This is a genomic window from Weissella confusa (assembly GCA_041871065.1).
In the GTDB taxonomy this organism is placed as follows: domain Bacteria; phylum Bacillota; class Bacilli; order Lactobacillales; family Lactobacillaceae; genus Weissella; species Weissella confusa_A.
In genome coordinates this window covers 1,671,393-1,786,735 of record CP168942.1, presented here as the reverse complement: position 1 = coordinate 1,786,735, position 115,343 = coordinate 1,671,393, and the positions used below count along the sequence as shown (strand labels likewise).

92 protein-coding genes, 17 tRNA genes, 3 rRNA genes and 2 other annotated features (2 of these 114 cut by a window edge) are annotated in these 115,343 nt (G+C 45.8%); of the genes, 106 read left to right on the top strand and 6 right to left on the bottom strand.

Annotation, left to right across the window (positions count from 1 at the left end; translation table 11 throughout):
• From ACAW68_08705 to ACAW68_08680, 6 genes are all read left to right on the top strand, one after another.
• Positions 1-2,194, top strand: partial view of a KxYKxGKxW signal peptide domain-containing protein gene (locus tag ACAW68_08705; GenBank protein ID XGA15536.1) — the end only. 9,425 nt of this gene lie to the left of the window's left edge; the window shows 2,194 of its 11,619 coding nt (coding positions 9,426-11,619); its start codon lies beyond the left edge, outside the window; the stop codon is at positions 2,192-2,194.
• Positions 2,195-2,287: 93 nt separating this feature from the next.
• On the top strand, positions 2,288-3,094 hold the full coding sequence (locus ACAW68_08700) for a RecX family transcriptional regulator (GenBank protein XGA15535.1): 807 nt from the start codon (positions 2,288-2,290) through the stop codon (positions 3,092-3,094).
• Between the two features lie 294 nt (positions 3,095-3,388).
• Entirely contained in the window at positions 3,389-4,258 is an 870-nt protein-coding gene (locus tag ACAW68_08695; GenBank protein ID XGA15534.1) for a KxYKxGKxW signal peptide domain-containing protein, read from the top strand.
• A complete protein-coding gene (locus tag ACAW68_08690; GenBank protein XGA15533.1) occupies positions 4,231-6,834 on the top strand; it encodes a MucBP domain-containing protein in 2,604 nt (867 codons plus the stop codon). The genes ACAW68_08695 and ACAW68_08690 overlap by 28 nt, the downstream gene beginning before the upstream one ends.
• On the top strand, positions 6,770-9,346 hold the full coding sequence (locus ACAW68_08685; protein ID XGA15532.1) for a MucBP domain-containing protein: 2,577 nt from the start codon (positions 6,770-6,772) through the stop codon (positions 9,344-9,346). The genes ACAW68_08690 and ACAW68_08685 overlap by 65 nt, the downstream gene beginning before the upstream one ends.
• 9 nt (positions 9,347-9,355) lie before the next feature.
• Positions 9,356-9,895, top strand: coding sequence for a hypothetical protein (locus ACAW68_08680; GenBank protein XGA15531.1), 540 nt, complete (start codon positions 9,356-9,358; stop codon positions 9,893-9,895).
• Positions 9,896-10,199: 304 nt separating this feature from the next.
• Here the strand turns inward: ACAW68_08680 and ACAW68_08675 are convergent, their stop codons facing one another.
• Positions 10,200-11,015 (bottom strand): IS3 family transposase, encoded by an 816-nt coding sequence (locus ACAW68_08675; GenBank protein XGA17020.1) that lies wholly within the window; start codon positions 11,013-11,015, stop codon positions 10,200-10,202.
• 26 nt (positions 11,016-11,041) lie between these two features.
• On the bottom strand, positions 11,042-11,302 hold the full coding sequence (locus ACAW68_08670) for a transposase (protein XGA15530.1): 261 nt from the start codon (positions 11,300-11,302) through the stop codon (positions 11,042-11,044).
• A 70-nt stretch (positions 11,303-11,372) separates the two neighbouring features.
• Here ACAW68_08670 and ACAW68_08665 point away from each other — a divergent pair, with 70 nt between their 5' ends.
• The 29 genes from ACAW68_08665 (at position 11,373) to ACAW68_08525 (ending at position 52,016) form a co-directional block, all read left to right on the top strand.
• A complete protein-coding gene (locus ACAW68_08665; protein ID XGA15529.1) occupies positions 11,373-16,184 on the top strand; it encodes a hypothetical protein in 4,812 nt (1,603 codons plus the stop codon).
• Positions 16,185-16,217: 33 nt separating this feature from the next.
• Positions 16,218-17,369 (top strand): hypothetical protein, encoded by a 1,152-nt coding sequence (locus ACAW68_08660; protein ID XGA15528.1) that lies wholly within the window; start codon positions 16,218-16,220, stop codon positions 17,367-17,369.
• Complete coding sequence (locus tag ACAW68_08655; protein ID XGA15527.1) at positions 17,311-20,616, top strand: hypothetical protein; 3,306 nt, start codon at positions 17,311-17,313, stop codon at positions 20,614-20,616. Before ACAW68_08660 ends, ACAW68_08655 begins: the two co-directional genes overlap by 59 nt.
• Before the next feature lie 48 nt (positions 20,617-20,664).
• The gene (locus ACAW68_08650; protein XGA15526.1) at positions 20,665-24,915 is read left to right on the top strand and encodes a hypothetical protein; all 4,251 of its coding nucleotides are present in this window, start codon (positions 20,665-20,667) and stop codon (positions 24,913-24,915) included.
• Between the two features lie 153 nt (positions 24,916-25,068).
• Positions 25,069-25,665 carry a WxL protein peptidoglycan domain-containing protein gene (locus ACAW68_08645; GenBank protein XGA15525.1) on the top strand — a complete coding sequence of 199 codons (597 nt, stop codon included), beginning with the start codon at positions 25,069-25,071 and terminating at the stop codon, positions 25,663-25,665.
• Positions 25,666-25,690: 25 nt separating this feature from the next.
• Positions 25,691-26,116, top strand: a complete 426-nt coding sequence (locus ACAW68_08640; protein ID XGA15524.1) for a WxL protein host-binding domain-containing protein — start codon at positions 25,691-25,693, stop codon at positions 26,114-26,116.
• Between the two features lie 82 nt (positions 26,117-26,198).
• Positions 26,199-26,750: a DUF402 domain-containing protein gene (locus ACAW68_08635; protein XGA15523.1), complete on the top strand. Its 552-nt coding sequence runs from the start codon at positions 26,199-26,201 to the stop codon at positions 26,748-26,750.
• Between the two features lie 95 nt (positions 26,751-26,845).
• Positions 26,846-27,667, top strand: coding sequence for a hypothetical protein (locus ACAW68_08630; GenBank protein XGA15522.1), 822 nt, complete (start codon positions 26,846-26,848; stop codon positions 27,665-27,667).
• Positions 27,668-27,785: 118 nt separating this feature from the next.
• On the top strand, positions 27,786-29,363 hold the full coding sequence (locus ACAW68_08625; protein XGA17019.1) for a peptide chain release factor 3: 1,578 nt from the start codon (positions 27,786-27,788) through the stop codon (positions 29,361-29,363).
• A complete protein-coding gene (locus ACAW68_08620; protein XGA15521.1) occupies positions 29,360-29,569 on the top strand; it encodes a hypothetical protein in 210 nt (69 codons plus the stop codon). The genes ACAW68_08625 and ACAW68_08620 overlap by 4 nt, the downstream gene beginning before the upstream one ends.
• Positions 29,570-29,686: 117 nt before the next feature.
• The gene (locus ACAW68_08615) at positions 29,687-30,130 is read left to right on the top strand and encodes a YueI family protein (GenBank protein ID XGA15520.1); all 444 of its coding nucleotides are present in this window, start codon (positions 29,687-29,689) and stop codon (positions 30,128-30,130) included.
• Between the two features lie 22 nt (positions 30,131-30,152).
• Complete coding sequence (locus tag ACAW68_08610) at positions 30,153-31,985, top strand: helix-turn-helix domain-containing protein (GenBank protein XGA15519.1); 1,833 nt, start codon at positions 30,153-30,155, stop codon at positions 31,983-31,985.
• A gap of 19 nt (positions 31,986-32,004) precedes the next feature.
• A complete protein-coding gene (locus ACAW68_08605; protein ID XGA15518.1) occupies positions 32,005-33,288 on the top strand; it encodes a replication-associated recombination protein A in 1,284 nt (427 codons plus the stop codon).
• Between the two features lie 295 nt (positions 33,289-33,583).
• On the top strand, positions 33,584-33,871 hold the full coding sequence (locus tag ACAW68_08600; protein XGA15517.1) for a hypothetical protein: 288 nt from the start codon (positions 33,584-33,586) through the stop codon (positions 33,869-33,871).
• Between the two features lie 133 nt (positions 33,872-34,004).
• Complete coding sequence (locus tag ACAW68_08595) at positions 34,005-34,460, top strand: universal stress protein (protein ID XGA15516.1); 456 nt, start codon at positions 34,005-34,007, stop codon at positions 34,458-34,460.
• A gap of 236 nt (positions 34,461-34,696) precedes the next feature.
• On the top strand, positions 34,697-35,332 hold the full coding sequence (locus ACAW68_08590; protein ID XGA15515.1) for a hypothetical protein: 636 nt from the start codon (positions 34,697-34,699) through the stop codon (positions 35,330-35,332).
• 106 nt (positions 35,333-35,438) lie between these two features.
• Complete coding sequence (locus ACAW68_08585; GenBank protein XGA15514.1) at positions 35,439-36,707, top strand: WxL protein peptidoglycan domain-containing protein; 1,269 nt, start codon at positions 35,439-35,441, stop codon at positions 36,705-36,707.
• Positions 36,708-36,711: 4 nt separating this feature from the next.
• The gene (locus ACAW68_08580) at positions 36,712-37,212 is read left to right on the top strand and encodes a hypothetical protein (GenBank protein ID XGA15513.1); all 501 of its coding nucleotides are present in this window, start codon (positions 36,712-36,714) and stop codon (positions 37,210-37,212) included.
• A gap of 58 nt (positions 37,213-37,270) precedes the next feature.
• Positions 37,271-38,758 (top strand): WxL protein peptidoglycan domain-containing protein, encoded by a 1,488-nt coding sequence (locus ACAW68_08575; protein XGA15512.1) that lies wholly within the window; start codon positions 37,271-37,273, stop codon positions 38,756-38,758.
• Entirely contained in the window at positions 38,739-39,290 is a 552-nt protein-coding gene (locus tag ACAW68_08570) for a hypothetical protein (protein XGA15511.1), read from the top strand. Before ACAW68_08575 ends, ACAW68_08570 begins: the two co-directional genes overlap by 20 nt.
• Positions 39,291-39,299: 9 nt before the next feature.
• The gene (locus tag ACAW68_08565) at positions 39,300-40,547 is read left to right on the top strand and encodes a WxL protein peptidoglycan domain-containing protein (protein XGA15510.1); all 1,248 of its coding nucleotides are present in this window, start codon (positions 39,300-39,302) and stop codon (positions 40,545-40,547) included.
• A 200-nt stretch (positions 40,548-40,747) separates the two neighbouring features.
• On the top strand, positions 40,748-41,329 hold the full coding sequence (locus tag ACAW68_08560) for a hypothetical protein (protein ID XGA15509.1): 582 nt from the start codon (positions 40,748-40,750) through the stop codon (positions 41,327-41,329).
• 117 nt (positions 41,330-41,446) lie between these two features.
• Positions 41,447-42,337 carry a WxL protein peptidoglycan domain-containing protein gene (locus tag ACAW68_08555; protein XGA15508.1) on the top strand — a complete coding sequence of 297 codons (891 nt, stop codon included), beginning with the start codon at positions 41,447-41,449 and terminating at the stop codon, positions 42,335-42,337.
• 318 nt (positions 42,338-42,655) lie between these two features.
• Entirely contained in the window at positions 42,656-48,466 is a 5,811-nt protein-coding gene (locus tag ACAW68_08550; GenBank protein ID XGA15507.1) for a hypothetical protein, read from the top strand.
• On the top strand, positions 48,379-49,341 hold the full coding sequence (locus tag ACAW68_08545) for a hypothetical protein (GenBank protein XGA15506.1): 963 nt from the start codon (positions 48,379-48,381) through the stop codon (positions 49,339-49,341). Before ACAW68_08550 ends, ACAW68_08545 begins: the two co-directional genes overlap by 88 nt.
• 15 nt (positions 49,342-49,356) lie before the next feature.
• Positions 49,357-50,019 carry a hypothetical protein gene (locus tag ACAW68_08540; GenBank protein ID XGA15505.1) on the top strand — a complete coding sequence of 221 codons (663 nt, stop codon included), beginning with the start codon at positions 49,357-49,359 and terminating at the stop codon, positions 50,017-50,019.
• Positions 50,020-50,029: 10 nt separating this feature from the next.
• Positions 50,030-50,953, top strand: a complete 924-nt coding sequence (locus tag ACAW68_08535) for a WxL protein peptidoglycan domain-containing protein (protein ID XGA15504.1) — start codon at positions 50,030-50,032, stop codon at positions 50,951-50,953.
• Between the two features lie 15 nt (positions 50,954-50,968).
• Entirely contained in the window at positions 50,969-51,136 is a 168-nt protein-coding gene (locus ACAW68_08530; GenBank protein XGA15503.1) for a hypothetical protein, read from the top strand.
• Between the two features lie 100 nt (positions 51,137-51,236).
• Positions 51,237-52,016: a hypothetical protein gene (locus ACAW68_08525; protein XGA15502.1), complete on the top strand. Its 780-nt coding sequence runs from the start codon at positions 51,237-51,239 to the stop codon at positions 52,014-52,016.
• Positions 52,017-52,078: 62 nt separating this feature from the next.
• Here ACAW68_08525 and ACAW68_08520 read toward each other — a convergent pair.
• Positions 52,079-52,152 (bottom strand) — tRNA-Lys (locus ACAW68_08520).
• Positions 52,153-52,247: 95 nt separating this feature from the next.
• Between ACAW68_08520 and ACAW68_08515 the strand changes: the two genes are divergently transcribed.
• Positions 52,248-52,925: a hypothetical protein gene (locus ACAW68_08515; protein XGA15501.1), complete on the top strand. Its 678-nt coding sequence runs from the start codon at positions 52,248-52,250 to the stop codon at positions 52,923-52,925.
• Between the two features lie 45 nt (positions 52,926-52,970).
• On the opposite strand, the gene ACAW68_08510 is transcribed toward ACAW68_08515, so the two are convergent.
• Entirely contained in the window at positions 52,971-53,624 is a 654-nt protein-coding gene (locus ACAW68_08510; GenBank protein ID XGA15500.1) for a hemolysin III family protein, read from the bottom strand.
• Positions 53,625-53,774: 150 nt separating this feature from the next.
• Here ACAW68_08510 and ACAW68_08505 point away from each other — a divergent pair, with 150 nt between their 5' ends.
• The 47 genes from ACAW68_08505 (at position 53,775) to rpoZ (ending at position 103,996) form a co-directional block, all read left to right on the top strand.
• Complete coding sequence (locus ACAW68_08505; protein XGA15499.1) at positions 53,775-54,395, top strand: LysE/ArgO family amino acid transporter; 621 nt, start codon at positions 53,775-53,777, stop codon at positions 54,393-54,395.
• A 42-nt stretch (positions 54,396-54,437) separates the two neighbouring features.
• Positions 54,438-54,651, top strand: a binding site (T-box leader).
• Positions 54,652-54,737: 86 nt separating this feature from the next.
• Positions 54,738-57,401 (top strand): valine--tRNA ligase, encoded by a 2,664-nt coding sequence (locus tag ACAW68_08500; protein XGA15498.1) that lies wholly within the window; start codon positions 54,738-54,740, stop codon positions 57,399-57,401.
• 243 nt (positions 57,402-57,644) lie between these two features.
• Complete coding sequence (locus ACAW68_08495; GenBank protein ID XGA15497.1) at positions 57,645-58,958, top strand: folylpolyglutamate synthase/dihydrofolate synthase family protein; 1,314 nt, start codon at positions 57,645-57,647, stop codon at positions 58,956-58,958.
• A 60-nt stretch (positions 58,959-59,018) separates the two neighbouring features.
• Positions 59,019-60,950 carry a glycosyltransferase gene (locus tag ACAW68_08490; protein ID XGA15496.1) on the top strand — a complete coding sequence of 644 codons (1,932 nt, stop codon included), beginning with the start codon at positions 59,019-59,021 and terminating at the stop codon, positions 60,948-60,950.
• Between the two features lie 15 nt (positions 60,951-60,965).
• Positions 60,966-61,667, top strand: coding sequence for a glycosyl transferase (locus ACAW68_08485; protein XGA15495.1), 702 nt, complete (start codon positions 60,966-60,968; stop codon positions 61,665-61,667).
• A gap of 147 nt (positions 61,668-61,814) precedes the next feature.
• On the top strand, positions 61,815-63,773 hold the full coding sequence (locus tag ACAW68_08480) for an ABC-F family ATP-binding cassette domain-containing protein (protein ID XGA15494.1): 1,959 nt from the start codon (positions 61,815-61,817) through the stop codon (positions 63,771-63,773).
• 279 nt (positions 63,774-64,052) lie between these two features.
• Positions 64,053-65,594 (top strand): MDR family MFS transporter, encoded by a 1,542-nt coding sequence (locus ACAW68_08475; protein ID XGA15493.1) that lies wholly within the window; start codon positions 64,053-64,055, stop codon positions 65,592-65,594.
• 1 nt (position 65,595) lies between these two features.
• Positions 65,596-66,360 (top strand): DUF4811 domain-containing protein, encoded by a 765-nt coding sequence (locus ACAW68_08470; protein XGA15492.1) that lies wholly within the window; start codon positions 65,596-65,598, stop codon positions 66,358-66,360.
• A 157-nt stretch (positions 66,361-66,517) separates the two neighbouring features.
• Positions 66,518-66,793, top strand: a complete 276-nt coding sequence (locus ACAW68_08465) for a co-chaperone GroES (protein XGA15491.1) — start codon at positions 66,518-66,520, stop codon at positions 66,791-66,793.
• A 53-nt stretch (positions 66,794-66,846) separates the two neighbouring features.
• A complete protein-coding gene (groL, locus tag ACAW68_08460; GenBank protein XGA15490.1) occupies positions 66,847-68,466 on the top strand; it encodes a chaperonin GroEL in 1,620 nt (539 codons plus the stop codon).
• A gap of 174 nt (positions 68,467-68,640) precedes the next feature.
• Complete coding sequence (locus ACAW68_08455) at positions 68,641-70,473, top strand: APC family permease (GenBank protein XGA15489.1); 1,833 nt, start codon at positions 68,641-68,643, stop codon at positions 70,471-70,473.
• A gap of 321 nt (positions 70,474-70,794) precedes the next feature.
• The gene (locus ACAW68_08450) at positions 70,795-71,778 is read left to right on the top strand and encodes a DUF2785 domain-containing protein (protein ID XGA15488.1); all 984 of its coding nucleotides are present in this window, start codon (positions 70,795-70,797) and stop codon (positions 71,776-71,778) included.
• A 69-nt stretch (positions 71,779-71,847) separates the two neighbouring features.
• Positions 71,848-72,996 (top strand): D-alanine--D-alanine ligase family protein, encoded by a 1,149-nt coding sequence (locus tag ACAW68_08445; GenBank protein ID XGA15487.1) that lies wholly within the window; start codon positions 71,848-71,850, stop codon positions 72,994-72,996.
• A 132-nt stretch (positions 72,997-73,128) separates the two neighbouring features.
• On the top strand, positions 73,129-73,656 hold the full coding sequence (locus ACAW68_08440) for a YqeG family HAD IIIA-type phosphatase (protein ID XGA15486.1): 528 nt from the start codon (positions 73,129-73,131) through the stop codon (positions 73,654-73,656).
• Positions 73,649-74,791: a ribosome biogenesis GTPase YqeH gene (yqeH, locus tag ACAW68_08435; GenBank protein XGA15485.1), complete on the top strand. Its 1,143-nt coding sequence runs from the start codon at positions 73,649-73,651 to the stop codon at positions 74,789-74,791. Before ACAW68_08440 ends, yqeH begins: the two co-directional genes overlap by 8 nt.
• 1 nt (position 74,792) lies before the next feature.
• The gene (gene yhbY / locus ACAW68_08430) at positions 74,793-75,107 is read left to right on the top strand and encodes a ribosome assembly RNA-binding protein YhbY (GenBank protein ID XGA15484.1); all 315 of its coding nucleotides are present in this window, start codon (positions 74,793-74,795) and stop codon (positions 75,105-75,107) included.
• Positions 75,108-75,134: 27 nt separating this feature from the next.
• Complete coding sequence (locus ACAW68_08425) at positions 75,135-75,800, top strand: nicotinate-nucleotide adenylyltransferase (protein XGA15483.1); 666 nt, start codon at positions 75,135-75,137, stop codon at positions 75,798-75,800.
• Positions 75,763-76,359 (top strand): bis(5'-nucleosyl)-tetraphosphatase (symmetrical) YqeK, encoded by a 597-nt coding sequence (gene yqeK / locus ACAW68_08420; protein ID XGA15482.1) that lies wholly within the window; start codon positions 75,763-75,765, stop codon positions 76,357-76,359. Before ACAW68_08425 ends, yqeK begins: the two co-directional genes overlap by 38 nt.
• 2 nt (positions 76,360-76,361) lie before the next feature.
• Positions 76,362-76,733 (top strand): ribosome silencing factor, encoded by a 372-nt coding sequence (gene rsfS, locus ACAW68_08415; protein ID XGA15481.1) that lies wholly within the window; start codon positions 76,362-76,364, stop codon positions 76,731-76,733.
• Entirely contained in the window at positions 76,733-77,479 is a 747-nt protein-coding gene (locus ACAW68_08410; protein ID XGA15480.1) for a class I SAM-dependent methyltransferase, read from the top strand. Before rsfS ends, ACAW68_08410 begins: the two co-directional genes overlap by 1 nt.
• Positions 77,480-77,494: 15 nt before the next feature.
• Positions 77,495-78,688, top strand: a complete 1,194-nt coding sequence (locus ACAW68_08405; GenBank protein XGA15479.1) for a nucleotidyltransferase — start codon at positions 77,495-77,497, stop codon at positions 78,686-78,688.
• 4 nt (positions 78,689-78,692) lie between these two features.
• Complete coding sequence (locus ACAW68_08400; GenBank protein XGA15478.1) at positions 78,693-79,235, top strand: DUF177 domain-containing protein; 543 nt, start codon at positions 78,693-78,695, stop codon at positions 79,233-79,235.
• A gap of 72 nt (positions 79,236-79,307) precedes the next feature.
• Positions 79,308-81,944 (top strand): DNA mismatch repair protein MutS, encoded by a 2,637-nt coding sequence (gene mutS / locus ACAW68_08395; GenBank protein ID XGA15477.1) that lies wholly within the window; start codon positions 79,308-79,310, stop codon positions 81,942-81,944.
• 15 nt (positions 81,945-81,959) lie between these two features.
• Positions 81,960-83,957: a DNA mismatch repair endonuclease MutL gene (gene mutL, locus ACAW68_08390; GenBank protein XGA15476.1), complete on the top strand. Its 1,998-nt coding sequence runs from the start codon at positions 81,960-81,962 to the stop codon at positions 83,955-83,957.
• A gap of 77 nt (positions 83,958-84,034) precedes the next feature.
• A complete protein-coding gene (locus ACAW68_08385; protein XGA15475.1) occupies positions 84,035-84,487 on the top strand; it encodes a flavodoxin domain-containing protein in 453 nt (150 codons plus the stop codon).
• A 168-nt stretch (positions 84,488-84,655) separates the two neighbouring features.
• Complete coding sequence (locus tag ACAW68_08380; protein ID XGA15474.1) at positions 84,656-84,916, top strand: hypothetical protein; 261 nt, start codon at positions 84,656-84,658, stop codon at positions 84,914-84,916.
• Between the two features lie 168 nt (positions 84,917-85,084).
• Positions 85,085-85,345 (top strand): hypothetical protein, encoded by a 261-nt coding sequence (locus ACAW68_08375; GenBank protein XGA15473.1) that lies wholly within the window; start codon positions 85,085-85,087, stop codon positions 85,343-85,345.
• 150 nt (positions 85,346-85,495) lie between these two features.
• Positions 85,496-86,299 carry a class A sortase gene (locus ACAW68_08370; protein ID XGA15472.1) on the top strand — a complete coding sequence of 268 codons (804 nt, stop codon included), beginning with the start codon at positions 85,496-85,498 and terminating at the stop codon, positions 86,297-86,299.
• A 58-nt stretch (positions 86,300-86,357) separates the two neighbouring features.
• Positions 86,358-86,557: a binding site (T-box leader), on the top strand.
• Positions 86,558-86,639: 82 nt separating this feature from the next.
• Complete coding sequence (thrS, locus tag ACAW68_08365; GenBank protein ID XGA15471.1) at positions 86,640-88,616, top strand: threonine--tRNA ligase; 1,977 nt, start codon at positions 86,640-86,642, stop codon at positions 88,614-88,616.
• Between the two features lie 425 nt (positions 88,617-89,041).
• Positions 89,042-89,770, top strand: a complete 729-nt coding sequence (locus tag ACAW68_08360; GenBank protein ID XGA15470.1) for a glucosamine-6-phosphate deaminase — start codon at positions 89,042-89,044, stop codon at positions 89,768-89,770.
• 289 nt (positions 89,771-90,059) lie between these two features.
• A complete protein-coding gene (locus ACAW68_08355; protein ID XGA15469.1) occupies positions 90,060-90,338 on the top strand; it encodes an HU family DNA-binding protein in 279 nt (92 codons plus the stop codon).
• Between the two features lie 183 nt (positions 90,339-90,521).
• On the top strand, positions 90,522-90,776 hold the full coding sequence (locus ACAW68_08350) for a hypothetical protein (GenBank protein ID XGA15468.1): 255 nt from the start codon (positions 90,522-90,524) through the stop codon (positions 90,774-90,776).
• Between the two features lie 17 nt (positions 90,777-90,793).
• Entirely contained in the window at positions 90,794-92,272 is a 1,479-nt protein-coding gene (locus tag ACAW68_08345) for an ABC transporter permease (GenBank protein ID XGA15467.1), read from the top strand.
• 12 nt (positions 92,273-92,284) lie between these two features.
• Complete coding sequence (locus ACAW68_08340) at positions 92,285-92,950, top strand: ABC transporter ATP-binding protein (GenBank protein XGA15466.1); 666 nt, start codon at positions 92,285-92,287, stop codon at positions 92,948-92,950.
• 84 nt (positions 92,951-93,034) lie between these two features.
• On the top strand, positions 93,035-93,517 hold the full coding sequence (locus ACAW68_08335; GenBank protein XGA15465.1) for a hypothetical protein: 483 nt from the start codon (positions 93,035-93,037) through the stop codon (positions 93,515-93,517).
• Positions 93,518-93,556: 39 nt separating this feature from the next.
• Positions 93,557-94,477, top strand: coding sequence for a hypothetical protein (locus ACAW68_08330; protein ID XGA15464.1), 921 nt, complete (start codon positions 93,557-93,559; stop codon positions 94,475-94,477).
• A 26-nt stretch (positions 94,478-94,503) separates the two neighbouring features.
• Positions 94,504-95,043, top strand: coding sequence for an ECF-type riboflavin transporter substrate-binding protein (locus ACAW68_08325; GenBank protein ID XGA15463.1), 540 nt, complete (start codon positions 94,504-94,506; stop codon positions 95,041-95,043).
• A 181-nt stretch (positions 95,044-95,224) separates the two neighbouring features.
• A complete protein-coding gene (locus ACAW68_08320) occupies positions 95,225-96,115 on the top strand; it encodes a bifunctional 5,10-methylenetetrahydrofolate dehydrogenase/5,10-methenyltetrahydrofolate cyclohydrolase (protein ID XGA15462.1) in 891 nt (296 codons plus the stop codon).
• Positions 96,100-97,365, top strand: coding sequence for an exodeoxyribonuclease VII large subunit (xseA, locus tag ACAW68_08315; protein XGA15461.1), 1,266 nt, complete (start codon positions 96,100-96,102; stop codon positions 97,363-97,365). Before ACAW68_08320 ends, xseA begins: the two co-directional genes overlap by 16 nt.
• The gene (locus ACAW68_08310) at positions 97,365-97,583 is read left to right on the top strand and encodes an exodeoxyribonuclease VII small subunit (GenBank protein ID XGA15460.1); all 219 of its coding nucleotides are present in this window, start codon (positions 97,365-97,367) and stop codon (positions 97,581-97,583) included. Before xseA ends, ACAW68_08310 begins: the two co-directional genes overlap by 1 nt.
• 1 nt (position 97,584) lies before the next feature.
• Positions 97,585-98,448 (top strand): polyprenyl synthetase family protein, encoded by an 864-nt coding sequence (locus ACAW68_08305; GenBank protein XGA15459.1) that lies wholly within the window; start codon positions 97,585-97,587, stop codon positions 98,446-98,448.
• On the top strand, positions 98,448-99,296 hold the full coding sequence (locus ACAW68_08300; protein ID XGA15458.1) for a TlyA family RNA methyltransferase: 849 nt from the start codon (positions 98,448-98,450) through the stop codon (positions 99,294-99,296). Before ACAW68_08305 ends, ACAW68_08300 begins: the two co-directional genes overlap by 1 nt.
• Positions 99,283-99,732: an arginine repressor gene (locus ACAW68_08295; protein ID XGA15457.1), complete on the top strand. Its 450-nt coding sequence runs from the start codon at positions 99,283-99,285 to the stop codon at positions 99,730-99,732. The genes ACAW68_08300 and ACAW68_08295 overlap by 14 nt, the downstream gene beginning before the upstream one ends.
• Positions 99,733-99,753: 21 nt before the next feature.
• Positions 99,754-101,442: a DNA repair protein RecN gene (recN, locus tag ACAW68_08290; GenBank protein ID XGA15456.1), complete on the top strand. Its 1,689-nt coding sequence runs from the start codon at positions 99,754-99,756 to the stop codon at positions 101,440-101,442.
• Positions 101,443-101,552: 110 nt separating this feature from the next.
• Positions 101,553-103,112, top strand: coding sequence for a patatin-like phospholipase family protein (locus ACAW68_08285; GenBank protein ID XGA15455.1), 1,560 nt, complete (start codon positions 101,553-101,555; stop codon positions 103,110-103,112).
• A gap of 39 nt (positions 103,113-103,151) precedes the next feature.
• Positions 103,152-103,769 (top strand): guanylate kinase, encoded by a 618-nt coding sequence (gene gmk, locus ACAW68_08280; GenBank protein XGA15454.1) that lies wholly within the window; start codon positions 103,152-103,154, stop codon positions 103,767-103,769.
• Positions 103,766-103,996: a DNA-directed RNA polymerase subunit omega gene (gene rpoZ / locus ACAW68_08275; protein ID XGA15453.1), complete on the top strand. Its 231-nt coding sequence runs from the start codon at positions 103,766-103,768 to the stop codon at positions 103,994-103,996. The genes gmk and rpoZ overlap by 4 nt, the downstream gene beginning before the upstream one ends.
• A 91-nt stretch (positions 103,997-104,087) precedes the next feature.
• Here rpoZ and ACAW68_08270 read toward each other — a convergent pair whose 3' ends face one another.
• On the bottom strand, positions 104,088-104,753 hold the full coding sequence (locus tag ACAW68_08270) for a VTT domain-containing protein (GenBank protein ID XGA15452.1): 666 nt from the start codon (positions 104,751-104,753) through the stop codon (positions 104,088-104,090).
• A gap of 147 nt (positions 104,754-104,900) precedes the next feature.
• Here ACAW68_08270 and ACAW68_08265 point away from each other — a divergent pair, with 147 nt between their 5' ends.
• The 23 genes from ACAW68_08265 (at position 104,901) to ACAW68_08155 (ending at position 114,548) form a co-directional block, all read left to right on the top strand.
• Complete coding sequence (locus ACAW68_08265; protein XGA15451.1) at positions 104,901-105,482, top strand: peptidylprolyl isomerase; 582 nt, start codon at positions 104,901-104,903, stop codon at positions 105,480-105,482.
• A 63-nt stretch (positions 105,483-105,545) separates the two neighbouring features.
• Positions 105,546-105,947, top strand: coding sequence for a CvfD/Ygs/GSP13 family RNA-binding post-transcriptional regulator (locus ACAW68_08260; GenBank protein XGA15450.1), 402 nt, complete (start codon positions 105,546-105,548; stop codon positions 105,945-105,947).
• 18 nt (positions 105,948-105,965) lie between these two features.
• A complete protein-coding gene (locus tag ACAW68_08255; protein XGA15449.1) occupies positions 105,966-106,352 on the top strand; it encodes a hypothetical protein in 387 nt (128 codons plus the stop codon).
• Between the two features lie 416 nt (positions 106,353-106,768).
• Positions 106,769-108,346 (top strand): 16S ribosomal RNA (locus ACAW68_08250).
• Positions 108,347-108,597: 251 nt separating this feature from the next.
• Positions 108,598-111,512, top strand: a 23S ribosomal RNA gene (locus tag ACAW68_08245).
• Positions 111,513-111,615: 103 nt separating this feature from the next.
• Positions 111,616-111,732: ribosomal RNA gene (gene rrf / locus ACAW68_08240) — 5S ribosomal RNA — on the top strand.
• The 16S, 23S and 5S rRNA genes sit together here with 16 tRNA genes alongside, the layout of an rRNA operon.
• A 4-nt stretch (positions 111,733-111,736) precedes the next feature.
• A tRNA-Val gene (locus tag ACAW68_08235) sits at positions 111,737-111,809 on the top strand.
• A gap of 2 nt (positions 111,810-111,811) precedes the next feature.
• Positions 111,812-111,884, top strand: a tRNA-Lys gene (locus tag ACAW68_08230).
• A 46-nt stretch (positions 111,885-111,930) separates the two neighbouring features.
• Positions 111,931-112,003 (top strand) — tRNA-Thr (locus ACAW68_08225).
• Positions 112,004-112,007: 4 nt separating this feature from the next.
• Positions 112,008-112,080, top strand: a tRNA-Gly gene (locus ACAW68_08220).
• Positions 112,081-112,083: 3 nt separating this feature from the next.
• Positions 112,084-112,167, top strand: a tRNA-Leu gene (locus ACAW68_08215).
• Positions 112,168-112,176: 9 nt separating this feature from the next.
• A tRNA-Arg gene (locus ACAW68_08210) sits at positions 112,177-112,249 on the top strand.
• 38 nt (positions 112,250-112,287) lie between these two features.
• A tRNA-Pro gene (locus tag ACAW68_08205) sits at positions 112,288-112,361 on the top strand.
• Between the two features lie 24 nt (positions 112,362-112,385).
• A tRNA-Met gene (locus ACAW68_08200) sits at positions 112,386-112,459 on the top strand.
• A 16-nt stretch (positions 112,460-112,475) separates the two neighbouring features.
• A tRNA-Ile gene (locus ACAW68_08195) sits at positions 112,476-112,549 on the top strand.
• Positions 112,550-112,570: 21 nt separating this feature from the next.
• Positions 112,571-112,660 (top strand) — tRNA-Ser (locus tag ACAW68_08190).
• Positions 112,661-112,691: 31 nt separating this feature from the next.
• Positions 112,692-112,765: transfer RNA gene (locus tag ACAW68_08185), tRNA-Met, on the top strand.
• 37 nt (positions 112,766-112,802) lie between these two features.
• Positions 112,803-112,876, top strand: a tRNA-Asp gene (locus ACAW68_08180).
• Between the two features lie 7 nt (positions 112,877-112,883).
• A tRNA-Phe gene (locus ACAW68_08175) sits at positions 112,884-112,956 on the top strand.
• A 29-nt stretch (positions 112,957-112,985) separates the two neighbouring features.
• Positions 112,986-113,057: transfer RNA gene (locus tag ACAW68_08170), tRNA-Gly, on the top strand.
• A gap of 12 nt (positions 113,058-113,069) precedes the next feature.
• Positions 113,070-113,143 (top strand) — tRNA-Ile (locus ACAW68_08165).
• A 26-nt stretch (positions 113,144-113,169) separates the two neighbouring features.
• A tRNA-Ser gene (locus ACAW68_08160) sits at positions 113,170-113,257 on the top strand.
• A 448-nt stretch (positions 113,258-113,705) separates the two neighbouring features.
• Positions 113,706-114,548 carry a helix-turn-helix domain-containing protein gene (locus ACAW68_08155; protein XGA15448.1) on the top strand — a complete coding sequence of 281 codons (843 nt, stop codon included), beginning with the start codon at positions 113,706-113,708 and terminating at the stop codon, positions 114,546-114,548.
• Positions 114,549-114,591: 43 nt separating this feature from the next.
• Here the strand turns inward: ACAW68_08155 and ACAW68_08150 are convergent, their stop codons facing one another.
• On the bottom strand, positions 114,592-115,343 hold the 3' portion of the coding sequence (locus ACAW68_08150) for an NAD(P)-dependent oxidoreductase (protein ID XGA15447.1). It continues 193 nt past the right edge of the window; 752 of the gene's 945 nt are visible here — the last part of the coding sequence; its start codon lies off the right edge, out of view — the gene reads right to left on this strand; it ends in the stop codon at positions 114,592-114,594.

The window sequence follows — 115,343 nt, the reverse complement described above, 5'->3', positions numbered from 1 at the left end:
GGTGACTGATGTGCCGACCGACGCAACGTACGACCGCGATGTTAACGCGACGCAACACTTTGTTGTGACGCTACGCCACGGCCAAACGACCGAGAAGGCACTTGTACCAACTAAGCACACGGTATACTTCCGTGGAGCGGGTGACCAAACGCCAAAGACGGTGACGCAAACAGTGATGGTTGTGACAACCAAGACATTGGATACAGTGACTGGTCAGCAAATTGGTCAAACGCAATATGCGGTGTCTGATGCGCAACCAGGAACGGTAAGCGCTACCGGTGTTGTGGTGTTTAAGCCAATCGAGACCCCTGAAGTCGCCGGTTATACGGCTGACCAAACCGTGGTGACGGCTGATGCACAAGTTGGCCAAACAGCACAAGATACGGTGACGTACACGGCTGATGAGCAACGCACGGTGATCCACTTTGTTGATGACACGACTGGTAAGACGTTGACGGATTTGACGCTCACGGGTAAGACTGGTGATGAAATCGATACGGCAGTTTCAGCGGAAACGTTACGTCAATATGAGGCGGCTGGTTATGAATTTGTTGCGCAAGATTTGCCGGATCAACCAACGTTTGATGCACAAACAAACAGCGACCAACAATTCACTGTTCATTTGCGTCATGGTGTGAAGTCTGCCACGCAACAATTGACGGAATCACAAACCGTGATTTACGTCGGCGCTGGGGATGACACGCCGAAGCGCGTTGAAGTATCAGTCCCAGTGAGTCGCGTTGTTAAGGTTGATGCAGTAACTGACGACGAACTAGCTGGTAGCGCAACGTTTACAACTACGGCGCCTGGTGTGACCGTGGATGCGAAGACGGGTGACGTTACGTTTGTGACGGTACAAACACCAACGGTTGCTGGTTATCACGCCAAGCGTTTGTCAGTCGTTGGCCATGCAACGCCAACGATGGATGGTGTATCAGTTGTGAAGTATGAACGCGATACGCAACGCGTTCACGTTGTGTACGTCGATGATGATCAGGCGGGTCGCGTTGTGATGACGGGTGATGATTTGACTGGTTTGACGGGTGATGCGGTCGCTTTCGCACCGTCATATGTTCCGAACTATGTCATGACGCACGTTGACCAAACGGGGGCTATGACATTTGATAAGGCCACTCAGGTCAACCAAACGATTACGGTTCACTTGCGACATGATATGGCGCCGGTTGGTAATTACGTGACGCGTCAAATTCATTATTGGGCAACCGATGAGACGTCAGTGCCAGCAGCGCAAACCCAAACCGTTGTGTTGCATGGTTTGATGGATTTGGTGACGGGTCATATCAAGTGGTCTGAGCAAAAGATGTCAGCCGTATCAACGCCGGTCAAGGCTGGTTATCAAGTTGATATCAAGGTTGTACCAGACGCTAACTTGGCTGAGCCGACCCCAGATTGGGTGGTCGATGTGACGTACACACCTGCACCACAGCAAGTCCACGTTGTGTTTGTTGATCAAACGACAGGACGTGAGTTGCGCAATGTGGCGATTGCTGGTGTGACGGATGGCGATGTTGATTTTAGTCGTACTCAGTCAATAACGGATAGTTATTTGGCTGCTGGTTATGACTTGGTTCAAGATACAATACCGGTTAAGGCAACGTTCACGACTGAAATGCCAACGTATCAAGTTGTGCTGGCGCACCGCCATGAACAGGTGACGCAAGAAGTGACACGTCATGTACATTATGAGACGGCGACTGGTGTACCAGCGCCTGAAATGGTGACGCAGACGGTCGCAATGACTGGTGACCGTGATCTGGTGACGGGTGAAATTGTTTGGCAGCCAGTTAGTGTTGCCGGCGTGGTTTCACCGTTCGTGCCAGATTACACAGCCGATCAATTGGTTGTGCGTGGGGATGTTTTGACGACGCCAGAGATGGCTGATGTCATTGTTCGTTATGTGCCAAAGGCTAAGGCACCACTCGCAACACCAAATCCAGCACCGCAACCTGAGTCAGGGGTGACCAATGTGGCGACAGTGCAACCTGTTGAAACAACGCCGTCGGCAACGGTTGTGGCCAAGTCGGTTGTGACCAATGACATCAAGTCCCAAAATGTGATGTTGCCCGAAACGGGAGCAGAGCGTGACTTTGTCATGACGATTGCTGTCTTGTTGTTGCTATCGATTTCAGCGGGGCTTGCCATTGGCTGGTTCTACAGCGAAGACAAACAGTAGACTGAATAACGAAATCGTACAGTTCGATAATGGACTGTACGATTTTTTGTATTTAGGTTAAACTTAATGAAAGAAACGATGGGGGTGGATGACATGAAGAAGGTTACGAAAGTCACACGACAACGCAAGCCGGGACGTTATAACGTTTATCTTGATGATGAATTTGCCCTAGCGGTTGATGAGAAAATATTGATTAAGTATGATTTGTTCAAAGGGACTGAGCTGGAAGATGACGCACTGAAAGAAATTGAAGCTGCAGAGTTTGAACAAAAAGCCTATACGAAGGCGTTGGTCTATGCGACTGGTCGCATGCGTTCTAAGGTGCAAGTCATTATCAAGTTGAAGGAAAATGAGTTTCCGGGGCTGGTAATTGCGCATGTGATTGATCGACTTGAAGCAGCGAACGTTATTGATGATGCGCGTTTTGCTGAAGAGTATGTCCGTTCGGCGATTCATTCAGGTAAGTTGGGTCCGCGTGGTGTTCGCACGAAGCTGCAACAGTTGGGTGTAGATAAGTACTTGATCGAAGATGCCTTGGCTGAATACTCTGAAGAAGACCAAGTTGATCAGTTGGACGATAAGGTTGAACGATTGATGGCGAAGTACGCAAGGCAATCGCACTTTATGGCCGTTCAAAAAACAAAGCAAAAGTTGGCCCAACTGGGGTATGACAGCAAGTTGGTTAATGCGGCAGTGAAACGCTTTGAGGTTGATAATGAAGCGGACGACGACCAAGAGTGGGATAATCTTGACCGTGATGCGACTTCAGCTGCCAATCGTTACCGCCAATATGAGGGCTGGGAATTCAAAAAGCGACTAAAAGCAGCGCTGTTCCGCAAAGGTTACGATTTATCACTTGTGGATAAGTGGATAAAGGCATACGAGCAAAATTTGGATTAATATGCATAAAAATGAATAAGCGTCATGCACCGACTATGGATAGGAAAATTCATGGTCGGTGCATTTTTATTAAGCTGTCAATTAGAAAATTTTAGATTTTTAAAAAATGTTGCGAATACGGAACAAAAAAGGTGACTAGAAGTAAGCAGAAGGCTGAAAAACACTTTATAATTGTTAGTATTGTCGAAATTATATAAAGTTTTTTAAGTTTTCGAAAAAGAGAGAAGGCTCGTAGGAGTTAGAGGCTTTGTTTACGTAGTGAGGTTTGCTACGGAGAATTGGGGTATTAGTTTTATGAAAATGAACCTACAGAAAAACATGTTTGACCGTCGACTGCGGTACAAGATGTATAAGGATGGGAAGAAGTGGGTCTTCGCTAGCATGGCGACCCTTTCTTTGATTGGCGCATTTATGGCAGGTGGGACCGCTCACGCCGACGATCAAGATGTCGATCACTCACAAACGGTTGATACATCTGAGCAGGGTAACGCACCAAATTCAGAGAACGTGGTGGTTCTATCAGCTGCGCCTGCAACGAGTGAAGCGCCATCAGACAGCGTTGCTTCATCAGCATCAGATGCATCATCTAGTGCACAAACTAGTTCAGCTGACGTGAAGGGTGAAACGTCAGCTTCTTTGAGTGCGCAATCAGAAGCAACGCAATCAAGCAGTGCACGCACGTCACAAACGCGTTCAGTTGCGTCAGATAGCAGTGCAACGTCATCAGTTGCGTCATCAGTCGCATCATCTGCAAGTCAAGCCAGCTCAGTGGCTTCTTCAACTGCGTCATCAACAGCAGTGTCATCTGTTGCAAGCTCAACTGCGGGAGCTTCATATTCAGTTGATTCAGCTAAGTCAGTGGCAACGGTTGTGACGTCAATTGTTGCTGAAATGCACAGCGTTACGGCTGCAGACTCAGCTGCAATTGCTGCCTCAACGACGGATAACGTTGTGCGTAACACGGCGATGGAAGCATTGGTTGCTCACGTTGTCGAAGAAGCGAGTGGTGTTGCACAATCTTTGAACTCAGCACAATACCAAGCCGATCACGTGAAGGTCGAGTACGCGAACATGTTGATGATGACGGTTTATAACGTTGTCAACAACATGACTTTTGAGCTACAACAAGCAATCAAATGGCAGCTGCTGACAAGCGCGGCGTAAAAGAGGATGTGCTTGAACGAGCACAAACTGCATACGTGAACTTGAATGTTTCACGATTCAATGCATCTGCTAAGTTGTCTGCATATGGTGACTTGATTGTTGATGCGGCAACAAACCAATTCGCAAAGGTCGTTGCTGATTTGAAGGCAACGGGTCTTTATGATGAGTTCCGTTTTGTTGTCGATCCTATTCAGGACAAAGCCATCAATGAAGTTTCGGACGCGGAGGTTGATGCTGGAAAGACGCGTGATGCGTTGATTTTGGGGTACAATGACGAACAAATTTATAACGAATTTGTGACTGGTGGAACGGTCTCAAAGACAACGACTTCAACTATTAAAGAGGGAACGGGACTTACTAGTTGGACGTCAACGCCAGATTCTGACCCAACTGATAAGCCTAAAAACACGCAAGATGTACCGTCAGCTACAGATGGCGGTCTAACTTCAACGACTTTCGCTAATGATGATACGCAATATTACAACCTAACTGGTGTTACGAGTGCTGATGGTACAAAACAAGCAGCTGTTAAGCCGGTTGCCGGAAACGTTACTTATAAGTATCAAATGGATTTGTCAGGAAACTTTACGATTACTGGTAAGTTCTTTATGTCAAATCACTCAGATTCTCGTGTAACTAAGTTGCCAACGGTTGATGGTAAGCAAAATGCCTTCCAAGGTGGATCAACTTATCCAGCTGGAGACTTTTTGGGACTCTTCCTATCACCAACTGACCCGGGTACTATCGGTGGAACAAACGGTGATTTGGGAATTGGTGGTTTGCCCGACGCCATTGCGTTTGGAATTGACTTTTTCTACAACTCAAACAAGGGTGACCAAACGTTTGGTACCAACACTAATGAAACGTATCAAAAGAACGGCTACCCAGTTGCTGGATTCCGTACCACGGACAGTAGCGGTAATTTGACGAACGGAACTGGCGGAGTGCAATATACGCAAAACACTAGTAAGGGTACGAGTTATTCTTCAACGACTCAAAACTCGGTGCCAGCCGGAATTCTAACGACTGGAATGCCTTACTTCTTGAGCTATGATGCCACCACTCACGTTTTGACGGCATCAATGCCTAAGCCAGGATCAACAGACGTAAATGATAAGAGTCAATATCTGACGTGGACATATACTTTGCCACAAGAATTGTTGGCTAAGGGTGTTTTGTCGCTTGGATTGTTGGGTGTTACCGGTGGTAATGGAGCTGTGATGGAAGCATCAATCGATGTTACCCAGTACAACCCAATTACTGGTAAGGACATGCACTTTTCAGGAACACTGGTTCCTAATTCAGTGACTGTTAAGTATCAAGATACTGCTGGTAATACAATCGCGGCTGATACACAAATCAAGGCAAACGTTGGTGACAAAATTGGTGTAGCTTACGCCTCTCCAAATTACCAAATCGACGATTATGCTTATCAAGCACCATCAAATATTGATAGTCAGAAGTACAAGTTGGTTTCTGCATCTGATGTTACCGTCGTAGGTAAACAGACGCTTGAAAAGAATTCACACGCAAACGACATGGTATTGAAGTTTGCAACGCGCCAGACTGCCATGGTTCGATACGTTGTTAACGGTGTAGCTAATGCTTTGCCAGCACAACAATTGTCAGGTTGGGCAACTGAGGCTTTTTCAACTGCCGATGGATATAGTGATTTGGTTTGGGCGAAGGCGGGTTATTCAATTAATGCCGGTTATTTGAATGGATCGTTTGACTCGGACGATTCAAGTGATCAAACAATTTGGATTTATTTCACGGCCAACAAGCAAACGGTTAAGACAACTGTAACAGGCTTGCCAGCTTCATACGCGACGCAAATTGCAGCAGAAACTAAGACAATTGATACGGCCACTGATAGTACGTATAGCTTGCCAACGCCTATTGAGGTGCCTGGTTATAAGCTGGTTGTGACTGCTGCAGCTGGTAATGAGGTTACAAATTACACAAACATCAATACACCTGCAGGTAATGCTGGCGACGTTATTAATTACACCTATGCATATACGGCAATGCCGGATAGTGTCAAGGTTTATTACACGTACACTGATCCGAACACTGGGTTGGTGAAGCCAGTTGATACTAAGTTGATTGGGCTACGTCAAATTAATGGACATGAAATTAACTATGATGCTAAGGGCGCACCATATATTGAAATCACTGGTGTAACGGATGACAAGGTTGACTTGACTAAGTTGGAAAACATCACGGGTGGTTATTCATGGGATGGTAAGGCACCGGTAGTTAACGGTAAGGCGGCAACGTCAACAACTGCCGTGATGAATGCAGATGTCGATGATGTTGTAACGATTAACTTTACGCAACAACCAGTTATTGCCACGATTTACTATTTCGCTTTGCGCGATGGTAAGTACACGCAATTCGCACCATTAGGAAGTGGAACGGCCAACACCTTCATTTATAAGGGATATGCCAACACAAAGATGCCAACTGATCCAGCAACATCAGCGCAATTGTATCCAGAAGTATCTGGTTATGATTTTTGTTGTGGTTGCAACTGGAAACGTGACGTCAGACAACCCAATGGATGTGGCGACTGATACGCCGTTGGACGACGCTGGTACGGATTACACATTGGAGGCTCACACAGAATCAACAAAGATTTTGTCTGCTGACTCACGTAAGAACAATGTGTTCGTGATCTACCAAGCACAAAAGCAAACTGCAGTAGTTAAGTATGTTGACCAAACGGGCGCACCTGTAGCGGTGCCAGCTGGCGCACCAACGACTTTGACTGGCGTTACGGGTGAAGCTTACGATACAACCGATTTAACACCAGTTGTACCTGGGTACAGCAACCCAGTAATCACTGATACTGCTCAAGTGGCAGGCAAGGTTGATAGCGGTAAGACTGACGAAGCGGGTCAAACAATTTGGAATCCTCAAGCGGTAACAGTTGCTAACAGTGGTGTGTTTGGATCAAACAACAGCACGGTAATCACTGTGACGTACCAAGCAGCTTCACAAGTGGCAAATGTACGTTATGTTGATCAAAATGGAAATCCTGTTGTGGGGATGCCAGATGATTTGCCAACTGTTTTGACAGGTACGTCAAATTCACCTTTGGCTAATTTGGTAACGGCTGCAATGAAGACGGCTCCTGCCGGATATACGTACGACAGTACTGATGCCGCGACGAATTTTGATGCTGATGAGGCACAAAATCAAACAGTTACGGTCCACTTTATTGCTGCAAACCAATCAGCAACGGTACGTTATGTACTAGCCACTGTTGATACAAATGGTAAGGTAACCTACACAACAACTGCTGTTCCGGGAACTTCGCCGGTTAGTTTGTCAGGAACGACAGGTTCAGACTATGCCTCAAATGGTATATACATGAATGCTGTCACGAATAAGGCAATTGCTGGTTATACACGTTTGGGTATCGATTTGGGAACTGGAAAGTTTGTTGATGGTACAAACAACATTACTGTTGGTTATGCTGCTGATGAAGCTACGCTACAAGTAATCTACTATCTATTGGATACCGACAACAAAGATAATTCATACCAAATGTCAACGCGTAACGGTGCGTTGATGACACCTGATGTCCCAGCACTTTCAGTTGAAAAATTGGCTGGTTTGCACACAGATGATGTAATTACTTTGACAGATCCAGTGTTCAAGGGTTACGTGTTGCAAAAGGCAGATACTGATTTATCAGGATTGGCTGGTGGTGCAAATGGTCAGTACACAGTTAAGGCTGGAACGAACGCCATTTCATACTACTTCTTGGCAACAACCCAAAAAGCCACAGTTAACTTTGTGGACGAAAACGGTAAGCAAATTTCAGGACAAGTGTCACGACAAGTAACGGGACCATCCAACTCACCTATCCAGGTTGAAAATGACATTCCCGGTTGGACGAAGATTGATACTGACGCAAACTACTTCGACGATGACGATACTGTTGATCAAGTGATTAACATTCGTTATGCCCAAGATGCCCAAGAACAAGCTATTTTGGTGACGTATCCAACGGCAACTGGTAAGACGAACATTACAACGCCAAAGGTAACGCAGACGGGTAAGACTGGTGATACGTTCCCAGCATTTAGCTTGTCTGATTACGACGTTCCTGGTTACACGATGTTGGTTGACGGTAAGCCGGCAACGGAACTTGCAGCTGAAACAGCCGATGCTACCAACAATACAGTTGGTGGTTCGCCTGTTGTGCCTTTGAGTAGCCCTGATGGTAAGACGTATTCATCAGCTGTCGATGGTGATCAACAAGTTCACATCATTACGTACAAGGCCAACCCAGCAACGTTGACGACGCATTACTACCTTGAGAATGAGAAGGGCGAAAAGACGGGAACGACAACTGTGCCTGGACTCAAGACGGTTGTTAATACGAATTTGACGACTGATGCGGCGGTTACGATTGCGAACCCAACAGCTCCAGCGGGTTATGAGCTGGTGACTGACGATACTGATTTGTCAGGAGTTAATAAGCTAACTGATGGTTCATACGCTGCTTTGATGGGTGATGACAATGTCATTACGTATTGGTTTGTTGCAAAGTCACAAACTGCGAGTGTAACGTATGTGGCTGACAACGGTACAGCGATTACTCAAGGAGCTGACAAGGTGACTGGTGTTACTGGTCAAACGATTGCGTCAGCAGATGACTTTAAGAAGGTTATTAATTACCAACCAAAGGGATATACGTTTGCATCTGCTGTGATTAACGGTGCCACGTATACTTCTGTTGCTAGCGCGTTGAGTGCTACGGAAAAGTTTGGTACATCAGCAAATACGATTGTGATGAATTACAAGGCTGATTTGCAAAAGGTCACGGTTAACTTTGTAGTTAATAAGTACCAAGCGAACCACCCAACGGTCTTGCAAGAGACTGGCGAGCAGTTGAAGTTATCTGATAGTGACTTGGCAAAGTATCTTTCAAGTACAACGTTACCAAGTAATACGTTGTATACGCTCGATACGCAGGCCAATAACCCTAAGTCAACCGACACCATCACGTTTGATGATGACGATACGACAAATCAGTCATTGACGTTGTACTACACGGGAACGTCGATTAACTAGACATTTGTTATGTTGACAACTGACACTGTTGAGGATGCCTTTGATGACGCGGGTCACTTTATTGGTATTCCTTCTTCTGAAGGGTATCCGTTGTCAACGGCTTCCTATGGTGTCTCTGTTTTGCCAGTTGGTATGGGTTCTACGGTATATGGCCAATTCTTGTTTGTTGGTTACGGAAACTTTAATCAAGGTAAGTCAAACGGAAAAGGAATTCCATTTGTTTTAACTACGGCAGGAAGTACTAACCCGTGGTCTGAAAAGATGACGCTATCTGGGGTTGTTGATAGTAGTGCGACGACGACAAAGTTAGCTAACGGTTCGATGATTGTAACGGTTGGTACAAAAGGATCACCAGCCGTACTTACGTATGATGATGGTACAAAGCAAACGTTTGGAACCGTTGGAAGTGTTTCGACGGGGAGAACTGGATTTACGTATACACTTAACCCAGAACAAGCTGTAGCTTATACCGCTGCGAAAGATGCAGGTCAAGACTATACTGTATCGACAACGAACGTCGGATGGGAATTTTTCCGTATGGGGCGCTGATGTCAAGATTATGGACAGGTTTTTTCGGCACCGAGAGGTGCCGGACTCCGAAAAATTTTCAAAACCCGGATTTCAGCCTAAAATGGCGTGATTTCTGGGTGTTTTTGTAGGCGGAACAGGGCTCAGCCCTTCCGTCGAGAGAAAACGAGTGGTATAGATTGTGAACCGGCCGGATTTCACAAGTTGTAGCGTGCGGTAAATAAGCCTTCACAAGGCGAATTTTTGAAATTCACAAGTGACGGCTTATAAACTGTGTCGTACCGGCTGGTGCCGATAATCGAGATTAAGTAAACCAGACATTGGTCTAGGCGGCCCGAAGCCAATCAGTGCGTGAGTTGATGCGACTGTTGTTGTACCAGTTCACATACCACTCGACAGACACCCGGACATCATCAATGGTCCTGTACTCTTCGTGATAAATCATTTCGCGCTTGATGAGCGAATGGAAGCTCTCGATACGAGCGTTATCGTAAGGATGCCCCTTACGGGAGTAAGAGTGATTTATTCCAGAGTTTTGTAATGTTCCTTCGAACAGGCTAGAAGTGTATTGGCTTCCCATGTCGCTGTGAATCATCTTTGGCTTACCGTTGGCTCTTAGAGCCTTAACTACGACGGATGTTGCGAATTCCTTGGTCATCTCTGGACTTAGTCCGTATGAGACTACGCGACGCTTTTCTGGGTCATAGACGGTTGCCAGATAAACCCACTCACGATTCATCAACTGGATGTATGTAATGTCAGTTGCCAGAACGCCACTCAAATTATCCAACTTCTTCATGAGGTTGGGCTTTTGAGGTGTGTCAGTGGTTGTTGTTGGCTTCTTGTATGACTTCTTGACCATGCGAGATTTGAGATTGAGCTCATTCATGAGTTCCCAAACCAAACGATCGCCAACATCAGTCTTCAAAATGAAGCGCAAGAACGCTGCGATACGACGGTAGCCATAGATGCCACGATTGGTGTTATAAACGGCTTTAATTGCCGTTTTCAGAGCATTACGCCGTGTTTCTCGTTGGCTAGGTTGCCAGTTTTTCCATTGATAATACGTGCTTCGAGCAATGTTCAAAGCCGATAAAACGCTTGTTATGCGGTGTCCCATTGCGAGTGACCGGTCAATGATTTCCAGTCCTAACTCGCGATTTTGCGTTAATTGTACTTCGAAAGCAACACCGCGGCTCGTTTTAAAATCTCAAGTTCTTCGCGAAGTTTGGCGTTTTCCTTTTGTAATGCGTTTACATCAGCTTGCGTCCATTTTTCGCCGTCCACTTCGTGGACTGTGTACAATTTGACCCAGTTACGGATTGAATCGGCCGAAGGCCCGTATTCAGCGGCTAGTTCAGTGTAAGAACGCCCTTGGTTGTGCATCTCGACAAGAGATTGCTTAAATTCTGGTGAATATCGAATCATATAAAAAATGCTCCTCTGCTATTAGTTTACAGGGCAGAGAAAAATCTGTCCGTAAATCTAGCATAAGAGCATGGGTTATATCGATGGTCTGCAACTTGGTAATGGATTGAGTTATTCACCTAATTCAGGGACCGTTGGAGATGAAAGTATTTGGAATCTTGCTTATACAACTGTGCCAACGACAGTTGCTTCAAGTGACATGTTGAAGGGAATTACGACTGTAAAGGGGCAAACGCCAATTTACGCGTTTGTTTACTACCCAAAGACGGCAAAACAAACCGTTCAAGTTAACTATGTTGATGAAAATGGTCAGGCTATCTTAAATGCTGACGGCACACCAAAGGTTGCTTATGTGCAAGGAACTGCCAATACGGCCATTGATTATACTGGCTTGATCAAGTCGTTAGATGGGTATCAATTGCTATCGGATGGTACGTCTTTTGTTCAAACATATGATACGGTCGGAACGACGTTGAAGACGGATTCGTCGAATAAGCCTATTTATGACGCAAATGGAAATGTTTCGTTTATTGAAAAGACATTGGCAGGCCAATCAGGTTCAACTTTTACTGACCTAAGTGGCAAGACGCAAACTAACTACGATGCGAAGGTGCAACAAGTTAACCTGGTCTTTAAGACATTGACGCAACAAGCTAGCGTGTCATTTGTTGATGAAGCAGGAAACGTTTTGAAGGCACCAATTAACGTACCAAGTGGTGACACGGGTTCAGTAATTGATTATTCAGGTATTACAACAGTTAAGAAGGCTATTCCGGGATATCACATCGTGAAGGACGGAACCTTAGCTGGAGAGAATGCTAAATTTGACGAAACAACGTACACTGGCGACTCAGATACTGAGCCACAGGATATTAAGATTGTTTACGCCAAGGATGCACAAACTGTTCACGTGAACTACATGGTCCAAAATGTTGACGGATCATTGACTAAGATGCCTGGTAAGGATGTTATTGCTATTAATGGTCTTACTGGTGATGCGGTTGATTACAGTTCTGTCGATAAGACGGTCAAGGGTTACACGCTGGTAACTGACGAAACGACGAACACAACGTCCTTCGATAAGACGAACAACGGTACCGCAACAGTCGATAGTGCACCGCAAGAAGTTAATTTGGTGTACACAGCTAATGCGACTAAGGTGACAGTTGTTTATCGTGTTCAACAAATGACGACAGATGGAGCCGGTAATGCGATTCCTTTGCTTGATGCAGCAGGCAAGCCAGTCTACAAGATTGTTACGCCTACTGTTGGTGCAGGAATGGTAAGCACGTCAGCGACTGGTGTTTATGGTGATAAGTACACGGTTGACACGGCTAACGACGGTATGTTGAAGCAAGGTTATACCTTCCAATCAGTGACATTCTCAGACGGAACGCCGGATGATGTGACTGAGAACAAGGGCATGGTGACAACGTATCCAAACGGTGCGGGACCAAATGGTGTGACTGCAGAGGGAACGACGTCAATGACGTACACGTTCTCAGATGCTGATGACCCAACTGCTAACCGCACGGTGTATGTGACGTATAAGCCTGAGCAATATACATTCGACATCGTCTACTACGTGTTGGATCCGGGATCATCAAACCCTCACGGTGTGTTGGTTCGTGAAACTGGTTTTGCCGGTGGATTCTATTCATATGACTCACCAACGCTACCAATTCCAGCCTACATCACGGCCGGTGCCGACCAAGGAAACTTGAACGGTCCTTATGGTCCGCAAGTTAACGGGTTCGGTTTGGAGCCTGATTATGAAAACAACGTTTGGAAAGACTCTGATGGTTTGGACACTGTCACTAAGTCTGACGGAACAGTTGTTGTAACGCCTCACTTGGTTATCACGTATACGCCAAAGACAATGTCTGTTACGGCTAATTACGTCCTTGTTAACAGCAAGGGTGAAACAGTCACTGATACTGAAGGAAACCCTGTTTTCGTTTCAGGTAATGCTGTTACGACTGGTGCGATGGGTAATGCTGTTACCGACAAGAACTGGTTTACTGTGACGACGGCTGGTAATGTCGATAAGAATGCTCCTGTTACCCAATTGGACAAGCAAATTCCTGGTTATGTACTCCAAAATGTTGGCGGTACATGGGAGTCTAGTGCTTTGACGTTCGACTTTGACGCCGGAACGATTGCACTTGATGCAGATGGTAATCCAAAGTTGGATGCTGATGGTTCTGTGATTTACACGTCATCAGAACCAGACGGTAAGTTAGATGTCGTGCCTGCAACGTGGCAAGCGTACGAAGACTATGCCAAGAAGATTTACGATCCATACCGTCAAAAGCAAAACGAAGTGAACCAAGCTTACAATGAAGAGCATGCGGCAGAGATTGCCAATGGTACTTTGACGAGTAAGTCGGATTTGGAAGCTTGGAACTTGGAGAACATCGAACAAACTTGGGTTAACCTTGGTTGGACGCCATCTAATGCATACGATGCAGCGACATATAATAAGGATGCGCAAACGTATAACGATGGAAATGCAAGTGAAATTACTAAGGGAACTTTGGTTGAACGTAATCTTGTCGATGCGAATGCAACGCCAATCATCCACAAATTCCAACCTGCGGTTAACTATGTAACGTACCAATACAAAGTTGATCCAACGATTACTTACACTTACAAGGATTCTTCAGGTAAGGTTCTTGATAAGGGGACGGCAGTTGTTGATACTGATGGTAATTCATACTACAGCGATGGCGCACCAGCGGTTGTTCACGTAACGGCTGATATGCCAGTTGACGGTGGGGGTTCTTACACAGTAACTGATACGGCAGCTGATATTGCTGGATTCTCACGTTCAGATGCTGGTGCATTGACGTTTAACGGAAATGCTTATGTGGCAAGTGGTGTGCTACCAAGCACGAACTACGACGTGGTCTTTACGGCTGTGCCACAAAAGATTACGACTAGTTACGTGTCTGATAAAAAGAATGCAGCAACCGCAACCGATAAGATGCCAGCAACTACGACGACGGTTCGCGATACGAACGCAATGTATACGGTTGATGCAACGGGTGGGGCAACTATCCCAGCCGGTTACTACGTCAGCCAAATTACGTACAACGGTCAGACGGTTGCAACAGCTGATTCAGCTACGAGTGGTTTGTACAATGGGGATGTAGCGTTTACGTCGGTTGACGAAGTGGTGATGGCCGTTTCAGAACTTGGTACAGCTGCAAACCAAATTGTGTATACATTGACGGCAGCGCCAGAACCTTTGCAAGTCACGTATGGTTACACGACTTCTAAGGTTGCTAACTGGACAGCGCCAAAGACAACGATTGCGACGAATGTTGATGCAACGGTTGCGACGGATGACGCTTATGATGTGACTGTACCAACGATTGCTGGTTACACGGCACAAATCGTGGCAAAGTCAGCTGATGGAACGGTTTTGAACACATACACAGCAACCCAGTTTAAGGCTATTGCGGCAGCAGGTTTGGCGATGACGGCTGACGGTGCGTACTATGACGTGATTTACACGCCAGCTGTGCAAAACATTAAGACGTCATACACATTACCTAAGAATGCCAAGGTACAAATGACGCAAATGACTGCTGATACAGTGCAAGCTGCGACTGATTCAACATATGACGTGACGGCCGATGGTCCATTGAAGTCATTGATTCCACGTGGTTACCAAGTGGCCACGATTACAATCAATGGTCAGGAACTATCAGTTGATGATGCAGATGCCCAAAACTTGCAAGTTGTTGCTGGTGACAACACGATTGTCTACAACTTGAAGGCATCAATCCAACCATTGACTGTTAACTACGGCTTTGCGAACAAGACGCCAAATGCGAAGGCAGTTGCTTTGTTGCCTGGTAAGTCTACGGGTACAAATGCAACGCAAGATGTTGACAAGGTTTCTTACGCGACTGGTGACAGCTACTTTGTTGTTGTACCTAAGATTGCAGGATACATTGCAACAGTGACGACCGGTTCCGGAACGAACCAGTCAACAATCGACCCAACGGCTGCCATTCAGATGGTTGCTGGTGGTGCAACGTACAACGTTGTTTATACGCCTGAATCACAGACGCAATCAGTTTTGTATCAAGGCCCACAAGTTGCCCTTGATCGCATGAGCAAGACGACGTTTGTGAACCAAACGGCAACGGATGCTGAATTTACGGTTAGCGCCAACGGACCAGCTACGGATATTCCAGCCGGTTACAAGGTTTCAAAGATTGCGTTGAATGATAAAGAAGTGCAGTCAGGAAACTTTGTGGCGTCTGTTGGTGGCGATACAGTCGTTTATACATTGGTTGCAACCGATAACCCGTTGAACGTAAATTACCAATATGACACGATTACAGGCTGGACTGCACCAACTACGGGGTTGCCAACTGACATTGCAAATGAAGCTGTTTTGACGGATGCGAAATATGTCGTATCAGTGCCTGACGTGGCAGGATATACTGCTTCCGTTGTAGATGCGGCTGGAAATGCCTACACGTTAGCCCAATTGGCAAACTTGCCAGGTATGCCGGCTGGTGGTGAAACGTACACGGTTACGTACACGCCAAATGCACAACGTGTGAATGTTGTGTTCAAGTTGAACACAGCAGACGGCGTTGATATGAATGGTCGTGTTGCTGAGCGAATCGATGGTATTTCTAATGGTACGGTTAGCTACGATAAGATTACTGATTTGGATGTTCCAGGTTATTCTTACGAGTGGACAAACAAGGTTGGAACGTTCGACAGCGATGATAATAAGGATCAAACGGTTTACGTTATCTACACGGCAAAGTCTGATCAAAAGGCGAAGTTGGTCTTTGTGAACGATCCAAAGCAACAAGCTGACATTGATACGACAAATGGTACGACGAACGCATAAATTACGTTTGTTAACCCAACTACGAAGCAAGCATTGACGGATCAAGATTTGGTTCGTACCGGTTACACGTATGTTTTGGCTGGTACTAGCAACGCTTATGCGTCACTAGTTAACTTGCCGAAGTACACAGATGCTGATGATGACACGCAGACTTACGATGTGACTTATACGGCTAAGAAGCAACAAATTGGTATCGTGCAAAGTGGTTTGCCAACTAATTTGATGACAGCTAATAACATGCCGAAGATTGCTGGATATACAAACGGTCACTATGGTCAAGAATTGGATGGCACGTCAAATAACACGTTGCCAACCGCTGACCAATTGCATGTGGCTGGATACTCATTCCAAGCATACCTAGTGCATGCTGATGGTACGAAGACAGCGGTTGATTTGAAGAATCTTGGTGATCAAGTCTTTGATTTGGTTCCAGGTGCGATTGACGATAATGCCTTGGCTGTGACGCAAATTGAAGTGGATTATGCACCAACAATGCAACAAGCAATTGTGCGTGATAACACACACGATTTCGAGACAGCTAATGGTAAAACCGGTGAAGCAATTACTTTGAGCACGACGGATGCTAACCTTGCCAAGGACGGTTACACGTACACTGTAAACGGTTTTAGCACGTTGGCGGACGCTGTTGCGGCCATGGCAACGTATGACAACACTGATAATAGTGCAACAGAGACGGCTGATAAGACGCCTCAATTGTTCAATGTTGTTTACACGGCTAATAACCAATCAATTCCAGTTATGGTTGCTGGTTTGCCGGCTGAAAAGATGCCTAACCTAGCCAACTTGACTGGTGTAACAGATGGTAAGTACAACAACGTACCAACTGAAGCGCAGTTAAAGGTGGCTGGTTATGACTACGCGATTAAGGATTCAACTGGTAAGGCGGTAACGCTTGACCAGTTGAAGACTGCAACGTTCCAAATGAATGGTGATAAGTTGGCAGTAACGGATTATACCGTGACGTATGAGGCGCAACCAACATCTGCGAAGGTCATCTACAAGTATGACTCAAGTGCAACGTTGGCAAATGCACCAAAGTTGCCAGAAACGACAGTAATCACTGGTAAGACAGATGGGTACTTACCCTGCTACTACAATTCCTACTATGGCTGGTTATACAACTGTGGTAGTTGCTCAAAGTGGGTCAGTAACAGGTCAATATGATGCTGGTACGAACCAAATTACGGGTACGTTTACGGCAGCTGACACGTCAGGGGATAACTCAGTTTACGTGGTAACGTATGTGCCAACGGATCACGATATCAAGGTGCACTATGCAGTTGATGAGCCAGCTGGCGCAACTAAGCCATCAGGTACATTTACATTGCCAGCTGATACGAAGATTTCAATCAAGACTGACAAGGGTTACCAGATTACGTCTGTTTCAACGCCTGGTTATGCGATTGAAAAAATTGACGGTCAGGTAATTGATTGGGATAACTTGGCAACTGTCCAGGAAACTGCTGAAGATGGCACGATTATTACGTACTACAAGCTTGATGATCACACGTTGATTAGTTCAGATAAGTTGAATGTGACGTTTACCAATACAGCAGCAGTTAATGCTGACGGTGAATTGAAGACATCACATTACGACATCACGTTGTTGCCAACGCAACAACAAGCTGATGTAACGTATGGTTTCTCAAACAGCAACCCTAGTGATGATGCTGTAGCAAAGCTAGCATCAGTAGCTAATGCGAAGGGTGATAAGACGTTTACGAATAATCAAATGGTTTACACGGATCATGATTACAACTTCACGGTGCCATCAATCGATGGTTACGCGGTGACGATTGTTGAGAACGTGAACAGCAAGACGACTGTGACTGAAAAGCCAACGAAGCTTGCTGAGAACCAAACAGTTATCGATAACGGCGACAACACGTACACGATTGTGACGACGACGAAGGATGTTAAGGGTGCTTACACACTTGATAACACAACGCTGTCAGCAGTCATGCACGCGGCTGACGCAAGTTATGTTGTAACGTACACACCTAAGGGACAAACGGTTAAGGTGACGTACGATGTTTCAAAGTTATCTAAGGCAGAACAAAAGCTAGTCGATGCACCTGCTGATGGTGCAATCACTGGTGCAACTGATATTGCCTATGCCGACAAGGAAGTTGTTTCTGCAGATGACACGGTCGATTATACGAAGATTGCCCACAAGACTGGTTACACATACGCATTGATGGCCAACAATGAAGTGGTTAAGGATGCCAAGGGTAACCCAATTACGGGGATGACGACGGACTTCGATTTGAACGATTTGCCAGGAACGATGACGTTGACGGATGGTACGTTGACTGTGCCAGAGTTTACGGTTGTTTACACGGCTGACAAGCAAGATCAAATCGTCACGATTGATTATGCTGATGTGCCAGTGTTGAACAAGGATTCAGTGGTGTTGACGAACCATGCCAACTCAAGTGACGAACTTGCGCAAATTGATTTGAGCAAGTATGTCGTGGACGGTTATGACATGTACGTTGATGGCGAGCTAGTTGCTGACCAAGTAAAGCCAAGTATTGCTGCTGAAACAGCGGATACGAACGACTTGACGGACGGTAAGGATGCAACGCCACAACCACACAAGGTAACGTTTAAGGCTAAGGCTGTACAGAAGGCAACGTTGAAGTACGCCAACTATCCAAAGTCAGCTGGTACGAAGGCTGATGTGGTTATCGACGATGGTGTTTCTGATACCGACATCAAGTTCAATGTCACAGCGGATGATTTGGCAGTGCCTGGTTATTCATATGTCATTACGCGTTTGTTAGATGATGGCAAGGTAAAGCTTGATAGCGAAGGTCACGTGATTGACGAACAAACGTCGGACGCTGAAAACCCTATCAAGGCAACGTTTACACGTGATACGTCTGATAACCAAACGTATGTTGTAACGTACACGGCGTTGAAGCAACCGGTGACTGTTCAAGTTGTTGATGATGATAACAGCGGAGCTCAAATCGACTTGGCTGCTGTAAAGGATGCTGATAAGGCTTGGGATTCAGACACTGATGCACCATTGACGTACACGACGGATCAAGCAACGGCTTTGCTCAAGCAATTGAACAAGGGTACGGACTTGACCGTGGCTAAGATTGACGGTGCTGATGTTGATACCAAGGTTGGCGCAAACGTGATTACAATTCACGTTAAGCACGCAACTAAGGCAATTAGCCAAATGGTGACGATGGATACGTCAGCTGTATATGGTAAGAACGGTTTGGCAACTGATGGTCAGTCAGTTGGTACCGTTAAGTCACAAACAGCAACGTTGACAGGTACCGAAGACCTTTACACGGGCGAAGTAATCGCATGGGATAACCCATCAGTGACGTTGACGGTAGATGTGCCAGCTAAGGCAGGTTACACGCCAAGTTTGACGACGCCAGATGGTTCAACGTTGACTGGTAAAACAGTCACGTTGACGAAGGAGTTCCCAGCAAACGTTGATTTTGCAACGTTGGATACGACCTTCAACCCAGTTGTGACTTACACGGCTGATAAGAAGTCTTCAATGGTTTCATTTGTTGATGAGACGCAACCTGAGATGACGTTTGCAGACATGACGAAGAACCAAATGGCTTTGCCAGATGGTGTAACGGACGCGGAGATTAACTTCAAGTCCGTGACGGATATGATCGCTGATTTGGAGGCAAAGGGCTATGTTGTTGATACGACAAAGACGACTTTGCCAACGGATGCCACATTTAATGCCGATAACAACGACAACCAATTTACGGTTTACTTGAAGCACGACATTAAGGCAGCGACCGATGCGCCAGAAACAGTTACGGGAACAATCACGTACACTGGTGCAACGCAAAATCCAGCGCCAGTAACGCAAACCGGAACGGTAACACGTCACTACAGTGTTGACGCGGTGACTGGTGAAGAAATTACATCAGGCACGAATTATGCAGATCCAACTAAGTTCAAGGCATCAACATACCAAGATGCAACTGGTGATATTGACTCAGTTAATGCGACTGGTACGGTTGTGACATTTAAGACGGTGGCAACGCCTGCTTATGATGCTGCAACAAAGACGCATGAAGAACTAAAGGGGTATGCTGTTAACACGCCAGAAGTGACGATGACGACGAGTTTGGGAACTGACGGTAAGTTTGAATCAACTTACACGCCAGTGCCACAAGACGCGTTGGTGAACTTCGTCGATGTGACAGACGGTGGTAAGTCAATTACTGGTTTGAACATTTGGGGAATTACCAATGGTGGACCAATCATTTGGCAAGGAACCAAGGAAGTCACTGGACGAAATGACGACATCTCTGATCAGCTACAAACCGTTCAACAAGTGTTGGACGAATTGACGGCGCAAGGTTATGTTGTTGTTACGAACCCAGTTGGTGCTGATGGTACGGCTAGCGATAAGTAAGACATTATCCAATGGGATAACGATCCTGAAGCTAAGCAAAGTATCACAGTGACGTTGAAGCACGGGGTGACGAAGAAGTCTGAGTCAAAGACCGTTACGGAGACGGTTCACTACACTGGTTACACAGGTAGTGACGATGCAACCAAGGCCAAGTTGGCTGACGTTGTAAAGGATGCCGACGTAACGCGTACGTTCTATGTTGATAATGTCACGAATGAAGAAGTGACGGCATCAACAAAGGGATTGACGCTTGGTGACTATGGCAAGGATGCGGATGCACCGGTCTTCACGCTTAAGAGTGATGACGCAACGGCTTCAGTTGATGCCACGACTGGTACGGTAACGTTTACGACAGTAACGTCACCAGAAGTTGAAGGTTACGATGTTGATAAGGCAGCTGTGACAACAACTGCTAAGTATGGTGAAAACCCTACTGCAACGACAGTAACTTACACACCAGAAGTTGCGACGGCTGGCATCACGTTCATCGATGATGTCACTGGTCAACCAATTCACAACGATGTTATTACGGGTCAAACTGATGCCAAGATGACGTATGACGTTGCGGAAGCGTTGAAGAAGTTGAACGAAGATTCAAAGTTTAGTAATGGATTGACGATTGTATCTGATAACTTTACAGGTACGGACGCTGTCTTTGATAATCAAACGGATACAGCAACGGTCACATCACAAAACTTTGTGGTTCACGTAAAGCACGTCACGGAACGTCACAAGGAAACGGTGACGACAACCAACAAGATGAAGATTGTGACGAAGGTCGGGGATGATGTGACGACAACTGACGGTACGCCGGTAACGGGTACAATCACGCGTGAGTACACATACGACCCTGTAACGAAGACTGAAATTCCAACTGAAAATGTGGGAAACAGCACTTACTACACGACGCCGGATGGACCAACTTACACAGTTTCAGACGGTAAGACGGATGTTCACGTTGATCAAACTGGTAAGGTAACATTCGATGTGCCATCAGATGACAAGCCTGGTTATACCAAGACTGTTAAAAACGATGGGGCAACTTATGACAACCCTGATGGTGAGACGACGATTACCTACACGGCTAACCCAGCTAATGCAACGGTAACGTTGATTGATGATGTTACTGGCAAGGTACTTGGTACTGTGACGTTGACTGGTGTCACGGATCAAGTGGTTGATTTTGCAACAGCTGATAAGGCAGTTGCTGATCAAGAAGCAGCTGGTTACCACGTTGTGAATAACCAATACGATGCTGCTAAGACATCAGGCGAAAAGTTTGATGTGAACGCAGATACGGATGGTGCAACACAACACTGGACGGTTCACTTCAACCACAAGACGACGAAGCAAGAGTCAACGACGCCAGTTAAGAAGACGACGACATTTGTTGTTGACGGTACAACTGGTGCGCCTGACCCAATCACACAAACTGGAGAAGTGACAAAGCACTATCCAGGGGATGCGACGAAGACAGGTGACGATGCTAAGACGCCAATCGATCCAACTGATACAACGAACTTTACGAACGAAACTGGTGATGGTTACCCTGATAAGCCAACGTACACGTCAGACAACACAACACCTGATGGTACGCCAGGTTTGACGGGTGTTACGCCTCAAGGTGATCCAATCTTTGGCGACGTGACGTATCCAAACGTGCCAGGTTATACACCAAGTGAGCCGGTAACGGACGCTGATGGTAACCAAGTGGTGACGTATAAGCCAATGACGCAAACAGCGAAGGCTGTCTACAAGGACAAGCTAACTGATACGGTATTGCACACGGATACGCCAAGTGGTTTGACGGATCGTACGATTGATTACAGTACGGCGGATGAAATTGCTGACTTGGTAAAGGCTGGTTACGCACTTGTGTCTGATGGATTCAAGCCAGGGGCAACATACAAGCCTTCTGATAACACGTTCTATGTCATCTTGAACCACGCTGTTGAGCCAGGAACAGAGACTGAGACCGTTACAAAGAAGATTACGTATGTTGTTGATGGTGGTGATCCATCAAAGGCACCAGCACCAGTTGACCAAACGGTTACGGTTGAACATAAGTTTGCGGTTGATAAGGTGACGGGTCACGAAATTCCTGATGGTGACGTGACAAGTGATAACTACACTGGTGGTTTCCCTGACTCATACAAGACGACGGGTAACGACAATGATGGGGATGTTGTGAATGATAAGACTGGTGACGTCACATTCAACGATGTAACGACGCCAGAAATTCCAGGGTACACGGCGAAGGTAACGACGCCAGCGGCACCAGGAAGCTTTGCTCACAACGATGTCACTGAAGTGGTGACGTACACACCAAATGACCAAACGGTTAAGGTGCACTACGACAACACGAATTTGACACCAAACCAACAAAACAGTGTGCCAAATGGTGATTCTGACTTCACAATGACGGGTAAGACTGACACGCCATACGATACAGCTACTGTAACGGGTGGGCCAACGACGGTACCTGCCGTTCCTGGTTACACATTTACGGTAACGTCAAATGGCAAGACAATCTTCACGTCAGATGATGATAATCCAACGTACGATTTCAAGACGGTTACGGATGGTCACAACTTCACAGTTACTGACAATGGTTTGACGGACGGTGATTACACAATCACGTACGCACCAAAGACAGTTACTGGACAAGTTGTTGTCATCGACGACGCAACTGGCAAGCCGGTTCAAACGGATGAGTTGACTGGTAAGACAGATGCGGATGTTGTTTACGATTCAGCAGCAACAATCAAGAACTTTACGGATAAGGGCTATGTCCTTGTCTCAAACGACTTGAGCGATGACAAGACGTACAACGCCGATGACACGAAGAACCACTTCGAAATCCACTTGAAGCACGATACGGCTGATGGTACTGGTACACCAACAACGACGATTCGTCACACGACGATTAAAACGCCAGATGGCAAGACAACAACGGTTGAACAAGTTGTTGAAGTCACGCCACACTATAGCGTTGATCGTGTTACTGGTGAACGCGTACCTGATGATGATTTGAACGACAAGACGAAGTACGACAACACGGAAACGCCTTGGTTCGATAAGAATGATAAGACATCAGATGGTACGGTCGGTGTAACTGACTTCGATAAGAACACAGGCACACCAACGTTCGGTGATGTTGATGTACCAAATGTGCCAGGTTACACAGTTGTTCGTACGCCAAATGATCCAGCAAAGCCAAACGGTGACCAAACAGTAACGTACACGGCCAACGATGCGAAGGCTCAAGTTGTCTATGTGGACGATACGACTAACGCAACGTTGCGTACGGATGATTTGGATGGTGTTACGGATGCAGAGATTGATTACAACAGTGATGATGTCATCAAGGATTATGAATCAAAGGGCTACGTACTGGTTTCAGATGGCTTTGCCGAAGGAACACAATACGATGCAACTGATGATTCAGAAGCTGACTCTCAAGTATTCGTTGTTCACTTGAAGCACGATACGCAAGACGGTACTGGTACGCCAACGACGACAGTTCGCCACACAACAATTACAACGCCAGATGGCAAGACGACGACGGTTGAACAAGTCGTTGAAGTTACGCCACACTACAGCGTTGATAAGGTGACCGGTGAACGCGTACCTGATGGTGATTTGGACGATAAGACGAAGTACGATCACACGGAAACGCCTTGGTTCGAAGAACACGACAAGACATCAGATGGCACGACTGGCGTGACTGGATTCGATAAGAACACAGGCACACCAACGTTTGGAGAAGTTGTAGTTCCTAACATCCCAGGTTACAAGATGGTTCGTACAAATGAGCCAAACGGTAATCAGGTTGTGACGTTTACGCCAGATGGTAGCGCAGTAGTTGAGACGCCTAATAACGTCCAATCAAACGCTACGACGGTGGTGAACCAACCAGTTGCGACGGTGGCAACACCACAAGCATCTGTTGCTGGTGCACCTCGCGTGACATCAATGAATAATGTTGTGGCTGGTACGCCAGCACCAAAAACGACGAATATGGTTGACGTTGAGTTACCAGTATTTGTTGAGACGGTTGATAATACGCCAGTTGTTAATAAGGATAGCTTGTGGATTCACGAGATTCCTGATGACAAGGATGGCGATATTGCGAACTTGAATTCATTGAATGACATGTCATGGCGTACATCTGATCCATACTTGGTAGCCATGCTGATTGCGGCATTGGCTGCGGCTGGTATGTTCGGTGCGTTGCTAGCCTTCTACCGTCGTCGCGAAGCAGTTGAGCGTAAGCTTGCTGCCCGCCGCGAAGACTAGAATTTATTAGTGGTAAGGTAAATGAAAGGTCCCAACTGACCATAACGTCGACTGGGGCCTTTTCATTGTGAAAAGTTACGCATAATGTAGGAATTTACTGTATAATTGTAAGTGTAAAAGTGGGTAGTTGCGCGTTTGATAGGGAAAAGAAGAATGATTAGCAAAAAAGTTTTAGGAGCCCTTGTAAGCGGTCTTGGATTATTAATGGGGCTACAGACGATTGTTCATGCGGATGTAGCCGATTACGAGGTGCACGCCTTGATTCCAAGCACTCAGATTGTGGGAAATCACACAGAGGCATTCGACATGGTATTGGCGCCTGGCCAACACCAAGAAATGACATTTGTCATTACAAATCATACTGATAAGGATATTGAATTTGATATCAGTAAGGGAACCGCTAAGACAACCGTGAAGGGTGCGGTTAATTACACGGCGGCGAACACAACGTTCGATGCGTCTTTGCCAGAACAAATTGGTGAAGATATGCAAATTCCAAGCACGGTGACGGCAAAAGCCAAAGCTGACACTGACTTTAACGTCCAATTGACGGCCCCGGCAAAGGCTTGGTCAGGTTTGCTGGCCGGTGGTATTAAGATTGCGCCACGTGGTGATGTTGCTGTGAAGAAGGTTGACCAAAGTGATCGCCAAGGTATTACGACGGTGATAAGACCATTGGTGTGTTTATTCGAAATCAAGAGACGTTACCAACTGCTAAGCCGCAGTTTGAGTCAGCCAAGCTTGAAATGATTAACAAGAAGCGGCCTTTGGGGTTGTGATTCGCAATCCAAATGGTAATTTCGTCAACACGATGCGTCTGACGTCTGAAGTTATCGATAAGTCGGGCAAGATTGTATTGTACGATGATCGTATGGGTCTAACGATGGCGCCGTACTCAAACATGACGTGGCCAATTAACCTGAAGAAGGAAGGTTTGCCATCTGGCAAGTACACCGTTAAGGTTACGGCGCGTTGGATTCGCGACAGTGCCACTGGCGATTACGTTGATAAGGTTAGTGACAAACGTGAGTACGTGAAGCACTGGCAAACAAAGGTTAACGTTAAAGCGAACGAGACAACGGTTAAGCAACAAAAGAAGTGGTCATGGTTAGACACACTATTGGCGATTGTGGTGGCAATTTTTGTCATCGGGATTATTGTGTTGCTAGTTAAGTTTGCTGGCCTTAAGAAGTATCGTTAGAAATCACCGTTTCGCTTCATTGTTTCGCGTGATACAATGAAGAAGAATAAATTTGGTGAAAGGCCGTAAAAAGGGCTCAAAAATGAAAGATAGTCGACTCCCACGGGAAGGCGATTTTATTACGATTAAGAGCTACAAGCACGACGGCAGTTTGCACCGAACTTGGCGTGATACGATGGTGCTAAAAACGAGTGAAAATGCCATCATTGGGCTGAATGATCACACATTGGTGACCGAAGATGACGGTCGTCGTTGGGTGACACGTGAGCCAGCGATTGTGTATTTTCACCGTAAGTATTGGTTCAACATCGTCGCGATGATACGAGATAATGGGGTGTCTTATTACTGTAATTTAGCTTCTCCGTTTGTTTTAGATAAAGAAGCCTTGAAGTATGTGGACTACGATTTGGATGTGAAGGTTTTTCCAGATGGTGAGAAGCGTCTTCTTGATACGGACGAATATGAGTTACACAAAGCACAATGGCAATACCCAGCAGACATTGATTTTATCGTAAAGGAGCATGTCAAAATCCTAGTTGATTGGATCAATAAGCATCAGGGCCCATTTTCGGACGAGTACATCGACTTGTGGTATCGCAGATACTTGGAAATCAAGCGTCGCAGTGATCGTTAGTCGCAATATGTTTTTTGAAAAGCAATGTCACTTGGACTATCCAGGGACATTGCTTTTCCTTTATAATGGACCTAATAGCGTAATAGGGGAATAAAATGAAAAAGAAGATTATTATCGTCATTGTATTAATCGTGGCGTTTGCGGCCGGTGTATTCGGCTACCAAACGTTCAACAAGGGTAAGGGGTACGAAGCGAACATTCGTAATGCCCACGCTGCATTGAATGAACAGGACTGGGAGTCAGCGAAGACGTATTATCAAGCTGCCCAAAAGGACAAAGTTTCTGTCGAAGGGCGTACGGCGCTTGAACAATTGAAGATTGCGATTTCAGCCCAAAAGAAGGCTGATAAGCATGACTGGCATGAGGCGTTGTCATTGTACAAGTCTGCTACAGCGGTTGACGATGCGGTTGGCATTGTGAACAAGAACATTAAGGTTGCGATGAACCAAGTGAAGGCGACCCGCGCGTCAATCAAGGAATCATCAATTTCAGCCAAGAAGGCAGCGTCATCATCAAAGGCGGCTTCAGAATCTTTGAAGGCAGCTTCAGTGTCTGCTTCGATGGCATCAGCTTCATCAAAGGCAGCGTCGATTGCAGCTTCACAATCAATTGCAGCGTCATCGTCAAAGACGGCATCATACGCCTCATCAGTTGCAGCTGCTAGTTCAGCAGCCGCTTCATCACAAGCGGAAGCCGAAAAGAACTCAGAATCACAACAATCAGTTGATGTGCCTGGTGATCGCCCAATGGATTCAGCAGACGTCGCCGCAGCCCGTAGTCAATGGGATGGTTTGGGTTATGACGTAGCCAACGTGTCAGCTGAAGATATGCAAATTGCGATGAATAAAATCATCGATGGTCACGGTGCTTTGTCAATGGAACAAGTCGCCGACCAAATGGGCTGGAAAAAGAAGTAATCAATAAAAATACAATGTATATAAGAACGGTTGTGGTGTTGAATCACAGCCGTTTTTTCGTTATACTAAATTGTTAAGATTTTTAAAGAATCACTAAATAAATTAAGAAATTAAGGCGATAAAAATGGCATCATTACAAGAGGAAATGCAAACGCGCCGCACGTTTGCGATTATTTCCCACCCCGACGCCGGTAAGACGACGATCACTGAGCAATTGTTGAAGCTTGGTGGTGTAGTTCGTGAAGCTGGAACGGTTAAGGGACGTAAGGGAAACTTTGCAAAGTCAGACTGGATGGAAATTGAGCAAACGCGTGGAATTTCCGTAACATCATCTGTTTTGCAATTTGATTTTGACGGTAAGCGTATCAATATCTTGGACACCCCAGGACACGAAGATTTCTCTGAAGACACGTACCGTACGTTGATGGCTGTTGACTCAGTTATCATGGTGGTCGACTCTGCAAAGGGTATCGAGCCACAAACAAAGAAGTTGTTCGAAATTGTTAGTGAACGTCACATTCCAATTTTTACATTCTTCAACAAGTTGGACCGTGATGGTCGCGATGCCTTGGACTTGGTTGATGAATTGGAGTCAACGTTGGGAATCAACGCCTACCCAATGAATTGGCCAATTGGATCAGGACAAATTTTGGCTGGGTTGTTTGATTTGTATCACAACAATGTCGAAGTGTTCCGTCCAGAATCAGAAGCTGCTCGTTTCTTGCCTTTGAACGAAGCTGGTACTGATTTGGCAGAGCCAAACAAGTTGCAAGACAACCCACTTTGGGCTGAAACGCGCGACGAAATCGAAATGTTGAAGGACGCCGGAAACCAATTCGATGAGCAAGCCGTTATGAACGGTGAGTTGACGCCAGTCTTCTTCGGTTCAGCCTTGCAAGGATTCGGAATTGAGACGTTCTTGCAAACGTACATGCAATTCGCACCAGCACCTTCAGCTAAGAACACGGTTGATGGTAACCAAGTTGAACCTGGTAACGAGCAATTCTCAGGATTCGTCTTCAAGATTCAAGCGAACATGAACCCTAACCACCGTGACCGTATCGCCTTTGTACGTATCGTATCTGGTGAGTTTGAGCGTGGTATGGATGTCACGCTTGCACGAACGAACAAGAAGATTCGTTTGTCTAACGTGACGCAGTTTATGGCTGACACGCGTGAGAACGTTGAGAATGCTTATCCTGGTGATATCATCGGTGTTTATGACACGGGTAACTTCCAAATCGGTGACACGATTTTCGCCGGTAAGAAGGCGGTTGAATTTGAAGAGTTGCCAACGTTTACACCTGAATTGTTCATGCGTGTTCACGCTAAGAACGTTTTGAAGCAAAAGTCATTCCACAAGGGTGTGACGCAATTGGTTCAAGAAGGAACAATTCAAATGTACACGGCCTGGGATTCAGGGGATTATATCCTTGGTGCCGTTGGTGCGTTGCAATTCGAAGTTTTCCAATTCCGTATGGAAAACGAATACAACACGGAAGTTAGTTTGGAGCCAATGGGTTCAAAGATTGCACGCTGGATTAACCCAGAGCAACTTGATCCACGCATGGCTTCATCACGTAATTTGCTAGTACGTGACCGTGCGGAGCAACCAGTATTCTTGTTCGAAAACCAATTCGCAGAACGCTGGTTTAAGGATAAGTACCCAGATGTTGATTTGGAGGAAAAGCTATGACACTTTTGATGCCGATGGCACCGAACACATGGCTAATGGGGTTTGAAATATTTGCGTTGATTTTGATCGTACCAACGGTGGTTTACTTTGCAGGCCACCGCATCTTGCGACCATTCCCAATGTTGTTTAATGCATTGCACTGGATCTTCGGCGCATATATGATGTACGTTTTTGTAGCGGGAATTTCTACACTAATGTTCGGGTAAGAAAGTTACTAAAAAGAGACGAGCTAATGTTGCTCGTCTCTTTTTTGTGTTTTATCCGGGACAATGGCTAGATGTGTTAGAATTAAAGGACTAAAAGAAAGTTGGAGGACAGCCCTCATGCCTGAGATGGATCCACACATGCAAGCGGCGGTATACGGGACGCCACAAATTAACCCTGACGAACGCAACCACTACTTGGGAACGTTCCGCGAGCGCATTTATGCGGCGCAGACTCGCGAAACGTTTGGACAACCAGCCTACATGGCGACATGGGAGAAGCAATTCAAAGCGCACCCAGATGGGACGTTGCTATTGAATGGCCACCTACCTATGGACGACTTGGAGCCATATATTAAATTGGCCTCAAAGAGCCACGTTGGGTTCACGTTAAAGTCAGACGATGTGTTTGATCGTTCAGACGTGGTGGCTGTCTTCACGGCTAAAGAAGCGGTGAACGTTGACCAAATCGATATCGTAAAGTTGACGGAAACGCCTGCAGCAACAACGACGACACCAAGCACGTCGGAAAAGAAGCCTTGGTACAAGAAGCTATTTGGGTAAGCTTTTTGGTAGGAGAGAGTAGATGAGAAGTTATGGTGAAGTGCTCAATGATGTTCGACAAGATAAGAACGTCAGCGTAGCACAAATTGAAAAGCTGGGTATCAGTAAATCGCGGTGGTACCGCATTGCTGTGGGTGAGGCTGAGCTTTCATTAAAAGAATTAACAGATGTACTAACGCTGTTGACGATGACGTTTTCGGAGTTGGCAGCAGCAGTTGGTAAGCCATTGCTTCGACCATATAGTATTGTGTCGTTGTTTGCGATGTCATTACCGGAACTGGCTGAGGCCGTTGAGAACGAACGGGTCGTAGCAGCGGGTGGAACGGATGATTACGCTTTGTTGGCTGCTGAGTTAGTGCAAGATATTCGTACGACGGGCAACATTATCGATTTTGACGCAGTTACGAAGTTAACAACGATGTTGTTGGAAACTGAGAACTATACGCTGATCGAATTGAACATTGCCGGTTTGTTGGCGGCGCTGTTGGATCCGGATGATTTTATGGTGGTTTACCAACGCTACGTGCGTACAATTACGATGTTTAATACATACCTGCCAATCGATGTTTGGGGTATTGCAACACAGATGCATATTCAAGCCATTAAGAAGTTTTTGATGGTGCCGTCAAATCGCAGTCGTGAAAACACACGGTTTATTCTGGAAGCGATTATTAACCAACCGACCGCATCTGGTACGGTTGAATTGCTGATGCTTAAGCGTTTGGCAATTTACGTTCGTGATGATGAAGCATTTGAGAATCCAATGCTTGATGGAATAGTTAATAACATGTTGGAAGCAGCTGAACGTGAGCAAGCGCTTACGATTGGACTTGAGCCAAGTGATTTGAATTTGCGCAAGGTCTGGGAAGCTTACCGCGCTGAACGTGAGACCTATTGGCAAGCGGCTACAGATGACAAACATTTTCCAGTATTCGCGGCTGGTACGGAGTTGCCGTATTTCAATCACTTTGGGACGCTGTTCAAATGGATTATGGATGGTAAGAATATCACAGTTGAGCAAATTGAGGCAGTTGGCGTTTCGGCCTATAAGCTAAAGCGCGCATACAAGGATCCGGATTTGCTACATTCTAGTGATTTGGAATGCTTGATGCGTCAGATGCGCTTGATTCCAGCTGACTTGGATGCGTCAATTAGCAGTCAGTTTATCAACACTGAGACTGAAACTTGGGTGCAATATACGCCAGAGTTGACAGCGCCGGGGATGTACCACGTCATGGCTGAAGTGGCTAAGCATAATTACGATCACACGAAGAGTCGTCGTGACTTGGAAGTGTCATTCAGATACCGAGCAATGGATGGCATGGCAAACTATCCAGGTTGGTTGACATCGGATGACGCGGTAACGTTGGGTCACGAAATTATGGATGAGTTGATGAGCTTAGATGTCTGGCATGAACGTGAATTGCGCTTGATTAAGTACGGCATCCTAGGGATTAACTCTGTTGCGGAAACAGAAGTATGGCAGCGACAATTTGAGACTATCTATACGAAGACAAACGCCCCATATGCTTTGCTTGATAACGTGTTAGAGGCGCTTGAGTTAGCGACATTCCGAGCAGCGTTGCTTGAAAATCGCGAACTGGTCCATTTCTATACGACGTTGTCACGACAACTTGGTGCGCAACAGGTACGTGATGGTAGTTTGGCGTTGCAATGGCGCTGGATTATGCTCGACTTTTTTGACATTATTTTTGATGACCCACAACGGGTGATTAGTTTGTTAAGCCATTACATCGTTGATTATCAAACGATGACGGGTGATGCGGAAGCCGTCGGTCGTTTCCGTACAATTTTGCAAGCCTTAGTTGAACGTGAAAACCCAGGTCAGGCTTAAATGAGAGGAGGTTGCTTGCATGCAACAACCATTAGCATTTCGCATGCGACCTCGCACCATCGAAGAAATTGTTGGACAACAACATCTAGTTGGTGAAGGGAAGATTATTAATCGCATGGTGACGGCTAAAATGCTGTCGTCGATGATTTTATATGGCCCTCCAGGCACGGGTAAGACGAGTATCGCCAGTGCCATTGCCGGGTCAACGAAGTATGCGTTCCGTATTTTGAATGCGGCAACGGATAGCAAGAAAGATCTACAAATTGTGGCTGAAGAAGCCAAGATGTCTGGCACGGTTGTCTTGTTGCTAGACGAAATTCACCGTCTGGATAAGACGAAACAAGATTTTTTGTTGCCTCACCTGGAGAGTGGGCGCATCGTGCTGATTGGTGCCACAACGGAGAATCCGTACTTATCGATTTTGCCGGCCATTCGTTCACGTACGCAAATCTTTGAAGTAAAGCCGTTGTCTGAAGATGACATGAAGACGGCTATTCAAAGAGCGTTGACTGATAAGGAACGCGGCTTAGGTAACTTCGATGCCGTGCTGGACGATGAGGCCGAGCGCCAATTGGTTTATGCAACGAACGGTGATTTGCGTTCAGCGTTGAATGGCTTGGAGTTGGCAGTTAAGTCAACGGCACCAAGTGAAGATGGTAAGGTGCACATCACGTTACCGATTGTTGAAGAGACGGTGCAACGTAAAGCGTTGACGGCGGACAAGGATGGGGATGGGCACTATGATGTTATCTCCGCTTTGCAAAAGTCGATTCGTGGTAGTGATACGGATGCTGCGTTGCACTACTTGGCCCGTTTGATTGAAGCAGGCGATTTGCCAATTATTGCGCGACGTTTGCGTGTGATTGCCTACGAAGATATCGGCTTGGCAAATCCAGCGGTTGCGGCGCGTGCTGTAACCGCAATTGAAGCCGCTGAGAAACTTGGCTTTCCGGAGGCGCGTATTCCATTGGCCAATGCAACGATTGAATTGGCATTGTCGCCTAAGTCGAATTCAGCCTATACCGCAATCGATGCGGCGTTGGCTGATGTGCGCAAGGGTGGCACTGGCGATGTGCCGGATCATTTGCGTGATGCGCACTACAAGGGTGCTGAAAAACTGGGGCACGGTGTGGAATACGTTTATCCACACGGGCATCCCGGCGATTGGGTACCACAACAATATTTGCCAGATAAACTTAATGGGGCCAACTATTTCGTGCCGGCGGGAAATTCTAAGGTTGAGCAAGCCTATAAGGAACAGTACCAAAAGTTGCGTGACGCTCAGAAAAATGGTTTACGTTAACTACTGCTTTTTTACACTTGGAAGCGTATAATAACGGTATGCGAATTCCTTGGACGTACGCATGATTCCTACTATATGTAGTCGCTTTACAACCATATTGCTCGGGGATGTCGGGAAGCCGGCGAGGCAAGCTATTTCACTTAGTAGCCGCTAAAGCTGACTTATTCACCCACTTACCTATAATCTGGAGCCGACTTCATTGTGAATCGTTAACGGCGCCAATCAAGTGTTCGTGCGCTACTACGGTTCGCCCTGGTAGTGCTTTTCTTTTGCAATTAATTATTTGAGATAGAGGATGAATGAAATGGGCATCATCATTATGTATCTTGTCTTTGCGTTGTTGATTGGCGCAATGGGCATTTATCTACTAACACACCGTCAAGGATTTTTGAACTTGTCGGCATCACAAGCGCGTATGCCAGCAACATTTTTCGGTTGGTTCTTCACGCTTGATGCATTGGCATTGATTGTTAGTGTTGTGTTGCGTGGTTCAGAGCCATTGCCAGCCGGCATCTTCGTTATCTTGGCAACAATTCTAACGACGGTCTTGGCTGTTGTGGTGACATCACGATTGTTTAAATAGTCATACTTTAGTTGTAGCATCTGTGAAATCTTCATAGGTGCTATTTTTTTTAGACATGGTTTATTTATCAAATTTATTACAAATGGCGTATAATGAACATATAGGCAAATAGCCACTTAGAGGAGGAACTATCATGGCTGATACTAATGTAAACTACAAGAACATTTTGATTCCAGTTGATGGATCAAAGGAAGCTGAAGCTGCTTTGGGGAAGGCAATTCAAGTTGCATTGCGTAATGGGGAAGACGCTAACTTGCACATTTTGCACGTTATCGATACACGCGCATTCCAAAACGTAACGGACTTCAAGACGACGATGGTCGAGCAAGTTGCTGAAACTGCAAAGAAGACTTTGGAGACTTACTTGCAACAAGCTAAGGATGCTGGTGTTAAGAACGTGGACTACACAATTGAGTACGGTTCACCAAAGGACATCATTGCTCACCAAGCGCCTGAGAAGATGAATGTTGATTTGATTATGATTGGTGCTACTGGTTTGAACGCCATTGAGCGCTTGTTGATTGGATCAGTTACTGAATACGTAACGCGTACAGCAAACGTTGATACGTTGATTGTTCGTGCTAAGTAATTGATATGACTAGACCACTAGGGAAACCTGGTGGTCTTTTTATTTTGTTTGTCTGGTTTTTAGCATGCAAAACTGTTGCCAATGCGATACATAAAAATACGTATAAACCCGAAGTTCACACTTTCTTCACAATTTAGACACAAACCAACGCTTACTTTATCTTATTATCTTTAATAAGGGAATTTTCCTTAATATAAAGAGAAACGAATTTGAAGAATTCGTGAAGGGGTAGAGACATGAAGTTTGCAACGATTGCAGCAACTGTTTTGGTAGCAAGTTCTGTTTTGGCAACGGCTGGTGTGGTGTCAGCTGATACAACTATGGATGGTAAGGCCAACGTTTCAGTAACCAACGATGGTGGAAAGCTTGAGATTACTCAAGTGCCAGGTGTTAACTATACTGATCAAAACGGCAAGGCTGTTACCAATGATTTGAATTTTGATTCTGTCACTTTGGCAGATTTGGTAACGGGCAGCAAGCAGACAAAGGCAGAGATGAAAGAGTCAGCTTTTGGTGTTCTTAACACGTTGAACGCGGATTGGAACCTAACGGCAACGGTCACTAAGTTCAGTAGTGAAACTGCGGGTGCTAGCGCTCCGTTTTATGGACAATTGATGATTAATGGTGTTGCTTTGACTGACAACCAATCAGCACCTTTGTATACTTCAGCTAGTGCTGGTAATTGGAACAATGAATCACACACAGTCTGGACGAGTCCTCTGGCTAAGGCAACGATGGTTGTACCAACTGGAACAAAGGTAGGTTCATACAAGGCGGATGTCACGTACAAGTTGTCTACTGGTACAAATAGCAACACCCAATCGGAAACTACTGATGCTGCAACTCAACCTGTAGCTGGTAGCAACGAATAAGCTGATTTAGCAATTAAATAAGTTTGATATGTAAAGCAAATGGTCTGGTTCTGCCAGGCTTTTTGTGTTTAATTTTGAGAGATTTTGAGAGAGAGAAAATAAAAACATGGCCAAGTGGGTTAAATTGGCAATCGCTGCTGCGGTTGCTGTGCCAATGTTGATGACGACTGCTTATGCAGCCGATGACTATAGTGTGGTGGCGGTTCAACCGGACAATCAACGCACGGAATCTGATAATGCAGGTTATGTTGATGTGAAGGCTGAGCCAGGATCACAACAGACATTGCAATTCCAATTGTCTAACACGTCAAATAAGACGATTAAAATTAAAATGAATGCCGGAACGGCCACGACGAGTGATAACGGTGCGATTAACTACGCTACACAAGATGTAAAGCCAACGTTGACGGATGGTTTGGTTAACAAGATGGGTGACTATCTGAAGGCTGACCAATCAGAAATCACGCTAAAGCCTGGTCAAAACACGACGGCAACGGCAACGTTGAAGGCACCTGCGCAACAATTTGAAGGACGTATGGCTGGTGGGGTTAGCTTTGTTGAAGAGAATCAGAATCGATCGACCCAGTCAACGAATTCAATGAAGATTAATGCCACGTACGAATATGACGTGGCGGTTTTGTTGTCTAACAACCAACGCATTGCGGAAGGTATGTTGCAAATGGGTGGTGTGAAGGCGACGCAAGTTAACCGTCACACTGTGTTCGCTGTTAACGTTAAGAATCCAACATCAAGTTTCATCAACGCGTTGGGGATGAAGACAACCGTTACGGGACCTGATGGTGTGAAATTTACGCGTATGCAAGCGAACATGCAGATGGCGCCAAATACCCAATTCAACTGGGGCATTTACACCAACGGTAAGGCGCTTAAGACGGGTGACTACCGTGTTGTAACGGATACTTACTGGTCAAAGGACGGCCAACGTCGCTTTAAGTTTAGTGGCGACAAGTACACGTACCACATTCAAACTGAAAAGACGGTTCACGTGACAGCTAAGCAAGCTGCTGATTTGAACAAGCGTGACTACGACTTGCAAATCAGCTCAAAGATGCCGTTGGCCTACAAGGTCTTCATTGGTATTTTGCTAGCAATTGCGGCAATTATCTTGTGGTTCGTCTTCTTCAAGAAGCGCAATGTCACGGTCCAAGTTATTGATTTGATGACAAACCGTATTGTGATGAAGGAACGTGCCCGTGCGTCACGCATGGGTAAGGTGACGTTGACGTTGCCAGAATCAGTACGCTTGATGAATGATAAGCATGCAACATTGACGGATGAGCGTACGTTGGTTGTTAAGGCAACGCAAACGTATATTGAAGTTGAAGTCGCAGCATTATCAACGTCAAAAGGATAGGGTAATGAAACAAGGATTACTAATTATGATGGCCAGTCTTAGCGTGTTGGCTATGCCAATAGCTGGGCATGCCGATACGGCGACTGGACAAGCCAAGGTGAACATCATCGCTGGTAATCGCACGATGGACAAAGGTGTCGCATCAATTGATTTTGGTGACACACTGTTGGATCGTTTAACGGTACCAACGACACGTGGTACAAAATTGCCAGCCGGTTCATTTCAGGTGACTGATCTTTCCGGATCTTCGGCAGGGTGGTCATTATCAATGGCAGCTGAAGAATTCACGAACGGATCTAATTCGTTTGATGGCATGCTAACGATTAACAACATTACAATCCGTGCCGATGCCACACAGCACAATTCTGCGATGATTTTCCACAGCCAGGTGCCTGGTTATTGGGAGTCGCCAGCGGTTGATGCCAGTGTGACCATTCCAGGTAACGCGGTTGGGCGTTATACAGCGAATGTGTTGTACACGCTAAATAATGGGGTTGCACAATAGGGTACGCAATCCTCCCCGCCTCGGCGGGATACATATAAGGGAAGTAGGGACAATCAACATGCGACGTGAAATGGGGATAACAATTTTAGTGATCGCACTATTAGTGCCTGGTTCTGTGCATGCAGCCACGGTCGGGCACGATGATTACAGTGTGACGTACATCGAGTCTAATTCGCAGCGACCAAGTGCACGCGGTGTTGGGTACGCCGACGTGATTGCAGCACCTGGCACATCACAAACATTGCGTTATCAAATTCAAAATATTTCAGCGAAGACTATCAAGGTTGATATGACCAAGGGAACAGCCGGCAGTAGTGAAAACGGTAGCGTTGTCTACACGACTGAAAATTGGCCAAATAAGGACTTTGTCAATTTGCCCACGCGTATGGAAAACCATTTGACGGTCGATGAACCAGTGATTACATTGACGCCGGGACAAATCAAGACGGTGACTGCACAATTGTCTATGCCTGATGCACCGTTCGATGGCACGATCGCCGGTGGGGTTGGTTTTAAAGAGGAGAATCAATACCACACGGCATCAACACAATATCGTTTGAATGCGCAAGTGAAGTATGACATTGCGGTATTGGCGCAAAACGCTGAGCCAAAAATTTATAACATGCAGCCTTCCGTCGTTTCAGAAGGAGCGAAGCTCGTTGATGGACAAGCTGGCTTTGTATTCCACTTCCAGAATCCTTACCCAGCATTCATTAATCGTGTGAAGATGGACGTGGAAATTACATCACCGAGCGGTAAGAAGTATCACCGTGTGCAGTCGATGATGCAACTGGCGCCAAATACACGTTTGAATTGGACAATATGGCTAGGCGGTGACAAGGTTGAAGCTGGTACATATCGCGTGTCAGTGAATGGGTCGGCTGCTGAACCGGCTACACTGGTTCCTGGGGCGATTACCAAGCAAACCGATACAGACAAGAGTAGTGCGACAAAGACAGCAAGTTCGAGTGATGCTAAGAGTTCAGTGGCACCTGAAAATGAGCTGACAGTCCCTGATGATCAGGCAGCATCAGCCCAAAGTTCAGTCAGCGTCGCCACATCTGAAGCGCAATCGGCTGGTTCATCTATTTTGGTGCCAAGTAGTCGCAAATTGAAGGCGACGACTAATGTGCCGATTTCAACGGCGCAAGCAAGGCACTTAAATAGTACATTGGTCAATGCAGGACATCATTTGAATCCGATTATCACGAAGGTATTGCTTGGGTTAGGCGCACTGGCTGGATTCTTGTGGTTCTTGTGGTACAAGCGCCGTCATCACACGGTTTACTTCTACACAGAAGATGACCTGTTGGTGGCCAAAGAACACTGCACATCACATCTCTTTAAGAAACAAATGCGACTTGATGTCCCTGCCGGCTTCTTAGCTGTGAAGCAGGATGGGGATGGCGAAGCAGTCTATGACATGACAGGACAACCAGTCCTTGTGGCAAAGGTTGCTGTTGATTATCGTCAAGAGAGTCAATCATTTACTGTGATTGCGAAAACGGAAGGAGGGGAAGGCACTCATGAAGAAATGGCAAACTAAGGCTATGCTACTGAGCGCAGGCTTGGTGTTGGCAACGACTGGCACGGTTGCGCTAGCTGATCAATCAGGAAGTACATCAACTGGTTTGGAAGTGACTGGTACACCGGTAACACTTCAGGCAGCGGCTGGTGGTACGGATTTAAATTTTGAAGCTGTCCGTTTGGCTGAATTGGCCAAGGGACCGGTCACACGTGAAGTGACCTTGCCCAAAGGCACTTTCACAGTGACGAATTATACTGGCATGGAACAAAGTTGGAGCCTAGTAGCGGGGATTACAAATTTCCAACAATCATTGGTGGGAACGAAATTCGACGGTCATTTAACAATTAATGGCCAAGAATTGCACGTCGCTGAAGATGGTTCGTTGGTTGGTAGCGCCACGATTGCGCATGACACCATGGCTTTTAGTGACTACACGTGGGAGTCACCTGAAATGAAGGTCAGTTTGACGATTCCGCCAACCGTTTCAATTGGAACTTACAACGCAACAATTCAGTATGAACTACAAAATGGCGTTGTTAATCCAGGGTAGGCAAGTATCATGAAAAAGTTATTGTTAATCATTAGTTTCATGGTCGTCAGTTGGCAAATGCCAACAGTTGTCCATGCTGAACAAGAGAGCGGGATTGCGGTTAGTTTGGAACAGCCGACCGCTCAGCGAGATGATGCGCAAGAGGTGAGTTACGCTGACGTGACGACTAAGCCTGGTGATCGTACGACGCTTACGTTTGATATTGCGAACCAAGCAACTCATGACATCACAGTTGCTGTGTCAGCAGGAACGGCGGGTACCAGTGCGAATGGTGCGGTGATTTATGGCACACAAAACTGGCCGGATAGTCGTTTCGCTGGACTGCCAGCACGCATGGAACAATATTTGACACCGGCAGACCCTAAGGTGACGGTACCAGCAGGATCAGTACGAAAGACTACTGTGACTTTGGTGACGCCAGATAATGGTATTTCTGGTGTTATGGCAGGTGGGGTGACGTTTACGGCTGAAGGGCAAGCAGACGTCAATTCACAAAATGCGACGATGAACTTCAATACAGAAGTTGGTTACACTGTTGCCGTTTTGAATCGCACGAGCAGTAGTATTTTGGTGCCTAACTTAACCATTGGTAAGGCGTCAGCTAGGGTGATTGCGAGTGAAGCCGCTATTAGTATGCAGCTCATTAACAATACGCAGACGTTTTTGAATAGTTTGTATATGCGTATCTCAATCGTTGGACCCCGCGGAACGTACTTGCAACGTGAGGCATCTAATATGCAGATGGCGCCTAATTCACAGTTCAATTACAAAGTCTGGGCTGGTGAACAGGATTTGCCTGCTGGCAATTATACTGTGACGGCTGTTGGCTATTATGGCCGTGAAGATGGGCTACGTTACGATGCGCCAAACGGTAAGCGCTATGCTTATCGCACGTTTAGTAAGACGAATTTGTACATTAGCGATAAGGCAGCAGCAAAGTTGCATAAGCAAAATGCGATGCTACGCAAGAGTCTATTCTGGCAACCATTGTTCTGGATGACGATTGGTGTGGCTGTTGTATTGATTGTGTTCTTTATTTGGTTGCTAACGCGTCGTCGCCGTGTGCACTATAAGTTCATGTTAGCGGATGGCGAAATTGTCGCACGTGGTCATGTGCATTTGCGTCGCAAGGGACATGCCACGATCGAAATCCCGTCAGGATACGTGTTGACGGGCGATACACATGAAATTTCATCTGGACAAATTGTCTTAAAGGGCACGAAATTGCAGAACGATTTTGTTGTACGTGAGGGATAAGTAGGCGTAACATTACACTTATTCTTAATAAGTATGACAATCTCTTTCTCTAAAATTCACATTTTTTTCAAAAATAAGAATAAATTGTGAACAAACCCTGTTTTTTATAGACACTTATTGAAAGTAAGGCTATGATTATCAAGGTTCAGATGGAAATGTGAATTTTTATTGTTTATATAAGAGAGAAAAGAGAAGATATCATGAAGATGAATAAGATTGTTTTGGCTTCATTGTTGTCAGTTTCATTGTTGGGCGCATCAACGTCAGTATTTGCTGATTCTACAAACGATGTTACGACAACTAACTTTACGGTTGAAAAGGGAACGCTTGCATTTGCAAAGGATCCAGAAGATGGTACTAAGAATGCGATTACGCATGATTTGACTTTTAAGTCAGCTAGTGTTGCTGATTTGTTGAGTACGGATTACACAGACTCAAAGCCATTTAGTGCAAGTGTTACTGATACGACAGGTAACCCTGACCAAGGATGGACGTTGACGGCTAACTACACACCACTTAAGAACGTTACAGGTACTAAGACTAGCTATCTTGGCGAGACGTTGACGATTGGTGACAAAGACTTGACTGCAAACAAGGGTTCAAATGTCGTTTACTCAGTAGACGGCGCTGAAGACGTGAAAGCATTTGCAAATCCAGATCTTAAGGGTACGATTACGAAGAACGATGATGCGACTTTGAAGATTAAAGCTGGAACTGGAGCTGTTGCTGGAACTTACTCTGGTAAGATTGACTGGGTTTTGGAAGCTGCTCCGGCTAACTAAGGCAAATTTTATAAGACAATCTATTTGAACTAGAAAAAGTGACGACACCTCGTGTGGTCGTCACTTTTTTCTAATACATAGCACGTATGTGCGGAAAATTTTAAAGGGATATGAAGAATGAGTATTAAGCGATTAGCTTTAACAGGTTTGGTAGTGGGTGCCAGCTTGTTAACAGTAACTAATGTACACGCCGCAGGTAATGACTATACCGTTCAAGCGGTTGTGCCAGCAACACAAATTGATAAGACAAATGTGTCTTATTTTGATATGAAGTTGAATCCTGGTCAAACGGAATCATTGACGTTCAATTTGACTAACACGAGTAATAAGGCAATTACTGTTGATATTTCAAAGGGAACCGCTGGTACTACTAACGGCGGTACTGTTGATTATGCCGCAACGTCAGGATTTGACAAGACGCTTCCTGCTCGCCTAGGGGATGCGATTGAGACTCCAGATAAAGTATCGCTTAACCCTAAGGAAACCAAAGCCGTTAATGCCAAGATTACGATGCCAGATGCGACGACTTCAGGAATTTACGCTGGTGGTGTGAAGTTTACTGAAGAGGGTCAAGGTGGCGGTGGCAATGGTAAGGGAATGCAACTTGGTAACGTGTTTTCTTATGCCATTGCTGTACTAGCCCGTAATTCAACGGATGGTAACGATGTTGCAGATACCTTGACCCCAAATGGTGTGACTTTGAGTAGTGATAAGGGAATTTCTTCTATCAATACGAATGTCATCAATCCAAAGGCAGCGCTATTAAATCGTTTGGAGATTGTTGGTAGTGTGAAGGACTCAAGCGGTCAAACGTATATGAGTGAAACACAAAAGATGATGCAAATGGCACCAAATTCTAACTTTGACTTCTCTATGACGTCAAACGGTAAGGAAATTAAGGCTGGTAAGTACTTGGCTAAGTACACAGCCTTCTGGAGCCAAGACGCTAACGGGCAATACGCAGATGCCAAGGGTACGCGTTTCGATTACACGAAGACATGGGAATAAGAAGTCACGGTTACTGACAAGCAAGCTAAGAAGTTTAACGCAGCGGATAAGGCTATCCAAGCTAAGAACAGTATTCCTGTTTGGGTATGGATCATCGGCGGCATCTTGTTGTTGCTAATCTTGATTATCATCTTCTTGATCTGGTTCATCTTGTTCAAGCGTCGCAAGGACAAGGACGAAGAAGAACGTAAGGAAAACATGGCCAAGTTGAAGTAATCAACAGTCATGACACGGGGCTTCGGCCTCGATACATATATTTAAATGTGGTGTTAGGCCCACAATACTTATACTGATTTATTCGCTAGGGGAACATTGGTTATGTCACGAAACAATAATTTGAAACTAAAAATGGCGTCAATTACGTTGTTGAGTACATTGACGATGTCTACAGTTATGCAGGCATATCCGGTTGTATTGCAATGGAACTATGAACAGGGACAAGTGCACGCCGATAGTGTGTCTGATGACCAAGTATTGGCCGATTGGACAATGCAAGTTAATGGGCAAACTTTGCATTTGATTGATTCATCATTCATTGGGGCCTTGCTAAACAGTCCTGCTGGTGATGGTAAGACGTTGGCTCAATCAACAGGTAAGACTGCATCAACGTTGAAAATCAGTGACTTGTCAAAGTTGACGGCTATTGATCTTTCAACGTCAGCATTCTCAACAATTGGTGCAACGGTTACCGCTGATTATTCAAAGTATGGGCTCAGTGGTTTTTGGGCAACTCAAACGAACGGAAACGTGACGGAAACGCCAATGGCTAGTGCACTGTTTTATGCGCTAAGCAAGGCTAACAATGTCACATCGCTCGACTTGGCTGGTTTGTTCCAAACGCCAGGATTCGTTGGATGGAATGGACTTGGAACCTATTTGACGAGCGCTATCCAAAATGCGGGTAACTTTTCTGCAAGTAACGGCATTAACCAAGCCAGTGGTGACATGCACGCGGTGTTCCCTAAGCTAACGAGTTTGGATATTTCATATACTGGGTTTAAGGATGCCAACGATGCGCAAAACTGGAGCTGGTTTAATTCACAGACAAACGTGAAGGTTTACGTGGGTAGCTCAGGAACGTGGATTTCTGATTGGCTAAACGGTGGTGGAACCGGTGTTCGTCAAGCTGCCGAAAACAAAGCTAAGTCAGCTGCTATGAGCATGGCGGTTGAGGCAGTTACAAATGCTGGCCTAAGTTTGGCTGATTGGCAGAAGACTGATGCGGGTAACTTGAATACTGCGTTGTCTTCATATGCAGCAACAAACGCATCACTTTCAGCATTGATTTCATCAGTCGCCTTTGCTTCAAGTGTTTTGTCAGCATCTGTTTATACGGCTGCTGTGCCGGTTATCACGGCCAACGTGCAACAAGATACGGCTTTGCCACCTTCAACACAATTGCAAGCTGACAGCTTGGTTTCTGTTAAGGACACAATTGCCGCTGTTGCCGCTAACTCTGCTGCGGAAGCTGTTAAGGCTGCTGCCTCAGCTGCTGGTGTATCAGACACGTCAATGTTGTCATCACTTGCTTCAGCTGCCGCATCAGCTGCAACGTCAGCTGTTTGGGCTGCTTCAGGGACACCTTCTGTTGCCGTCTCACACGTTGTCGATGAAGAAACAGGTAGTTCAAGTGCCGTTTATAACATCGCGACGAACGCGTTGAATGATGTTGCGTCAGCTGCTATGAGCGCTGTTAATACAGTGGTCTCAAGTGTTGCTTCAGATAGTAGTGCGACGGTTAAAATCAGTTTGAAGTCAGACGTGTTCTCAGAAGCTTTGAGTAGCGCCTTTAGCGAGGTTAACTTGCCGACATCAAGTTCAGTTGCAGATGCCACGCCTTCGAATGGGGCGGTTTCAAATGGGTCAACATCAACAGCACCAAGTAGCTCTGCAAAGCCGGTTGGTGGATTGACCATCGGTGCAAGTAACGTCACAGCTGATCCAAAGACGGGATCAATTTCAGTTAAGCCATCATCTTCATCATCTGCCGCAAATGCAGTTGATACAAATTATGTGACGGCTAGTCAACAAGTGAAGTCATTTGATAGTTTGATGTCAGCCTTTACGGCAAACCCAGTTGTGGGTGGCGACACAGCAACTGGTGACGCTGTGAAGTATGCGTCAGCTGCAAAGTCAATTTTTAGTGCGGCCAATGATGCCTACAATACTGCCTATGCAGCGATAGGTAAGGTGTCTAATTCAGCATCACTTGCAGCTTTGCAGGACATGTTGAAGTCAGCCTATACAATTGACCAAAACGCTTCTACGGCTGCCTCTGCAGCAGCTGTTGCCGCTGACAGTGCCGTAACAAAGTCAACGGCGCGTTCAGCTTTGTCAGTGGCTTCAACGGCATTGTCATCAGCTGAAAGTTTGGCTGCACAGATGGCAGTTGATGCGGCTAGCTATGCTTCTGATGCCAAGAAGGCTGCGACTGGTTCTGACGCTGCAACAATTGCAGCCAAGGCAGCCAGTGCCGCTGCGGCCGCCGCATCAGCGTTGGCAACGATGTCAGATAACACGAAGACGATTCAAGATAAGTCGGCTGCAGCACAAGATATGACGCTGAGTTCAGCGGTTGCGAACTACAACAAGTTGGCCTCAAGTGCTGCTGCTGCCGCGAACGATTATGCAACGGGCGCTTCAAAGACGGCATCATCAATGAAGTCTTCAGAAGCAGCTGCTGCCTCTGAAGCATCTAAGCCGGCTAACAGCTCAAGCGCTGCTGCACCAAGTAACAGCACAAGTGCTAACACTAGTGCCTCAAGTCAAGCTGATACGGCCAACTCAACAGCCATTTCAGCTTACGCAAAGAGTGTTGCTGATGCATATTCAACGATGTCATCTGCACGTTCAGCATTGTATGCCACGACAGATTACACGAAGTTGTCTAGCTATGCGAGCGTAATTTCTTCAGCAACGAAGACAATTTCGTCAGTTAATGATTTGGCCACGTCAATTGCGTCAAACGGTGGTGCATCAACATCATCAATGTCAGCGCAATTGTCAAACATGGCCAGTGATTTGAGTGATGCCACAACGGCAACGTCAGACGCAAAGTCTTTGGCAAATCAAGATAGCCCACTTTACCAAATCTTGGGAACGTACTCAGTTGCTGCCTCTGCAGCTTTGGCATCAGCTAAGTCTTATGCCTCAGCCGGTAAGGCCGCAAGTGGTGCATCTTCAATCGCAAGCATCGCGGGTCAAGCATCCGCTGCAGCAGCCCGTTTGTCAGCTGCGGAATCAACAGCAGCCTCTTTGTTGGCCACGATTCCTGATAACTTGCGTGGTGCCGGTGTGAAGTCAGTGATGAGTCAAATTGATTCAGCGAACGACGGCGCTGGTTCATATGCCAAGGTAGTGAGCGATTTGGCCGACGCCCAATATGCAAGTTTGGGATCGGCAGCTGGTGATGGTGACACAACTTCAATTCAATATGGAATTTTGAAGACGTACTCATCAACAGTTTCAAGTGCGGCTTTGGCTGCGCAAAACGCTGACACTTTGACGAAGGCAACAAGTAACGGAAAGAGTGCCTCAAGTTATGCTGCCGCAGCTGCTTCAGCTGCGAGTGCGGCTGCGAGTGCCGCTTCAGCCATTGATTCAATGTTGCAATCAATCGGAGCAAACCCAGGATCAGCAGCTAAGCAAATCGGTGTTGATGGTGACAGTTACGCCAAGGCCGCTTCAAGTGCAGCGACCGATGCAAGTAGCCTAGCCGCTGCCAACTCAAGTTCAGCTGCTAATTGGACATCTGGTGGATTGGGCGCAATCGCCTCAAGTCTTGCAGTTGCTGACGGTGGTGGTCAATCAACGGTTTTGCCAACTTACAAGAAGGCGAAGGTTGATCAATTGTTGCCAAACGGTGTGACGGCCAAGACGACGTTGAAGTCGTGGGGATTGCCTGAGCCTTTCATCAAGGCCATTTTGAACCAATCAATGACATTCGATGGAAATGCTTTGTCATCTCACGTTCGTGATAACACTGACGGTAATGGTTCTGAATTTACCGTTGATAACATCACATTTGGTGACTTGATGTACATTTCAAAGTTGGACTTGTCTGACAAGAAGCACGATAACGGTATCTATGATTACTTCAAAAATACGCAATCATGGCAATTGTCAATTTATAGTGCCGATACTTGGAAGAATACGTCGAGCTTCAACTGGAACAACGGACAACAATTGTTTGCCTCATTTGATGCCATTATCATGTCAACGACGGGTCAAACGTCACTGGACATGTCTTCATGGAAGTCATCAAAGGATTCACCAGCAAGCAGGAACACGCAAGAAGATGCCAACTGGGCGTCTTCATTTGGATATTTGAATTTGGAAAAGTTGCCTAACCTTGCCGAATTGTCTGTGGCCTACGATGACTTGGGTAACCAACTCTTCGGTGGACAAGACTTCCAAATGTTCCACAATGATTCATTGACGACGCTGGATATTTCCGGAAACATTATGACCTCTTTGGGTGGTTCTTCTGGAAGTTCAAAGATCGTTACGGGTTATCCAAAGTTGGTTAACTTGAACATGTCAAACATGGCGGTTATGAACACATTCCCACCAGAATTGAATAATGCGAATAACGACTTTGCAAAGCGTATTCAGTCTTTGCAAATCGACAATGATAACTTCACAACGTTGCCATCATGGATTACGGTTGCTGCCCAAAACGGTTTGATCATTTTGACAGCCACTGGTAACCAATTGACACCAGCCGATTCTAAGTTGCTTCAGAAGCCATCTTCATTGGAGTACTTGGACTTGACTGGTCAAGATGGTGCCTCAAGTGGATTGCTGGATTCATTCTTCTTGGATAACTCTGGTACACAAGCTATCCAACAGTACAACAAGATTATGAATGACCCAGAAATGCAAATTTGGTTGGCCAACGACCCTAATGGTGCCTTGGCCCAACAAGTTGCTGCTTTGCGTAAGCAGATTCAGGATCGTGCTGGTTACCAAGCAACATTGAATGATTACACGGATTTGTTGGCGCGTGCCGAATTGGATCCATCACAACAATCTGTCACGGTTACCGTTACGGTTACGACATCAGTTGTTGTTAACGGACAATCATACACGGTTAAGTTGCCATATGATCCAGATCATCCTTACGATGCGAGTGATCCAGCGCAAGAAGCACAATTGCAAGCGTTGGCCTTGTCACAATTGCAATCACAGCACCCGGAATTGGCTGATTTGACGACTGATGATTTGAACATCGCCAGCGTTAAGACACCATTGACGACGAGTGACTTGGTTGACTATATCGAGAAGCACAAGGATGAGACATCAGTTTCAACCTATTACAATGCTGACGGTACGCCAACGGACGCGTTGAAGAAGTTGCAAACAGCTGCCGAAGAGAACCCGCACCAATTGGCCTCATATGGTCAATTGCCACCAGCTCCTAAGCCAAGTGAATACGCGGTTAAGGATGCGCAAGGTAATGTGACAGGAACCGTTCCGTCATACTACGACACGCAAGGTGCCTTGTTGGGAACGATTAAGCAAGCTGCGATTACGGATACAACAATCACGGTTGCTAAGATTCAACAAGTTCAAGATCAATTGGTTGCTGCCGGTGACACGGAAGGTGCCAAGAAGTTGCAAGAGCAAATTGTTAGTGTGCAAAAGGCAATTAACGATATTCCAGTTACGGCCGACGTGCAAACTGATTCTAACTTCTTCTATGTCCGTTCATTGACGAAGCAAATCCAAACGTCAACGGATACGGCAACGACGGTCGCTACTGAAAAGACCATCAATCAATTGAACGACGCGCAAACGGTTGACTTGATCAAGAAGGCCGTTGACAGTGGTAAGTTGTCAACTGACGCCGGAGATAAGTTGATTACCGCCGGAAGCACAAGTTTGATTGACTTGGCTAAGAGTCAAATCCAAACTGCCGTTGATGGTGGTTCAATCACTGACGAAATGGGTCACAAGTTGACCGATGGTGCTACGTCTGTGCAAGACATCCGAAACAACATTAACGAACAGATGAATACTAAGGATTCATCTGGTAAGGAATGTTGGATAACACTACTGGTAATAACTTGCTTGATTCTATTGATGCAGCGGTTAACCAAGGACAAGGTAACTTTACGACAAACGTAGCGGATGCTGTTGCCGGCGCCGTTGCGCAATCGGTTGCTAGTTCAGTTGCCTCACAAGCTGGTTTGAGTTCAGAAGCCCAAGCCTCATTGGCTGATCAATTGAAGTCAGCCGCGGTTACGGATACTGATGAAGTTGCCAAGGCTTTGACGACTGATACATCTAACGGTGGTGTCGGTGGTGGTTTGCTGAACGCCGATGGAACGGTTGATAAGGATTCTGCTGAGAAGATTAAGCAGGCCGTTTCAGAAGCGCAATCAGCCATTGCGCCACCAACGCCTGCTGCATCAAGCGATAAGCCGGATGATACGCAAACGGTTGCCCCAGCGACTGGTGATTTCTCAATTGCTGGTGTTGTTGCGCCGAATGTGCCATTCAACACGTACACGTCATCAAAGATGTTTGATACGTTGATTCCAACGCAATCTGTTGCGACGGCGGCAACGACAAACATGGCTGTTAACGTGATGGATACGCGAAACTATCGTGGTAACTTGAATGTGACAGCAACGTTGTCAGCACCATTCGCTTTGACTGGTGATAACAACGCGGTGTTGACCGGTGCTGAAGTGGTCATGAGCAAGAGTGCTTTGGCAACTTCAGATACTGACAGTACCGTCTTTAGCTCAGGAACATCAACTGCCATGGGTGGTTTGAAGCAAGCTAATGGCGCAGTTGTTAAGCAGGGTCAAGCAACGACTGTGGCAACTGGTCAAGTTGATGACGGTACAACGCTATCAAAGATTAACTTCAACAATGTTTACTTGCGTATTCCAACGCCAACTAAGGGTGGCTTCCCAGCAACGGGTAAGTACGCTGCTACAATGACGTGGACGGTTAACGCCGCGCAAGATAACGGTATGGGTGATACTGAGTAAAGGAGGCCCAACGTCATGAAATACAAGTTAATAACAACTGGTTTGATTGCGGGGGTGTTCCTGCTATTTAGTGGTCACGCAATGGCTGACGACAATGCCAGTGCTACTAAAAATGGTAGTGCGCAAATGAATGCTGAAATCATGCAGGGTGGTTTGCAATTGCAAGACATCAACACATCGATGAACTTCACAACTATGTCAGCTAGTACGTTGTTGACGCCCCAAGTTTCAGCAACGATTGGTGCTGATGGTAAGGCGCAAACGGTTGATTCCAATTCTTATGTGGTTGGTGGTACGCCATTAACGGGTAAGGTATTGAATTATTCGGCCTCGCCAGATTGGGAGCTACAAGCAACGTTCACTGGTTTCCGTTTGGCGAAGCAAGATATCAATACGTCGACGTTTAGTTACGATCCGAATGGCGTTTTGCTACCAGCTGATTTGAGTTTGTTTGGTAAGAAGCTATTGGCTGATACACCAACAACCATTTTGGAAGGTGGCGAGTCATTCACCAAAAGTGCCGGTAGCACACCGGTTGTCGCATCTGGCTTTGGTACGACTAGTTTGGACGACTTTGGTGCAATTCCGCAATTAACGGTTTACAAGAGTTTGCCAGCGGTCGGAACCTTTATGGGTCAAATAGACTTCACGTTGACGCAAACGCCGAATGTACAATAGGTGACGGATTATGACGAAATTGAAAAGTCTCCTGGTGATGGTGCTTACGGTGATTGGCGTTGGGCTGTTTATGCCTAACGCACATGCCCAAAGTTCGATGGACTTTGTGGTGTCACCACAGTTGCCAGACACACAGGTAGATAAAAAAGCTGGTTTCTTTAATTTTCAATTGGATGCCGGCAAGAAAGTAACCTTGCACACGACGATTTCGAATACCTCTGGTAAAGATATCCAGCTGAAGGTTTCTGCTGGAACAGCTGGAACATCAGCTGCTGGTGCGGTAGATAATACGATGACTGGTGATGCAGTTAAGGATGTTCCTTATCGCATGGGTGATCTGTTGAAGTTGTCAAAGACGACAGTGACAGTGCCTGCTGGTAAGAGTATCGATTATACGGCTGACTTTACAATGCCAGATACGCGCATTGTGGGGCTACTAGTTGGTGGCTTGCGCTTTGAACAAGTCGATGACGCGAACACCGCCAACCAAGGTGGCACAGCGTTGCAGACGGATCTAGCGTACGTCCTATCAGTGATGGCGCGCCAATACCCAACATTGCCAACGCCAAAGGTATCGTTCGGTGGTGCTAAGGCCACGCAAGTTGATGGTCAAAATGCTGTTCGCTTGCGTTTGGAAAATAAGACGGGGACGTTTGTTAACCGCTTGGAAGCTAAGGCAGTGGTGACGGATACTGCTGGTCGTAAGGTGACGAGCTTTACACAATCAATGATGCAAATGGCGCCAACGTCAACGATGGATTGGCCGGTGCTGTTAAACGGTAAGACATTGAAGAGTGGTGAATACCACGTTGCTGTCACGACTTACTATTCACAATCTAAGGATGGTAAGTATAAAGACGCAGCGGGGACGCGTTTTAACTACAAAGACACGTTTAACTCATCATTTAAGCTAACTGTTGCCCAAGCTAAGTAATTGAATAACACAGATATGATTCAACAAGCACACCATGCATTGCCTTGGTGGCTATGGTTAATCATTGTGTTGTTGTTGATTATTGTTGTCTTGATTGTATTCATCGTGCTTTACTTCTATAAAGCTAAGCATCCTGAAGCGAAGATTTTCAACTTGGACTTGAAAAAGTTCAAACGAAATTAGCGTTAATTAAGAGATAGATAAGAAAGCCGTGGGTTGTGCCACGGCTTTTTCTGTTACAATGAATATATTAGAAACGTTTGTAAAGATGAGGATCTCGATTATGAGTGAAACAAAAGTAAATTTGGTCGCTTCGACCTTAACTAACAGTTTGGGCACAACTGTTATGGGTCACGCAGCACCGGCAGCAATTATCACGGTCACGTATCCAAACGGTAAGGAAGATACATTGGTGTCAGATCCAAACGGTGAGTTCATGGCTAAGGCGCCAGCTGGTTTGGTTGAAGGTGAGATTATCGTGACTGGTAAGATGCCTGGCGACGCATCATCAGAAGAAAAGGTTACGTTGACAATTGAATTGCCAGCGCCAGTGGTTACGGCTGTTATTTCAACGCAAGGTGATAAGCGTTTGCTTGAAGGACGTGTCAACCAAGCGGATGTTGATGTAACGGTCAAGTTGCACGGAGCAGAAGAAATCTTCTTGCTCGTTGATAAGAGCCTTGAATTCGAACTCGAATTGCCAACTGATACAGTGCCATCACAAGTTGAAGTTCGTGCTAAGAGCCGTCTTTCTGGTAAGGACGGTCAAGCAATTGTCACAATGGGTGTCACGACGAAGACGTTGGCGATGCCTGCTTTGACAGATGACATGATTGCGGAGTACGTTGCGCAAGAAAAGGCGGCTAAGGAAGCTAACGAAGCAGCTGCAGCGGCAATTGAAGCTGGTGACCAACCAAAGCCATTTGAACCAGCAGCCGAAACGACACCTGTTGATATTCCTGAAACGGAACCGACAGCAGAAGACGATTCACGCGTCACGCGCCAACACGAAAAGTCATCAGGACTATTTGGGTTCTTCTCAAAGTTGTTTGGTGGCAAGTAATAGGTATACAAAAAGACCGGTATCTCGTAAAAGATACCGGTCTTTTTAACGCTGACGGTTTATACCCCCTCAGGGATTCGAACCCTGGACCCGCGGATTAAAAGTCCGTTGCTCTAACCAGCTGAGCTAAGGAGGCGTCAACTACTATATTATGCACTAGGAAGGGCGGAATAGGCAAGGCATTTTGTGATAGAATATTTACAGGATTAAGGAATAGAAGAGGTTTTTCACATGGCTAAGTACAAGCGTGCCATTATTTCGGGTATCGTTCTAATTATTGGAATCGTGGCGATTTTCGCCCTAGTTAGTGACAGTTCACATAAGACTGATTCAAAGCAATCATCAGCGAAGTCTTCAGTAACGAGTCACAAAGATAAGAAGTCAGTTTCATCAAAGTCATCTGCTAAGTCATCTAGTGAGCCGTTTGTTTTTGACGTCACTAAGGTGCTAAAGGATAACAAGTTGGCACCGTCTGTTTTGTCAGCCGATGTAAATAACGGCACGGCGAAGATTGTGTTGCAAGATGACACGAAGCAGGATTTTGAAACATACACGAACGACTATGCATCTGCGGTTGTAACGGTGGTACAAGCCGCTGCGAAGGCGAAGGATGTGCAAAACGTGTACATCGCCCGTCAAGTAAAGTTGCAAGACGGCTTGGAGTACGCGGTTGCTAGTTACTGGACTGGGGATCAAATCAAGAACGCAGCAGCACTTGGGGATGCCAAGCAAGCGAACATGAAGGATGTGTTGTTGGCATCAAGTCGCTACTACATTGGTGGATCTGTTTGGGCAACGTTCTCACAACAACAAAAGAACGATTACACGAATCACCAACAAGGTGGACAACAACAAGACGAAAACCAAGACTTTACCAATTGGGTAACGGCTGGAACAGTTAAGAAGTAAACGAAAACGGGCAAGCACCAAAATGCTTGCCCGTTATTTTTTTTGCTAGAACAACATGCTAAAGATTGAGATGTACATCAAGGTTGCACCACCCAAAACAAACAAGTGCCAGTAAACGTGGCTCATTGGGAGTTTTGGAATGAGGTAAACACCAGCGCCCAGTGTGTAGGTGATACCACCAGCCAACAGTAAGTTGAAGGCGAATGGTGTCAATGAAGCGTGTAAGGCTGGGAAGGCCAAGATGATTAGCCACCCCATAATGACGTAGATCAAAACTGACAACCATGGCCAGCGTCCAACGAAGAATAAGTCGTAAATGATACCGGCGATTGTTAAGACGAGGATGGTAATCCAAATTGGCCAGCCAACCTTGCCTGGAAGGAATAGCCACGTGTATGGTGTGTAGCTTCCAAGGATGACAAGATAGATGCCTGAGTGATCAAGAAATTGAAAAATCTTACCGGCCTTGGTGAATACCAATGCGTGGAAAAGCGTTGATGCTAACAAGAAGGTGATAATTGAAATGGCGTAAATCCAAAGGGCAGCCATGGTGAACCAACTGAAGTTAGCTTGCATACTCTCCCAAAGTAGTAGTGTTGCGCCAACGACGGCTGCTAGAACGCCCAAACCGTGGGTCACGGCGTTCAATGTTTCATATGTAATTAAGTATTTGCGGTTTTCTTTTGTTAGGATTGGCATAAGTAAATCCTCTTGATTTCTAATTGATAAGTATAGTATAACCCTAACATCTAGTGTTGTAAACTAGATGAGCTGGATATGCCGGTTTAGGTAGTGTCACGACTGGATTTCTTGTATACTGGATAGCGTTGATAAAGGGGAGTGGAAGCTATGATGACAGTTTTGAAAGGCATGATGATTGGGTTTGCGTTTATCGCACCAATCGGTATGCAAAATTTATATGTGTTTAACAATGCCATGAATAATCGCCTCCGTCGGGCTTTTCTATATGTGTTGTTTGTTTGGTTAGCCGATGCAGCCTTTTCGATGGCGGCATTCTTTGGGATGGGCGCACTAATCAGCTCACATGAAATGTTGAAGCTAATTGTCATGCTCCTCGGTGGCTTGCTGGTAGTTTGGATTGGGTATGGTATTCTACGTGGGGCCAACTCAGTGCAATTGAACACGCAGCAAAATGCCATGACGATGAAGAAGGCGATGATAACAGCGGTGATTGTGTCATGGGCCAATCCACAAGCGCTAATCGATGGATCGCTGATGCTTGGTGCATTGCGTGGAACGCTGGCCGACAATCAAGTTTGGCCATTCATCATTGGGGTTATTACCGCCAGCTTTATTTGGTTCAATGGTATTACAATCACCATGAATTTGCTGAAAGAACGCTTGCCTAAGCGTGCACTGGTTTGGGTGAATATTGTGTCTGCCTTCATTGTTATCGGGTACGGTCTGTACCTATTATATGAAGCAGTGGTAATGTTATTCTTCCATTAGTCTTTCACCTTGATTTTCAAAGCAAATAACCGTACAATTACGTTTATAGCAATGCACTAAAAAGTAAGTCAATGAGGATTGTGCAGCGAGTGCGCGGTTGGTGAAAAGCGCATCAAAATTCTTGACTGAAGGTAGTTAGTGGGCCTTGCCGGTGAAATCATAGTAGTCGGTAACGTGAGAAACGCGTTAAGTTCTAACGAGATGGCGGGAGAAGTCCCGTTAAATCAGGTGGTACCGCGATTAAGTCGCCCTGATCATACAGTTATTGTATGGTCAGGGCGTTTTTTATTTGCTAGCCACATCGTTACACAGATAGAGATTATGTTATAAGGAGAATTTCACATGCGCGAAATTGATATGCCTGGAAAGTATGACGCGTCAGCTGTTGAATCTGGCCGTTACGACAAGTGGGTACAAGAAAACCGCTTTAAGCCATCAGGAAACGATAAGGCTCGTCCTTACTCAATCGTTATTCCACCACCAAACGTTACGGGTAAGTTGCACTTGGGTCACGCTTGGGACACGACGTTGCAAGATATGATTATCCGTCAAAAGCGTATGCAAGGATTCGACACATTGTGGTTGCCAGGAATGGACCACGCCGGAATCGCTACGCAAGCTAAGGTTGAACAACGTTTGGCTGAGCAAGGTATTTCACGTTACGACTTGGGTCGCGAAAAGTTCGTTGACCAAGTTTGGGACTGGAAGAACGAATACGCTGCTACCATCAAGTCACAATGGGGCAAGATGGGACTTTCTTTGGACTACTCACGTGAGCGTTTCACGTTGGACGAAGGATTGTCAGAAGCTGTTCGCAAGGTCTTTGTAACGTTGTACGAAAAGGGATTGATCTACCGTGGTGAGTACATCATCAACTGGGATCCTAAGGCTCGTACGGCTTTGTCAGATATCGAAGTTATCCACCAAGACGACGAAGGTGCTTTCTATCACGTTAAGTACCCATTCGTTGAAGAGGGTGTGACTTACGACGGTAAGGACTACATTGAAATTGCAACGACGCGTCCTGAAACGATGTTCGGTGACGTTGCGGTTGCCGTTCACCCATCAGACGAACGCTACAAGGACTTGGTTGGTAAGATGGTTCGCGTACCACTTGTTGGTCGCGAGATTCCTATCATCGCCGACGAATACGTTGACCCAGAGTTTGGTTCAGGAATGGTTAAGATTACGCCAGCCCACGACCCTAACGACTTTGGTGTTGGTAACCGTCACAACTTGGAGCGAATCAACACGATGAACGAAGATGCTTCAATGAACGAACGTGCCGGCAAGTATGTTGGTATGGATCGCTTTGATGCACGTAAGGCCATTGTTGATGACTTGCAATCTGAAGGTTGGATGCTTGAGATTGAGCCAATTGTTCACTCAGTTGGTCACTCAGAGCGTACTGGTGTGCCAGTTGAGTCACGTTTGTCAACGCAATGGTTCGTTAAGATGAAGCCATTGGCTGAGCAAGCTTTGGACATGCAAAAGTCAGACGACCGTGTTGACTTCTACCCACCACGTTTTGAAGATACCTTCACGCGTTGGATGGACAACATCCACGACTGGGTTATCTCACGTCAACTATGGTGGGGACACCAAATCCCAGCTTGGTACCACAAGCAAACGGGCGAGATGTACGTTGGTATGGAAGCGCCTGAAGATATCGAAAACTGGGAGCAAGACTCTGACGTTTTGGATACGTGGTTCTCATCAGCTTTGTGGCCATTCTCAACGATGGGTTGGCCTGATGAAGATGCTGAAGACTTCAAGCGTTACTTCCCAACGAACACGTTGGTTACGGGATACGACATCATCTTCTTCTGGGTTGCGCGTATGATGTTCCAATCAAAGGAATTCACGGGTCGTCGTCCATTTAAGAACGTTTTGATTCACGGTTTGATTCGTGACGAACAAGGACGCAAGATGTCAAAGTCATTGGGTAACGGAATTGACCCAATGGACGTCATCGAAAAGTACGGTGCTGACGCATTGCGCTGGTTCTTGGCAACTGGTTCAACACCAGGTTTGGACGTTCGTTTCTCATACACGAAGATGGACTCAGCTTGGAACTTCATCAACAAAATCTGGAACGCCTCACGTTACGTTATCATGAACTTGGATGACGAGACGAAGGCAGAATTGCCTGCTGACTTGTCAGTTTTGACGTTGGCCGACAAGTGGATTTTGTCACGTTTGAACGAGACGATTGCTTCAGTAACGAAGAACTTTGATAAGTTTGAGTTCGGTGAGGCTGGTCGTTCATTGTACAACTTCATCTGGAACGACTTCGCTGACTGGTACATCGAAATGACCAAGGAAACGTTGAACGGAAACGATGAAGCTGCCAAGAAGAACGTGCAAGCTGTTTTGGCTTACGTTTTGGACAACACGTTGCGTTTGCTACACCCAATCATGCCATTCGTAACGGAAGCTATCTGGCAAGAGATGCCACATGACGGTGAGTCAATCGTGGTTGCTGCTTACCCAGAAGTGAAGGCTGAGTTGGATAACCCAACGGCCGAAGCTGATTTCCAAAGCTTGACTGACTTGATCAAGGCTGTTCGTACAATTCGTACGGAAGCAAATGCACCAATGTCAACTGAAATCGACGTTTTGATTAAGACGTCAGATGAGAACTTGGCCCGCATCTTTGACGAAAACTCAGACTACATCAACCGCTTCGTAAAGCCAAAGTCACTTGAAATTTCTGCTGATGTGGCCGCACCAAAGTTGGCCATGACACAAATTATTTCAGGTGCTGAAGTTTACGTGCCTTTGGAAGAGTTGATTGACTTGGACGAAGAAATCGCCCGCTTGCAAGGTGACTTGAAGAAGTTTGCTGGTGAAGTTAAGCGTGCTGAAGGTAAGTTGGGTAACGAGAAGTTCGTGAACAACGCCCCTGAAGCCGTGGTTGCTGAAGAACGCGAGAAGTTGGCTGACTGGCAAGCAAAGTTGGCAGCAACGGAATCACGTTTGGAAGAGTTGAAGTCAGCTAAGTAATAGTTGCTTTGAAATAAGTTTGTTACGTCGAAAGGCTTGCAGGATGCGAGTTTTTGGAGTAATATCTTATATATTGTTAATAACGAATTTAAGCTGTTCGTCGTTACAATGCTAGTTAAATTACACCTGTAAAGGCGCTGTCTATTTCGATAGATGGCGCCTTTACTTTTTGCACAAAAATCCGCCAGAAGAATGGCGGTGTGATACGATATTGCTAATGAAAAAACGGAAGAAGGCGACATCATGATTGAACTGAACACAGCTGCGGACGCAATTGCGTATATTCATGGTCGACACAAGTGGAAGAAGACCCCTAGTTTTGATCGCATCAATACCTTGCTAGACCGTCTGGGTCACCCAGAACGTGCGTCTAAGTATGTTCATGTGACGGGAACGAATGGTAAAGGATCAACTAGCAAGATGATTGCGCAACTGTTGCGTGCGGCTGGCTTGACGGTGGGGATGTTTACGTCGCCATTTATTCTGCAATTTAACGAACGTGTGCAAGGTAACGAGGGAAATATTCCAGACGATATTTTGTTGGATATTATGCGTCGCATTGCACCAATTACTGAGGCGCTCGATGAAGAGTTGTCGCAAGGCGGTCCGACGGAATTTGAGACGCTGACGGCGATGATGTTTGTGTATTTTGCAGAGCACCCGGTCGAGGTTGTCGTTTTGGAAGTTGGTATTGGTGGTACGTGGGATACGACTGAAGTGATTCCGGATAAGCTGGTATCTGTCATTACGACAGTTGGTTTGGATCACATGCAAGTATTAGGAAATACGCTTGCTGAAATTGCGACGCAAAAGGCAGGTATCATTGCGCGTCAACGTCCAATTGTGACTGGCCGATTGCCTGAAGAAGCGCAACAAGTCGTGACAACGGTGGCCAATTCTTTAGGCGCGCCATTGTACCGTTTAGGTGACGAGTTTGAAGCCAAAATGCTACCAAGCCAAACAAGCTGGGGTGAGACGTTCGACTTCACTGGTGTTCATGAGTTTAAGCAGGTGTTTGTGGATTTGATGGGTAATTATCAAATTGATAATGCAGGGGTTGCGCTTGAAGCTGCAAGCCTAGTAACTGATGAACTGGGTGTGCCACTAACGGCTGAAATGGTAGCGACGGCCTTGGAAACGGTCACGTGGCCAGTGCGATTTGAACGTGTTGCTGAGCAACCGTTGACCATCTTGGATGGTGCCCACAATCAACATGGTGTTGATGCATTGGCTGAAACGTTGCGAACACGTTTTGCGGATAAGCAAATTCACGTCATTTTCGGGGCGTTGGCTGATAAGAATTACCCGGCAATGTTGCATACGTTGGCAGATTTGCCCAATGTCGATTTGCACGTCACGCACTTTCAAAATCCGGGTGCCCGTGTGGCCCTTGATCCAACCGAGGCTGCCCGCCAAGTAACAGGACATGATGTCACGGTCCATGAATCTTGGCAAGAAGCTTATCGCACAATCGCTGACACAATCGGCTCTGATGATATGATTTTATTCACAGGTTCGTTATATTTTGTTTCAGAAGTGCGCATGGGTTGGGCTTAGTTTTTGTAAGCGGGTTTGGTATACTTAGGCTAGACAAAACTATATAAAGAGGATATTGCGATGAACTTTTTCGTTAACGAGGGCCTCGCCGCACAAGGTTCAGGAATTGAACACGCACAGGTACAACGTGGTAAGTTGTTTCGTAAGAATGGGCAATCATTCAAAATCGTAACGCGTGTATATAATCCAAACGGACACCGTGATTTGTTGGCTTGGGGATTGAACGATGCAGAAGTAATCAATATGTATGATTACTACGCGCATACTGAACATGTGCCAGATCAAATTCTGACGGCACAAGATGTTGAATGGGGTGGCCGTCCGGTGGCGATTGTTGAGCCGTTGCCAGACACGCCTGATACATACATGGCCTATGAAGACGAAAATCGTACCCGTTTCTTGGGTCGTATTCACGTTGATTTGCAACATGAATCACGTGTCACGATGGTTGAAGTATTCGAACACTTTGGTAACTTGTTCCGAGTAGATTCATATGACTCACGCGGCTTCATTTCTCGTCAACAATACATTGACCCAGATGGTACACCAAATACCAACGTCTTTGTTGATCGCAAAGGCCGTCCAGTGATCGAAGAGTATCTTCGTCGCAAGGCGCCACGCGGTTCCGAAACGTTGGTGATGAACCGTAAGCACATTGATAGTCAAAATCAATTGGCTGAAAACGCCCAAATGTCAGGCCAAGAATTTGAGGCTAAGCCATTTGAAGCGCCACAATTTGTGAACTATGTGTCAGGATATCGTTTGATTAAGCCAAATGGCATGACGTATATCTTCGATTCATTTGATGAATTGACGGCGGAATTCGTTAATGATTTGAATAACGATTTCTTCTCAGAGGATAAGCCAAATATCTTCATCATGGATCGTACGACGGCTGCTGATGAAGGATTGTTGAAGTTGGATCGTCCAGCTTACATTGGCTTCCACTTGCACAATTTGCATGCATCAGACACGCGTGACGTCATGACGACTGATGAAAATAACAACTACGAGTTTGACTTTATGCACATCAATGATTACCAAGCGGTTATTTCAGCGATGCCACGTCAAACGGCTGATGTGGTGGCACGTTATGCACCAAAGGCTGCGCCGTTCACGATTCCTGTTGGGGTTGTGCCAGCTGAAATTCGTGATGCTGAGCGTGTGCCAATGGCTGATCGTCAACCAAATTCAGTATTGATGATTGTTCGTCGCGCACCTGATAAGCGTCCCGCAGCCGTTGCTGAAGCATTGATGATTGCAAACCAAAAGCAACCTGGTTTGAATGCGCACCTTGATGTCTACGGATACTTCGATAACACGGGTAACAACAAGACGAACAAGGACTTGTTGCGTTTGTTTGATAAGTACGGACTAGAAAAGCCAACTATGTACGATGAAAAGGGCACTGAGACAACGGATTTGAATCAAGTACGTCGTTTGGAGTCACCGGTTGTAACGTTGCATGATTATGTAACTGACCGTGACGAATTGTACGCTATCCACCGTTCACACCAGGTTTATGGTTTGGCTTCAATGATGGAAGGGTTCAATATTTCAATGATGGAAGCGATGGCGAATGGTATGCCTGGTGTTTCAACGAATGTGAACTATGGTCCTAACGATTTGATTATCGACGGCGAGAATGGTTACCTAACCAAGTGGGCACCAGAAGGCCAAGAAGATCAATTCGTAACGGAAATGGCTGACCGCTTCCTTGAGTTGTTTAATGACCCTGAAAAGTTGCAAGCCTTCTCTGATGCTGCCTACGACCACAGTGATCGCTACTATGAAGAAGCGGTTTGGCAAGCTTGGCAAGGTTTGCTAGCTGATGCGGACAAGCGCTGGCCAGCAATGGCGGCACAAGCACACGCACTTTCAAATGTTGGTGTTGGCCTTGGTGGTACGACGATGACAGCCTACACGCTTGGTAATCGCAGTGATGAAGTGACGGTTAACGGCATTTCAGGCGACAAGTATTTGGCAGACTAATAAGGAGTGAAACTCATGAATTTATATTTGGATAACTCTAACTTGCCAACGCTTGATCCTAATATTGCTGCGCAAGTTAAGGCAGATCGCGAAAATGGTGTTGATGCAAAGCAAGTCGTCCGTGGCTACTACCCTGATCAACACATGCACTTGGGAAATCACGGTTTGACGGATGACGCCTTGCTTAACATGTACGATGTCTTCCAAAAGGCAACGGATGTTGAGGCGAAGACGGTGCACTACCGTCACAACCCACAAATCGACAAGGCTCGTTACCACTTGGATGGGTTGGACTGGGGGATGGCACAAGCCCGTCGCTTCGGTACAACGTATGGTCGCAATGTCATTGATATTGATTTGTTCCCTGGTAACCCTGGCGGTACGACGTCAATGTTGCACTACATCGATCGCGGTGATAACACGGCCGTCACAGATATATGGGATTGGCGTGGCTTTAAGTCAGCAACGCGTTACTACCAAACGACAGGTAATGTTTCAAACATCATTTTCTACACACCAACTGGTGACATTGCAGCCCGTGCGTCATTTATGTGGCAACACCTAGAAGGCAAGCCAAACAATGAGTGGCCATTGGTGCAAACATCATTGGAAGTACTAGATTATGACGGTGAGCATTTGTGGTTTGAGAGCGAAATGCACGCCTGGGAGTATTTCGTGCAACACGAGCAACAAAAGCGAAACGCAGCGTTGCGTTAATAACTAACATTTAAGAGAGCACCCAACATTTTTCTGTTGGGTGCTTTTTAATTTCCACATGCGACAAACTTGCACTTTCTGTTACACTAGTAAATGAGATTTAGGCAATGCCTTGGACGCAGGGTATTGAGACGGAGAAGAATAATCATGATTATTTTGCAAGCAAGTAATGTTGCACGCCGTTTTAGTGGTGTAACATTTTTTGAAAATATTTCGATGCAGATTCAAGATAAAGGACGTGTTGGGTTGGTCGGCCGTAATGGGGCTGGAAAGTCAACGCTCTTGAAGATGCTGATTGGTGAAACGCAACCTGATGAAGGTACGATTTCAATGAAGAAGGGTATCAAGCTGGCCTACTTGGCGCAGAACTCAGGACTGGATTCTGACTTGTCTGTGTACAACGAAATGCTTGATGCATTTTCTGATGTGATTGCATTGGAAAAGAAGATGCGCGACATGGAGACGAAGATTGCGTCAGCGACTGATTACGAGAGTGATGAGTATGCAAGTTTGTTATCTGCGTACGACCAGGCGCAACACGATTTTAGTGAAAAGAATGGTTACGGATATGAAGCAACCATCCGTTCAGTGTTGCACGGATTTGGCTTTGATGAATCATTCTATGATCAAAAGATTCAATCATTGTCTGGTGGACAGCGTACGCGTTTGGCAATTGCTAAGCAACTATTGGAAACGCCTGACTTGTTGATTCTCGACGAGCCAACCAACCACTTGGATATGCAAACGTTGGCTTGGTTGGAGCAATATTTGCAAAACTACCAAGGTGCTTTGCTAATTGTTTCCCACGACCGTTATTTCTTGGACCGCGTGGTTACGGAAATTTACGACATGCATTCAGGTGTGTTGGATCACTACACGGGTAACTATTCACGCTTCATGGAATTGAAGGCAGCTAAGGTTCTACAAGAGCAAAAGGCTTTCGATAAGCAACAAGAAGAGATTGCGAAGTTGGAAGACTTTGTTAACCGTAATATTGTGCGTGCTTCAACGACGAAGCGTGCCCAATCACGTCGTAAGCAACTCGAACGCATGGAACGTTTGGAAGCGCCAAAGAATGAATCTGGCGTTGCCCACATTCAATTCTCAGCTGATGAGGAATCTGGAAACGAAGTGATGCGCGTCAACGAAGTGAAGTTGGGCTATGACCTAGCGAACGTCTTGGCGGACCACGTTAATATTGAAGTTGATAAGCAACACGCGGTCGCTTTGGTTGGACCGAACGGTATTGGTAAGTCAACGTTGATTAAGACGATTTTGGGTAAGTTGCCTTTGTTGGCCGGCGAAATTAAGCTTGGCGCCAATGTTGAAGTTGGTTACTATGACCAGGAGCAACAAACGCTCGATCCAAAGAAGTCAGTTTTGAACACGATTTGGGATGAACACCCAACGATGCCAGAACGTGACGTTCGTTCAATCTTGGGTTCATTTATGTTCTCAGGTGAAGCGGTTGATAAGTTGGTTTCTGCCTTGTCTGGTGGTGAGCGTGCACGTTTGCTATTGACGAAGTTGTCATTGCAACACGCTAATTTCTTGATTCTTGACGAGCCAACCAACCACTTGGACATTGATTCACGTGAAGTGTTGGAAACAGCTTTGAACGAATACAACGGAACGATTTTCTTTGTTTCTCACGACCGTTACTTCATTAACTCAGTTGCGACGGAAGTGGTTGAGCTGTCACCAAACGGCACGCGATTCTTTGATGGTGATTACGATTACTATCTAGAGAAGACTGCTGGTGAGCAAACGGAAACCCACCGTGCGAAGGCTAGTTTCGAAACGACGGCCGAATATGAAGAGGCGACGGCCAAGGAAGTTGAGACGTTGTCACGTGAAGAACGTAAGGAACGTCAAAAGGCACAGCGTAAGTACGAACGCGCGGTTGCGGCGGCTGAAGAAGAAATGGCCGGTTTAAACGATAAGCGCGATGCATTGAATGCTGAATTGAATGATCCAGCAAATGGTGCTGACTTGGGTAAGTTGACAGACTTGTCAAAGGAAATTGCCGACATTGATGCGCAACTGGCTGAAGTCGAAGAGCGCTGGACTGAAGCAAGTATGGCGTTGGAAGAATTTGATATTTAATAAGGCAGGAGCTGGCACTTTTACAGGTGGCAGCTCCTTTTCTTAATGATTGCGTTTTCATTTAAAAACGACTTTCACTGACTTTGTGTCAGTTGTCACACAGCGAAATTCAGGTTTGACGCGGTTTGAGTGATTTATGATTTACTGTTGTGAAAACCGTCTAAATCTTTGTCAAATTACTTGACAAAAACCCTTGATTTTAAAAATTTAGAAGTTTAAACTAACTCTTGCTGAATAAATGATAGCAATTATAAAAAACTAAAAAATTTGGAGGACGAAATGGCAAAGTCAGAAACTTTAGACATTAACGGCAAGCCTTTCAACCGCGGTGCCATGGTTATGGTGCTGTTGATTGGAACGTTTGCTGGAATGTTGATGCAAACGTCATTGGGTACTGCAATCCCAACGTTGATGCACGATTTTAATATTTCACTTGCAACTGCGCAAGAAGCAACCACATACTTCTTGTTGGCCAACGGAATTATGGTGCCGGTATCAGCGTACCTAACCACGAAGATTCCAACCAAGTACTTGTACATGGTGGCTTACACGTTGTTGTTGGCTGGTATGGCAACGACGGCGTTCACGCCTAGCCGCCACGATATGTGGTGGATGTTCTTGCTTGGCCGTATTCTAGCTGCCGTGGCGGTTGGAATTACGATGCCTTTGATGCAAGTTGTTATGGTTAATATTTTCCCAGCTGAACAACGTGGTGCTGCGATGGGTATTAACGGTATCGTTATCGGTTTGGCCCCAGCTATTGGACCTACGCTTTCAGGTTGGATTTTGGAAAAGAATCACCACTTGTTTGGTTTGTTGATTTCAAACTCATGGCGTACGATTTTCTACTTGCCAATGATCGTGTTGGTATTGGTTTGGATTGCAACGCCATTCTTCGTTAAGAATGTTGTGCCAAACCGTGATATGAAGCTTGATTTCCCTTCATTGATTTTGGCAGTTATTGGATTTGGGTCATTCCTATGGGGATTCTCAAATTCAGCCACTGATGGATTTGGTAACTGGCCAAACGTTTTGGCCCCAATCCTAATCGGAATTTTGATTATTATTGTGTTTGTCTTCCGTCAATTGAAGATGGACGATCCATTCTTGAACGTTCGCGTGTTCAAGAACAAGCAATTTACGTTGACGACGTTCGCCGTAATGATGGCCATGATGGCTATGATGGGTGTTGAAATGATGTTGCCAACGTACTTGCAAAACGTTCACGGTATGTCAGCGCTTGAGTCAGGATTGACACTATTGCCTGGTGCCTTGGTAATTGGTGCAATGTCACCAGTTGCCGGAGCGGTTTACGATAAGGTCGGTGCTAAGCGTATGGCGATGGTTGGATTCTCAATCTTGGCTATCGGTACGGTACCATTCCTATTCTTGACAGCTGAAACGCCACAACACTTGGTAACGTTGTTGTACGCATTGCGTATGTTTGGTATCGCCACAACGATGATGCCATTGACGGCCAGTGCTATGTCAGCATTGCCACCTGAGGAAGCTTCACAAGCAACAGCTGCTAACAACACGGTTCGCCAAATTGGTAACGCGGTTGTTGTTGCCTTGCTTTCATCAGTTACGCAAAACGTTATCAAGGCTGCTAAGCCTGCTAAGGACTTGGCCAAGGAAAACGTTGTGTCATACATGGATAAGATGATCAACGCAACGATGACTGGATTCCACGCATCATTTGCATTCGGAATTGGATTTGCCGTTGTTGGTATTATCTTGGCGTTCTTCTTGCACAGCGGTAAGTTAGTGCACGGTAAGTCAAACGGAAACGTTGTCGCAGATAAGGGAGGAAATAACTAATATGATTATTCTAGTTATGGCCGTCTTTGCAATCGGCATGTTCTACTCATGGTTGGTTTTGAAGAACCGTGCCATGCGCGCTGTATTCGGACCAATCTTTACGGTATTGCTAATTGGTGCCGTGTGGATGACAACGTCAGTCTTTGCAAACAACACTGGTTTGACTGCTAAGACGACAACGACGACGAAGCGTGTCTACTCAGCTTTGGGTTCAAAGTCACCAGCTGGTGTCTTGGTCCAATCACGTTTGGGTTCAAAGGCTGATAACTATGTCTTGGTTTACAACGACACAGCTGATGCTAAGAAGCCAACGGTTCACGGTAAGCCTTCATCAAAGGTTGCTGATATTCCAACTGGTGTTAAGAAGGAAATGACTTACAAGGTTGCTGATGTTAAGAAGGCAACGGTTAAGGTCGAAACCACTCGTTGGGAGTGGAAGAATGCCTTCTGGCGCGTGATGTTTGGTATCGGTGGTCAAGGTGGCAAGCTTAAGAAGCAAGTGACGACGGTGACGGTGCCAAAGAACACTTGGGTTGTGATGACTGCTGATCAATCTAAGAAGTTGCAAGCTGCGCAAAAGTCAGCTGCACCTGAGGCACAAGCTGCCCAACAAGCTCAAATGAAGTCAGCTATTGAAGCAAAGGTTGCTGCATACATGCAAGCAAACCCAAAGGCTACTCCTGACCAAGTTAAGGCTTATACAACTGAACAAACTGCTGAAATGACGGCAACAGCAATGAAGCAAATGTTGTCACAATTGAAGTAATGATAATTAAGAGTCCTGGTACGATTTAGTATCGGGGCTCTTTTTTTAACCAAAATATGTTGCAAAAACGTGTGGGTGTGCTATTATTATTTATGTAAGTTAGCACTTAGATATCGAGAGTGCTAATAATAATTTTTGCCTATGGAGGTCATATAACATGTTGAAGCCTTTGGGAGATCGTGTTGTGTTGCAAGTTGAGGAAGCGCCTGAGCAATCAGTTGGTGGTATTTTGCTTGCGTCAAACGCGCAAGAGAAGTCAGTTACGGGAACTGTTGTCGCTGTTTCAACGCAATCAGTTGGTGACTTGACGGCCCCAGCTGCAGTGAAGGAGGGTGACAAGGTCATCTTCGATAAGTACGCTGGCTCAGAAGTAACGGTCGATGGTGTGGATTACTTGGTAGTTCACGAAAAGGATATCGTTGCAGTTCTTTAATTTGAAACAAACAGATTAACTATTAAAAATTTGAAATAGAGGGTGAAATAAATATGGCTAAGGACATTAAGTTTGCTGAAGATGCACGCGCAAAGATGCAAGCAGGTGTTGATAAGCTTGCTAACACAGTTAAGACAACGATTGGTCCAAAGGGACGCAATGTTGTTATTGAGCAAAGCTATGGTGCACCAACTATTACAAACGACGGTGTAACGATTGCTAAGTCAATCGAATTGGAAGATCACTTTGAAGACATGGGTGCCAAGTTGGTTGCTGAAGTTGCTTCAAAGACGAATGACATCGCCGGTGACGGTACAACGACTGCGACTGTTTTGACGCAAGCCATCATTAACGAAGGTTTGAAGAATGTCACTGCCGGGGCTAACCCAGTTGGTGTGCGTCGTGGTATCGAATTGGCAACTGATGCAGCTGTTAAGGCTTTGCACGAGATGTCAAAGACGGTTTCTACTAAGGAAGAAATCGCGCAAATCGCTTCAATTTCAGCCGCTAACCCAGAAGTTGGTGAGTTGATTGCCGAAGCGATGGAAAAGGTTGGTAACGATGGCGTTATCACGATTGAAGAGTCTAAGGGTATCGAGACGACGTTGGACGTGGTTGAAGGTATGCAATTTGACCGTGGTTACATGTCACAATACATGGTAACTGACACGGACAAGATGGAAGCTTCATTGGATAACCCATACATCTTGATTACTGATAAGAAGATTGCAAACATCCAAGAAATTTTGCCAATGTTGCAAAGCGTTGTTGAGCAAGGTCGTGCCTTGTTGATCATCGCCGATGACATCACTGGTGAAGCTTTGCCAACGCTTGTTTTGAACAAGATGCGCGGAACGTTCAATGTTGTTGCGGTTAAGGCCCCTGGATTTGGTGACCGTCGTAAGGCACAATTGGAAGACATCGCAATCTTGACTGGCGGAACTGTCATCACTGATGACCTTGGTTTGAACTTGAAGGATGTGACGATTGCACAACTTGGTCAAGCCGCTAAGGTTACGGTTTCTAAGGACAACACGACGATTGTTGAAGGTGCCGGAAACAAGGAGGCCATCGCTGAGCGCGTTAACTTGATCAAGGGTCAAATCGCCGAGACGACGTCTGACTTTGACCGTGAGAAGTTGCAAGAGCGTTTGGCTAAGTTGGCTGGTGGTGTCGCTGTCATTAACGTTGGTGCCGCAACTGAAACTGAGTTGAAGGAACGCAAGTACCGCATTGAGGACGCTTTGAACGCTACTCGTGCCGCTGTTGAAGAAGGATTCGTTGCTGGTGGTGGAACTGCCTTGGTAAACGTTATCCCAGCCGTTGCTGAGTTGTCAGAGACTGGCGATGTGCAAACTGGTATCAACATCGTGCGTCGTGCTTTGGAAGAGCCTGTTCGCCAAATCGCTGAAAATGCTGGTTTGGAAGGTTCAGTTATCGTTAACCAATTGAAGTCAGAGAAGCCAGGTGTTGGTTACAACGCTGCAACTGACGAATGGGTTGATATGATTGAAGCTGGTATCGTGGACCCTACTAAGGTAACGCGTTCAGCTTTGCAAAACGCTGCTTCTGTTTCAGCTTTGTTGTTGACGACTGAAGCTGTTGTTGCTGAGCAACCTAAGACGGATGCTGCCCCTGCAATGCCTGCTCAAGGTATGCCAGGTATGATGTAATTTCATAGTAAATATTAAACGCCGACCTTCCTGTGAGAGGGGCGGCGTTTTTGATTTCCGAAAGTAAGTATCAATCATAGACAACGAGCCCAAATAGAACTACAATAAGTCCTTGTAGAAAATTGAAATTATTTTTGGGCGTTTTGCCTAATATAGGTGTTTAGGAGAAAAATCATGTGGCGCTTTTTAAAGCGGTTGTTGATTGGAAAGCCTCTTAAGACATTGGAAGAGGGCTCACAACATTTGAGCCGAACCAAGGCCTTGGCTTTGCTTTCGTCTGATGCATTGTCATCAGTTGCGTATGGTACTGAGCAGATTACGACAGCGTTGATTGCTGCTAGTACGGTTGCGTTGTGGTTGCAAATCCCAATCGCCATTTTGGTGTTGGTATTGTTGACGGCCATTACGCTATCGTATCGCCAAATCATACACGCCTACCCATCTGGTGGTGGTGCTTATGTCGTGACATCAACGAACTGGGGTCGTAACGCTGGACTTGTTGCCGGTGGATCTTTGTTGGTTGACTACATGTTGACGGTTGCCGTATCTGTGGCGGCCGGAACAGAAGCCATTACGTCAGCGGTTCCAGCGCTCCACCCATATTCAGTGGGTATCGGAGTTGTCATCATCTTGATTTTGATGGGAATTAATCTGCGTGGTGTGCGTGAGTCAGCTGGATTCTTGATGGTGCCGGTTTACTTGTTCATTGTGATGATTACAGGAATGGTCTTGTACGGGTTGTATAACATCGCGACCGGTCAAGTTGCCTTCCATGCTGCAGCAGCAATTGGCACGTCATCATCAAGTATCACAATCTTGTTGTTCTTGCGTGCGTTCTCAAGTGGTTCATCTTCGTTGACTGGAGTTGAGGCCATTTCAAATGCCGTGCCGAACTTCAAGGAGCCAAAGCCACGTAATGCGGCAGCGACGCTATCAATCATGGCGTTGATTTTGGCCTTCTTCTTTGGTGGTATTACGTTCTTGTCATACTGGTACGGTATTCGACCAAATGACCACGTGACGGTGTTGGCCCAAATCGGTCAAACGATTTTCGGTCACGGCGTAATGTTCTACCTCTTGCAAATTGCAACTGCCTTGATTTTGGCGGTTGCTGCTAATACTGGTTTCTCAGCCTTCCCACAATTGGCCTTTAACTTGGCTAAGGATAAGTTCATGCCACACATTTACATGGACAAGGGAGATCGTTTGGGATATTCAAACGGTATTATGTCATTGGCCGTTGGTGCCATCGTATTGCTTTTGATCTTTAATGGATCGACTGAAGCTTTGATTCCGCTTTATGCGGTCGGCGTTTTCGTGCCGTTCACATTGTCACAATCAGGAATGATTATTCACTGGTTCCGTGAGCGTGAAGGTTTCTGGTTGGGAAAGGCGTCAATCAACTTTGTTGGCGCGTTTATCTCGTTTGCCTTGGTTATCATTTTGTTCTGGATGCACTTTAAGTCTGTCTGGCCATACTTGATTATCATGCCTGTTTTGCTTCGCATGTTCTGGACAATTAACCGCCACTACAAGGCTGTCGCTAAGCAGTTGCGTGTGTTGTCTAAGGAACCAATCAAGCGTCATCACTACGATGGTTCTACGGTGATTGTGTTGGTCTCAAACTTGACTAAGGCAACGGCCGACGCGATTGATTACGCCCAATCAATGGGTGATCGCGTTTTGGCGATGCACGTCTCATTTGATTCGAACCCAGAAAAGGAGCACCGCTTGGGCGTTGAGTTTAAGCGTGAGTTCCCAGATGTGCGTTACGTGGATATCCACTCATCATATCGTTCAATCACAGAACCTTCATTGCGTTTCGTAGATGAAATTGCGAAGGGTGCGAAGGAACGTAACCACTCATTAACGATTTTGATTCCACAATTCGTGCCTCGTCACGGTTGGCAAAATGCGTTGCACAATCAAAACAGTTTGCGCTTGCGTACAGCCTTGGCTTCACGTGACGTAACAGTTTCAACATACTACTTCCACCTCAAGGAATAGTTGTTGCGCAAACAGAAATATGAATTAGCCTCAGCCGACATTGTGTCGACTGGGGCTTTTTTCTGCGGCGAATAAAAACTGTGTCAAAATGGGTGAAAATCGTGTCTAAATGGACAAAAAGTGGGTGAAAGAAAATGAGCGTGGATATGGCGGGCTTTCGCCGACGTTCGGATTGTGTCTAGATGAACGAAAATCGGGTGAGGTGTCACCGGGCTAGCTGGAAACAAAAATATAATAAACTGCTATCTTTGCGTGGTTGTGTTAATCTAGTGGAGGTAGCTTTCATTTAGGAAGCAATAATACGGAAAAGGGATAGAGATAATGGATTACACCGTTGATGATGTCCGTGAAGAATTAAAAAATATGCGTGCGCGTGTGCACCATGGTGAGTTGTTTGATTCACTTGGCACGGAAGTTGGTCGCTTGATTGATCAATTCGATTACGACGCACCGACTGTTGTGGAGCAGCTGGACCCAGTGACAGCGACAGCGATTCATGAAAAAGTGTCTGATTGGCAAAATGCCTTGATTGCCGGCCAACCGGTTGTCGTCACTGACCAAGAGTTGTTGGACGTGATGAGTGGGTTGCGCCAAACGGATCCTGAGTTGCGTGATAAGGGTGTCTTTTTCTTTATTAGTGATGCGTTGCAAGCAAATATCTTTACCGATGCACAAATTGTGATGATGACGCGTTACTTATTGCAAGATTCAGTGTTGTTCTCACACATTGATGAGACTGATAATGACGGCATTTTCTTCCGTTCATTCGCGGTCTTCATTTTGTCGATGTTGAACTACGCAAACCGCAATAGTGAAGTGGAGTTGTTTAGCGATGATTTGCACGAAATGCTTATCGATAACTTGGCAACGTACATTGCACTAGAACACGATACGCGTGGCTTTGTTGAAGGGAAGGGCTGGGCCCACGCCTTCTTGCACATTGCGAACTTGTTGGATGAATTGACGCATGATGATGGCGTCACGCGTGCCGATAAGGTGTTCTTACTAACGGTCTTGATTGAACGTATCAAGCGTTTGGAAACGCCGCTTGTGATGGGTGAAAACCGTCGTATCGATAGCTACATCGTGACGTTGGTGAACTTGAACCCGTTGTATGAGCAATACTTCTTGAAGCAACTCAAGCAATGGCGACAAGAGATGACGCGACGCATGCAACCAGAAGTCGAGGCTGATTGGCACCGCATGTATAACCAACAACGTTTACTACAAGGTTTGTTGCTACGCGAAAAATTACCCAAAGAAATTTATGATTATCTTAACGAAGCACGCAATTTCCTAGCGTAATCGGTCCGGTTTACAGTTTCGTGGTATACTTAGGGTTCTAAATTTAAACAGTTTGACAGGGAGAACGACATGTCAGAAAAGCTAAACATTGCGATGTTCTTTGGTGGTAACTCATCAGAACACGACGTCTCAAAGCGCTCTGCTCGTAACATTTACGATGCAATGGACAAGGAAAAGTACAACGTAACTGTTTTCTTGATTTCAAAGGATGGTTACATGATCAATGCCGCTGATTCAAAGCGCGTGTTCGATGGTGAAGATGAAGATACTGTAGTTGCTGCAGCAAAGTCAAAGATGGATTTGACTAACCCATTGGCACCAATTGCCGTTTTGGGCGAGATGGCCGAGATCGATTTGTTCTACCCAGTTGTTCACGGTAACTTGGGTGAGGATGGTACTTTGCAAGCGTTGTTCCGTTTGTTGCAAAAGCCATTTATCGGTGCTGGTACGGCTGCGTCAGCCATGTCATTCGACAAGGATTTGACGAAGCGTATCTTGAACCAAGCAGGCGTACGCAACACGAAGTACGTTTTGTTGACGGACCAAGATTACCAAAACTACACGTACGAAGGTCTTGTAAAGGAGCTTGGCACGGAAGTTTTGTTCGTTAAGGCTGCTAAGCAAGGTTCATCAGTTGGTATTTCACGCGTAACGAACGCTGAAGAATTCGAAGCTGGTGTTAAGGATGCTTTGCAATACGACTACAAGGTATTGGTTGAAGCTGCTTTGAACAAGCCGCGTGAGGTCTTCATCTCAATCTTGGGAAACGAGCAACCTCGTGCATCACGTTTGGGTGGTATCGTATTGCCTGAACAAGACGTTTGGTACGACTACAACAACAAGTTCGTTGACGCCTCAGGTATGGTCTTTGAATTGCCAGTTGAGTTGGGGGATGACCTTGAAAAGGAAATCACTGACATGGCATTGACGGCCTACAAGGCATTGGGTCTTGTTGGTTTGACGCGTATGGACTTTATGATTGATGCTGATGGTACACCATACTTGGGTGAGCCAAACACATTGCCTGGATTTACAAATATTTCTTTGTATCCACAAATGTGGGAAGTATCAGGCTTGAGCTACACGAACTTGATCGACGAAATCATTAACTATGGTTTGGCTGAATTCGAGCGTAACGCCAAGTTGTCATACGACTTCGTTTCATTGGGTGAAGAACACGTCGGTGAAAAGAAGTACAACGCTGAGCGCGCTAAGTAATAGAGTTTAAGAACAATCAGCGATGGTTTCCGTTGCTGGTTGTTTTTTATTTGTGACCTGGTCACCCTACTTTATAAACGACAGTATTTAGCGTATAATTTATAGTAAGACAAATTGTGAAAAGGACGAAAAATGACTGAATCATTTACACCAACTTGGATGATTGATGCAATCTACCGTTTGACGCCAGAACAACTTCAGGCACAAGGTATCAAGGCAGTTTTGACTGACTTGGATAACACGTTGATTGCTTGGAATAACCCTGACGGCACGACTGAATTGCATGACTGGCTTGAGCGAATGAATGAAGCTGGCATCCCAGTAATGATTGTTTCAAATAACTCAGCTGAACGTATTGCACGTGTTGCTGAACCGTTGAATCTACCGTTTGTGTCACGTGCCCTAAAGCCGTTGACACGTGGCTTGAATGAAGCCGTAACAAAGCTTAATTTGCAAAAGAACGACGTTGTGATGGTCGGTGACCAATTGTTGACTGACATCTGGTCATCAAACAACCACGGCGTACGAAGCATCTTGGTTAAGCCTCTAATTGAGACTGACCAATGGAATACAAAGATTAACCGATTTTTTGAAAAGGGTGTTAAGAAGCGCATGCTAAAGGCACACCCAGAACTACAATGGAGGACGACACTTGATTAGTGAAGCAGAAGTTCAAGGTTACTTGGCAGACGGATTGCGATGCATTGGATGTGGTGCGTTGATCCAAACTGAGCACAAGGGTGAATTGGGTTATGCCCCAATGTCAGCTTTGTTGAAGGGATTTGAAAACGAAGAAGTGTTGTGCCAACGCTGCTTCCGTTTGCGTCACTACAACGAAATCCAACCCGTCGATTTGACGGATGATGATTTCCGCTTGTTGTTGAACGAAATTTCAGCAACGGATTCATTGGTTGTTTACGTAATGGACGTGTTCGACTTTTCTGGATCATTGATTCCAGGATTGCACCGTTTCGTTGGTAACAACCCAGTTTTGCTAGTTGGTAACAAGGTTGACGTTTTGCCAAAGTCTTTGAAGCGTTCAAAGATTAAGGACTGGATGCGTCAACAAGCTAACATTGCTGGTTTGCGTCCTGTTGACGTTCAATTGACGTCAGGTAAGAGCGGTGATGACGTGCCAGCTTTGATGGACATGATTGAGAAGTACCGTGAAGGTCGCTCAGTTTATGTTGTTGGTGTTACCAACGTTGGTAAGTCAACGTTGATTAACCAAATCATCAAGGATGCAACGGGTGACAACAAGGATGTGATTACGACGTCACGTTTCCCAGGAACGACGTTGGATCGTATTGAGATTCCATTGGATGACGATACGTTTATCATCGACACACCAGGTATCATTCACCAAGACCAAATGGCGCACTATTTGACGCCAAAGGACTTGAAGTACGTTTCGCCACAAAAGGAATTGAAGCCAAAGACTTACCAATTGAACCCACAACAAACATTGTTCATGGGTGCATTGGCACGTTTCGACTTCATTCAAGGTGAGAAGGCTGGTATTACGGCTTACTTTGAGAACAACTTGATGATTCACCGCACGAAGTTGGAAAAGGCTGACGAATTCTACAGCAAGCACGCTGGTGAATTGTTGTTGCCACCAACGACGGAGAACTTGGACATGTTGCCACCATTGCAACGTCACGAGTTCAAGGTAACAGAGAAGACAGATATCGTGATTGACGGTTTGGGCTGGATTACAGTTCCTGCCAACACGGTTGTAGCAGGCTGGGCTCCTGAAGGGGTTTCAGTATTAACACGAAGGGCAATGATTTAATATGATTTCACTACGCGGAAAGCAAAAGCGTTACTTGCGCGCATCAGCACATGACATGCGTCCATTGTTTAGCATCGGTAAGCAAGGATTGACACAAAACTGGTTGGATCAACTAGAAGATGCCATCAACAAGCGTGAGTTGTTCAAGGTTAACATCTTGGCAAACTCAGACGTTGAAGTTGAATCTTTGAAGGAGTTCATCGAAGAAAACACGGACATCCAAGTTGTACAAACAATTGGACACACGTTGGTGTTGTTTGGTGAATCAGCTGACAAGGAAAACCGTCACTACTCAGTGGCTGCACAAAAGATTTAATATCACTCTCGAAACGGGGGTTCGGGCATGATTAATACAATCGAAAAAACCATCACGCAAGCACAAGCCGAGCGTGCGTTTATCGGTGAAACAAAGAAAATTGGTATTTTGGGTGGCACATTTAATCCGCCACACGTTGGTCACTTGGTCATTGCTGAACAGGTGGCAGATAAGCTTGGCTTAGACAAGGTATACTTCATGCCAAATGCTAAGCCACCGCACGTTGATGTGAAGCATGCAATTGATCCATTGCACCGTGCCAAGATGGTCCAAGCGGCCATTGCAGGTAACAGTCGCTTTGGCATTGAATTGCTTGAAGTACAACGCGGTGGCAAGAGCTACACCTACAACACAATGTTGCAACTGAAGGTGGAGCACCCAAACTACGAATACTATTTCATTATCGGTGGTGATGAAGTGGCGTACTTAAAGACATGGTATCGCATTGATGACTTGCTTAAGTTAGTTCACTTTGTTGGTGTTAATCGCCCAGGGCAACCACGAGTAACGGATTATCCTGTTGAATGGGTTGAGGTACCAAACCTTGAAATTAGTTCAACGGGTATTCGTAAGCGCATTGCTAATAAGCAAAGCGTGCGCTATTTGCTACCTGACATGGTAGCAGCCTACATTGTAGAAAAAGGGTTATACATGGATGACAAACGAGATAATTTATCGGGGCCGTTACTATAACGGTTCTCGTAAAAGCTTAGTTGAAGCAGCCCAAGCAGCGATGTCAGAGTACCGTTTCCAACACGTGTTGCGTGTTGAAGAAATGGCTGTGGCCTTGGCTGAAAAGTGGGGTGTTGATGCAGAGAAAGCATCTGTGGCAGCCTTGACGCATGATTACGCCAAGGAACGCTCTGATGCTGATTTCTTGGCGAAGATTGCCGAAAAGCAATTGGATCCAGATTTGGTTAATTGGGGAAACAACGTTTGGCATGGTATCGTCGGCGCCGAAATGGTGAAAGATGAACTGGGCATTGAAAACGAAGATATCCTGACAGCGATTCGTCAGCACACAACTGGTGCACCATATATGACGACGTTGAGCCAAATTATCTACATGGCAGACTATATTGAGTCAGGTCGCGATTTCCCAGGTGTTGAAGAAGTTCGCGCCTTGGCATTTGAAGACTTGGCAGCAAGTGTCGGGTGGCAAACGGGCCACACGCTTGCTTATTTAATTGAAAAGCAGGTTCCGGTTTATCCGGGCACGCTTTTGACATACAACGCATGGAGTGTGAAGTAATAATGGAAAGCAACGTAAACGAAATGTTGGAAGTAGCTGTTAAGGCTGCTGACCAAAAGCGCGCCGAAAACTTGGTTGCATTGGATATCCACGAGATTAGCTTGGTATCAGATGCTTACTTGATTTTGGATGCCCCAACGCAACGTCAAGTTTTGGCGATTGTTGATGAAATTGAAGACAAGATGGCTGAAGCTGGCTTTGAGTTGAAGCGTCACGAAGGTCGTCGCGAAGGTGAATGGGTCTTGATGGACTTTGGTGATTTGTTTGTGCACGTCTTTAAGGACGACATGCGCCAATTCTACAACTTGGAAAAGTTGTGGGGTGCTGCACCTGAAATTGACATCGACCAATGGATCGTTAAGGAAGAATTCTAATGAATTACCAAACTTTTGCGAAGCTGTATGACGACTTGTTTGACGAAGCAGCCTACGCAGATTGGTTCCAATACGCAACCAAGTTCATTAAGAACAAGGATGGTAAGTTATTGGAGCTAGCCGGTGGTGCAGGACGATTGGCGATTCAATTGAAGCAAGCTGGTTATGACGATATTTCAGTCTTGGACTTGTCTACTGAGATGTTGGCACTAGCTGCGCAACACGCCCAAGAAGCTGAATTGGACTTGCCATTGATTGAAGGCGACATGCGTGAATGGTCAGACTTCGATGAGCGTTTTGCAACGATTACATCATTTGCGGACTCATTTAATTACTTGGCTAACGAAGACGAAACGTTGATGGCGTTCAAGCAAGTCGCTGAGCACTTGGAAGATGGTGGTCAATTCTTGTTTGATGTGATTTCACCATGGCAAACGGATGTTTATTATCCTGGTTATATGTATAACTGGCATGATGATGAGACGGCGTTTATGTGGTCATCATATGGTGTTGAAGAACAACCGCATACGGTGGAACACGAATTGACGTTCTTTGTTTATAACGAAGACATCGATGGCTTCCAACAACTGCAAGAAGTACACACTGAACGCACATATTCTTTGGACACATACAAGCGTTTGTTGACTGAAGCAGGCTTCACAAACATTGAAGTGACGGCTGACTTTGGTCGATCAGAGGTGACTGATGAGTCACCACGCTGGTTCTTTAACGCAACGAAAGCGTAAAGCTTGGAGGACAACATGGAGGCAGTTGGGTTAGTAACTGAATATAATCCATTCCATAATGGACATGCCTACCATGTCGCCCAAGCAAAGGCGGTTACTGGTGCTGATACAGTTGTGGCTGTCATGAGCGGTAACTATGTGCAACGTGGGTTACCAGCCATTTTCGATAAGTGGCGACGTACGGAATTAGCGTTAGCGGGTGGGGTTGATATCGTTTTTGAACTACCCTTCGCTTTCGCTGTGCAACCAGCACATATTTTTGCACGGGGTGCCGTACAACTGTTAGCGGATGCCGGCGTTTCAAATATCGTTTTTGGTGCCGAGCATGCTGAGTTGGATTTCTTAGCACTCGCACAGCAGGCCCGTGACCGTTTGGCAGCGGATGAACATTTCTCAGCTGATTATTCACAGACCTATGCCACAGCATTTAATGATGTTCTGGCCGAGGTTGTTGGATTCCGGTTGACGGATCCAAATGATATGTTGGGTTTTGCTTATGCCACAGCGGTAATTGAACTTGGTTTGGTGAGTCAGATTCGACTACAACCGATTCAACGCATTAAAGCTGGGTATCATGATACAACGCTTTCGGATGATCACATTGCGAGTGCGACCGCGCTACGTGAGTTGATTAATCAGGAGGCGCCAGAAACGGCATTTGCTGACTATGTTTCGCAACCAGCAGCTGAATGGTTAGCACAAGGTGCGCAAACAGCTGATTGGTCTGAAACGTGGTATGATGCGTTGCGCTATAAAGTGTTGACCACGCCAATTGACGAATTAGAAAACATTTATCAATTGACAGATGGGTTGGCATACCGTCTTAAAGAAACCATTGAACGGGACACAACAGCTGACTATGAGACGTTTATGACAACGTTTAAGTCAAAGCGTTATACGCAAGCTCGCTTGCAACGAACGCTGTTGTACACTGTTTTGAATATAACGGATGCTGAGATGCAAACGGCGATGCAACGACCTTATTTGCGCATGCTAGGTGCAACAAAAGTCGGTCGCCGGTATTTGAAGCAACAACGTGAGTCATTCACGTTGCCGTTGATACATAAAGTTGAGAAGGATGACCTGACTGGAATCTTAATGCTTGATTACCGAGCTGGTCGCTTGTATCAACAGTTCTCACGGACACGTCAGGACAAAGCGTCACCGCTAGATACGGGACGTATTCCAGTTTTTATAGAAAGAGGATAATCACATGAAGTGGCAATATGCTGAACTCCAAAAGTACAAGACTGAATCATTGCAATTCAGCGAGGTCGTTGATTTGAAGGAGCCTTTGTTGGCAACTTTTGGTGACGTTGTATTGGACGTTACACCATTGACGGTTACTGGATTTGCGCAAGCTGATCGTGAAGACATCATTATTCACGCAAACGTGAAGGGAAAGTTGGTGACACCATCAACGCGTTCATTGACGCCGGTTGAAATGGATGTTGATTTCGATATCGATGAAGTTTACTTGCAAAACGAAGAGCACGCTGATCGTTATGAAATCGAAGACTCAGTTATTTTGATTGAAGATGGATTGATTGATTTTGATCAAGCCTTGATGGAATACGTTGCTTTGTCAGTGCCACTTCAAGTCTTGACGGAAGAAGAGAAGGACCAACCAATGCCAGAAGGTAAGGGCTGGGCTGTCATTTCTGAAGACGATTTTGAACAAAAGCAAGAAGAAGCACCAGCACAAGCGAATACACCTTTGGCTGGCTTGGCAGATTTGTTCAAGGACGAAGATTAAAAAATGAACGCTTACCGGCGCTGAACCGGTGGGCGTTTTTGCACATTTTGATGGGGAAGGAAAATTTGCATAATGGCTAAGCCAAAAGAAACACCAATGATGAAACAATATAACGAAATCAAGGCACAATACCCTGATGCGTTTTTGTTTTATCGTCTCGGTGATTTTTATGAATTGTTTAATGATGACGCGGTGTTAGGGTCACAACTATTGGAGTTGACGTTGACACAACGTAATAAGAATTCTGCTGAACCAATTCCGATGGCGGGTGTGCCTCACCACGCCGCACAAAACTATATCGATATTCTGGTTGATAAAGGTTATAAGGTTGCAGTTGTTGAACAAATGGAAAACCCAGCTGAAGCTGAGGGGATGGTTCGCCGTGAGGTTGTCCAACTGGTGACACCTGGAACACGCATGCGCAACACAGCGGATGCGGCTAAGGAAAACAACTACTTGGTTAGCTTATCAATGACGCCAGTTGGTGGCTTTGGATTGGCTTATGCGGACCTTTCAACTGGTGAAGTGAAGGCGACGTCAGTTTCAGCAACGAACGGCGTTTTGAATGAAATCAGTCGTTTGGAGACGAAGGAAATTGTGACGAACGCTGAGTTGCCTGATGAATTGATGGCCAATCTCACGAGCTTGGGTATCTTGGTTTCTAAGCAAGAAGAAGGGCCAGCCAATGCGGAAACGTCATATTTGACGCAACAGCTGGAAGTGCCAGAACAAAAAGAAGCGGCTGATATTTTGTTGGCTTATTTGTTTACGACGCAAAAGCGGTCATTGGACCACTTGCAGATGGCGACGCCTTATGAGATTGCGCAATACCTCAAGTTAGACCGTAATTCACGTGCTAACTTGGAATTGACGGTTAACTTGCGTACGCAACAACGTTCAGGCACGCTTTTGTGGTTGTTGGATAATACCAAGACAGCGATGGGTGGTCGTGCATTGAAGCAATGGTTGGAGCAACCGTTGCTTGATCGCGAGACCATTGAAGCCCGCTATGACAAGATTGGTGAACTGTTGAAGGACTTCTTCTCACGCGCTGCTTTGCAAGAAACGTTGAAGTCAGTTTACGATTTGGAACGATTGGCTGGACGTGTTGCTTATGGTACGGCAAATGGTCGTGACTTGTTGCAACTACGTAATTCATTGCGCCAAGTGCCGGATATTATGGTGACACTTGGTGATTTAGACCCAGCTGTCTTTGGTGACTTGTTACGTCGCATGGATCCAGTATCGGATATTGAAATTTTGATTTCAAAGGCGATTGCTGAGGAACCACCAATTTCAGTCACTGACGGTGGTGTGATTCGCTCAGGCTACAACAGCCGTTTGGATGAGTACCGCGATGTGATGAAGGGTGGTAAGAAGTGGCTAGCTGAGCTGGAAGCCAAAGAACGTGAAGCCACTGGTATCAGTACGTTAAAGATTGGTTTCAACAAGGTCTTTGGTTACTACATCGAAGTCACGAAGGCTAACATTGGGAAGCTTGACCCTGACCGTTACACGCGTAAGCAAACGTTGGCAAACGCCGAACGTTTCATCACGCCTGAATTGAAGGAACGTGAGCAAATCATTCTGGAAGCTGAAACAAAGTCGAGCGACTTGGAATACCAATTGTTCACCGAAGTGCGTGACCAAATTAAGGACAACATTGCCCGTATTCAAAAGTTGGCGGCTACCTTGGCTGAGCTTGACGTTTTGCAATCACTTGCGACGGTAGCTGAGCAATACAAGTTCACCCGTCCAACCTTGGTTGATAACCAAAAGCTGGTTATCAAGGACGGACGTCACCCCGTAGTTGAAAAAGTATTGGGCCACCAATCATATGTTGCCAACGACGTCTACATGGACGAAGACGAAACGATTATGTTGATTACTGGACCGAACATGTCTGGTAAGTCAACGTACATGCGCCAATTGGCCTTGACGGTCGTGATGGCACAAATTGGATCATATGTCCCTGCTAGTGAGGCGGAATTACCAATCTTCGACCAAATCTTTACCCGTATTGGGGCCGCTGATGATTTGATTTCTGGAAATTCAACGTTCATGGTTGAAATGGCCGAAGCAAATACAGCATTGCAAAATGCGACGAAGCGTTCACTGATTTTGTTTGATGAGTTGGGTCGTGGAACGGCAACGTATGACGGTATGGCTTTGGCACAAGCAATCATTGAGTATGTTCACAATAACACCAAGGCAAAGACACTCTTCTCAACTCACTATCACGAATTGACGGCATTGTCAGATGAGCTTGATCATTTGCGCAATGTTCACGTTGGTGCAACGGAAGAGAATGGTGAATTGGTCTTTTCACACAAGGTTTTGACAGGCCCAGCTGACCAAAGTTACGGTATTAACGTGGCGAAGTTGGCGGGCTTGCCAGACTCATTGATTGCCCGTGCATCTGATATTTTGGCAAGTCTGGAAGCCCAAGATGTGACGATTTCAGAAACGTTAGTACAACCGCAACCAGTATCAGCCGAGTTGGCTGAACCAGTGGCTGAACTGCCAGTTACGTCGACACCTGAGCCGGTTGTTGAAGAAGATACGCAACTTGACTTGTTTGCGTTGGAACCAGCGGTTGATCCTGCGCTACAAGCCATTTTGGATGAAATTAAGCAAACCAACATCGCAACGATGACGCCACTTGATGCGATGATGAAACTAAATGAGTGGCAAAAGCAAATGAAGTAATAAGAGGGCTGCGTTATGGCAGAAATTCATGAATTATCAGATATTTTAGCTAACCAAATTGCGGCCGGTGAGGTTATTGAACGACCTGCATCTGTTGTCAAAGAATTGGTTGAAAATGCAATTGATGCCAACAGTCATCAAATCGATGTGCTAGTTGAAGAAGCTGGTGTAAAGTCGATCCGCATTATTGACGATGGTGATGGTATTGAGGCTGATCAAGTTAAGAAAGCATTCTTGCGTCACGCGACGTCTAAGATTACGTCACGTAATGATTTGTTCCGCGTGCACTCTTTGGGGTTCCGTGGTGAGGCGTTGCCATCAATCGCGTCAGTTGCGGATGTCGTGCTGGAAACGGCTACTGCTGATGCACCACAAGGAACGCGTGTTCACTACAAGGGTGGTGAACTACTTGAAGAAGTCGGAACGGGCGCACGTAAGGGAACTGACATTACGGTGTCAGAGCTGTTCTTTAATACGCCTGCGCGTTTGAAATACTTGAAGTCACAATCAACTGAATTAGCACAGATTGTGGATGTGATTAACCGTTTGGCGATGAGTTATCCTGATATTTCATTCCGTCTATCACACAACGGTAATGAAGTGATGCGTACAGCGGGTAACGGTAATCTACAACAAGTTATTGCGTCGATTTACGGGGTACAACAAGCTCGTAAGATGTTGGCAATCCAGGCTGAGGACAATGACTTTGAGTTGAACGGTTATATCTCACTGCCTGAATTGACGCGTGCTAATCGTTCATACATTTCAATTTTGATTAACGGACGTTATATCAAGAACTTCAACTTGAGTCGTGCGCTTGTTAAGGGATATGGATCAAAGTTGATGGTCGGTCGTTTCCCAATTGCTGTTTTGCAAATTACGATGGATCCACTATTGGTCGATGTGAACGTGCACCCACAAAAACATGAAGTTCGTCTTTCTAAGGAAAGTCAGTTGATGGATTTGATTGAGCGTACAGTTAAGGAACGCTTTGCGAACCAGAATTTGATTCCAAATGCCTATGAAAACTATCTAGGCGAGGAGCAAAACGCAGCTGAAAATGACGAGGCGTTCTTGGCACAGCTAAACGAAGCGTCAAAGCCATATGTTAGCTCATATGCACCGGATACACCTGCCAATCACCCAGCGCCTATGTCGACGGCGGATTACGAAAAATTGGCTGATAACTTCTCGGTTGACGATATCGCGCCAGTTGTTGTGCATAATGCGGATGAGCTTGAAGGAACCGCGGTGAGTGAATTCGCTGAAAAGTATCAAGATGCCGATGCAGTTAACCCCTTTGATGAAGGGGGCGTTACGATGGCAGCTGAGCAAGAATCACTAGACCTGAAAGATGACACCATTACGGCTGTTGATGAGCACGGGCAAAGCTTCCCCAAGCTTGACTATATTGGTCAAATGCACGGTACGTTCTTGTTTGCGCAATCTGAAGAAGGGTTGTACTTGATTGACCAGCACGCCGCTCAAGAGCGTGTGAAGTATGAGTACTATCGAGAGGAAATCGGTAAGGTCGGCATGGAAATGCAGAAGTTGCTGGTGCCAATCGTGTTGGAATACCCTAAGATTGATATCTTGAAGATTCAATCCCATGAAGCAGAGTTGGCTAAGGTTGGCTTGCATTTGGAACCATTTGGGGATGACGCGGTGATTGTCCGTGAACACCCAGGTTGGTTTGAGAAGGGACAAGAAGAAGATACGATTCGTGAAATGGTTGATTGGATTTTGCGCGATGGTAATTTGACGACTGCTCAATTCCGTGAGCGTACGGCAATTATGATGGCCTGCAAGCGTTCAATCAAGGCTAACTGGTCAATGAATGACTTCGAGGCCAAGGGCTTGATTGATCAATTGTCACACTCAGAGAACCCATACAACTGCCCACACGGACGCCCTGTTTTGGTAACGTTCTCAACGTTGGACATGCAAAAGATGTTTAAGCGTATTCAAGATTCACACGAATCATGGATTGAATACGATAACCACCCCTTTTAATTTGAAAGTGTTTCGTATTCGCAATATACTTGTATCAACAAATACGAAATGACAGATTTTAAAAGAGGTAGATTATCATGAAGGCTCGTGTATTTTACGCTACGATTACTGGTAACAATGAAGATGTTGCGGACGTTATCATCGACACGTTCGAATCAGAAGGTGTTGAAGTTACTAAGGAAGACATCTCAATGATTGACCCACACGACATTTCAGCCGACGAGACTGACATCGTGGTGGTTGTACCTTACACGTTTGATAAGGGAACTGTTCCTGATGAGTCATTGGACTTCTTTGAGGACTTGGAAGACGCTGATTTGACTGGTATTGTCTACGGTGTTTCAGGTTCTGGTGATGACTTCTACGGTAAGGACTTTGCCGTTGCCATCGACAAGTTCGAAGCACAATTTGAGAAGTCAGGTGCCACTAAGGGAGCTGACGGTGTCAAGGTTAACTTGAGCCCTGATGTTGAAGCAACTGAAGAGTTGCAAGCATTTACGAAGTCTTTGATTGAAAAGGCTAACGCTTAATATCAATAAATACCAAAACCGGCAGTTGTTACAAAACAGCTGCCGGTTTTAATATTTGACTTCACGGGCAAGATTTGCTTCTTTAGACTTCAGAAACAAATCACAATTCAGCCATATATGACTTGTATGATATTTCTAAATTAGAGATAGTCATATGGGGGAAACATTATGGCAGATTATTCAGCAATGTCGACTGGCGTTGGGAAGTTGAACTATTCATTTTCAACATCTACAGCAGCTGAGTTTGGCGTAAAGGTAGAAAACGCAAGTGGTCGTCCGAACCACTATCGCGAAGCACAAATCAAGCGCATTCAGGATCGTGTGGCAACTAAGCCAGATATCACGTTTGCTCGTTTGCGTGCCGATTTGAATTTGGAAACAGCTGATTTGCGTCAACTAGCGCGTGAAGCTGGTGTTGAATTACGATAATTAACTAAAGAATCCGATGTTTTGTTATCTGAAACATCGGATTCTTTCTTTATTTCTGAACGAAAAACCAATAATCGGAACAAAAAACCACATTTTTACGAACAATAGGGTATAATAAGAACTATCTTAAAGAAAACATCGTCAATGTACGGTTATTGGGGGGCTATAATGGCTAACTTTACATCAATGTCAACAGGGGTCGGACAATTAAACTACACCTTTGCAACGTCTGCAGCATCAGAATTTAGCGTGACGGTTGAAAACGAAAGTGCCCACAAGAGTGAGTATCGTGAACGTCAAATCAAGCGCATTCAAGATCGTGTCGCCAATAAGCCGGGGATTTCATTTGGGCGACTACGTTCGGATTTACATTTGGAATCATCTGAATTGCGCCAACTAGCGCGCGAAGCGGGCGTAACATTGCAATAATTAACTGAATGAATAAGACTCAAAAAAAGATTGGTATCTGCGGAGGCCAATCTTTTTTGTTCGTTTAAAAATGATTTGCCACCACTCGACTTGTCCACAAAGGGATTTGGCACTAGAATAGATTGACTAAGGAAATGAGGAGGACACCTAATGGGTAAGCTAATACGGCGAGTTTTGCCGGCTGTCTTGGTAGGCGGTGTTGTAGCGGGTGGCTATTACGGGTACCAAGAGAATACATTGAATATCCGTGGCACAATTCAACGAGAAGAGTTGAAGCAGCGGGTTAAGGTGTCTAATGAAAAGATTACCCAATCTGAGCGACAAGCAATTGTTGACCGGGTCATGAAGGAAACGCACCGCGATGAAGGTTTGCATAAGCAAGGTTTTGTCAGTATGCCATCGCTAGGCATTTTGCAACCAATCTTCGATAATGCCTACAGCGAGGTAGGACTAGATGCCGGGGCTAATTATGCTAATCGCACGGCGGATGATCCAGATGGTAAACAGGTGCCAGTTATGGGCCAAGGCAATTATGGTTTGGCGAGTCACAATTTTAATGATGGTAAAACTGGTTTTTCTGCCCTACAAGAACGTCTCAATCAAGATGCCCCTTATCTTGTCGATGGTGAATTGAAGGGGAGTGATTGGTTGAATGGCCAGCCAATCTATATGGCTAATCGTGCGGGTATTTATCAATATAAGGTGACAGACCAGATATTGGTCAATAAGGGTGATACCGACGTGTTGCGTCAAACGCAGTCACCGCAATTAACGATTATCAGTTGCCTATTCCCAAGTACGCAATATCGTATTATTACGAAAGCATCATTGGATAAGACGTGGGAATGGCACAGTGCGCCAGATAAGGTTGTGCACTATTTTGACTTGACGGTCCAAAAAACAAACGCCCATGCGTCATGGTTTAATCCTGGTGAAGAAGAAGGCGTAAACTAATTGTTGCGTCAATAGTTAAGGGTTTCATTTTTCGAGTTTTCGAGTATAATGAATTAAGAATAAAGCGTTGACGAAGATAAGTCGTTGAACAAGATTGTTTATAGAGAGTTTGCCATCGGTGGGAGGCAGATAACGGTCGTTGAACGGTACTACTTCCAAGCGAACTGGTGAACCAGTTCCGTTTCCCGCGTTAAGGGACGATGAGGTGAGGGGGAACCCTCTCGAATTCGGGTGGTACCGCGTGCAAACGTCCCGTTACGACAAGTATAATTGTTGTAACGGGACGTTTTTGTTTTTCGCGCGTCAAGTTGCACGCAGATTAAATAGGAGATTACACAATATGGCAGATGTAAAGATTACATTCCCAGACGGTGCTGTGAAGGAATTCCCAGCTGGCGTAACGCCTTTGGAAATTGCTAACGGTATTTCAAAGTCATTGGCTAAGAAGTCTGTTTCAGGTAAGTTGAACGGTCACTACGTTGGTATGAACGATGGCATTCAAGAAGATGGTGCCTTTTCATTGATTACCAAGGATGATGCAGAAGGATTGCAATTGTTGCGTCACTCTGTTTCTCACTTGTTGGCACAAGCTTTGAACCGTTTGTACCCAGACCAAATTCACTACGGTGTTGGTCCAGCCATCGATAATGGTTTCTACTACGATACTGACAAGGTTGAGGGTAGCCAAATTTCAGCTGAGCAATTCCCTGAGATTGAAAAGATGATGAAGCAAATCGCTTCAGAAAACTTGCCAATCGTTTCTCGTGAGATTACGCGCGACGAAGCTTTGGAAATGTTCAAGAACGATCCATACAAGATTGAATTGATTAACGACTTGCCAGCCGATGAGCACATCTCAATCGCTGTTCAAGGTGAGCACGTTGAATTGGACCGTGGTGGTTTGGTACCATCAACGAACTGGATTAAGCACTTTAAGTTGACGTCAGTTGCTGGTGCTTACTGGCGTGGAAAGTCTTCAAACCCAATGTTGCAACGTATCTACGGAACGGCATTCTGGACGGCTGAAGACTTGGATGCTGAAATGAAGCGTCGTGAAGAAGCTAAGGAACGTGACCACCGTAAGATTGGTGCAGAGCAAGACTTGTTCTTCACGTCTCAAGAAGTTGGTGCTGGTTTGGCTGTTTGGATGCCAAACGGTGCTGCTATCCGTCGTACGTTGGAGCGTTACATTGTTGACCGCGAAGTGCAAGACGGTTACCAACACGTTTACACGCCAATCATGTCAAACTTGAACTTGTACAAGCAATCAGGTCACTGGGATCACTACCGCGATGACATGTTCCCACCTATGGACATGGGTGATGGCGAGTTCTTGGAATTGCGTCCAATGAACTGCCCATCTCACATCATGGTGTTCAAGCACAAGCCACGTTCATACCGTGAGTTGCCATTCCGAATTGCTGAATTGGGAATGATGCACCGTTACGAGAAGTCAGGTGCTTTGACTGGTTTGTCACGTGTTCGTGAAATGACGTTGAACGACGGTCACACGTTCGTTATGCCAGACCAAATCGAGGACGAGTTCAAGAAGATTTTGGGCTTGATGATCGACGTTTACGCTGACTTTGATATCACGGATTACCGTTTCCGTTTGTCATACCGTGACCCTGAAAACACGGAAAAGTACTACGACGACGATGACATGTGGGACAAGGCTCAAACGATGTTGAAGAAGGCCATGGACGACATGGAGTTGGATTACTTCGAAGCTGAAGGTGAAGCTGCGTTCTACGGACCAAAGTTGGACGTGCAAATCAAGACTGCTTTGGGTGGAGAAGAGACGTTGTCTACGATCCAATTGGACTTCTTGTTGCCTGAGCGTTTCGATGTTACTTACGTCGGACCAGATGGTGAATTGCACCGTCCAGTTATGATTCACCGTGGAATTATTTCTACGATGGAGCGCTTTACGGCTTACTTGACTGAAATGTACAAGGGTGCGTTCCCAACTTGGTTGGCACCACACCAAGTACGTATCATTCCTGTTAACCGCGATGCCCACGGTAAGTTCGCTAAGGACTTGGCTGATCGTTTGATCAAGCAAGGTATCCGTGCTGAATACGAAGATCGCAATGAAAAGTTGGGTTACTTGATTCGCGATGCCCAAACGTCTAAGGTTCCTTACACGTTGGTTATCGGTGATGAAGAAGTTAACAACAACACGGTTACGATTCGTCGCTTCGGTTCAACGGACACGAAGTCAAAGTCTGTTGATGCCTTTGAAGCAGAGTTGATGTCAGATATTGCACGTCACTCACGCGCAATGGAGACATTGGAAAAGGCCGTTAAGGGATAATAATTAACGATTAAAGACCTGATGTTGGGGGAATCCTGACATCAGGTCTTTTAGTTTGCGGTTAGTGTCCGTCCTGACGGCCGGAGAGGGCACGCTAACACGTCCAGACCATGACCTGCAGGGAGCGGAGTCCACGCCGTTGGCGCGTACGCCTTTACCTCCCGTGGCTCTAAGCGGTAAAACCGCTAAGAACCCACACCTGCGGGTCAGGGTCTGCACATGTCTATACGCGTGGCGGGGCCAAGCACCGCCGCTCCAACCAAATCCCATGCCTCGGCGCGATAGCGACGACACTAACCACCAACTAACAAAACCTCAAACAAAAAAATAACTTTCTGAGTTGAATTGGTATAGAAATTGGTCTATAATTGGTCTATACCAAAGATGAATAAAAACACAGAACGTATTTTTTAAGGGGAAATAAAATGAAGATTCTACAAGTTAAAGATCAACAAGCTGGTGGCCACGCAGGGTACGAAGTATTCGCAGAGGCTGTTAAGAATGGTGCACAAGTTTTCGGATTGGCGACTGGTTCAACGCCAATCTCAATTTATGATGAGTTGAAGGCCAGTGATTTGGACTTCTCTGATAAGATTTCAATCAACTTGGATGAGTACAAGGGCTTGCCTGGCACGCACGAGCAAAGCTACCGTTACTTCATGAACGAGCACTTGTTCAATGCTAAGCCATTTAAGGAGAGCTATGTCCCTGATGGTATGGCGGACGCTGAAACTGAGACGAAGCGTTACGAAGGTATCATTGACGCAAACCCAATCGATCTACAAATCTTGGGATTGGGTCAAAATGGTCACATCGGGTTCAACGAGCCTGGTACGCCATTCGATTCTTTGACGCACGAAGTGACACTAACTGAGTCAACAATTGAAGCAAATGCGCGTTTCTTCGAGAACGAAAACGAAGTGCCTCGCTATGCTTACTCAATGGGAATTGGTAGCATCATGAAGGCTAAGGAAATTCTTTTGGTTGCTTACGGTGCAGCGAAGGCTGATGCTGTGGCGGCGATGATCGAAGGGCCAGTTACGGAAGACATGCCTGCAAGTATCTTGCAAAAGCATGCAAATGTCACAGTTATTATCGATGAGGCAGCTGGTGCAAAGTTGACCAATCGTGAAGAAATTGTGCCGTTTGTGTAGGAAATCCGACTAATAGGAGAATAGGCGGGGGCATTGGTTGCAAACGTATACATGGGGTGTTATATTAATACTCGTAAAGCAGAGATGCTTTACACAACCAATTCTCTTTCTCTCTCTTAGCCGCTGTAACTTGCCAGTTATAGCGGCATTCTCTTTTTATGGGTATGTATTTTGCATACATTTTTAAAAATTCACTAAGACCGCTTAGGAATTTCGCACAAAAAGCTGTGTATTTTGCGATGCATAGCGTATACTAATCAGGTAATAATTAATAAAGAGGTATTATCACATGGCTTCAAAGACAGAATTGATCGACTTGGTTGCAGCACAAACTGAATTGCCAAAGTCAGAAACTGCTAAGACAGTTAACGCATTGTTGGACGTTATCAAGAACGAACTTGCTAAGGGCGAGAAGGTTGCTTTGGTAGGCTTCGGAACTTTCGAAGTTCGCGAGCGTGCAGCACGTAAGGGTCGCAACCCACAAACTGGTGCAGAAATTGAAATCGCAGCCGCAAAGGCACCTGCCTTCAAGGCTGGTAAGGACTTCAAGGAAGCCGTTAACAAGTAATCATTAGATTGCATAAATTAAACGCCGTACGATTTTTAGTCGTACGGCGTTTTTTTGTACCTAATTGTCACTAACAATTCAATAGACATAAAAATTTATGTTTGCTTTTAGCCCCCGTGAAGTATCGCCTAAGCTTTGACTCATATTATAAGCCTTGTCAGAAAATAGATGGAGGATAGCGATATGACAGATCGTTATGAACAACGCAAGCAACATCCTTGGCTACAGTATGTGACGCTAGGTATTGCAACATTAGCGATGGCGTTTAGTGCCATTGCAGCGTTTCACCCGTTCGGATTAGGTGAAACCAGTCGACCAAATATGACGCAACAGAATGGCGGCTTTGGTGGCAATGGTGGTCCAATGGGTGGATACGGTAATCAATCACAGTCAAATTCAATCGATGATGCTGCAGCAAGCAGCGCAACGACGCAATGATAGGAGCGAGAAGTAACATGAATTTCGTAAAACGAGCAGGTATTACACTGTGGGCGCGAAAGGGACGGTCGGTATTGCTGGTCCTCACGTCAACAGTAATTTTGGCGTTTGTGATGGCTGGATTGATTGTGCAAAACGCGGCCTTGAAAGCAGCCACAAATGCAGCTAATTCAGTTGGATCAACAGTAACGCTGTCGGCTAACCGAGAGAAGATGTTTGAGCAGATGAAGGCGGCCCAATCATCCGAATCATCTTCTGAAGACTCATCATCCTCAGACACGACGACGTCAATTACAATGCCAACGGCAACTATTTCAGAAGTTAAGAAGATTGCCGCGCTTTCAAATGTGGCTTCATACAACATTACGAATAGCGCCTCAGTAAACGCCTCAAGTTTTAAGGCAATTACAACCACGTCAACGAATACGCCAATGGGTGGTGGTGACCGTGGGGGCATGATGGGTAACCAAAATTCAGGTGACATTCAAGTCAATGGTGTGACATCAACCACAGCAACAGCCTCATTTTCTGATGGTACGGCCAAAATTGTTTCTGGACGTGGCATTAAGACAAGCGACCAAAACACCAATAATGTGGTGATTGCAAATGAATTGGCAACGGCTAACAACATTAAGGTCGGCGATACGTTGACTGTTAAGACGACGGATGATGCGGCTACTGAAAAGACTGTTAAGGTTGTTGGAATCTACAAGTTGAAGACAACGACCGACGGATTCCAACGTGAAGACCCAGCAAATACGATTTATGGATCATTCACATTGGCTAATGACATTAATGGCACACCAGATCAAGCATCAAACGTGACATTTACGATGGCTGAGCCAGCCAAGACAAATGCATTTGTGAAGCAAGCCAAGAAGATGATTGATACGTCAGAACTTACTTTGACGTCTGATGCAAGTCAATATAAGACAGTGGCAGCAAGTATGAAGAACGTGGCGGCATTTGCCTCTAAGATTGTTTGGATTGTGTCAATTGCCGGCGTCTTAATTCTTGGTTTGATTATCATTTTGATTACCCGCGAGCGTCGCCGTGAAATTGGTATTTTGGTATCAATCGGTGAATCTAAGCCAAAGGTTGTTGCCCAATTGTTCACGGAAATGCTAGTTATTTTGGCAATCGCGTTGGGAATTGCAACAGCAGCTGGTAACAGTGTATCTGGCTTAGTTGGTAAGCAACTTGTACAACAACAAACGACGCAACAAATGCAATCAGCGCGTGGTGGTATGCCAGGCGGTGGTCAAAATGGTCAACAAGGTGGTGCACCATCAGGAAAGCCTAGCGGTGGCATGGGTGGTGGCCCAATGATGAGTGGCGGTTCAGCTGCTAAGAATGAACAGTTGGATGTTGCGATGACGCCAACAGCAATTGCAGAATTGGGCGGTGTTGCTTTCTTGATCGCAGTGTTGTCAGTATCAGGGGCAGCCTTTAGCATCTTGCGTATGCGACCAAAGCAAATTTTGCAAGCCGATTAGTGAGGAAGAATAATGACGCTAGAAATTAAAAATTTAACGCATTGGTACACGACGGCTGATAATGCCTTGTACAAGGATGTTAATCTAACGTTCGAGAGCGGTAAGTTCTACGCTATCGTTGGTGAATCTGGTTCTGGTAAGACCACGTTGCTTTCATTTTTGGCCGGACTTGATGTGCCGCGTGAAGGTGATATCTTGGTTGATGGTGTATCAATTAAGAAGATTGGTTTAACTGCCTTTCGACAAAAGTACGTCTCAACGATTTTCCAGTCATACAACTTGTTAACGACGATGACGGCTTTCCAAAATGTTCAAACAGCTTTGGCAATCACGAAGTCAAAGCATGCGAATGACAAAGCATATATTTTGGAACAGCTGGCCCGTGTCGGTATTGATGAGGAGAAGGCACAAAAGAATGTGCAACGATTGTCTGGTGGTGAACAACAGCGTGTCGCAATTGTCCGTGCTTTGCTAGTGGATGCGCCAATTGTTGCAGCGGACGAAGCAACCGGAAATTTGGATCACGAAAATTCAGAAAAAATTGTGGCGCTCTTTGCGGAGTTAGCGCATGAATTTGGTAAGACAGTTATCCTGATTACACACGACCGTGAAGTTGCCAAGCAGGCGGATGAACAACTTTTGTTGAAGGACCACGTGTTTACACCGATTACAGAATAAGTTAAGAACAGGCCGAGGAACGTAAACCTCGGCCTGTTTTATGCTACACTAATCGTTAGATATCAATGAAAAGCGAGAAATGTGATGCAATTAACTGGTAATGATTTTATTGCAGCAATCAAGGATGAACAGTATGACGTCAAGTCGTTTACCGCGGCAGACCAAGCAACTGTTAATTTGGATGATTTGTTTACATATGCTGAAAAAGCGTTGGCAGACAACAAGCTTTTCAGCGCAGAGTTGCTTATCAGTGGGGATGAGCCAATTAGCCTTCGTTTGGAAACTGGGTTGATTAACTTGCCAATTCGCTATACGAATGCGATTAGCAAGATTGTGATTAACGATCCGGAGACTGAAGTGACGCTCTACATGATTGTTGAGCACCCATTAGTTACTAAGTCTGGGCTTCGTATTGAGACGGCAGCAACCGTCGCAGCCTTTTTGGATGATCCAGAAACGGTGGAAACGAAGATTGCGGCCTTCTTTGATAAAGAATTGACGGCAATCAATGAAGCAATTGAAGAACAAAAGAACGCACCAGCTGAAGAGGCAGAGGACGGCGAGTAGCGTTTTGGGTTTGGGTTTTGAGATGAGGTATGAGTCTATATGGCACGTAGAAAGCGACTAAGCCGTAATAAGCGATTGGCAATCGTCTTGACGGTCATTATTTTGTTGGTGTTGATTGCACCACAATTCATTCGTTATTATATGAATGTGGCCGATGCAAATGCGGCTGCTAAGCAAGAGAAAGCTTATATTGCTAAAGTGGGTAAGCAACAGGCAACGATGGGTGCAACTGATGCCGATAAGTTGCCGGTGACATCACATTGGGATTTGAACGCTAACGGTGAAATGAAGGTCGTTGTGTCATCTAAGGCGATGAGTGAGACTGACGGACAAGCGTTGGTCTGGGTAAACAAAGCGGCTGAAGTTTGGAATAAAGCGATGGGCGTCGACTTTATTAAGGTAACGTCAACTAAGGCTAACCAAAATGAGAATGTCGATCGCAACGTGTGGCCGGATGATGCAGATTATCAACTGTTGATTGGCTACAAAGACATTACGGATGATTTGGGTAAAACCGATACAACCGTTTTGGCAACGACCACTGAAGCTGGTAATACGATGTGGATTTCAAAGCAAGCCGCTAAGGTATGGTTGGCTAAGACAATTCAACGTGAAGACTATCTGTCTGGTGCTGTTTACGGACCGGTAACCTCGCGTGACATTGAGGACTTGCACAACCAAGAAGCTGAGCATACAATTATTCACGAGTTCGGTCACGCCTTAGCTTTGAAGCACCAAGGGCAAGCGAATGATTTGATGTCACCAATGGTGGGGATTAATGACTTGAGCAAGCCGAATGCAACAGAAGTCATGCAAGTTAAGACTATTCGTTATCTTGCGATGAATCCTGATTTAATGAGTGAGGATTCATACAATACGGTTTTCCGAAAGTATTATCAACAACTTAATGGGCAAGATTTGCCGAATGACTTGGTTGTCTTGAACGACAGTCATGAATAACGAAAAATTAATGTAGGAGTGATTCCATGAATCATAATGTTTTGTCAGCGCACAAGGTAATCGGGACAATTGTTGGGACGATTATTTTTGTGTTGTTGTTTAAATATGTTGCCTGGCCTTCAGGCGTTTCACATACCGATATCACGGTGGCACCAGCTTGGTTGGCCTTGATGTCAGCTATTTTTGGACCAATTGCTGGGTTTATTGTTGCCTTCATTGGGCATTCATTGACTGATTTGTCATCAGCCAACTTGGATTCAGTTTGGTGGACTTGGGCTATTGCTGACGGTATGTTTGGTTTCTTTATCGGACTAGCCACGACTCGAATTGGTGTCTTTGTTGGTGAATTAACGTCACGCAAACTGGTCTTGTTTAATATTTGGCAAGTCATTGCGAACGCAGTGGTCTGGTTGGTGATTGCCCCATTGGGAGATCACTGGATCTACGGTACAACGCTTGGTAAGGCGTATGCGCAAGGCGGTATGGCAATGCTAGCGAACACGTTGGTGATTGCGATTATTGGCACATTGTTTATTAAGTTGTACCATGCTTGGTTTGTTAAGTAGTCAACGGTCTTTATTCATTAGAAATAATGGCTGATGATTTTTGGAATTTAACACAAATTAAAACGGCTGAGCCCTTTAAAAATAAGGGTTCGGCCGTTTTTAATTTGGACTGGTTCATGGTTTAAAGTGATAGATTGTGGTAAAATTTATGCATTGATAATGAATAAAAGTGAGGTGCACCATGGGAAAGTTAATTGACGGCAAGCAAATTGCCAAGGACTTACGTGCAGCCGTTGCGCGTCAAACTGAAAAGTTGGCAACGCAAGGGATTACACCGGGGTTGGCTGTTATTTTGGTTGGGGATGACCCAGCCAGTGAGATTTACGTTCGCAACAAGGAACGTGCAGCTGGTAAGGTTGGTGTGAATGCACAAACAATTAAGTACCCAGCAGACACTTCAGAAGCAGAGGTGCTAGCCAAAATTGCTGAACTTAACGCTGATGATAGCGTTGATGCGATTTTGGTGCAAAGCCCAGTGCCATCACAAATTGATGAACACAAGGTTCAAGAGGCGATTGACCCGCGCAAGGATGTCGATGGTTTCCACCCAGAAAACATTGGTCGTCTGTATGCTAACCGTGAAGGATACTACCCAGTTGCCAACACGCCACGCGGTATTATGACGATGTTGCACCACGAAGGTGTTGATGTAGCTGGAAAGCATGCTGTTGTTATCGGGCGTTCGATTTTGGTTGGTCGTCCAATGGCAGCCTTGCTTCAAGCGGCCAACGCAACCGTGTCACTATTGCACCGCTACACACCGGCATCGTTGACGGAATTATTGGTGAGTGAAGCTGACATCGTGATTGTTGCAACCGGTGTGCCTGGTTTGATTAAGGGATCAGAATTGAAGGCCGGTGCGGTTGTGATTGATGTCGGGATTAACCGCCTTGAAGATGGTTCATTGGTGGGGGATGTTGATTTTGCATCAGCTGAACCTGTCGCAAGTTTGATTACGCCAGTCCCAGGTGGTGTCGGACCAATGACAATTGCAACGTTGCTACAAACAACGGTTGAACTTGCCGCACAACACCACGGGGTTGCATTGGAGGACCCATGGCAGACTATCTAACAGTATCGGCGTTGACGTCGTACTTAAAGCGTAAGTTCACAGCGGATCCTTATCTAAAAGAGGTCTACGTAACTGGTGAAATTTCCAATTATCGCCAACGTCCAGGCCACCAATACTTTTCATTGAAAGATGATGGGGCGGTGCTGAACGCAACCATGTTTAAGTTTGCTTTCCAAAAGTTGCAGTTTAAGCTGGAACCGGGGATGAAGGTAAACGCCGTTGGTCACATGGATTTGTATGCGCCCAATGGTTCATACAGTTTGATTATTGATAAGCTGGAACCAGATGGGGTCGGCGCATTATATCAAGCGTATGAACAATTGAAAGCGAAGTTAGCTGAAGAAGGTTTGTTTAATCAACTGCAACGAACAATCCCACGCTTTCCAAAGAAAATTGCGGTTATCACATCGCCAAGCGGTGCGGTTATTCGTGACATTATGACGACAGTACAACGACGTTATCCGATTGCTGAAATCGTACTTTATCCAGCGGTTGTGCAAGGAGATGGTGCGGTACCATCGCTAACTTCTCAGATGACGGCGGTTGCTGAAGCTGGTGATTACGACGTTTTGATTATGGGTCGTGGTGGTGGCTCGATTGAAGATTTGTGGGCCTTTAACGAAGAAGCTGTGGCTCGTCAAATGTTGACCATGCCAATGCCGATTATTAGCTCGGTTGGCCACGAAACAGATACGACGATTGCTGACTTTATTGCCGATCAACGTGCTGCCACACCAACGGCCGCTGCTGAATTGGCAACACCAGTTCCTTTGGCTGATTTGTGGCTAGGCATCCAACAAATGCAACAACGTTTGGTGAATCAAATGCAACGTCAAGTTGTTAATTCTCAAGAACGGTTACAACGTTTGCAAAACAGTTATGTGTTGACACAGCCGGCTCGTCTTTACGAGGGTTACTTACAACGTTTGGACATTGCCCAGCAACGACTACAACAATCTGTTGTGACTTTGGTGACGCAACGTCGCCATCAATTCGATTTGATTGCACCGCGTTTAACGAATGCGATGACACGTCAAACGGAAAATGCGCAGCAACGGGTCGGCCGAGCTGCGGCAGGGTTGCAATTGGTTAGTCCATTGGCAATTTTAGCGCGTGGCTATAGTGTTGTTGAACAAGACGGACATATTCTAAACTCTGTGGCAGATGTCACGTTGGAAGAAGATGTTTTGATTCGCCTGGCAGATGGTCAAGTGACAGCAACGGTAACGAAAAAGGAAGAAACAGAATAATGGCAGAAAAGACATTTGAAGAAAACTTGGCAACGTTGGAACAAATCGTTGCCCGCTTGGAAAAGGGTGATGTGCCTTTGGAAGAAGCGTTGAAGGAGTTTGAGACCGGCGTTAAGTTGAGTCAAGAGCTACAAAAGACACTGCAAACGGCTGAACAAAGCTTGGCAAAGATTGTTAATGCGGATGGTTCAACCTCAGATTTTAACCCCGAGGCGTAGTATGAATTTAACAGAGTTTGCCAGTGAAGTTGTCCCAAAGATTGAAGAGACTTTGGCAACAGAATTGACCCAAAGCACGACCGAGAAGACGCTCCGCGAGGCGATGACGTATGCCGTGATGGCTGGTGGTAAGCGGTTGCGTCCATTGCTAACTTTGGCAGTTGCCCAATCGTACGGTATGGGCGTACCAGGATTGGTTCGCGCAGCGAGTGCGTTGGAATTGATTCACACGTACAGCTTGATTCACGATGATTTACCAGCGATGGATAATGATGATATGCGTCGTGGTAAGCCAACAACCCACCGTCAGTTTGGTGAAGATGTGGCAATCCTAGCGGGGGATGCCTTGCAACCATTGGCTTATCAATGGTTGGCGAGTGATCAGCTATTAACCACACCGCAAAAGGCTGAGTTGACGCTGCAACTAGCTTTGGCATCAGGTGCAAACGGTATGGTGGCTGGTCAAGTGATGGATATGGCGGCAACGAATGCTGATACGATTACACTTGATCAAGCGAAGGCAATTCATTATCGCAAGACCAGTGCGTTGATTGCCTATGCTGCCATTGCTGGTGGTATCATGGCCCACGCATCAGAAGCAGTCAAAGAACAACTTTGGAATTTTGGGATGGCTTATGGCCTTGCTTTCCAAATTAAGGATGATTTGGATGACCTTGGTCAGGACGATGATGAGGATAAGCAAGCATATCCAACGCTACTTGGGGTGCAAGGTGCGATTGATGCTTTACGTGAGCAAGTTGCACTTGCCAATCAGGCGTTGCAAAAGTTTGGTGAACTAACAGGCAATGACATCACACTGTTGGTATCATTTTTGGATTACTTTAACGAGACATTGGAGAAATAATGGCGATTGAGAAAGAACGAGTAGATGTTTTAGCGGTTCAGCAAGGACTTTTTACCTCGCGTGAACAAGCTAAGCGTGCAATTATGGCTGGCGAAATTTTGGGCGAAAACGAGCAACGTATGGACAAGGCGGGTGAGAAGATTCCCGTAACAACTGAGTTGCACTTGAAGGGTGCGCCTATGCCATATGTATCACGTGGTGGCTTTAAGCTTGAAAAGGCTTTGGATGTGTTTGACATCTCAGTTGATGGCAAAACAGTTTTGGATATTGGGTCTTCAACGGGTGGCTTTACCGATGTGTCATTGCAAAACGGTGCTAAGTTGGTTTACGCCCTGGACGTGGGAACAAACCAATTGGCTTGGAAGTTGCGTTCAGATGAGCGTGTTGTTGTAATGGAAAACACCAACTTCCGCTACTCTGAATTGCAAGATTTCACCCAAGGACAACCTGAAGTGGCAACGATTGACGTTTCATTCATTTCGTTGAACTTGATTTTGCCACCTCTTTCAAAGATTTTGACGCCTGGTGGATCAGTCGCAACATTGATTAAGCCGCAATTTGAGGCGGGTCGTGAAGCAATTGGTAAGCACGGTATCGTCAAGGATGCCGCAACACACTTGGCAGTTATTGATAAAGTAGCTGGCTACGCAAAGGCAGCTGGGTTCAGTATTGTTGGTTTGGACTATTCACCAATTAAGGGTGGATCAGGAAACATTGAATTCTTGGCTCACTTGGTACTTGATGGTGGTGATAGCACGATGTCTGAAGCTGAACGCGAAGCTGTGGTGGCTGGTGCACACGCACAATTGAATGCACGTCGTGAGGAAAAGACGGATGAGACGAAGTAAGCAAGAACGTCAACAAGCCATCAAGACGTTGATTAGCAACGAGCAAATTCAACGCCAAGAAGACTTGGTACGTAAATTGAATGAAGCTGGTTGGGAAGTCACGCAAGCAACGATTTCACGTGATATTACCGAAATGCAATTAGTAAAGGTGCCACTACCGGCTGGTGGATTTGCCTACGCTGTGATGTCAGGGGCTGATTATTTTGGTCAGCTTGGTCGTATTTTGCAAGAGACTACAACTGATGTCGCAACCCAAGGCAATATGATTATGATTAAGGTGGCGCCAGGAACTGGTCCGGCTTTGAAGACGGCCCTTGAAGAAGCGAATTTGCCAGAAGTGTTTGGGCTAATTGGGGATGATGCGGGCGTTTTGGTAATCTTGCGTGAAGGCGAGCTTGCAAAGGACTTTGCGAACAAGTTGACGGCGCAAGCTTAGTTAACGGAAGAGGAGCATGCTATGCTACAAGAATTATCAATTCAAAATTTTGCGATTATTCCGAAGCTCAACATTAGCTTCCAACCTGGGATGACCGTTTTAACTGGTGAAACTGGGGCTGGAAAGTCAATTATCATTGATGCTGTGGGCCTACTAACTGGTGGGCGTGGTTCGCAAGATTTTATTCGTGAGGGTGCTGATAAGGCGGTCTTGCAAGGGTTAATTGATGTGGAACCAGGCCAACCAATTACACAACTGCTTGATGAGTTGGGGATTCCGCTAGAGGACAACCAACTATTGATTCATCGTGAGTTGCACAAAAGTGGGCGCAATGTGATTCGGGTTAACGGTAGCTTGGTTAATGCCACGACACTTAAGGAGATTGGTCAACACCTAGTTGATATTCATGGTCAGAATGAACATCAGGAGTTGATGCAAGTCGAACGCCATTTGGCCTTGTTGGATGAGTATGGTAAGAAGACAATTGGCCCAGTGCTTGAAAAGTACCGGGATGCATACGAGACTTACCGTAGTCTGGAAAGTGCATTCCACAAGCGTCAAGCTGACGAACAAGCCTGGGCACAACGTCTTGATATGTTGAGCTTTCAAAGTAAGGAATTGGCGGATGCTAGTTTGGTTGAAGGCGAAGAAGAGATGCTGGAAGCTGAGTATCAGGAACTAACTAACTTCCAAGATGTTTTGGCGGCACTGTCTAAGGCGCATGAAGCATTGGACGGCGACTGGGATAATAACGGTCTAGAGACGATTTCGACCGCCATGAGTGCCATGGAAGACATCGAAGAATTGTCACCAAAGTATGCAACGTTAACTGAAGCGGTTCGTGGCGCGTACTACGAATTGCAGGAAGCGGCGTCTGAGATTTTGTCGGTACGTGACGGCCTGGAATTTGACGAGGAGCGTCTACGAGAAGTCGATGATCGATTGAACTTGATTCGTTCATTAGAGCGTAAGTATGGCGCAACAATTACCGATGTCTTGTTACACCAATCTAAGGTCGATGCAGAGTTGGCTGAAATGGGTGGTGGCGAGCAATCGGCTGCTGAATTGGCTGAACAAGTTGAAGTTGCTGAACAAAAAGCCCGTACGCTAGCTGAGAAGCTACACGAATTACGTCTTAAGGCAGCTAAGCAATTGGCAACAAAAATTCATGATCAACTGAGTGATTTGTACATGGAGAAGGCTGTTTTCTCAGCTCACATCACGGAGTTGAAGGATTTGAACGCTACCGGGTTGGATGCAGTTGAATTCTACATTCAAACAAACCCAGGTGAAGGTGCTAAGCCGTTGGTGAAGATTGCTTCCGGTGGTGAGTTATCACGAATGATGCTCGCAATGAAGACCATTTTTTCACGTGAGCAAGGCATTACGTCGATTATCTTTGACGAAGTTGATACCGGCGTGTCCGGTCGTGTCGCCCAAGCCATCGCTGAAAAAATCGCGGTGATTGGTCGATACTCACAGGTGCTAACGATTACGCACTTGCCACAAGTGGCGGCGGTTGCGGATAACCATTACTTTATCGAAAAGCAAGTGGTTGGTGATCGCACTGAGACCAGTATTCACACACTTTCTGAGGATGAACGCGTTAATGAAGTTGCCAGAATGTTGTCTGGGGATGAGTTAACCGAGGCGGCCAAAGAAAATGCCCGTGACTTGATTCAACGAGCGGTTGCCAAGCGAAGTGAATAGAATTAAAAACCAGGACTTTTTGGTCCTGGTTTTTTTAAACTCAAAACTTGCATGCTGACATAAAGTGTCTAGAATAAAGATACGATTATTTTGAGAGCGAGGGTGATGATATGCCAATCGTAACGGGTAAATTAACACCACAACAAGTTGCGCCGTTTGGTCAACTATTAAATATATATCCTGACGCAGCTGAGGCTCGTGACAGATATAATGCGGCAAGTGCCGACACACAAGGACTGTTGTTCGTTACTGATGATGATGCAGTTGAAGGCGCAGTGGTTTACCGTGAGCAAGATGGGGATGTGACGCTAATTAGCGCCCTAGGCTGGAAAGCAATTGACCGCTTGTCTTTGTTTGAACAGTTAATCACCTATTTCAGCAAGCAACGAGTGAAATCACTAACGATAAAGGTGGCCCCAAATCAGACAAATAGTCCATTGTTGGCTGGCTTTAACCGCGTGGCTGAGTTAACGTATCGGCATGATTTTTCATACCCAGTTGCGCTGGTACTTGGTGGTGGCGGGGCACATGGCGCGTTTGAAGCAGGTGTTTTCGATGTGCTAAAGGCACGCGGTATTGTGCCACAAGAAGTGCTGGGTGTTTCGGTCGGATCAATTAATGCCATGTCATTTATGCATTTGAACAGTGATATTTCGCACCACACCTGGGACACCTTGACGACAGATGTTGTGTATGAGGTTGATGAAGTCGGTGTTTCTAGAACTGACTTTACGAAGACGATTGCCACTCACTTAGTTGGGCGACACTATTTCAACAAAGAATCATTGCGCGAATTAATTTACCCAGTTGTTGTACATGAATTAGCCACACCAAGGTTGGCAGAAATGACCCTGGTGGCGACGGAGTTTCCGCTACTAAAGGCTGTACCATACAGTGTGACGGATGAAACCACGGCTGACGAATTGACTGATTGGATTTTGGCATCGAGTGCGTTTTACCCCGTTGTGTCACCAGTTATGATTAACGGGAAGCAATACATTGACGGGGGGTATTCAAATAACCTGCCGATTAATATTGCGGCTGACCACGGTGCAAAGGAAATCTATGCGGTGTCAATTATGGATGGAGTACCTGAAAACTGGGACCGCCCAGATGATGCCGTCGTCCACTTCATTCGGACACCATGGCAATTTGGCCCACTACTAGACTTTTTCCCTGACTTAAGTGCCACCTATGTACGTCTTGGCGAAATTAGAACCCGTCAAGTACTGGGTGAACTAGGTGGCTATTATTATGCTTTGCCGGCAGATATTGACTTTAGCTGGTTGGGCGGTAGTCAGTTAGTGAAATGGTTGGCAACTGATCCAGTAACGGCACCAATTGCAGCCCTTTTGACTGATTTGCCAGTTTGGTTGGCGTGGCAACAATGGATTCGACGTGATGCTGATCCTGAACAAAAGGAGACGCCGAAGGGACAAGGATTAGCAACGGTTGAACGTTTAGCGCGATTATTAGAGGTTGATAAGCTAACAGAGTATGATTTGACGTCCTTTATTGCGGCAATTATCACTGCAGGCAAGGTAAAACGTGATGTGTTGCCGATGCCAACTGGTGCGGTTAGTCGTGCCTATGTCTTGGCTAATTTAGATGTCGTGCTAAGTGCCGTGTTGTTCTTGTTGTCTAAGTCGGAAAAAACGAGTAGAATATAAAATTGATTAGCTAGAGAAAAAGATAGGAGTAAGAGTACCATGAAGCGTGGCGTATTGATCGTACTATCGGGTCCGTCAGGTGTTGGTAAAGGGACTGTGCGAAAGGCGTTGTTTGAAGAAACAGACATCGACTTTCAATATTCAATCTCAATGACCACACGACACCCCCGAGCAGGTGAAGTAGACGGAGAGGATTATTTCTTCGTAACTCGTGAAGAGTTTGAGGCAGAAATCGCCAACGACGGTATGTTAGAGTACGCCGAGTATGTGGGAAACTACTACGGCACACCAAAGAGCTTTATTGAAAAGACTTTGGCAGCCGGTCGCGACGTCCTATTGGAAATTGATGTTCAAGGTGCTTTGCAAGTGAAGGAAAAGATGCCAGAAGGTGCATACATCTTCTTGACGCCACCTGATCTTGGTGCATTAAAGGAACGTTTGATTGGTCGCGGTACTGAAGCGATGGAAGTTATCGACCGTCGTGTCTCTGCTGCAACTGCTGAAATTCGTATGATGGCTAACTATGATTATGCCGTCGTGAATGATGAAGTGCCTTTGGCAGTTGATCGTATTAAGGATATTATCAAGGTTGAACGTTTGCGCGTTAACCGTGTGTTGCCAGAATATATTGCAATGATTGAGGAGCTAGAATCATGATTTTATACCCATCAGTTGATAAGTTGTTGGAACGTGTTGACTCACGTTACAAGTTGATTGCTTTGGGAGCTAAGCGCGCCCACGAATTGGAGCAAGGTGCATTGCCAACGTTGGCTCACTTTGATTCAGTTAAGCCAATTGGCCAAGCATTTGAAGAAATCGAAGCCGGTAACGTTGTTATCGACGAAGAAGCTACTAAGTTGGAAGCCGAGCACTTGGCTGACTAATAGCACTAAAAAAGACCATCCATTAGTTTGGATGGTCTTTTTGTATAGTTAGGTACAAAAAAGGTCGCGACATCAAATCGCGACCTTTTTATTATTGTTGATTCATTTGCTTTTGCTTCTTGCTGATAATTGATTGACGTACCGCGCTGATGATAGCAGGCAATGCCGTTACCACCAAGATACCGATAATAACCAATGAGAAGTGCTCACTGACAAATGGGATACCACCGAAGTAGTAACCGGCTTCAACGGCGACAACAACCCAAATAGTTGCAGCGATAACTTCAAGCATCAAGAAGTTCTTGTACTTGAAACCTGAAATGGCAGCCGTAAATGGCACCAAGGTACGAATGATTGGCAAGAAACGTCCCAAAACGACGGCCATCTTACCATGCTTAACGAAGAACTCGTTTGCCTCAGCTAAGTGCTCATCCTTAATGAAACGACCAAGTAGTGGGTGCTTAACCAACTTCAAACCAACCGTGCGTCCCAAGAAGAAGTTCAATGAGTCACCAGATACAGCGGCAATCCAGAACATAATCATGAGTACCCAGTGATTAAGGATGCTACCATGCAAAGCTGAAATTGATCCAGCTGCAAATAGTAGTGAATCTCCAGGAAGGAACGGAAAGATAACTGATCCCGTTTCAATGAAGATGACAGCAAAAAGCGCGACGTATGACCAAATGCCCCATGCGTTAACCAGATTGTTCAAATGAACATCAAGGTGCAGGAACAAATCGATAATGTGCATCATAATATTTGTTTACTCCCAGTAATCTGTTTGAATGTCTATTGACAACTAGAGTCTAGTTTACCATGTTTTCAGGGGCAGTGTGAGTGGCCTTAATGTTTATGTTATAATACAAACAGTGAATTTTAAGATTTAGAGGAGAATGAAGATATGGCATTGCCACAATTTGATTTGGCTGCAGTAGAAGGCCCAGTTGCTGTTTTGGAAACAACAAAGGGTACGGTAAAGATTCAATTGTTCCCAGCACAAGCACCTAAGACGGTTGAGAACTTTGTTGGATTGATTGAAAAGGGTTACTACGATGGCATTATTTTCCACCGTGTAATTAGCGACTTCATGATCCAAGGTGGTGACCCTACTGGAACTGGTATGGGTGGCGAGTCACTTTGGGGTGATTCTTTCGAAGATGAATTCTCAGATGAAGTCTTCAACTTGCGTGGTGCCTTGTCTATGGCTAACGCTGGTCCAAACACAAACGGTTCACAATTCTTTATTGTGCAAGCTTCACGTGTACCAGCGAACATGTTGCGTCAACTAAAGGGTCTTGTACCTGATGAAGTTGTGTCAGCATACGGTGAGCAAGGTGGTACGCCATGGCTAGACAAGCGTCACACTGTATTCGGTCATGTTATCGAAGGTATGGATGTTGTTGATGACATGGCTAAGGTTCGTGTTAATTACGCAGACAAGCCACTTGAAGATATCAAAATTATCAAGGCAACGATTGCATAAGGTTGTCACTCGGGGTTACCCCGAGATACATATAATAAGAAAAACTAATTAGAGGAGGTTATTATGGCTTATCATATTGGTGAGATTGTCCAAGGAACTGTAACGGGTATTCAACCATACGGTGCTTTTGTGCAACTCGATGATCATACACAGGGACTAATACATATTTCGGAGTGTCGATCAGCATTTATTCGACATGTCGGGGATGAATTGCATGTTGGTCAAGTAATCGACGTTATGATTCTAGATATCGACCAATATAATGAAAAGATTTCATTGTCACGTCGCAGTGTCTTAGATGCGAATCAAAAGGTACGCATGGATCGTGAAAATCAACGTGTTGATAATTGGCACCATCATTACTGGACTAATCAGCACTTGAATATTGGTTTTGAAACGATTGCAGATAATCGCGATGATATGATTGCGGAAGCATTGCAACGTTTGAACGCACACGTTCACTAATTAAAGGGGGATGGCATAATGTCATTAATCGCAGGAACAGTTGTCTTTACTCGAAATGATCAATCATATTTCTTGGTGACCGATGAAGTGCCAACACCACGCTTCTATACAGTTAAGATGCACAAGCATGATGGTGATACTGCATTGGGTTCATTACTAACGGGGATGAAGGATGAACTTGGCTTTGATATTGACAATCTTCGTTTAGGAGAATTGGCAGCATGGCATGGTCAAGGTTTGGAGACGGCGGAAGATTTGATTTCGCTCTATACGTTTGAACCAGTAGATGCTTCACGTTTCAATATGGATCGACTAGGATTGCTAGGCCTACAGTTTATGAATGCCAAGGATGCTGCCGATCTGCTTCGTAATGTTGATATGACAGGCGTTGCACGATTGGATTAAATTGGGGCTTGCATTTATCTTAGATGTTCGGTATTATATTCAAGTTGAGTTTTTCAAACGAATCTAATTCGTATGAAAAACGATGCAAAATGAATTGAATTTGGTTGTTGACAATCATAAATCAATTCGATATGATATATAAGTTGCTTGCGACGGAATATGTGTTCAAACTGTGAATGAGTTGTTTAAATAATTTGAAATAAGTTGTTGACATCTACTTCTTAAGTTGGTAAGATATAAAACGTTGCTGATGAGCAACTACGAGATAGTTCTTTGAAAACTGAATATCGTTTCGATGAAACAAATGTGTAGGGTCATCAAGCTAGTTCTTGATGCAAAAACATTTGCGAAGTCAATTCGCTAGTAAATTCGTTTAACTTCTGTTAAACAACAAAAATTGAGTTATACTCAAACTTCAAATTGAGAGTTTGATCCTGGCTCAGGATGAACGCTGGCGGCGTGCCTAATACATGCAAGTCGAACGCTTTGTGGTTCAACTGATTTGAAGAGCTTGCTCAGATATGACGATGGACATTGCAAAGAGTGGCGAACGGGTGAGTAACACGTGGGAAACCTACCTCTTAGCAGGGGATAACATTTGGAAACAGATGCTAATACCGTATAACAATAACAACCGCATGGTTGTTATTTAAAAGATGGTTCTGCTATCACTAAGAGATGGTCCCGCGGTGCATTAGCTAGTTGGTAAGGTAATGGCTTACCAAGGCGATGATGCATAGCCGAGTTGAGAGACTGATCGGCCACAATGGGACTGAGACACGGCCCATACTCCTACGGGAGGCAGCAGTAGGGAATCTTCCACAATGGGCGAAAGCCTGATGGAGCAACGCCGCGTGTGTGATGAAGGGTTTCGGCTCGTAAAACACTGTTGTAAGAGAAGAATGACATTGAGAGTAACTGTTCAATGTGTGACGGTATCTTACCAGAAAGGAACGGCTAAATACGTGCCAGCAGCCGCGGTAATACGTATGTTCCAAGCGTTATCCGGATTTATTGGGCGTAAAGCGAGCGCAGACGGTTATTTAAGTCTGAAGTGAAAGCCCTCAGCTCAACTGAGGAATTGCTTTGGAAACTGGATGACTTGAGTGCAGTAGAGGAAAGTGGAACTCCATGTGTAGCGGTGAAATGCGTAGATATATGGAAGAACACCAGTGGCGAAGGCGACTTTCTGGACTGTAACTGACGTTGAGGCTCGAAAGTGTGGGTAGCAAACAGGATTAGATACCCTGGTAGTCCACACCGTAAACGATGAGTGCTAGGTGTTTGAGGGTTTCCGCCCTTAAGTGCCGCAGCTAACGCATTAAGCACTCCGCCTGGGGAGTACGACCGCAAGGTTGAAACTCAAAGGAATTGACGGGGACCCGCACAAGCGGTGGAGCATGTGGTTTAATTCGAAGCAACGCGAAGAACCTTACCAGGTCTTGACATCCCTTGACAACTCCAGAGATGGAGCGTTCCCTTCGGGGACAAGGTGACAGGTGGTGCATGGTTGTCGTCAGCTCGTGTCGTGAGATGTTGGGTTAAGTCCCGCAACGAGCGCAACCCTTATTACTAGTTGCCAGCATTCAGTTGGGCACTCTAGTGAGACTGCCGGTGACAAACCGGAGGAAGGTGGGGATGACGTCAAATCATCATGCCCCTTATGACCTGGGCTACACACGTGCTACAATGGCGTATACAACGAGTTGCCAACCCGCGAGGGTGAGCTAATCTCTTAAAGTGCGTCTCAGTTCGGATTGTAGGCTGCAACTCGCCTACATGAAGTCGGAATCGCTAGTAATCGCGGATCAGCACGCCGCGGTGAATACGTTCCCGGGTCTTGTACACACCGCCCGTCACACCATGAGAGTTTGTAACACCCAAAGCCGGTGGGGGTAACCTTCGGGAGCCAGCCGTCTAAGGTGGGACAGATGATTAGGGTGAAGTCGTAACAAGGTAGCCGTAGGAGAACCTGCGGCTGGATCACCTCCTTTCTAAGGAAAATCGGAAACCTACACATTCGTTGAAACGATATTCAGTTTTGAGAGATTTATCTCTCTCGAAATTAGTTCTTTGAAAACTGAATCATAATTGTAAATTTTTAAATTCATTTAATATTGTTAATCAATATAAATTGAGCCGAAAAAATACACCGCGTAATTTTTTGAGTTTTTTAAATTAGTTTAAAATCGCTTGTGGCCTTTGAGCCACATACTCAAACTTATATCATCAACGTCAGTTGATAGGTTAAGTTATTAAGGGCGCATGGTGGATGCCTTGGCACTAGGAGCCGATGAAGGACGGGACTAACACCGATATGCTTCGGGGAGCTGTAAGTAAGCTTTGATCCGGAGATTTCCGAATGGGGGAACCCAACTTGTTATGCAAGTTATCACCTAATGAATATATAGTTAGGTTGAAGGTAGACGTTGTGAACTGAAACATCTCATTAGCAACAGGAATAGAAAGAAAAATCGATACCGTCAGTAGCGGCGAGCGAAATCGGTAGAGCCCAAACCAAAGTGCTTGCACTTTGGGGTTGTAGGACTGACATTGTGGAGTTACAAAGTTAACATTTAGCAGAATCAGCTGGGAAGCTGAGCGAGACAGGGTGATAGCCCCGTATGCGAAAAGTGTTGACCTCCCGTCAGGATCCTGAGTACGGCCGGACACGTGAAATCCGGTCGGAATCCGCGAGGACCATCTCGCAAGGCTAAATACTCCCTAGTGACCGATAGTGAACCAGTACCGTGAGGGAAAGGTGAAAAGCACCCCGGAAGGGGAGTGAAAAAGTTCCTGAAACCATGTGCCTACAAGAAGTTAGAGCCCGTTAATGGGTGATAGCGTGCCTTTTGTAGAATGAACCGGCGAGTTACGATACCATGCAAGGTTAAGGTGGAAAGACCGGAGCCGTAGCGAAAGCGAGTCTGAAATGGGCGAATTAGTATGTTGTTGTAGACCCGAAACCAGGTGACCTACCCATGTCCAGGGTGAAGGTGCGGTAAAACGCACTGGAGGCCCGAACCCGTGCATGTTGAAAAATGCTGGGATGAGGTGTGGGTAGCGGTGAAATTCCAATCGAACTTGGAGATAGCTGGTTCTCTCCGAAATAGCTTTAGGGCTAGCCTCGGAATGTAGCGTGTTGGAGGTAGAGCACTGTTTTGGTGCGGGGCCCATCTCGGGTTACCAAATTAAGATAAACTCCGAATGCCAATCACGTATGTCCGGGAGTCAGACAGTGAGTGATAAGATCCATTGTCGAAAGGGGAACAGCCCAGATCGTCAGTTAAGGTCCCTAAGTGTGTGTTAAGTGGAAAAGGATGTGGAGTTGCATAGACAACTAGGATGTTGGCTTAGAAGCAGCCACCATTTAAAGAGTGCGTAATAGCTCACTAGTCGAGTGATTCTGCGCCGAAAATGTACCGGGGCTAAACACACCACCGAAACTACGGGTGCCACGTAAGTGGCGCGATAGGAGAGCGTTCTAAGGGTGATGAAGTCAGACCGTGAGGACTGGTGGAGCGCTTAGAAGTGAGAATGCCGGTATGAGTAGCGAAAGACAGGTGAGAATCCTGTCCACCGTATGACTAAGGTTTCCTGGGGAAGGCTCGTCCTCCCAGGGTTAGTCGGGACCTAAGGCGAGGCCGAGAGGCGTAGTCGATGGATAACAGGTTGAGATTCCTGTACCAGGTGAACATGTTTGAACGATGGAGGGACGCAGAAGGCTAACGGATCCCAGCTGCTGGATATGCTGGGTTAAATAATAAGTCTTAGATCGAGTTAAATGCTTTATCTTTTAAGGACAAGTTATGATGAGGACCGAAATAAAGTAGGGAAGTCCGTGATGTCACGCTGCCGAGAAAAGCTTCTAGTTAGTGTTTACCTGCCCGTACCGCAAACCGACACAGGTAGTCGAGGAGAGCATCCTAAGGTGAGCGAGTGAACTCTCGTTAAGGAACTCGGCAAAATGACCCCGTAACTTCGGGAGAAGGGGTGCTCAGCGAAAGCTGAGCCGCAGTGAATAGGCCCAGGCGACTGTTTATCAAAAACACAGGTTTCTGCAAAATCGTAAGATGACGTATAGGGGCTGACGCCTGCCCGGTGCTGGAAGGTTAAAAGGAGTGCTTAGCTTCGGCGAAGGTACGAATTGAAGCCCCAGTAAACGGCGGCCGTAACTATAACGGTCCTAAGGTAGCGAAATTCCTTGTCGGGTAAGTTCCGACCCGCACGAAAGGCGTAACGATCTGGGCACTGTCTCAACGAGAGACTCGGTGAAATTTAAATACCCGTGAAGATGCGGGTTACCCGCGACAGGACGGAAAGACCCCATGGAGCTTTACTGTAGCTTGATATTGAGTGTTTGTGCAGCTTGTACAGCATAGGTAGGAGCCGTAGATACCGGGACGCTAGTTTCGGTGGAGGCGTCATTGGGATACTACCCTCGTTGTATGACCACTCTAACTCGCACCACTAAGCGTGGTGGAAGACAGTGTCTGGCAGGCAGTTTGACTGGGGCGGTCGCCTCCTAAAAGGTAACGGAGGCGCCCAAAGGTTCCCTCAGAATGGTTGGAAATCATTCGCAGAGTGTAAAGGCACAAGGGAGCTTGACTGTGAGACTTACCAGTCGAGCAGGTACGAAAGTAGGGCTTAGTGATCCGGTGGTTCCGCATGGAAGGGCCATCGCTCAACGGACAAAAGCTACCCTGGGGATAACAGGCTTATCTCCCCCAAGAGTCCACATCGACGGGGAGGTTTGGCACCTCGATGTCGGCTCATCGCATCCTGGGGCTGTAGTCGGTCCCAAGGGTTGGGCTGTTCGCCCATTAAAGCGGTACGCGAGCTGGGTTCAGAACGTCGTGAGACAGTTCGGTCCCTATCCGTCGCGGGCGTAGGAAATTTGAGAGGAGCTGCCCTTAGTACGAGAGGACCGGGGTGGACGTACCTCTGGTGTATCAGTTGTTCCGCCAGGAGCATCGCTGAGTAGCTATGTACGGATGAGATAAACGCTGAAAGCATCTAAGTGTGAAACTCGCCTCGAGATGAGATTTCCCATTCTTTATGAAGTAAGACCCCTCAGAGATGATGAGGTAGATAGGCTAGAAGTGGAAGTGCGGCGACGCATGGAGCGGACTAGTACTAATGGTTCGAGGACTTAACCAAGTTGAAAACGTGGTGTAAGGCTCAAACGAAGTTTGAATTTGATATTGACATTATGATTCAGTTTTGAGATAATTAATCTCGTAATGCTAATTAAATTAGTACGTGTCGTGACGATGGCACTGAGGCCACACCTGTTCCCATACCGAACACAGAAGTTAAGCTCAGTAACGCCGAAAGTAGTTGGAGGATCGCTTCCTGCGAGGATAGGAAGTCGCGATGCACATGGACGTTTAGCTCAGCTGGGAGAGCACCTGCCTTACAAGCAGGGGGTCACAGGTTCGATCCCTGTAACGTCCATTGGGTCGTTAGCTCAGTTGGTAGAGCAGTGGACTTTTAATCCATGGGTCCAGGGTTCGAGCCCCTGACGACCCATTTGGGTGACATCTGAATATTCCGTTATCCGGTGAATTATTATTACGCCGACTTAGCTCAGTTGGTAGAGCATCGCTCTTGTAAAGCGAGGGTCGAAGGTTCGAGTCCTTTAGTCGGCATCATGCGAATATAGTTCAGTTGGTAGAACGCTACCTTGCCATGGTAGAGGTCGCGGGTTCGAATCCCGTTGTTCGCTTTTGCCGGCTTGGCGGAATAGGCAGACGCACAGGACTTAAAATCCTGCGATGGAAACATCGTACCGGTTCGATCCCGGTAGCCGGCACTTATTAATGGACTTATATGCTAATTGGATAAACACCCCGGCTACGAACCGGGTATTGCAGGTTCGAGTCCTGCTAGGTCCATTAACAAACGAAAGTTTGTTATCATAGTTTAATCGTTTCGGGACGTAGCTCAGCTTGGTAGAGCACCTGGTTTGGGACCAGGGGGTCGCAGGTTCGAATCCTGTCGTCCCGATTTATAACAGAATATGTTATAGTTCGCGGTGTAGCTCAGCTGGCTAGAGCGTCCGGTTCATACCCGGGAGGTCGAGGGTTCGATTCCCCCCGCCGCGATTGACTCAAATAACAAGGACCTTTAGCTCAGTTGGTTAGAGCAGACGGCTCATAACCGTCCGGTCGTTGGTTCGAGTCCAACAAGGTCCATTACAGACCTTAAGTCTTTATGGAGAATTACCCAAGTCTGGCTGAAGGGAACGGTCTTGAAAACCGTCAGGTCGTGAAAGCGGCGCGTGGGTTCGAATCCCACATTCTCCTTTGATGTTAAATCATCATCATTATTTATTATCGCGGGATGGAGCAGTCTGGTAGCTCGTCGGGCCCATAACCCGAAGGTCGTAGGTTCAAATCCTGCTCCCGCAATTGATTAACTTAGTTAATCACTAAAACAGAAATGTTTGGTCGCATGGTCTAGTTGGTTAGGACGTTCGCCTGTCACGCGAAAGATCACGGGTTCGAATCCCGTTGTGACCGTTATAATGGCTCGGTAGCTCAGTTGGTAGAGCATACGATTGAAGCTCGTAGTGTCGGGGGTTCGATTCCCTCCCGCGCCATTGCTCGAAAGAGCAAATTGAATTATTTTGCGGATGTAGTACAATGGCTAGTGCTCCAGCCTTCCAAGCTGGGAATGCGGGTTCGATTCCCGTCGTCCGCTTTTTTGTTTTATGGGACTGTAGCTCAGCTGGTTAGAGCGCACCCCTGATAAGGGTGAGGTCGGAGGTTCGAGTCCTCTCAGTCCCATGGTTGAAAGGTTCAACTTTTGACATGGGGACATACTCAAGAGGCTGAAGAGGCGCCCCTGCTAAGGGTGTAGGTCGGGAAACTGGCGCGAGGGTTCGAATCCCTCTGTCTCCGCTACTGATGGTAGATGCTTATCTACCATTTTTTATTTGCAATTAAATCGACTAATGATTAGGTGTTATCTGTTCGTCAGATAACACCTTTTTTATTTATCACAGCATCGATCTCGATAACTACGATTAGTAATCACAATCTGATTATCACAGCAGCTGTTGGTCTAGAACCTCCGACATTCTCAGACGTCTTTATCTACATAAAGTAACGCTGCAAAGGCAATTGTTAAAAAATGAAAAATTAGCATAAGCAGTATATCTGAGTTACGACCGTATGAGATTTGATGATTGAAAAATGGCGTAGTAGAGGTGATTAGCGTCGTTTGACGTACGAGAGAGCGATTGAATGGTTAATGATTACGGGTGTTGAATGTCAATAGAGTGAGCTTGTTAGTGTGCTAAGAACCGATTATGCTGAATGTATCTTATGTAAGCAAGGGGAATAGATTATGAAGTTAGTATCGGGGAGCTTGAAGCGCCGACGTGAGCAGTTGGGGATTTCACAAGCAGAGGTTGCAGAAGGCATTTGCCACCAATCACTGTTGTCTCGTATCGAACGCACAGACGAAGTTTCTAACATGACGGTGTTGCAAAAGTTGTGTGAACGTTTGCAACTAAACGCAGCTGATATCGCACAAATTAATGAAAATGTGGCAACACCCTTAAGTGTTGTGCGTCGCTTGATTGAAAAGAATCAAATTGAAGAAGCAGAGGAAGCCTTGCTTAACCCGACGTTGACGACACGTATCCCAATCTATGCGATTCCTGAATTCAATGTCCTACGAGCACGTGTGGCTTTATATCATGGGCAAGCTGCAGAGGCTATGCAACTATTGCAAGTCGCACTAGGAGATGTTGATAAGTATCAGGTTGAATTGACAATCGAAATATTTACAGAGATGGGTGCTACTTGGACAGCACAAGATAAGAATGAATTAGCAGCGGAATGCTTTGAGCGCGCGTGTGGATTGATTCGCCGATCATCTGTGGACACACAAGCGGCTATGGCATCAGTTATTACACATACATATCGCCATCAAGCAGAAATGTACCTTGTAAGTGGTTTTGCAGACAAAGCGTTAGAACGGGTAACGGAAGCGTTGCAACTGCTACCAACAACCACAAATTATCACGAGATGGTGGCCTTGCAAACGCTTCGGATGAAATGCGCGGAGGCACTTGCGTTATCCAATGAAAAGAAAGAAGCGCAATTATTGGCATACGCTGCGGCTGAATTTTCAAAAGACGCGACATTGAAAGAAGATGTGCGAGGATATGCCGTTTTGGTGTAAGAAAAAAAGGTACTACATCGGGTAGCACCTTTCAGTCATTAGATTAGTAACCTCGTGAGACGTCAACGAAGTTTGTTGTTAGCGGCTTACCTGCTAAGAAGTCAGGCAAGTTCTTCATGAATAGTGGGAAGAGGTTACCAGCACGACCTGATGACTCATGTTCTGCCCAAGTCGTGTGTTGAGTCAAGAGCAAGTTATCATGGTGCCAGAGTGGCGAATCATCTGGAATAGGTTCTACTTCTGTCACATCCAAAGCAGCATAGCGAATGTCCTGCTTATCTAACGCATCAAGCAAAGCAGTTTGATCGACGGTAGAGCCACGACCAACGTTAACAAACAAAAACAGCTTCTTGAAGTGAGCAAACGTTTCTGCGTTAAAGAAATGCTTGGTTGCATCTGTACCTGGTAGCACGCTGATGACGACGGCGACATCTGGTAGTGATGACAAGTCGTCGATGCTAAAGGTGGCGTCAAAGCCCTCTACGGGACGCCCAGATGTATTGACGCCATAGACTGGTGTGTCAAAGGCTGATAAGTAGCGCGCGATTTGTTGGCCGATGTGACCTGTTCCAAAAATCACGGTAGGTAGTTCAGAAAGCATGTATTGATCAGTGAATTCTTCCCAGTGATTACGGTTTTGATAGACGTTTAGGCCACGGGCAAAATGCATCATGTAGCCAATGGTAGATTGTGCAATCGGCACAGACTTCAAACCGCTGGCGTTCGTTAAGAGAATCCCTTGTGCCGATAATTCCTTCAGTGGCATATAGTCGACACCAGCAGACATCGTTTGAA

Coding starts and splice junctions, on each gene's coding strand:
- ACAW68_08605 (XGA15518.1), top strand. CDS start 32,005: ATGCAACAACCATTAGCATTTCGCATGCGACCTCGCACCATCGAAGAA.
- ACAW68_08355 (XGA15469.1), top strand. CDS start 90,060: ATGGCTTCAAAGACAGAATTGATCGACTTGGTTGCAGCACAAACTGAA.
- ACAW68_08645 (XGA15525.1), top strand. CDS start 25,069: ATGATTAGCAAAAAAGTTTTAGGAGCCCTTGTAAGCGGTCTTGGATTA.
- ACAW68_08485 (XGA15495.1), top strand. CDS start 60,966: ATGAATTTATATTTGGATAACTCTAACTTGCCAACGCTTGATCCTAAT.
- ACAW68_08515 (XGA15501.1), top strand. CDS start 52,248: ATGGCTAAGTACAAGCGTGCCATTATTTCGGGTATCGTTCTAATTATT.
- mutS (XGA15477.1), top strand. CDS start 79,308: ATGGCTAAGCCAAAAGAAACACCAATGATGAAACAATATAACGAAATC.
- ACAW68_08295 (XGA15457.1), top strand. CDS start 99,283: ATGAGACGAAGTAAGCAAGAACGTCAACAAGCCATCAAGACGTTGATT.
- ACAW68_08260 (XGA15450.1), top strand. CDS start 105,546: ATGGCTTATCATATTGGTGAGATTGTCCAAGGAACTGTAACGGGTATT.
- ACAW68_08535 (XGA15504.1), top strand. CDS start 50,030: ATGACGAAATTGAAAAGTCTCCTGGTGATGGTGCTTACGGTGATTGGC.
- ACAW68_08530 (XGA15503.1), top strand. CDS start 50,969: ATGATTCAACAAGCACACCATGCATTGCCTTGGTGGCTATGGTTAATC.
- ACAW68_08445 (XGA15487.1), top strand. CDS start 71,848: ATGTCAGAAAAGCTAAACATTGCGATGTTCTTTGGTGGTAACTCATCA.
- ACAW68_08480 (XGA15494.1), top strand. CDS start 61,815: ATGATTATTTTGCAAGCAAGTAATGTTGCACGCCGTTTTAGTGGTGTA.
- ACAW68_08320 (XGA15462.1), top strand. CDS start 95,225: ATGGGAAAGTTAATTGACGGCAAGCAAATTGCCAAGGACTTACGTGCA.
- ACAW68_08310 (XGA15460.1), top strand. CDS start 97,365: ATGGCAGAAAAGACATTTGAAGAAAACTTGGCAACGTTGGAACAAATC.
- ACAW68_08345 (XGA15467.1), top strand. CDS start 90,794: ATGAATTTCGTAAAACGAGCAGGTATTACACTGTGGGCGCGAAAGGGA.
- ACAW68_08690 (XGA15533.1), top strand. CDS start 4,231: ATGGCAGCTGCTGACAAGCGCGGCGTAAAAGAGGATGTGCTTGAACGA.
- ACAW68_08610 (XGA15519.1), top strand. CDS start 30,153: ATGAGAAGTTATGGTGAAGTGCTCAATGATGTTCGACAAGATAAGAAC.
- ACAW68_08340 (XGA15466.1), top strand. CDS start 92,285: ATGACGCTAGAAATTAAAAATTTAACGCATTGGTACACGACGGCTGAT.
- yqeK (XGA15482.1), top strand. CDS start 75,763: ATGACAAACGAGATAATTTATCGGGGCCGTTACTATAACGGTTCTCGT.
- ACAW68_08300 (XGA15458.1), top strand. CDS start 98,448: ATGGCGATTGAGAAAGAACGAGTAGATGTTTTAGCGGTTCAGCAAGGA.
- ACAW68_08590 (XGA15515.1), top strand. CDS start 34,697: ATGAAGTTTGCAACGATTGCAGCAACTGTTTTGGTAGCAAGTTCTGTT.
- ACAW68_08325 (XGA15463.1), top strand. CDS start 94,504: ATGAATCATAATGTTTTGTCAGCGCACAAGGTAATCGGGACAATTGTT.
- ACAW68_08330 (XGA15464.1), top strand. CDS start 93,557: ATGGCACGTAGAAAGCGACTAAGCCGTAATAAGCGATTGGCAATCGTC.
- ACAW68_08270 (XGA15452.1), bottom strand. CDS start 104,753: ATGATGCACATTATCGATTTGTTCCTGCACCTTGATGTTCATTTGAAC.
- ACAW68_08385 (XGA15475.1), top strand. CDS start 84,035: ATGAAGGCTCGTGTATTTTACGCTACGATTACTGGTAACAATGAAGAT.
- ACAW68_08560 (XGA15509.1), top strand. CDS start 40,748: ATGAAGATGAATAAGATTGTTTTGGCTTCATTGTTGTCAGTTTCATTG.
- ACAW68_08335 (XGA15465.1), top strand. CDS start 93,035: ATGCAATTAACTGGTAATGATTTTATTGCAGCAATCAAGGATGAACAG.
- ACAW68_08475 (XGA15493.1), top strand. CDS start 64,053: ATGGCAAAGTCAGAAACTTTAGACATTAACGGCAAGCCTTTCAACCGC.
- ACAW68_08525 (XGA15502.1), top strand. CDS start 51,237: ATGAGTGAAACAAAAGTAAATTTGGTCGCTTCGACCTTAACTAACAGT.
- ACAW68_08265 (XGA15451.1), top strand. CDS start 104,901: ATGGCATTGCCACAATTTGATTTGGCTGCAGTAGAAGGCCCAGTTGCT.
- yhbY (XGA15484.1), top strand. CDS start 74,793: ATGATTTCACTACGCGGAAAGCAAAAGCGTTACTTGCGCGCATCAGCA.
- ACAW68_08575 (XGA15512.1), top strand. CDS start 37,271: ATGCGACGTGAAATGGGGATAACAATTTTAGTGATCGCACTATTAGTG.
- ACAW68_08425 (XGA15483.1), top strand. CDS start 75,135: ATGATTAATACAATCGAAAAAACCATCACGCAAGCACAAGCCGAGCGT.
- rsfS (XGA15481.1), top strand. CDS start 76,362: ATGGAAAGCAACGTAAACGAAATGTTGGAAGTAGCTGTTAAGGCTGCT.
- ACAW68_08655 (XGA15527.1), top strand. CDS start 17,311: ATGGCTGGTTATACAACTGTGGTAGTTGCTCAAAGTGGGTCAGTAACA.
- ACAW68_08550 (XGA15507.1), top strand. CDS start 42,656: ATGTCACGAAACAATAATTTGAAACTAAAAATGGCGTCAATTACGTTG.
- ACAW68_08370 (XGA15472.1), top strand. CDS start 85,496: ATGGGTAAGCTAATACGGCGAGTTTTGCCGGCTGTCTTGGTAGGCGGT.
- ACAW68_08695 (XGA15534.1), top strand. CDS start 3,389: ATGAAAATGAACCTACAGAAAAACATGTTTGACCGTCGACTGCGGTAC.
- ACAW68_08455 (XGA15489.1), top strand. CDS start 68,641: ATGTGGCGCTTTTTAAAGCGGTTGTTGATTGGAAAGCCTCTTAAGACA.
- ACAW68_08685 (XGA15532.1), top strand. CDS start 6,770: ATGATTTTTGTTGTGGTTGCAACTGGAAACGTGACGTCAGACAACCCA.
- ACAW68_08490 (XGA15496.1), top strand. CDS start 59,019: ATGAACTTTTTCGTTAACGAGGGCCTCGCCGCACAAGGTTCAGGAATT.
- ACAW68_08375 (XGA15473.1), top strand. CDS start 85,085: ATGGCTAACTTTACATCAATGTCAACAGGGGTCGGACAATTAAACTAC.
- ACAW68_08255 (XGA15449.1), top strand. CDS start 105,966: ATGTCATTAATCGCAGGAACAGTTGTCTTTACTCGAAATGATCAATCA.
- ACAW68_08405 (XGA15479.1), top strand. CDS start 77,495: ATGGAGGCAGTTGGGTTAGTAACTGAATATAATCCATTCCATAATGGA.
- ACAW68_08545 (XGA15506.1), top strand. CDS start 48,379: ATGTTGGATAACACTACTGGTAATAACTTGCTTGATTCTATTGATGCA.
- ACAW68_08350 (XGA15468.1), top strand. CDS start 90,522: ATGACAGATCGTTATGAACAACGCAAGCAACATCCTTGGCTACAGTAT.
- recN (XGA15456.1), top strand. CDS start 99,754: ATGCTACAAGAATTATCAATTCAAAATTTTGCGATTATTCCGAAGCTC.
- ACAW68_08595 (XGA15516.1), top strand. CDS start 34,005: ATGGCTGATACTAATGTAAACTACAAGAACATTTTGATTCCAGTTGAT.
- ACAW68_08630 (XGA15522.1), top strand. CDS start 26,846: ATGAAAAAGAAGATTATTATCGTCATTGTATTAATCGTGGCGTTTGCG.
- ACAW68_08615 (XGA15520.1), top strand. CDS start 29,687: ATGCCTGAGATGGATCCACACATGCAAGCGGCGGTATACGGGACGCCA.
- ACAW68_08510 (XGA15500.1), bottom strand. CDS start 53,624: ATGCCAATCCTAACAAAAGAAAACCGCAAATACTTAATTACATATGAA.
- ACAW68_08380 (XGA15474.1), top strand. CDS start 84,656: ATGGCAGATTATTCAGCAATGTCGACTGGCGTTGGGAAGTTGAACTAT.
- ACAW68_08670 (XGA15530.1), bottom strand. CDS start 11,302: ATGATTCGATATTCACCAGAATTTAAGCAATCTCTTGTCGAGATGCAC.
- ACAW68_08540 (XGA15505.1), top strand. CDS start 49,357: ATGAAATACAAGTTAATAACAACTGGTTTGATTGCGGGGGTGTTCCTG.
- ACAW68_08155 (XGA15448.1), top strand. CDS start 113,706: ATGAAGTTAGTATCGGGGAGCTTGAAGCGCCGACGTGAGCAGTTGGGG.
- ACAW68_08495 (XGA15497.1), top strand. CDS start 57,645: ATGATTGAACTGAACACAGCTGCGGACGCAATTGCGTATATTCATGGT.
- ACAW68_08570 (XGA15511.1), top strand. CDS start 38,739: ATGAAGAAATGGCAAACTAAGGCTATGCTACTGAGCGCAGGCTTGGTG.
- ACAW68_08285 (XGA15455.1), top strand. CDS start 101,553: ATGCCAATCGTAACGGGTAAATTAACACCACAACAAGTTGCGCCGTTT.
- ACAW68_08500 (XGA15498.1), top strand. CDS start 54,738: ATGCGCGAAATTGATATGCCTGGAAAGTATGACGCGTCAGCTGTTGAA.
- ACAW68_08565 (XGA15510.1), top strand. CDS start 39,300: ATGAAAAAGTTATTGTTAATCATTAGTTTCATGGTCGTCAGTTGGCAA.
- gmk (XGA15454.1), top strand. CDS start 103,152: ATGAAGCGTGGCGTATTGATCGTACTATCGGGTCCGTCAGGTGTTGGT.
- ACAW68_08635 (XGA15523.1), top strand. CDS start 26,199: ATGAAAGATAGTCGACTCCCACGGGAAGGCGATTTTATTACGATTAAG.
- rpoZ (XGA15453.1), top strand. CDS start 103,766: ATGATTTTATACCCATCAGTTGATAAGTTGTTGGAACGTGTTGACTCA.
- ACAW68_08505 (XGA15499.1), top strand. CDS start 53,775: ATGATGACAGTTTTGAAAGGCATGATGATTGGGTTTGCGTTTATCGCA.
- ACAW68_08665 (XGA15529.1), top strand. CDS start 11,373: ATGGGTTATATCGATGGTCTGCAACTTGGTAATGGATTGAGTTATTCA.
- ACAW68_08360 (XGA15470.1), top strand. CDS start 89,042: ATGAAGATTCTACAAGTTAAAGATCAACAAGCTGGTGGCCACGCAGGG.
- mutL (XGA15476.1), top strand. CDS start 81,960: ATGGCAGAAATTCATGAATTATCAGATATTTTAGCTAACCAAATTGCG.
- ACAW68_08400 (XGA15478.1), top strand. CDS start 78,693: ATGAAGTGGCAATATGCTGAACTCCAAAAGTACAAGACTGAATCATTG.
- ACAW68_08680 (XGA15531.1), top strand. CDS start 9,356: ATGTTGACAACTGACACTGTTGAGGATGCCTTTGATGACGCGGGTCAC.
- groL (XGA15490.1), top strand. CDS start 66,847: ATGGCTAAGGACATTAAGTTTGCTGAAGATGCACGCGCAAAGATGCAA.
- xseA (XGA15461.1), top strand. CDS start 96,100: ATGGCAGACTATCTAACAGTATCGGCGTTGACGTCGTACTTAAAGCGT.
- ACAW68_08555 (XGA15508.1), top strand. CDS start 41,447: ATGAGTATTAAGCGATTAGCTTTAACAGGTTTGGTAGTGGGTGCCAGC.
- ACAW68_08465 (XGA15491.1), top strand. CDS start 66,518: ATGTTGAAGCCTTTGGGAGATCGTGTTGTGTTGCAAGTTGAGGAAGCG.
- ACAW68_08700 (XGA15535.1), top strand. CDS start 2,288: ATGAAGAAGGTTACGAAAGTCACACGACAACGCAAGCCGGGACGTTAT.
- ACAW68_08620 (XGA15521.1), top strand. CDS start 29,360: ATGACACTTTTGATGCCGATGGCACCGAACACATGGCTAATGGGGTTT.
- ACAW68_08440 (XGA15486.1), top strand. CDS start 73,129: ATGACTGAATCATTTACACCAACTTGGATGATTGATGCAATCTACCGT.
- ACAW68_08470 (XGA15492.1), top strand. CDS start 65,596: ATGATTATTCTAGTTATGGCCGTCTTTGCAATCGGCATGTTCTACTCA.
- ACAW68_08410 (XGA15480.1), top strand. CDS start 76,733: ATGAATTACCAAACTTTTGCGAAGCTGTATGACGACTTGTTTGACGAA.
- ACAW68_08580 (XGA15513.1), top strand. CDS start 36,712: ATGAAACAAGGATTACTAATTATGATGGCCAGTCTTAGCGTGTTGGCT.
- ACAW68_08585 (XGA15514.1), top strand. CDS start 35,439: ATGGCCAAGTGGGTTAAATTGGCAATCGCTGCTGCGGTTGCTGTGCCA.
- ACAW68_08600 (XGA15517.1), top strand. CDS start 33,584: ATGAATGAAATGGGCATCATCATTATGTATCTTGTCTTTGCGTTGTTG.
- ACAW68_08305 (XGA15459.1), top strand. CDS start 97,585: ATGAATTTAACAGAGTTTGCCAGTGAAGTTGTCCCAAAGATTGAAGAG.
- thrS (XGA15471.1), top strand. CDS start 86,640: ATGGCAGATGTAAAGATTACATTCCCAGACGGTGCTGTGAAGGAATTC.
- ACAW68_08450 (XGA15488.1), top strand. CDS start 70,795: ATGGATTACACCGTTGATGATGTCCGTGAAGAATTAAAAAATATGCGT.